We start from the raw sequence: 97,089 nt of genomic DNA on the forward strand, positions 1-97,089 counted from the left end.
GCCGCCAGCGTTCATCCTGAGCCAGGATCAAACTCTCTATAAAAAAATTCGCGTTATGCTCATCGCAACCGCTCATGTCGCCAACGAAATTTCTTTGAGTAAGACTCTCGAAATTTCCGTTGCTCAAAATCAGCGTTACGCTAAGCGTATATATGCTGGCTTAATTCTTACACTGTGTAGTTTTCAAAGACCAAATATGGTAACGTTTTCATCGCCAACCTCTCGTGTTGACTCTTACTATATTACACTAATCTTTACTTCATGTCAAGCTGCTTTTTATTGGTAATTTTTCCTGCCTTCGTTACAAGGCAGATATTAAATATACCATCTATCGCATCACTTGTCAACATGTATTTCGGAAAAAAATGAAGGGCTGATTCCCAACCCCTGCTGTCTCAAGGACAAAATATACTATACCATAGTTTTTCTATGGAATCAATAGCTTATTCACTTGTAAATTATTCCATCATGAATTTGCTTTTGATTCCAATAATGGCTCATACATCATGACAGCATGATTTTCAGCAACAAACTCATCATTCAATAAAACACCACTATGACCATATCTTCTCCTATAAATCTGATTGTGACGGGTATATCCGCCCCAGTATTCCTGTTGGATATAATGCTCTTTCTCATAAACCTCATAACGATCCTCTATGGCTTCCGTACTCCGCCATTCCCCTACCAGATCCGTTTCTGTTAAATAGAGATACAGCTGCATAGGCTGAGATGTTTCGTTTTTGATTTGTAGATCGATATAGTTGTAGGAGCAAGTGGCTCCACTACCAAAGGGTTGGGTCCGATCCGCATCGGGGAATACATCATAACTATGCCTCCACCGCTCTACAATTGTCAATGGTGTATGGAGTGTCATCCAATAAATTAGATTAGACAACTGACAAAGCCCTCCTCCGATTCCCGGTTTAAATCCCCCGTAAAACAAGACCATCCCTTCGACGAACCCATCCTTCTTTCTTGGTTTTCCAATCTGCTTCCAATAGGAGAAAGTCTCTCCTGGATAGAGTACGAGACCATTTATCCTTTCAATCCCAATACGCAGATTTGTAATCTTATTCTGTTGTAGCCACATATCTACTTTTCTTAACTTCCTGATCAAGGGAGTTTGATGTTGAGAAATAACTTCCTTATAATGTATGATATCTTCTTTTTTATGGGCAAATTTCACCCCAGATCCATACCAGTATAGATACCGTTTCAGAGTATACACCATTCTTCCCGCAAACACTCTTATATTTGATCGCTCTTTAGGTCTCATATCTGGCCTTTTCAAAATCCCATTATTTGTTCTTTTCAGGTTCATAAGCATCTTCCTCATAATCAAACTCAAATTTTTTCATGGTTGCCTTATTGGTAAATGCTTTATTTTTCTTCTGACTGCGATATAGATTCTTCAGCCGATCATAGTCATCTTCTTCAACATCGAAATCTTTTCTAAATATATGTCTGTAATCATCTCCACCCATTTTTCATCCCCTCCTCCTCTTTCATCTCATTTGATCATCTTATATAATAAGAATAACAAATTATAGGGGATGTAGAAAATGAAAAGTTCAACCAAATATATTATTTTTATTATGCGATTCATCCTTTTGGTATGTTGCTTCATATTTGCCATCGGCCTTGAGTCACCCAGTACCAGTCGCTATATGGTGCTCATACTCACTTTCTTATTTTTGCTTTTCACCTTACATCTCAAGGAGTTTCCCAAAATTCAGTCCTCCAAATACTACACCTATGCCTATATATTAGATGTTCTCATACTTTTAGTCCTGGAATACAACTCCAAGTTCCTTTTGAACTACTATTTTCACTTTATCTATTTCATTCTGATGCTATCTGCCGGGTTGTTCTTATCTCGTTTCCACGGTTCCATGATAAACATCGTTATCTTCCTGGCATCTATGTTCAAATTCATTCAAATACTTCAAATCAATTGGAATTTGTCCAACGTCTCCCTTACGATTTTCACTTTTTTCACCTCCTTACTGATGATTCTCATATTAAACTATGGAAAATACTATTCTGAAGAGCAACAAAAATCCAAGGAGCTCTATCGTGAATTAAAAGCCTATGCTGACCAAGTGAGGGAGTTAACCCGAACAGAAGAACGGAACCATCTCGCCATGGAAATTCATGACTCCATCGGTCACACCATGACAGGCTTAATCATGGAATTAGAAATGTGCAAGCGAGTCATTCCGCAAAATCAAGAACAAGGTATTCAACTGATTCAGCATGCCCTAGACACTGCTCGCAAAGGCTTCATAGAAATACGAAGCTCTGTAGATGTTCTCAAAGCTGAGACCTCCCAATCTGAGAAGGAAAATTGGGTAGAAATGATTCATCGTTTCCGTAATCAGACAGGATTGAACATCCACGTAAGCCTTGATCCCGAGAAAATACAACTTCCAGCATCCATTGCATCTGTGGTTTATCGTATTCTGCAAGAAACTCTGACCAATGCAGCTAGACATAGTCATTGCACAACGGTGAACATAACCATTCAAAAAAAGAAAGACTCTCTTTACATGAAAATTTTAGATAACGGAGAAGCATGTAACCCTTATGTAGAGGGAAATGGCTTAAAAGGTATGAGAAAAAGAGTCGAAGGGTTAAATGGTTCCATAGCATTTTCTCAAACCCCTGGTTTTTGTGTAGAAGTATGTATTCCTGTAAATTTGAAATCCAATAAAACAAAAGCATTTCATACTCTAATATAAAAGGAAATACTTTTGTTTTTCACAGGGAACTAATAGGTGCTTTGCACCCGGCCGCCTCACCGCCTCGGCGGCGCTCGTAGCACAGCATCACTTATTCGTGATGCCACTCGCCCTATGACGCTTCGCTGTAACCCTCCAATTATTAGACATAAAGGGGGGAACCCCTTTAAAAATCCCCCTTATCTAGGAAATCAAAGACCATAATTTCCTAGATAGGATAACGAGGTGAGATGATGGAAAAGATTAAAGTCATGATTGTAGATGATCAAATTATTTTGTCCCAAGGCTTAAAGATGATATTAGGAATGGAAACAGATTTGGAAGTCATTGCGGTGGCCGCCAATGGTCAAGAAGCTATTTCTCACTGCCATTGGCAGTGTCCAGACATCATATTAATGGATATAAAGATGCCTATCATGAATGGTGTAGATGCTACAGAAGCAATCAAATCCCAGTTTACGCATCCCAAAATTATTGTCCTCACAACGTTTCATGATACAGAGTACATTTTTAATGCCCTTAAAAAAGGGGCCTCTGGCTATATTTTAAAGGAATCTCCTCCAGAAGATATCATCCATGCCATACGTACCGTCCATCAAGGTGGTTCCATTCTGCAACCAAACATCGCAACCAAGGTGATTGAAGAATTTACCCGGATGGCCTCCCAAACAAAAACCAGTCCCAAAGATGATCGAATCCATCTTCTCAGTGATCGAGAGAAAGATATTATTCAATGTATCGGTGCAGGGATGAATAACAAAGAAATCGCTGATCATCTATTTCTAAGTGAGGGGACTGTTCGAAATCATATCAGCCACATGTTAGAGAAACTTAACCTTCGGGATCGTACCCAGCTGGCGATCTTCGCCATCAAAAATCAACTTACATAATTTCATCATTGCCCCATGACAAATGTCATGGGGCAATGATGATTTAAATGATTTTTTACACAGGTAAGGATTTTTGTATTTTTCTATAATAGTATTAGAAAATATCCGAAGGAGGTTTCCATCATGAAAAAAATCCTCTGTGTTTCCCTGTTGATAGCAACAATTCTTACCCCTACCATCACTGGCTGCACCAACGGAAACATCATGGATCAGTACAAGCAAGCCCTTGAACAAACAGAAAAAATACAAAGATCCAGTGAGCTCGTGGAATTTACTATGGATCTAGATCTTAGCAGTTTGGATCTCACCCTGGAAGAGAAGAAGCAATTGGATATGTTCAGCAACATCAAAGGATCCTTTGTTGCAAAGCATGATAAAGAGAAAGGCATCTCTTTTCTAGATGGGCACATTGAAATGAAAAATCTTGGTTTTGATGTAAAGATTTATGAAGACCAAGAAACCATCGTGACCCTGATGCCTATCTTCTCCAAATATATGGTGATCCATAAGGACCAGGATCAATCTTCCTTCGAAAAGAATCTTCCTGTCATCCAAATAGATCAAAAGGAAATCAAAAGTCTATGGAATAACATGACTACGAAATCTAGCATCCAGAATCTAGGCAACAAGATGGTAAGCACCACTGAAGGGGAGATACGAGCCACCGCCTTCGAGGTCACTCTTCAAGATGCTGAAATCAAAGAATTTGCTAAAGCCATTATACAAATAGCTCTAAAAGATCCTGAAACAAAAAAATCCTTTATGAAATTTATCAATGAAATGCCTCAGGGAGAAAAATTCGAGTATGCTTTACGCACGGATGAAGACTTTGAAGAGTTCCTAGGTTATATGGAAAAAGGTATTGACCAGATGAAAATCAATGAATTCCGCCATACCGGTTCCTTTGATAAAGATCATTATATCATTGAAGAGAATGTCCGTCTGAACTATGCGGTAGAAGTTGGCCCATCAGAAGATATTCAGGTTTCTTATAACATTCAAGTAACTCGCTGGAATATCAATAAAAGCTTTGATTTTGAAATGCCTGTCTTAACAAAAGAAAACAGCTTTACAGTGGATCAATTGAATGAAAATACCCCAAAACTCATCGAAGATCTGCTGAAATCTCCGAAAAAATAGAAGAATCTATCATGAAAGGAGTACCTCACCATGTACATGGTTGAAATAAAGAATTTAACAAAAAAATATGGCCCTTTAACAGCCGTAGATAATATCAGTTTAAATATAGAGACGGGAGATCTTTATGGCCTCTTGGGTCCCAATGGCGCTGGCAAATCAACCACTATTTCTGTTATTAGCACCTTCATTCAGCCTACTTCAGGAGATGTTCTAGTCGGCAGTCATAGTGTGCTAACAAAGCCATCAGCTGTTCGAAAACTCATCGGACTAGTGCCCCAGGATATCGCATTGTATCCTACACTGACCGCCCGAGAAAATCTCTCTTTTTTCGGTAAGCTATATGGCCTAAGGGGAAAAGATCTATTGAAGAAAGTAGATAAAATTTTAGAAACCGTTGGTCTCTATGATCGAAGCAATGAAAAAATAAATACCTACTCTGGAGGCATGAAGCGGAGAATCAACATTGGCGTTGGATTAATGAATGATCCGAAGCTATTGATTCTTGATGAACCTACTGTAGGCATTGACCCCCAATCTCGCAATCATATATTGGAAACGGTGAAATATTTAAACGAAACAGGTATGACCGTCATCTACACCAGTCATTATATGGAGGAGGTAGAGTTTCTCTGCAAGCGTATCGGTATTATGGATCACGGCAAGTTGATTGCCCAAGGCTCCAAAGAAGAAGTTTTTGCCTTGGCTGGCAATGAGGAGACCCTTGCCATTCATATCTCTCAACTATCCCCTTACCATCTTCAACAGCTGCAAACCATTCTGCCCGAATATACATTGCATTATGAGGAGGGTATTCTGACGATTCTGGGCAAGAAAACACACTCAGTATTAGGTGATATCTTAGCCATCCTCAATGCAGAGAAATTCAAAATCACATCCTTGAATATTCAAGAACCCAATTTAGAATCGGTTTTTCTCCACCTCACCGGTAGAGCCTTAAGGGATTAGGAGGGAAAATCATGCACGGAGTATATATAGCCCTCAATGATTTGAAAATCACTTTGAAAGATCGTAAAGTTACGATGATTTTACTGATTATGCCCATGCTGCTTATCACAGTTCTTGGAACTGCCCTTTCCTCCGCCTTTACGCCCGATGCCATGACGGATCTTTATCGAATTTCTATCGCTATCGTTGAAGGTGAACCTGCTAACCTATTGGAATTAGAAGAATTTATTCCAATAGACCAAATAGAGAAACTTCAAACCACCCTTTCCGATTTGGATATCAACCGTATCACGATAGAGGAAGTGCTTCAGTCTGAGGATATTAAGAATCTTATATCCTATGAGATTCTAGATCAAAATGCTGCTCTGACCAAGCTAAAGGCGAAGGAAATCTCAGGGATTGTGTATCTCCCTGACCAATTTGCCAACCGCTATATTATGGGAAAAAAATCAGAGATTAAGATTATGACCAACACCGATAGCCAAATGGATAAAATGATTCTGCTTGCTATTTTTAAAGGCTTTAGCGCTCAGCTTTCTCTGCCAAGAATTGCTGCTAACGTGGTACAAGAGGAAAATATCAAGGAAGGTCTTGGCTCCTTTTCTTTCTCTGCTACAGGAGAAGATATCAAATCCTTGGCAATAGATAAAAACATCTCTCTTCAATTTTACCAACGGACAGAAGTTGGAAAGCGACTTATTACATCAAAGGAGTATTATACAGCAGCTGTGGCTGTCATGTTTATGCTATTTTCTGCTGGCTATGGACTTATGAATATGCTCCACGATCGAGATCATTTCACCCTCATGAGACAATTGATTGCAAGTGTATCCAAATTTCAGATGCTCTTGGGAAAATTCTTATATACCCTTTTTCTATGTGTGATACAGCTAACAATTTTATTTGCCTATGGATATGTTGTGATGGGGATACGTCTTCCATCGGACCTACTGGCCTTTGTAATCCTAATCTTTGCTGCCAGCTTTTCCATGGCTGGATTGTCGGTGCTTCTCTGCGGTATTGTAAAGAATCAAAGGGGAGCTGTCATCTTTCAGAGCTTAATCATCAATATACTTTCCCTATTGGGTGGCAGCTTTATTCCTATAGAAGTTATGCCAAAGATATTCAGGCCACTAATCGATTTCACGCCTAATGGCCGTGCGTCCAGGGCTTTTCTACATCTGATTGAAGATGGACAATTGAGCGAAATATCCTCTAGTATTCTGATGCTATTGGGATTCGGAACCCTATGCCTACTCATCGGCATCCATATTTTCCGTCCCACAGAAAGGTGATAAATATGAGAAAGATAATGTTGATTACCTATTTAAGATTTCTTAGATTCTTTAGAGAGCCCGGCCTTTTCCTTATTATGCTGTTTCTTCCCATCTTGTTCACCTACTTCATGGGAAATATGGGCTCTGGCAATTACCGCATTTCCATCGCCTTTGTAGACCTAGACCAAAGTACTTACTCCAGCAAGCTTATTGAGAGATTTTCAGATAATAACACCTATCGTGTTTTTCAGTATAATCAGAAAGAAGCCACGGAGCAGGTTAGGAGGTACAATGTGGCAGCTGCCTTGATCATTCCTCAGAACTTTGAAGAATCTATCATAGAAAAGGGTGCTCCTGAAATTGAAATCATTCGTCTCAAAGAGTCCTTTGAGTTAATCACCTTGCAGAATGAGCTGCGATCCAATCTAAACTTTATCCACGGCAATATTAAAATTGCTGATTATACAATAGCGCAACTCAAAGAGAAAAAGAATATCGATGATAGGATAGCCTCTATCTGGCAGCAAGCCTATCATAATGCCTTAAGCAAGTGGTTTCCCTATCCTCCCGTATATGCCACACTATCTAGTCTGAGCCAAGAAGATTTTAGCGGCTATAATCCATTAGCCCATTATTCCGTTGGCTTCAGCATGTTCTTTGTAATGTATACCATCATATTTGGAATAGGCGAGATCTTAGACGAGAAAAAGAACGGTACATGGCAGCGACTCCTTACCCTTCCTATTTCTAAAGTTGAAATCCTAACGGGAAATCTGCTTGGTACTTTCTCTGTCGGTTTTCTTCAAATATTCATATTGATTCTTCTAGGCATTTATGCGTTTGGTGTGAACTGGGGTGCCGACCTACCCCTTACACTCCTTGTGATCGGCATCTTCGTATTGACCATTACCTGCTTTGGTTTGTTTCTGTCAAGTGTGGTTAAAACTTCGGCCCAGCTCCAGGCCATCACCCCAGTGGTTACTGTCTGTACTGCCATGCTAGGTGGTACGTTCTGGCCTTTGGATATTGTCCAATCGAAGCTCTTATTGTCATTAGCGAAGCTGACCCCTCAATATTGGGCAATTTCCACCATCGAAGGAATCATCCATCAAGGTTATTCTTTTCAAAACATTATATTCCCGACCCTGATCTTACTTGCAATGGCCTCACTATACTTTCTTTTAGGGCTAAAACTATTAAACTGGGAGAATTAACGAAAATGATGATAGTCGTAAAATTATACTAACAGAAAAAGACAATATGCTGGAGCCATTAAAATTAATATTTTCTAAGGTAAGTAAAATAGGACAAAATTCATCTTGGTGATATTACAGTAAAAAAATTTCTTTCAATATATCATTAAAAACTCATGGTATGATACTTTATCAGCCATGAGTTTTTTTAAAAATACAGCATTTCATTTACAAATAAGTACTTTAAAACCTTTATAAAATGCATTTGCTGTGTAAAGAAATCCATTCCTTGTTTTCTACAAATTTCGACTTTTCTGTTCGCGATAGTGCTTTTATTGATGCTACCTGGTCTATCTGATACGCCAAGTGCCCTATTTATATAGGATCTACACGGTTTCACTTTTTTACTTGTTTTTCGACATGTTTCTTCATAATTATCTAATTTTTTACATTAAAATGACATAAGGTGCAGCAGGTTACGCAGGGGACTATACTCAAAAATCATTGTTAGAAATGAGGAATGTAGAATGGATGATCTAAATATAGCACAAGAGACCTTGAAGCTAGTCATTGAAGTTGCTCGAGAACATCTAGAGAAATTGATTGAAAAGAAGGATGGCGATCTTTTACATCCTGATATTATCAGCTTAAGTCAATTTCTTGATCGCCTTTTGTCGGAGTACCAAAAACTAAGAAATAACTAAGAGCCACTCAGTACCTAAATTCGTATAGTCCTGCTGCTGCACCTTTTTTTCCGCCATCAAAAGGAGCTCTATCGAGCTCCCTCGTCATATAATATACTTTGAATACATTTTTCTCAAATTGATCGATGATTTTTTCTGCTTCTGCTTACCCTTTTTTCTCCAGTTTTCTTAATCAAATTTACTTTTTGTTGCTATTTCCCTTTGCCTTCTCGAACAACTATCTATACCCGTGATTACTGTGCTCTCTTGTCTAAGATTTTTATTTTTGTCCTCCATAGAATCACCTCGTCATTATTATAGGGCATCTAAAAAAATATATACATATGGGGATACTTTTAAAATCATGGTACAATATAATGACTAGAATCTAAAGGAGGGCTTCCATTGGAAAAAGGATATATCCATGTTTATACAGGAGATGGCAAAGGCAAAACCACGGCAGCTTTTGGCCTTGCCGTCAGAGCAGCAGGCGCTGGTAAAAAGATATTCATAGGGCAATTCGTGAAGTCCATGGAATATAGCGAGCTAAAGGCCATGACATTGCTAAAGGATTATGTAGATATTGAACTATTGGGTTATGGATGCTTTATCACAAAGGATCCTGATCCACAGGATATAGCCGCAGCCAAAGCCGGTCTCGATAAAATCAGGAGGATTTTTCAAAGTAACCAGTACCAAGTAGTAATTCTAGACGAAATCACGATTGCACTCTTTTATCATCTTCTTTCCTTAGAAGAAGTCTTGTCCCTCATGGATGCAAAGCCCTATGAAATAGAGCTTATTCTGACTGGTCGTTATGCCCCAGCAGAAATGCTGGAGCGCGCAGATCTTGTCACAGAAATGAAAGAAATAAAGCACTATTATACCCAAGGTGTATTGAGTAGAGAGGGAATAGATCGCTAATCCCCTCTCTTTTATTTTGTTTCGTTACGTAATAATACCATACTTAGGAAGCAACTCATTCTTAACAAAGAACTTATGCATCGTTAAAGCATCGTGGAAGTATTTCCAGTCTGAATGGCTAAAGCCTTCTTTCTTATCATACTTCATATTTGATTTATCTAAGACCGTTACAGCCTTTTGAAACCATTCCCGTTCATCATATTTAACCGCTGCCTGAAATCCAAAATATCCTTCTGCCAATTTTCTCTCCCATGTTTTTATTCGTTCTTGTTGAGTACCTCTCATGGCAAAGACATATCTCAGCCTGTCTTCTATCCTTTTCCAAGGTTTTAAGTCATCCTTGAAAATATGAGGGATTTGCTCTCTTACTTCTTTCGATAGAAACTCATAAATATGGCGTCCTGCATCCATGAATCTAGACAAATTATCAATTCTGATAGATCCTTCTCTCTTATAGGGTTTGTAGCTCCATATCAAATAGGGTTCATCTGGACAAGTAAACGCCTGGGCATGCCCTATGGGAGGGAGCAGTTCAGAAAAAATGTTTGCTCCAAACTCTTCCAATAGGCTATACTTACGGTTTTCAGGTTTTAAACCTTCCACTTCGTTATTATATTTTCTTAATCCACTAAAATTCTGGTGGGCCCAAGTATCTGCATACATGTGCAATGCAATTCCCAAACGATGTAAACCATAGGGCTTTTCTAATGTATTGAGGGTATCTCGCAACACTTCTTTCGCCGTCTTACTATTCTGCCTGCAGCAGATCTGCTCAAAAAAATCATCCCCCTCCACCCCAGGCAGGAAATGAAAAGGCATCAAAATCTCATAAGCCACTTCTTTTTTAAATACCCCTAGATCCAAAATTTTATGGGCAGACATTTGTTGTTGAAAACGCCCACCACTCTCAAAAATCAATTCATGGCTATAGATCGCATCATCGGTATGCTGAGAAGCATAGGCAATGATACTACTTTCCTCAGGCTTTATTCCAGCCGCACGGCATAGCACATACACGCCATAATAGTGAAAGTCGATCTGCATGATATCTCCACCTCCTTAATGCCTTCAATGCTCTAAATAATAAACATCCTCTTATGAATATTCTATGGTGGTGTTTAGGAATCGGTACTATCTTTTATGCTGACGCTCTACGTTCTATCTTCTGTTCACGTTTCAAATCTTTCTCTTCTATATCTGGCATAAAAAAAGGAAGAAATCTTAGATTCCTTCCTCATGGTTTGTTTCATTTAACTGTCTTTCTATAAATTCCTGACGACACTGCCAGCTGCAAAAAAAATGTGCCATCCCCTCTTCAGTGGCAATTTGATATGCCTTTCTCCGGGGAATTTCTTTGTTACAGCAGAAGCTTGTAACCATCTCAATAGGTTCTTCCAAGTCCTCTTTTGCTGCTTCTATTTCTTCATTGACAGCAGCCTGAGACTTTCTTCTTTGCGTTGCAGAAGCTGCCTTTTTCATGACTCCCATTCCGATCCATACAATTCTTTGAATAAAAATATATATCAAAATGATCCATAGAATTTCTAATACATTATTCATATATCATCATCCTTTTTTTCCAAGACTATAATCTAGAGACAACTTTTTGATCAGCTCACTTTTGAATCTTAAACTTTTCGAAATATCCTTTTATTTTCTTTCCAATTTCCTCTAGCACCTCTGGGTCATATGGATGAAATTGATTTGTTCCAGCCAATACTGTATTCCCATCCTTAAAATTTTGTATAGAATAACGCTTACTAGGGTTTATATAAGCTGCAATCTCTAATATATCCTCTTCTGTGTGGAGTTCTTTGCAGACAGTAGTTCTAAATTCATAATCTATATTTGAGCGCCTTATCATATCGATACTAGTTTTAATATGCTCTATATCCACTTTTGTTCCCGTCACCAGTTCATATTTGTGAAAGGGTCCTTTGATATCCATTGCGATGTAATCCAATAATTTTTCATTAAATAGAGTTGTTAAAACATCTGGATTTGTACCATTGGTATCTAGCTTCACCAAAAACCCTTGGTCCTTGATTTTCTTAATAAACTCCTGTAAATCCTTATGTATAGTAGGCTCTCCACCAGAGATGCATACAGCATCTATAAAGGGTTTTCTTTTTTTCAAGAAAGAAAACACCTCATCTTCATCAATATTCTTTCCATTCCATGTCACGATATGTCCATTGTGACAATAGCCACATCTAAAATTACAGGATGCAACGAAATACATGGTACAGATTTTATCTGGATAATCAATAAAAGATGTTTTTTCATGCCCTGCAATATACATTTTCGGCTCCCCTTTTTACTCCTTTTTCATAATCCTTCGCTATTTCCATCTAAAAATCCTTACTATGCAAATTTAAAATCTCTCTTCCTATACTATCATACCCATATCATACAATACAAAGAAAGAAATATCGGATAGGAGGATAATGCTGATTATTGACATTTCCCATCCATTTTATGCGGGTTGCCCAATGCGCAACCTCTACGTTATTTGACGCACCATTCAATAAAAGCAACTTGGTTCGTAAATATCATGCAGAACCGTTATTGGATCTTATCATTTAATAAAACCATATGCATAGTTCCAAATAAATAACCATCTTTTCTTGATCTGCTGTAGGGTTGGACGACCCTGTCCAACCGTTATCACTACATCGTATTTTACTACATCTGCGGTACAACTTATTCAAAATAAATTTTACCTTTTTCATGGTATTTGCTATCATGATGGATGAAAAAATGCTTGCAGATCCACCGCAGTTTATTCACCTTAGCTTTAGCCTCTAACACTTCTTGTATCTCCCTATCTTACTTGAATATTTCATATGTTCTTTCATATGCGACCTTTAAAAATTCCTCTGGAGAAAGTCCTGTAAATTGCTTTGAAAACTCATTGGTAATTTCCAGGGATATTGCTCCTGAATATTCAAGGGCGAATAGCTTTTCTGAAACCATCTCCCAATTTACAGTTCCTTCACCAGGGATTCTATGCTGGTCCGCTGACCCATCATTATCATGTAAATGTAAAGCCATAAGTCTATCTCCGTAATTGCTTAGGAAATCTTTATCTTGTGAATAGCAGTTTTCATGCCCACTATCATAACAAAAACCTAGGCACTTCGATTGAATATTTGAGAAGATAAAATCAAGATGTTTAGGCCTTTTCAAATTTTCGAGGGCAATATTTACGTTTTTTCTTTCAGCAAATTCAATGATGTCTTTGAACCGATCTATCCCTATTTGACTTGGAGCTGGTGGTGTCTCTCCATCCATGACATGAAGTACCGCTGTCGGTATATGATGTGCTGCACAATCTGTAATACAACTTTTATAGAATTTCACCATGTCCAATCCATTGATTCCATCTATCCAGATATCGTTTACTTTTTCATAGGGTAGATGTACATTCTCAACAGCTAACCCTAATCGCCTTGCCATATCAGGCAGCACTGCCTTCTCTCCATCAATCTCTATAAATTCATCGCCCCACCAGAGCATCACATGATCGAATCCTGCTTCTTTGATCAACTTAAATCTTTCAAAGTTCTGTATAGGATAGCCAAACCAGTAATAAATGCCCATCCTTTTCATCAGATCACCCCATCTAAATACCAGTACTATGCTCGCATCCATTAAAAGCGACTGCATTTTATGCATATCATTTTCAAGTCTTTTTCATGTATTATAACTAGAATAATATCCCACTACTTTAAAATAACAAAAACAAGCAATACTGTCTCGGACTCATTATATCATAGTCTAGAAATTTATTACATTTATACTCCAAATGCTCATAGACTGCCATTGGAAGACTTTGTCACCTCTTGATTTATCTGTCTTTTATGCTAGGATAAGATTAAAGGAGTTAATGGAAATATTTTGTAACAGAATCTACAGTCTAAGTATCATACTGGATTCTTAAAGGGGAGATGTTGCAATGAGAAAATATCTATTAAAGAAATTTAGAATTTATCACGTTGATGCTTTCACTACGGAGGCTCTTACTGGCAATCCTGCTGCTGTTTGTATTCTAGAGGAGTCTATTCCCGATGAGTCAATGCAGGCAATCGCCTTTGAAATGAACGTATCTGAAACAGCTTTTGTGATACCGAAGACACACCTGCCTATCGATCAGCGTAATGTTTTTTCATTGCGATGGTTTACACCGATGAAGGAAGTTCCTTTATGCGGACATGCGACCCTTGCATCCTCTGTGGTATTGTTTGATGACCTCTCCATCCCCTATGATGAAATCACTTATGAAACGAAAAGTGGTCCCTTGGTCGCTAAAAAAGATCCTCTTGGCATCGCTCTAGATTTCCCTTTGGATAAGCCCATAGAAGCAAAATTTCCACACAAAAATGAAATCCTGCAATCTATGGGCATTATAGACTATCAGAATATTTTTATAGGTCAAAAGACAAAAAAACTGGTGATTCATTTACATAGTGCCCATGAAGTTCGCTCTTTGAATCCAAATTTTGAAAAAATGAAGAACATCCCTGTAGAAGATATAAAAGGAGTAGGTGTTACCGCTGGCGCAGATGCCTCCAACTATGACTGTATAACAAGATACTTCAATCCTTGGGCAGGTGTTAACGAAGATCCAGTAACAGGATCAGTCCATACCTTATTAGGATACTACTGGGCAGAGCTTCTCGATAAGAAGGTAATCTATGCTTATCAAGCTTCCCAACGAGGAGGAGAAATAATACTAAGATTGAAAGAAAATATGAGAATAGAACTCATAGGCAAAGCTGTTATTGTAGATCGTTACTAAACATTGCTCTCAAATTGACTTCCAGAACGCTGCTTTAAACTTCGAAAAACCTAATTTCTCAAAAAACTTGTGGGCACCCTGATTGAACATCCATGAACCTAGCTCAATTCGGTCTGCCTCTAAATCTTTTGCATATTCTTCTACCTTTTCCATCAGCATACGCCCCACCCCTATATTTCTATAGGCAGATGATACAACCATCTGATCAATGTACATAACACGTTGTTCAAATTTAAATGGATTTTCCGGAACACAGTGTATCACTGCACAGATGTAACCAGCTGGATCTCCTGTATCTGAAAAAGTAATAAATATAAGACCGTTTAGTTGATCAATCATTTTCTCGAAAAAAGCTTCTAACGCTGATAGATCCACTGGGTATTTAAATAGATGGGGATGTGCCTCGGCGTGGATTTTCTGGACAGTATCGTTTAACGACACAACAGTAGGTAAATCTGATTTTGTAGCTTTTCGTATTTCCATTACAAGTTTCCTCCCTTTATTCTGCCTTTGCTTTTCAAGGATGTCTTGAATCTACCCTTCCTTTAAATCCTTAAGGCTTTCATTTTAGACACTATTTTCTTATAGACCTTCTGCATATGGGGTTCATTGGTATATGTATCGATTTCAGCTATGGGAATCCATTTCACGCCGCTGTTTTCATCGATTTTAACAATTAGTGATTCCTCTTCATCAGCCTCCACCAAATAGGCCACTGACAAATGGAGATGGGACGACACGTATGCTCCTCTCTTTACATGACCTAACACTGGCAAGATATCCAGAGAGATGATCTCCGTAGCCACAGGATGAATATTTTTTACACCTGTTTCTTCCTGAGCTTCCCGAATGGCAACTGCTAACAGATCCATCTCCCCATCAGCATGTCCACCGGTCCACGCCCATGCATTGTATATATTATGATGTATCATCAGTACGCTGTCTCTCATCTTATTCACGATAAATCCTGAACTTGTGATATGGGCTATTTTATTCTCTCTGGTTAGAATATTATCAAATTGTTTTATACAGTCTAGTATAATTGCTTTGTCCTTCTCTTCCTGTTCATTACAAGGAGTATATCTCTTTATTTCTGTAATCCAGTCCATATTTACCTCCGTGTTTATAATATGAATTTGTGCAATATACCACTTGAACATCATAAATGAAGGATGCGACACAATCGGGTGGGAAAATTCCATCCTTCTAATGTGTATAGACTCGTAGGGGCGATCATTGATCGCCCGATGATTGCCATCATTCACGGGCGAACACTGTTCGCCCCTACAGGTGTGATCGAAATTCTAAGATCAACACTATTTCATACTATTCTACAAATATACCCTAACATTAAAAACAAATCTAAACCCACACTAGATTTCAATATTGATCACTTTTTTATAAGCTTTAAAACCTAATTTTTCATACAGTTTCATTGCTCCCGTATTCTCACTATCTACAAACAACATTAGCTTATGATCTCCAAAATCCCGAAGAACAGAGTTTAATAAGCCTGTTCCAATGCCCTGCTGACGTAGGCCAGGTATTACATAAAAGCTGGATATCATGGCTAAGTTCGGGTCCACCTTTTCGATACAAATGGTTGCGATAACTTCCCCTTCTTTATACACACATAGCCATTCCATATTATCTGGTTCGAATTCTATAAATTCTTTGTCGTATCTTTCTTTAAATCTTCTCGCCATCTCATACCATTCCATCTTATCTATCCGCCTATATTCGATAAATCCCTCATTGATAGGCTGATTTTCAGATGTGTACACCATAATCAAATTGTATGTAACCGATCCTTTAGGAATCTTGCTATCAAATTCTATAAGTTTTTCTTCTGCAAAGGCCACTTCCAACTCATAAAGATTATACTCTCCATACAGTCTATCAAACCATTTGCTACAGAATACGCTATTACCTCTTAAAGTGGCTCCTTTTTCTGTTTCCCAGATAGCAACAATACCATCGATATGGTGATTCTCATCATACGAAATTTCATATCGAAAATCCCTAATGCTATGGACCATACCTCGAATCATATATACATTTTCGTATTCATTCTTTTTCAGATAATCCAACATCCCTTGCATTAGAACAATCCCCCTGTTCCATATTCTTCCTGATATTGTCCTAATTATAACACACCATGATTTTTTCAAAAAGAATGCGTTCTGTCATTCACTCATAAAAGGCCAGGGCTTACGCATCTGCATAATCCCTGGCCTTTATATATTCGTTATCTATATTTCTTGTCTTCTTATATAAGCTGTAATGCTTTAAGACCCTCATAGGTTATGAAGCCCATCAGCACATAATCATACGCTTCATCACTCTTTTCCGTGATATAAATATACTTTTTCTCTTCTAACTCCTTGGCACGGGCAACCTTTGCGTACCAGTTTTTATCCTTTGCATCCCTTGAATACATGAATCGATAGTCTGATTTATCCGCAATCCTATACAATTCGCAAAAGAGTGGATCTTCCTTTTTCACTACAGATAATTTCTTTAATCCCTTTACCGTTATCATACCGATAAGCACCACATCTAAAATAAGAGCACTTCTTTCAATTAAATGAATATATCCATCATCATGGAGTTTCTTAGCATTTTTTAAGGCATCAGCCCATTCCTTTCCATGCTGTTCCTTGGTATATACAAAATGAAAAGTTTGTTTATCTGCCCACTTATAGATTTCATCCAAAAAAGGAGTTTCTTCTTCCACTATTTTAAGCCTTTGTAATCCCTTTACAGTTATGCTCCCCAATAGTGCTACCTTTAAGCTCTCATTATTTTTATCTGAAATATATATATATCCTTCTTCCTCTAATACAAAAGCTTTTGACATCACTCTAGCCCATTCCCGGTCATCTACATTTTTGGGATATATAAAATTAAAGGTTTGTTTGTCTGCACTTTGACTTAACTCGTTTAATAATTTGTCCATAACGCTGCCGTTCCCCTTTTGGTTAATATCATTTTTCTTTGTTCGTTTAATATAATTATACCATTCCCTTTTTTTGAACAACAATAGAAAAAAGAAGGAGCTGTCTCCTTCTATAGATTGTCCAAATATCATATTTTTAATAATTTTATTCAGCTTTAAGGTTGCTTCCCAATGGAGGTCTTTTCACAATAAAGTTGAATGCTAAATCAAATAGCACCTATCCAATCAACTATATCTCATCCTCCTGCCAATAGATGAATTACCTGAACATCATCTCCATCTTTGATCACCTTTTCATCATATTCTTCTTTATGAACAAGTTTTCCATTCACCTTCACAATGATCTTGGGATACGTATAATTCTTTTTCTGCAGTAGTCTGCTTACGGTTAATTTTTCTTCCCACTGAAAATCCTTACTATTTACCTTTATCATCGTTCGCCCTCCTACCGTCGACCGATCGCTATTCAACAATACTGACAGGTGATCAGCCTAAATCTCCATGAGCTCTTTTGAACAATAACTTTAGACGACTTTGTATCACTGCTATCAATTTGTTTCTTCTACTCATCCGAGATAAGGTTTTACAACCGCAATAACCTCTGGCAGATTCATACCTATTTTCTGAAGGTATTCTATCGTAGGTATGCCGTTTAATGTCCATCCCCTTCTTTTGTAAACAGCATCTATCAGTTGCTCATATTGATTCTCCCTGTATTGCCTTAAGGCTTTTATCTTTTCTTCTGTGGATTTCCCTTCTGGGTCGTATCCAACAGATTCTCTCAGCTGCTTGTCATATCGTTCCTGTCTTGATTCGTATTCTTCCACCGTTACAGGTCCCATGGCACGATAGGGTATGGCATCATCGGCCCTTTTGCCATGACCCATTCTTATATTAAAAATTCTTTGGAAATTATATACTCTTTCTGATTCTCTTATCAACTCTTCTTTATCTATATTTTTTCCTGTTACACCATTGCATATATCTACATAATTTTGTACATGCTCCGGTATTTTTGCAGGTTCATTAGCCTCCCCATTGCCTTCTGGCGTAATATCGTTCCATGGCAACTTGCATAAGCCGTATAAGCCAAACCAGGTTCTAAACATAGGGAAGTAGTGGAGTGCTTCTGCCTTATCCTCAAAGGTTGGTATTTGGTTGTTTACCATATCCATGAAAATGAGCCATGCTTCATCATGCTGTGGTCCTTTATTGGTAAGCCCATACCCTCCTTGCTGTGCAAGGGATTCCTTTGGCAGATATTCAGAAAACTCTAGCCCCTTTTGCTCCATTCCTATATCATTTAAAAATTCTGGGTGTGCACCATATTCTTCTACGAATAACCTTTTCATTCTACGTACACCTTGACCAGCAATCAGCCCAAATCCTTCTCCCCTTGACATCTGATGTAGCAGCTCTAGGGCAGCTTCTGCATTTCCAAAGTTCAGTGCAAGCCCTCCTGTTATTTCTTTGTTTAATATTCCTGCTTCATAACATTCCATGATAAAGGCAGTAAGAGTTCCAAAGGATATGGTATCTATCGCATACGTATCACAGTAAAAGTTGAGTTCCAAGATGACCTGGGGATCAAATATTCCACAGTTTGATCCGAGACCTGCTGCATTTTCATATTCTGGGCCATCTACCGTTACTTTCTGCCCCTTGTATGGACCAGTTTTTAATTCAAAACTATCTGCAGCTTTTGCACAAGACATAGAACACCCATACCAGCAGCCATCGGGCATTCCTTGTGTTATATATTTTTCAATAAATACATTTGATGCTATTTTATAGGTATCAGGATGGCTTCCAAATTTATAGTTATGGGTAGGAAGCAAATCATAATCATCCATCACTTCTATGATATTTGCAGTCCCTATTTTTCTCATTCTGTTTTGCGCATTATCTAATTTACATATCTCTTTATGAAGCTTAATTCCCGCTTTATTAATTAGAGACTTATTCGCAGGGTTATTTAAATCCCCCTTCGTCCCCTTATACTTGATTATTAAAGCTTTTATCTTCTTATCTCTAAATACAGTTCCGATCCCGCCTCTTCCAGCTTGCTTCAACCTAGCTACCTGTCTCCTTATATCATAGAAGCTAAAGTTAAGAAGTCCTAAACGTGTATGTTCCGCCGCTGTTCCTGATGTGACTACAGATATGTTTTTCCTATCTTCCTCAGAATCTGCATACATTTCTGTTAGCACTTCACTTAGTATATGTCCATCGACAGGCTCAAGGGGTGCTTCTTCAATTTTAATAATCCCCTCATTGCCATCTATGAATATAATTACATCTTTTTCAGCTTTTCCTTGTAACTCCAGGGCATCCCACCCTGAAAACTTAAGATATGGTCCAAAGTATCCTCCCACATTGCTGTCCATAGGCATACCTGTCAATGGAGATATGGTACATACCAGTGACTTTCCTGATCCCGGATATTGTGTGATGCCACATATAGGTCCCCCGGCAATAATGATTTCGTTTTCAGGATCATTCCATTTCGTTTTTTCATTGACTGCATTCCAAAGATACCATAATCCAAAACCCTTGCCTCCTATAAACTTTTCCTTCATCATTTCTGTCACAGGTTTTGATTCTATTCTATTATCAGATAGGTTTATGTAAAGACTCCTATTGGTGTACCCTTTTTCTACTTTCCCCAATGCATACTTGTGCTCTTTTAATAGTTTATGGGCTTGTTTCATTTCTAAAAAATTCATAGATGATTTCCTCCTTATACCTTCTTGTATACAATACATAGTTCGCTATCCTATCTTCAATAACCCTATTATAGATTTCCACCACTTGCTGCAATTTGCTCTAGCATTTCTGCTTCTTGTCCTTCAACCTCTCCTATGAATATTGCCCCCGTCGGACACGCATGAACACATAGTCCACAGGCTATACACTTAAAAGGCTCCACGTAGTCATCATGTTGCCTCATTGCCTCCTCTGGACAGAAGCCTACACACATAAAACACCCTACACAGTCCTTCTTTTTAATGGTTACAACACCAAGTGTATTTCTGCTAATTGCTCTAACAGGGCAAATGTCAATGCAGACGCCGCATTGATTACATACATTTATCTTCTCTTCTTTACTGGACTCAATCTTAATACATGACTTTTCGCTGGCTTTTTCTTTAAAATATGTTTTTGAACATACTTCTTCACAAGCCCCACATGCTATGCATAATTCTTGTTTCTTTGATAATATCTTCATGTTTGTCACCCCATTTAATCAATTTTCTTCACTAAGAAGCAGCTATTCTTTCAATTGAAAGAACTGGAAAATTACTTTTAATAATTTCCCAGTTCATATTCAACACAATTGCTTACACATTTAAAAGCGCATATGTTCGCTTCTTTCAATGATTTCATCCTGTAATCCCTTGTTGAGATTGTTGAAGTAATCACTGTAGCCCGCAACCCGAACAATCAAATTCTTATATTTTTCAGGATTTTTCTGGGCATCTCTAAGGGTATTTGCATTGATAATGTTGAATTGAATATGGTGTCCATCCACTTTAAAGTACGCGCGAATTAAATCTTTCAGTTTTTCTAACCCCTCCTGCCCTTGAACGATCTGAGGGGTAAATTTCTGATTCAATAGGGTTCCACCCGTTCTTAAATGATCCATTTTTGATGCAGATTTGATTACTGCTGTTGGTCCTTTTTTGTCAGCCCCTTGTACAGGTGAGATCCCTTCTGATAATGGTTTGCCTGATTTTCTGCCGTCAGGTGTTGCCCCTACAACAGATCCAAAATAAACATGACAAGTGGTAGGAAGCATTTCAATTCTATAGGTAGACCCTGTTGGTGTTTTTCTGCCGTTCACTACATCGTAGAATATATTAAATACCTTTTGCATGATACGATCTGCATAATCATCATCATTGCCATACTTTGGCGTCTTATTTAGCAGTCGCTGGCGCTCTTTTTCGTAACCTTCAAAATCGGCATGCAGAATATTTAAAAGTTCTCCCATTGTAAAGTTTTGCTTGTCATACACGTGGTATTGAATAGCCGATAGGCTATCTGTTATACTGCCGATACCTACTCCTTGAATATATCTTGAGTTATATCGAGCGCCCCCAGCATTGTAGTCCTTCGCATTTTCAATACAATCGTCAATAATCATAGATAAAAACGGCGCTGGCATACTCTCTGCATACAGCTTTTCAATAATATGATTACCTCGTATCTTAATATCCGCAAAATATTGAACCTGCTTTTTAAATGCTTCTAGCAGTTCTTCTAAAGAATCGAATGCTGCTGCATCACCCGTTTCAAGGCCTAGTCTCTTTCCTGTTCTTGGATTTATCCCATTATGAAGGGTAACTTCTAGAATTTTAACGAGATTAAAATATCCTGTTAAAATAAATGCTTCTTTGCCAAAACATCCTACCTCTACACAACCACTGGTCCCCCCACAGCGGGCATCTTCCAAAGCTTTTCCCTGTCTTAGAAGTTCTTCAATCACTGCATCTGTATTAAACACCGATGGAAAGCCCATGCCTTCTCTTATGACCTCTCCAGCTTTTATGATAAAGTGATCAGGGTTCTTTCTACTGACCTGTATATTGGTACTAGGTTGCAAAATTCTCATTTCATCAATGATTTCTAACAGCAAGTAAGAGATTTCATTGACACCATCGCTGCCATCCGATTGGATACCACCAATATTGATGTTGCAGAAATCTGTATAGGTTCCACTTTCCTGCAGTGTAATACCTACCTTTGGTGGTGCTGGCTGGTTGTTAAATTTCACCCAGAAGCACTCCAATAATTCCTTTGCCTGTTCACGGGTTAATTTTCCGCTTTCACTTTCTCTTTTATAAAAGGGATATAGATGTTGATCAAGCTTTCCTGGGCAGAAAGCATCCCATGTATTTAATTCTGTAATGACACCTAGATGCACAAACCAATATGCCTGCAACGCTTCATGGAAAGTTCTTGGGGCATAGGCAGGAACATGACTACAAACCTGGGCAATCTCTTCCAACTCTTTTTTTCTTATGGGATTCTGCTCTATACTTGCCAGCTTCCTAGCCTCATCAGCATGTCTTTCAGCAAACCTGACGATCCCATCACAACATATGCTCATCGCTCTTAACTCTTCCTGTTTTTCATAGGCTTCCGGATCATTAAAATAATCTAGTTCTTGTAACTTTCTTTCAATATCCTTTTTAAAGTCAATGAAGCCTTTTTGATAGATTTTTCCGTCAGCCACCGTGTGCCCTGGTGCTCTTTGCTCCATAAACTCCGTGAATATGCCTGCCTCATAGCTATCTTTCCACGCTTCCGTCATTTGATTGAAAAGATGATCTCGAATGGATTTTCCTTTCCAATAAGGGATGATCGTTTCCCGATGTACCCGTTTGGTCTCTTCATCCACACGAAAGAATATTTTCTCTCGCCTGTCAATGATATCGAAGTCTTCTTCTGTATGACAGCATAATTCGGGATAGGTTGGTGCCTGCTGCGGCCCCGGTCCCCGTTCCCCAACAATTAATTCTCCATCATGAATACAAATAGACTTGTGCTCCATCAAATATTTGAATGTTAAAGCTCGTAAAACCGGTATAGAAACTTTACCTGCATAGTCCTTATAGACTTCTGTAACCAATACGGCCCTTTCTATGGAAAGGCGGGGAACCGTGGTAACGCTTTGTTCTCTAAGTTTTGCAATCCTGTCGTTCATCCCAACTTCTCTTCTCAACATCATCAATCACCCTCCAATTTTTACATGTAGTCCAAAAGTCCTTAACTTTTCACGAATCTCATTTAAAGCTCTATCTGATGGAGGCTGTACCCAAGAAAGTTCATACTTTTTCCCAAGCCTCTCATATTTATCAACAGCAGTCTTATGATAGGGCAGTAGAAAAACGTCTTTTAGGTTTAATGAGGACAAAAATTCCCCGGTCTGTTGTATATTCTCTTCATCATCATTTATATTAGGTATAATGGGTATACGAACCCATATGTTGCTGCGATGCTTTACAAGCTGACGTAAATTATCTAGAATAATACGATTCGATACACCCGTATATTTTTTATGCTTATCGTCGTTCATGCACTTCAAATCATACAAAAACAGATCTACTTTATCAGCTACTTGCATCATGGAATCCCACTGAGCATAGCCTGATGTATCTAAAACCGTATGCAATCCTTTCTCTTTGCACGCCTTAAGAAGCTTTGTTAAAAACTGAATTTGTGATAAAGGTTCCCCACCAGAAAAAGTAACACCTCCGCCAGATTGTTCATAAAAAATCTGGTCTTTCTCAATCTCTGTCATAACATCCGATACGCTCATTTTCTTCCCTACTAATTCTAGTGCCTCCGTGGGACATCTATCTGTGCATCTTTCACAGAGACTACACTTTGCCTGATCTCGGATTCTGTCTCCTTCTAAATAGCTTATTGCCTGATTTATACATGCTTCGAAACAATCTCCGCATCCTATACATTTGTTTTTTCTAAACAATATTTCTTGTGTATATCCTTGGCTTTCTGGATTATGACACCACCAACAGTCCAAAGGACACCCTTTTAAAAACACGGTAGTACGTATACCTGGTCCATCATGAATAGTATAATTTTGGATATTAAATACAATGCCTTCCCTCAATATATCACCTCGTTAATCTCCAGGAGAGTCCCCTGGGAAATTTCATGTATGTGTATTCTATATGTAGTTCCCAGGGGTTTTCTCCCTTTATAAAGTCTGCATGATAATTAATCAGTGGTCTTTGACTTCTCCTTCGATGCTGCAAGACTGGCAAAATATACAAACGGCCCAACGATTGCACCAAGCATAATAATCATCCAAACAATAGTGCTTCCTTCCATATTACTCTTCCTCCCTTACTTCAGCTAGAAACTGCCCTTCCATCATATATCTTTTTCCCTGAATCCATTCTGCCAGCCGTCCATTGGCTAAATAGAAAATAATTCCCGTCAGTAAGACTTGAGCCACGACGGTGCCTAAACTATCTACGATGAAAGGATTCCACCAGTTATCTGGGTGCCATGTAATTGCCTGATAGAACCACCATCCTACAACAATCGATAATAGTACAGGAAAAGACTTCACTGCTACATTGAACCATTTACCCACTTGGATATCGCTGCATGAATTAATAACTTCTGTACGGAATTTATCCACACCAAACTTATATACCGACATAGCAAAAAATAGACCACATATGAGAAGACCAATACCCCAAACCCAGTCCTGATTGTTCAAAAAATCTATACTATATGCAGATGGAAGTCCAAAAATAAAGCAACCTAAACATACTAGGATCGTTGCTTTCTTTCTGTCATACCCTGCATTTACAAAATTTCTTATTATTACTTCCGTTTGTGGTATGATGGAGGTTAACGCGGCAAGGGATAGGGCAAAGAAAAACAAAGCGGCAAGGATATTGCCTCCTGGAATCTTAGGAAATAATGCAGCTAAATAAATAAACGTAAGACCATAATTGCCTGTTCCTAATGCCTCAATAGCAGCCCCTTCACTGGCGGAAAGAGCAAAAACTGCTGGTAGAACCGCCAGCGCACCTAGCATAGCTCCTATCATATCCCCAAAGCTGATCATGAAGGCGTTTACCGCTATGTCTTCGTTCTTCTTAAAATAGTTAGCATAGGTCAACATCATTGCCCAGCCAGCGCCCGCAGACCAAGCAGCCTGTGTCAAAGCGTTCAACCATACTTTTGAAGTCCCTAAGGCTGCCCAATCAGGAACAAAAATGAATTTTAGTCCTGTAGCTGCACCTGGTTGCATTAACGCCCAAATAGAAGCTACTAAAAGGCTAACAAATAATGTTGGAATTGCAATTTTTCCGATACTTTCTAATCCTTTTTGAACACCTCTGTAGATGACAATACCCATCGCCAACAATGCAATAATCTGGAAGAAAATCGTTTGTCTTGGGTCTGCAATAAAGGAGTTCCATAATGCTTGAGAATCAAATCCCGGTTTCATAATCCCTTGCAAAGCGAATACGAAATATCTTAGTGCGTATGCAAATACAACAGCATAATAGAAGGTTATGGCTGCACATACCCATGTAGCCCATCCTCCTAGCCAAGCTTTCTTTTGACCGTAGAAATCTCTGAATGCACCAATAGCTCCCAATCGAGTTGATTTTCCTATACCCATCTCCATCATAAGAAGAGGAACGACCCATAACATATTACAAATAATATAAGCAATAATAAATGCTCCACCATGATTACTTCCTACAATACGAGGAAAACGCCAGATGTTACCTGTTCCCACTGCCATCCCCAATGCAGCCAAAATAAAACCTAACCGACTACCCCAATTTTCATTTTGATGACTACTCATACACATCCTCCTAATTCCATAAAATAAGAACAAACTAACCAGATAGATTCATACTACCCTCCTTATTTTTTGAATATTCAATAAACCAGATGTTTGTTTTGAGTGCAATTCTCGTGCCAAGGTTTTATAATCGTTTGGCATGGCTATTTATTGAGTTTTCAAGACTTTGCAGTTCACTTTTTTGCATTAAAATAAGGCGTCCCAAATTCAAGACGCCTTTTACATCAAATTTTCTACAATGTCCCATAATTGAGACATTTACTCTGCTATGACTTGCCAGCTTATATTATACTTCTTGATCTTGTTATGCAGTGTTTGCCTTGGTATATTTAGAATCCTTGCCGCCTTTGCGCAGTTGCCATTTGCTTTTTGAATCGCTTTTCCTATCAATGTGATTTCATATTGTTCCATTGCTTCGTACAAAGGAATGCCTCCTTCTTCAAAATACGCTTCAGGTTTTATATCTTGCGATATTTTATAAGAACAAGTTATATTGACAGGCACATCATCTTGTTCTATTATTTCTCCATCAATGAAATTCATGATGCTCTCAATACTATATTTCAACTCCCGTATATTTCCTGGCCAATCATAACGTTGAAACATTTGCAAGACTTCTGGAGCGGCGCTTTGAATATTTTTAAACAATTTATCATTGTATTGTTTTATAAAGTAATCTACCAATATAGGAATATCTTCTTTTCGCTCTCGTAAAGGAGGAATATTCAATGAAATCACATTTAGTCGGTAATACAGATCCTTCCTCAGTACTTTTTTCTCAACGATGGTCAATGGCTCCTCATTGGTAGATGCAATAATCCGAACATCTACCGTCGTTGTTTTTGTTCCTCCAATCCTTCTTACAACTCCATCCTGCAATACTCTCAACAGTTTTCCCTGTAATTCTATATCCATTGAATTCACTTCGTCTAAAAACAATGTTCCACCATCAGCCAATTCAAAAAGGCCAGGTTTATCTTTCGCTCCTGTAAAACTTCCTGACGAAGTGCCAAATAGTATGCTCTCCAATAAAGACTTGGGAAGGGCGGCGCAGTTTTGAGCAATAAAAGGTTTGTTCTTTCTCATTTTGCTAGCATTATGCAGTGCCTGTACAAATAATTCCTTACCTGTTCCCGTCTCCCCATAGATTAATATGGGAGAGCTGCTGTCTGCAATTTTTATAATCTTCTCCTTTAACCCCCTGATGGAATGGCTATTTCCTATGATATCTTTCATACTATAGACCGTCCCATTCCCTTTAAAGGATTTATCATTAGCCTCCCGCTTAAATAATTCCTTTTGCAGCGACATAATCTTTTCAGACAGTTCTTTGACTTGTGTTAGATCACGGTAGATCTCTAATGCGCCAACGATTTGATCATCTCTCATAAGTGGTATCGTTGATGTTAGGGTAGAAACCTTTTTCCCCTGAAAGTTCATATAGGTTTGCACAAAATCAATCACAGGTTCTCTTGTTCGTAATACTTGATAAAACGTGCTAGTTTCAAGGGTAAGATCAGGAAAAATATCCAGTATGTTTTTACCTATGGCTTCGTTCTCTGTGATACCAGCAATATCCGTTGCTGGTTCATTATAAAAGGTCACATTGGCTTGTGTGTCTACAACCAATATCCCCTCGTCTAAATTCTGTAAAATAGATTCTAAAAGATACTTATAGTCCATCAAATCACCCCTTATTAGTGTTTCGAGTATATATTTCTCATTAATCAGAAAAATCCTTCTTTATTCGATACAAATTTAGTGAGCATTGTGCCATTTATAATCTTATTTCATAGCTGCCCATGAAGACTCTTGCATTTCAGTTTTGTTCTTCTCTTCTTTAAAATAAGAAAAGGTATAGTCACAGTTCGACTATACCCTATACTTAAAAAACATATATCTTAATATATACACAATTAGAATTTAACAAAATAATCTAATAAGCTTTATATCCCATTTGCAACTTTATTATGAAACGCTTTCCATTTGGTATTCAATCTTATGACTTGCATCTAGCTTTAATGATTCTTCACAGGAGAACTCTTCCCGATCTTTAAACTCTTCTTGTTTCCCTCTATTCCATGATTGTACTGGTCTGTGGAAGCCCACTACCCTGGTCCATACCTCGGCTTCTCGGTCGCAGTGTGGACAGTTGAAATGTTCCCCGGCAATATAGCCATGTTCTGCACAAATAGAGAAGGTTGGCGTAATGGTCAAGTAGGGTAAGCTGCTGTTTTCAAAAACTCTCTTAATCAGCATCTTACAGGTTTCAATGCTCTCAATCTCCTCTCCGATAAAACCATGGAGAACAGTTCCGCCCGTATACAAAGACTGAAGCTTTTCTTGCTTCTCCAGCGCTTCAAAGATATCCCGTGTGTAATCCACTGGCAGTTGGGTAGAGTTTGTATAATAGGGCTCATCCTTACCCTGGGTAAAGATATTGGAGTACATCTTTTTATCCAATCTGGCAAATCGATAGGAAGCACCCTCCGCCGGAGACGCCTCTAGATTCCAAAGGCTGCCTGTTTCTTCCTGGAAGATTTGAATCACGCGATTCATGAATTCCATGATTTCTACGGCAAACTCATTCCCTTCCTCTGTCGTAATATCCACATCTAAAAGATTCACGCAGGCCTCATTCATACCATTTAGTCCGATAGTGGAGAAGTGATTCTTAAAGTATTCGCCCGTTGCATCCTTCACGCCTTGAAGATAATGTCTAGAATATGGATATAATCCTGCATCCATATATTGTTCCAATACACCACGCTTATTTTCACAGATTTCCTTGGCAATCTCCATCAATTCTCTAACCCTGCGTTTAAATTCCTCTACGGTTTTAGACACATAACCGATTCTCGCCATATTCAATGTAACCACATTGATAGATCCTGTCAGTGGATTGGCACCGAAAAGTCCGCCCCCACGTTTACGCAGCTCACGATTATCCAGTCTTAGTCGACAGCACATGGAGCGAATATCCTCTGGAGATAAATCTGAATTCATGAAGTTGGCAAAGTATGGTGTCCCGAATTTCCTCGTCATCTCCATTACATAATTTACCACTTCAGTATCCCATGGGAAATCATTGGTGATATTCACTGTAGGAATCGGGAAGCTGAAAGCTCTTCCTGCGCCATCCCCTTCCATCATAACTTCACAGAAGGCCTTATTGAACATATCCATTTCCTTCTGGAACTCCTTATAGGTCTTATCCATGGTCTTACCACCTATAATAACCCCTTGATTCCTTAACAACTGATGGGGTGCAATATCCAGGGTTATGTTCGTAAATGGCGTCTGGAAGCCTACCCTCGTAGGTACATTTAAGTTAAATACAAATCTCTGAATCGCCTTTTTCACTTGGGCATAATCTAGTTCATCGTAGTAGATAAACGGTGCTAAATATGTATCAATGCTGGATACCGCTTGGGCACCTGCTGATTCTCCTTGCAGGGTATATAGAAGGTTTACCAATTGTCCTAAAGCCGATTCAAAATGCTTTGGCGGCTTTGATTCGATTTTTCCTTTCGCCCCTTTGAATCCGTATCTCAGGAAGGACTCTAAGTCCCATCCACAGCAATAGGGGGCCAACAAACCAAGATCATGTATATGTAAATCGCCTCGAATATGGGCGTCTCTTAACTCTTTTCTATAAATCTTATGTAACCAATATTTCGTGGTGATACTCTCTACAATGTGATTGTTGAGCCCCTGTAGTGAAAAACCCATGTTGGCATTCTCATTGACTCTCCAATCCTCTAGATTTACATACTCCTCTACCATTTGCTCTGCATCCATAAAAAGATTTCTGACTTCGCGGATTTCTTCATGCTTCTTTCGGTATAAGATAAATGCCTTTGCTGTTCTGGCATGGCCTTCTTCAATCAATACCTTCTCCACAATATCTTGTATATCTTCTACCGATGGGATACTGGCAGCATGGGTTTCATTGACAATATCCATCACGGCCTTGGTTAATTTCTGAGCAACAATTTCATCTTTCCCACCTACAGATTTGGCAGCTGCAAAGATAGCATTCTTGATTTTACCACTGTCAAAATCGACAATTTCGCCGTTTCTCTTTTGAATCTTAGTAACGGACATGATACCCCTCCTCTTGTGACGCTTATTTCCTAACATACTACATATTGTATATTATGCACTATTCTGGACGAGTATGACAATAATCCTCTAGTACTAAATGTTTCGAATTTTGATATAATTCTACAAGAAGCTTTCACATCCTCTCCTATTCTTAAAATTCAAATTTTCGATTTTCCGAACAATAAATAAGGATGCACCTGAAGGTGCATCCTCTCTACTTACTAAATATATATGGATCTTTGCTCCATTTTTCCAGCAATTCCAACTCATGTTCCTGGATCATTCCCTTTTCCACTGCAATGGGCAAAAGGATTTGATAGCTGGTTAATGTATGATAGTTGATCTTTTCCATGGCAAAGGCTTCTTCCACCTGGGGAAAACCATAGGTAAAAATTGCCACAACCCCTAATACTTCCACTCCGGATTCTCTAAGGGCCTGGACAGTTTTCACAGAACTTCCACCTGTGGAAAGCAGATCCTCGATAACAATGGCTTTTTGGCCTTTTTCAATCTTACCCTCGATTTGATTTCCCTTTCCATGTCCCTTGGCACTGCTTCGCACATAGGCCATAGGTAAATTCATTTTTTGTGCAACCCAAGCAGCGTGGGGTATTCCTGCCGTAGCCGTACCTACTAGGATCTCCACTCCCGGATAATAGGTATGGATGAAATCTACAAATTCTTGGGCGATCATTTCTCTCACCGCGGGATACCCCATGGTCAGACGATTGTCACAATAGATCGGTGATTGTATTCCCGATGCCCATGTAAAAAGATTCTCAGGGTTTCTCACCGTTACGGCACCGATCTCCAAAAGCTTTTCTGCAATTTCCTTACACATATTCATTTTTTATTCCTCCTTGTTAGCCTCACTGGACTTCCTTTAAAGGCATTTTCATCCTATCTATCGTAACACAGCACTTAACCCTTGTCAATTCGTCAAAGCTAGCCTCTTATCGCTCTTCTCGATGGTAGGCGACGCCGAGACTGGCAGGCGCAGCTGTATGCTGGCTACCCTTTCTCGCCGAGATAAAAATCAACACACCGATGGTAAACAGATAAGGGATCATCTTCATCAAAAATGGTGAAGCTGTCATTCCCAAGGTCTGTACCCGATATCCAAGAATGTCTAGACCTCCGAAAATGTATGCACCCGCCATCGCCCGCAGGGGATGCCATAGGGCGAAAATAACCAGCGCCACAGCAATCCAGCCTCTTCCTGCTGTCATATTTTCTAACCAGGATGGGGCATAGGCTAAGGATAAATAGGCGCCTCCTATCCCCGCCAAAACACCTCCTAGAAATACATGGGTATATTGTATCTTTGTCACTTGAATACCCACTGCATCGGCAGCAGCAGGATTCTCCCCCACAGCCTTAAGCTTTAATCCCATATTGGTGTGATATAAATAAATCCAAATGATGATGGCAACGCCATAGCTTAAATAGATCAATAGATCCTGCTGGAAAAAAACCTCTCCAATAAAGGGAATCTTCTCCAATCCAGGAAACCCTGTTTTGCTAAATTTCACAGGTGCAGGAATACCGATAAGCTTCTTCCCGATAAAACTGCTTAATCCCGTTCCAAAGATGGTCAAAGCCAATCCACTTACCACTTGACTAGCCTTCAGCGTAATCGTAAGAAAGGCATGAACGAGGGCCAATGCGCCTCCGGCCAGCATGGCAGCCAAAATCCCTATCCAAGGATTTCCTGTCAGAACAGCTGCTTGAAAGCCGCAGACAGCTCCTACCAGCATCATTCCTTCTACTCCTAAATTTAAATTCCCTGATTTCTCACAAAGTATTTCTCCCAGAGAAGCATAAAGAATCGGTGTTCCTGCCGTAACCGCTGCAGTCAAAGTACTAATTACTACTTGATAATCCATGGACTCTGATCTCCTTTCCCTGGGTTTCTTTCTTGCGAATCGTCACCTTATACTGGGTAAAAAATTCCCCACCCAATATAAAGAAAAGAATCAAGCCTTGCAGCATGAGGGCTGTAGAGGCTGGCAAACCACTGGTCTGTACTGCATATCCTCCAACCAAAAGCCCTCCGAACAGAAAGGACACAACAATAGCGGCAATTGGATTCAATCTCGCCAACCATGCAATGATAATAGCGCTATATCCGTAACCTGGTGAAAAGTTGGACTGAAGACGATGGGTAATACCCGCAACTTCAGTCATCCCTGCGATCCCCGCGATTCCCCCACTGATACACAATGCCAAGATGATATTTCTGGTTACGCCTATCCCTGCATAACGAGCCGCCTCACTATTTTCCCCTGCTACGCGGATTTCATAACCCCATACGGTCTTATTGATCAATATATAAATGATACCCGCCAATAACAATCCTATAAGAATCCCCATATGGACCCTGGACTTCCCAAAGGTCGGCAGCACAGCTGCGTCACTAAAGGCTGGTGTAATGGGAAAGTTAAAGCTTTTAGGATCCTTCCATGGCCCAAATACAAGATAATCTACCCATAAAATGCCCACATAGTTCATCATAAGGGTGGTGATGGTCTCATTGGTTTTCCATAATGCTCTAGAAATGGCTGGTACCAATGCCCATAGAGCTCCTCCTATAAACCCTGCCATCAACATAAGGGGCAACAGCAAGTAAGATGGCAAATCTCCAAATTTCAATGCTACGCCGCTGGCGGCAATAGCGCCCACATATATCTGCCCTTCCCCACCTATATTCCAGAGTTTCATTCGGAATGCGATGGAGATGCCTAGGGCTGCCAGGAGCAACGGAATCATTTTTACAATGGTTTCGTTCACACCATAAGCAGAACCAAACGCACCCTCCATCATCGTCTGATAAATGGCTAGGGGTGGATGCCCTGTAAACGTAAGAAAGATCCCCCCTGTTACCAGTGCCAGGAGGATGCCCATTATCCGAATCCCAGTCAAAATATAGGGATTATCGATTACCTTTTTTTCTATTTGTATCATCGGAATCATCTCTTTTCCTCCTAACTTACCTTTCCATTGAGCATCATCTTGCCGATTTCCTCGATCGTTGTCTCCTCAGGCTTTGCCGATCCAGCCACTCTTCCGCCTTCCATCACGATGATACGATCTGATAAATCCATGATTTCATCCAAATCCTCGGAGATGAACAATATCGCACAACCCCTGTTCCTTTGCTCTAGCAGCAAATGGTATACCGCCTCGGTGGTAGCTACATCCAAACCTCTTACAGGATAGGCTGCGATCAACACTTTAGGTTCCTCTAAAATTTCTCTTCCTAAAAGAACTTTTTGGAGATTTCCTCCCGATAGTACACGAATCGCCCCATTGGGTTTAGAAGCCTTTATGTCAAATCGTTGAATCACCGCTGTAGCGTGTTCTTCCATTCTCTTTCTATCGATAAAAATTCCTTTGCGGAATTTCGACTTTCTATAATCCTTTAAAATTAAATTTTCAGCGATATTCATGTTTCCGATCAGTCCCATTCCCAGGCGATCTTCTGGTACATAGCTCAAGCCTAGATCAATGATATCGACTGCTGCTTTTCCCTGAATCTCTATTTCTTGAATCCGTATGGTTCCTTCATCGATGGCTCTCAGCCCTGCAATGGCCTCAGCCAGTTCTTTTTGACCGTTCCCTGATATCCCTGCGATCCCAAGAATTTCTCCCTTTTTCACCTGGAAGCTGGCTCCCTTTACCGCTATCATTCCCTTATCATTTTTCACTGTAATACCTTCAATTTCCAATACTGTTTCGTTATCCCTTCGGGGTTCCTTCTTTCTGGTTTTTCCTATGTGCTCACCCACCATCATTTCTGTCAACTGCTGCTCATTCACATCACTTTTTTGTACAGTCCCAATTTTTTTCCCCTTTCGGAGCACCGTAATTCTATCAGCAATTTCCATTACTTCCTGCATCTTATGGGTAATGATCACAACCCCGCACCCCTGCGCTGTCATCCTTTTTATGATCTGAAAGAGTTCCTTTGTTTCTTGAGGTGTTAATACAGCCGTAGGCTCATCCAGAATCAAAATATCCGCTCCCCGGTACAACGCTTTCAAAATTTCCACCCGCTGTTTTTCTCCCACAGACATATGGGCCACCGTATCTTTAGGATCGATGGTTAACCCGTAGCCTTGGGAAAATTGAAGGATCTTCTCATTTACTTTCTTTCGACTTAAAAACATCCCTTGGTTTATACCTAGTATAATATTCTCCGCTGCCGTTAGGTTTTCTACCAGCTTGAAGTGTTGATGGATCATGCCCACCTTATGGTTGATGGCATCCTTGGGAGATGAAAGCTCTGCTCTTTTCCCATGTAGGATGATTTCTCCTTCATCTTGGCGATATAGGCCTGCCAAGATGTTCATCAACGTGGATTTCCCTGCCCCATTTTCCCCCAATAACGCATGGACTTCCCCTGGCACCAGCTCAAAATCTATATGTTCATTTACAGCAATTCCTCCAAATCTCTTAACGATATTTTTCATCGAAACCAATAGCTCAGCCATCTTCTTCACCTCCAGTTGAAATTGGCACACAAGTTGTGCCTGTGTGCCATTTATGGATATACATCAATCTTTACTTAGGAATCGTTCCCTCTACACCTTCTACGAACCAATCGAAAGAAAGCATCTCTTCATCTGTCATTCTTTGTCCAGCATTTACCCGTACTGCCCCTGTCTGGTCTTTGATTTCACCCGTAAATACATCCCATGTTCCATCCAGGATTTCTTTTTGCTTTGCTTCTACCAAGGCTTTTGCCTCTGCATCCACCAAGTCTGTCATTGGTGCCAGTTGTGTAACCCCGTCCTTCATGCTGCCCCAATATTTCTCTGATTTCCATGTTCCCTCTTGCACTGCCTTCACTGTTTCCACATAATAAGGACCCCAATTCCATACAGGAGATGTCAGATATGCTTTTGGTGCAAACTGGCTCATGTCTGTGTTATATCCGATAGAGAAAGCGCCTTTTTCCTCTGCCGCTTGCTGTGGCCCTGGTGTATCTTGATGTTGTGCGATTACGTCAGCGCCTGCATCTAGTAAGCTTTTTGCTGCTTCTTTTTCTTTCGCTGGGTCATACCAAGTGTTGGTCCAAACTACCTTTACCACTGCGTCAGGATTCGCTTCTTTTACACCTAGGGCAAAGGCATTGATCCCTCTGATTACCTCAGGAATTGGAAAAGCTGCTACATAGCCAATCACGTTAGATTGTGTCTTTTTACCAGCTACAAGACCTGATAAGTATCTTGGCTGATACATTCTTCCGAAATAAGTACCCACATTCTCTGCTGTTTTGTAACCTGAACAATGGAGAAAAGTCACATCAGGATATTTCTTTGCAACGTTCTCTACATAATCCATATAGCCAAAACTAGTGGCGAAGATAACTTTGTTTCCCTTTTCAGCCAGCTCTGTCAACACTCTTTCTGCATCGGCACCTTCAGGCACAGACTCAACAAATGTTGTTTCCACATCTGGCATTTGAGATACAAGATACTCTCTTCCTTTGTCATGTGAAAATGACCAACCTGCATCTCCTACAGGACCTACATAGATAAACGCAACCTTCATCTTTTCATCTTTCTTTGCCTCTTCAGCTGGAGCCGCTGGTGCTGGCTTTGGCGTACATCCCGTAATCATCAGTACTCCAATCAGTGCAATGCAGACAATCCATAACAACCTCTTTTTCATTTTGCGCCCTCTCCTTTTCCTTGTTATAGTATTTATTTAAAAATAATCTCTTTTTCCTCCATCCTTTCCACGATGGCTAAGGATTCTACACGGATTCCCTGTCCCCGCAGGAGTTCTCCACCACTTTGGAAACCCTTTTCGATGACCGCCCCCACACCTACCAACTGAGCTCCGCTTTTTTTCACAATCTTTGCTAGCCCCAAGGCTGCATGTCCATAGGCAAGAAAATCATCAATGATGAGTACCCGATCTTCTTTATGGAGAAATTTCTTAGAGACTTTGATATCATAGGTAGTCCCTCGGGTAAAGGACTCCACTTGTTCCACGTATACTTCTGTATCCATGGTGGTTGCCTTTGTCTTCTTTGCAAATACCACCGGGACACCCAATACAGCCGCCGCGGTCAATGCTGGAGCAATACCAGAAGCCTCAATGGTCACCACCTTTGTAATTTTCTCATCTTGAAATCTATGGGCAAATTCTCTCCCAATCTCCATCATGAAACCCGCATCAATCTGGTGATTTAAAAAGGAATCTACCTTCAAAATGGAAGATGAGACAACTTCACCCTCTTGTCTAATTTTTTCTCTCAATGCCTCCATAGTCATCCTCCAACTATTGATATCTTTTCACTGCTCCTTAACTGAAAAAACAAAAAACCTAAGGTATTCCGTTTCCTCCCATGGTGAAAACGGTAAACCTTAGGTTTACATAGAAATAGCAAAACAGAACAAATATACTCTGCTATATCCGAACATTTTTCACTCATAGTCCTATAATTTACGGTTCTAGGGTAGAAACTTTTGGGCCATATTCCCAATATTATATGAGTTTTTATTTAGTTTAATAAACATATTGTATAGTCAGACTAGTTCCTTGTCAACCATATAATCTATTTTTTGTCGAAAATTTTCAAACATACTTTCTTAGACAATAAAAAAGGTGATGCTTTACATCACCCTTTTCATTATTTCTTGACGGCTTCCTCGGGATATTTATTTCCTGCATTCCAAAGCAAGTATTCATCTACACCATTTTCCTCTAATGCTCTGATTTGATCTACTACCTCTTTTGCATTATATTTGATATGGCCTTTTACCCATGGTGCAGTGAAGGCCTGAATCCATGGTCTGATGGTAGCAGGGGTCTGAATATTTTTATTCCGATTTATAGAATCCTTTGTACTGTGGTAGATGGTTTCATATGGATATGCATCAGGAACAGAAAGTCCATAGGTTCCATTGGCATAATGGCTTGGATACATCATCGGAGATACATAATCCACCACATTGCTTACAGCTTCCCAGTATTGTCCCAATGCCATATCATCAGCAACAGATCCCACCAAGCCGTAAATATCCGCAGAGATATATACTTGCAGCGGTGCTAACTGTTCCCTAGCAAATTTCAAATAGTTTTGAATCGTCTCAGGCTTTGATTCACCCTTTGTATTTCTATAATCCAATTCCTTGTCCAGCTTTCCACCATTGGAAGCCGGAAAACGTACATAGTCAAATTGGATCTCATTGAACCCTGCTTCGGCCGCTTCCTTAGAAACTTCAATATTATAATTCCATAAATCTTGGTCATGAGCTGATGCCCAGATTAGACCATCACTATTTGTAAATGGCTTACCAGTTGCACGGTAAACAATGGCACGATCCGTATGCTGCTTCGTATAGGTTGGGTCTTTGAAGGATACAATTCTTGCAATGGTATAGATATTATTATCCTTCAGCTTTTTCATCAATGCCTGAATATCCTTCACAGGGGCATTGGCATTAGCCTGTGGGCTATATTTCTCCGCTGCCTTTGTCTTAAACAGCATATGTCCATTATCATCCTTCACATCAATAACAAAAGTGTTGATTTGTGTTCTCTTTGACAATTCAATCAATTCATCCAATCTGTTGTTAGACGCTGAATAAAGAGTTAAATAAATTCCCTTTACCTTTACCCTTGGATTGTTTGGATATTCAAAGGTTTTCACTTGTGGCGCGTAATCCAGCTTCTTTAATTCTTCACTTAGAAGCTCCGTCCGATCCTTTACAGTAAAAGAAGCTGCAATCCACCCTGTAGCCTCACCTTTTACACCATCAAACCCAATCTTGTACCAATTTTCATTGCTCTCATCCGTCTTTTCTTCAATAATCTTAACAGCAGAACCTTTCATTAAGCTGTCCACGACTCCTGCATCCTTTTTTGCTTCCTCACGAACATTTAACTTGCTGGCACTGATATACACCACATTCTCATCCTGTGCGGGTGTTTCAGGCTGTACTGCTTCTTGCCCCTCCTTTGTTCCATCTGCGCTTTGTTCCTGGGTAGTTTGCCCTTTTCCAGCTTCATCTGCCTTAGACGTCGGTGCCACTTGCCTGCTGAAAGCAACAATACCTACAATGGCTAGTGCGACCATTACCACTAATAGAACTTTTTTCTTGTCCATTAAGCCACCTCATCCTTTTCCTTTTTAAATTCATTATATCATGGGATCTACAAAGACTCACTTCATTTCTCATATGAAAATTTTACTATATTTCTCTTCCTTTCCCTCTCCCCTCTGCACATCCCATGTCATAGAAATTGAAAACCTAATTTCCTCGATATCAAGAAAATATACACTTCCTAAGACGCATGTCATCGACAATTTGTTTCATCCATTTTCAAATTATGCAAAAAAATTAGCAGCTATTTTCGCTGCTATCCATGGTTTTCTTCTTTTAGATCATTTCTACCGTGCTCTTCTAGAAACCGCTTCTTATTCTTCACAAGCTTCTGGTACTCAGTCTCATCGATGATCCCCTGTTTTTTTAGATTGTCTATCATCTCAATGAACTGTACGCATAAGTCAATTAAATCCTTTTTCACTTTGTTCCCCGTATACATTCCCCATAACACCCTTTTTCTTATTGTATTGCATCTGAAATAACATAACAAAGCCCATAAATCTCTTCCCTTTATTCTTTTAATATATCGTGAAAACAGTTTTTTGTCAATATATTTCCAATTATCTGATTACACTCCACCTATTATTATTCAATATATTCAATTCTATAAAATAAAAAATTTACATATTTCACGCTCATTCTGGTCGATAATCCATTTATTTATACCCTTATAAGATTTTGCTAAACATAATATCTTGCCACTAGGTCTAAATAAAGAAAAAAGCTGCCGTTTTACCCGGCAGCAGATATTATTTTCGTTATATTTATTTCTATTCCTCTAAGCCAGTCGCATCACTGCTCCATGCCTTAGATGTTGTGTTTGGCTGAATGCCCCAAGATCTAGGATTCTCAGCATTCGATACCACACTGAACCCCATGTTCACCAAAAGCATCAACACAACTGCCACCAAAACCTTTTTCATACAGTCCACCCCTTTGTTTTATTTTAGATTTGCTAGGACTAAGTCCAGCAATTCTTTCGCCTTGTTTGTGTCTCTGTCCATATAATAGCTTGCTGCCTTCAAATAGATTCTTCTCAATTCATCATCATTCAAGACCCCAGGGTTTGCTTCACAAGCAATGCTGATTTCCCGTAACAATTGTTCGATGTATATTCCTTTGTCCTGGTTAATGTAGATAGTCAGCAGCCGCTCATAATTTTTCGCTTCCCAGCCCCTTTCCTGGGTATCCTTTGCCTTATACAAGGCTTTTAAATAGGCATTCTCTGCCAGGTCATAGTTACAGATACTGGCATAAATATCACCCAGGTCCATATACACATCACAGCAGTAGACGCTGTTGGTTTTCAATGCAACAGCGATGCCCTCATTCATGTAGTCGATAGCCTTCTCTGTCTGTCCATATTTGTGGTAAACGCGTCCAAGGTTTTCCAAGGCCAGCACCCTGCCTCCCTGGTCAGCATTTCTAATATCAATAATATCAAGTGCCTTTTCGTATTCTTTTTGTGCAGCTTCATACGCCCCCTGCTTAAAGTAACAATTTCCTTTTAGAATTAGAACGTCTGCTTTCTGTTCCACGCTTAAATCAGGAAATCTTCTTTCAAGTTCTTCTAAGCATTGCAGACTCTGTTCAACAGAACCGAGTTCTATGTGGGCCAGAGCATTGTTAAACAAAACTTTTTTCATGATGGCTCCATCTTCAATATTGCAAGTCTTCATAATTAATAAGGCATGATTATGTAGATTAATCACTTCTTTATAATTTCGTGAATCATATGCGCTCTTCCCCAACTTTGAGTAAAGTTTTACAACATTTAAATTATCATGAATCCGTATATAATTTTCTAAAGAAATCAGATAATGGATATAACTCTCATTATAGTGATACCCTCTGGCATAATAATCCCCTGAGATCTCATAAATTTGAGCTTTCTTCTCCGTAATATCCCATATTTGCAGTATTTCCTTTGCCTTATTCAGTTCCACTTCGAACTTCTCAATATCTGCGTGGAACATCTCCTGTAAATGTTCTACATATTTACCAAGAAGATGCTCGGCCTGTTCTAATTCGCTTCGCATGAGATATTCAGCAGTAAAATCTACAGATATCTTTCGTTCCCTTGCCAATCTCGTCAGGTTTTCTACAATGACCTCTGCCGTATCCTTCGTCAGCTTCGTCTTTCCCTGCTCGATATAGCTGATTAAATTTCTGCTGATCTTACCGTCCGCTGCATCCTGCTGGGTCGCATCTAGGTAGACTCGAAGTCTTTTCAATTTTTCACCTGGTGGTAAAATAGTATCTTCTAAAAAATACATGGGCTTTCCTCCTGATGCTTGACAAATCTGAACTTGAGCTTCTGCATCTTTCCGCAACTTTTTACAATATTCTGTATTCTTTTCTATATTCTATCAATTTTCGATTCGACTTGTCAATCATTATTTTTATTTTTTTTACTAATATTTTATTATCTCAATTCTTTGTATATGATAAATTAATTTTCATTTCCTGTAAAATTCTGTACTATCTATAGAAATATGCAATAAACCTTGCCCCAGGGAGCAGGAATAACTGTCCCAGCAAAGTGCCCAAAAACTTCGTTCCGATGAGCATAATCACCAATGCCTTTACATCTCCAAATTCGCGGCTCCCTCGATAGGCTTCATCGGTAATGATGGCTGCCTTTGGATCAATAAATAAGGTAAGTAAAATACTTGCTACCCCATTGATCATACCCGAGGATGCCGATGCTGCCAATCGGTTTTCAGGCACATAGATGGCGGAATAGTATGCCGCCAATACACCTATGCTATAAATTCCTGTAATCAAGGCATTAAGCAGCAGCAGCCTCTTGGGTATATTCTTGAAACGTAAGCCCTCCACCATGCCTCGCGTAGGTTTTGTAGCACTTCTGGCAATTCGCCCCATATTTCCTCTGCTTAAGGCATGGATCACCAGCCCTGGAATAGACCCAGTCTCCTCTAGTTTTGCAACGGCTTTCCCGAACAGCTTCAAGAATGTTGGAATAAAGAGAATACCCAACAACGTTCCCAGTGTTGTAGCCAGGATTACCTTTCTCACTTCTTGGATAGGATCATAATTCATTTGAATGCTCTGATCAATCATCAGTCCAATCAAAGGCCCTTGAAGCATATTGGCAGTTCTTGATAATAGTACGATAAGATTAAACAGCGAAGTAGAAAGGGCAAAATTTCCGCTCCGCACGGAATTAAGTCGTACCGAATAGGAGAGGGTATCAATAAAATGAATAATTACCGTCAATACAACCAATTTCCATGATAAAGACGCCATGAACGCCATAAGAATCTCCTTATTCCCCCACCCCGTTAAGGGCTTTTTTTACTCTCAAAGCAATAGTAACATGTATTGATTCTGAAATAAATCCTAAGAAATACCCTTTTACCATAAATTTTATCCCAATGGAGTCCCATTTTAAACATGAACAAATAAGATACCTCAGCATAGTATGGAATTGAAGATAAGATATCTATGGGGGTTTTGTTATGTATTCCAATATTTGTCCATTTTGCGAAGTCAATCAAAAGCCTATGTGCTATTACTATATGATGAACCGAAATCAAATGCTTTACCGTTCCGAAGCATATTATGATTCTTCTTATGCACGGACAGACTCAGGAATTCCTACTCACACAAGTAAAAAGGGCTTTACAATAGAAGAAGCCCGTCAGATTGCAGCAGTTTTGGGCATAGATTTTACAAAATTTGATGTGGAACAATTTAGGATGGGGCTGGATGTGGAATTAGAACATGGTAGAATCGATCCCCGTACAAACGTCACTGGTGATGATCCTATCCTTACTGGAAAGATCGCCTTGGCCCACCTCAACGAATTTCCAGACTACTATACACGCCTTGCCAAAATGGAAGCTGAAGGAAAAGTCTACTGGGGCATTACCGATTGATCGCTGACAATGCAAAAGGATCTTAACCAGATCCTTTTGCATTTATTTATTCTATGACAATAACAGCACTGCTGCCAATCTTCACCCAATTGTACAAAAACTCTGCATGACTTGTATAATTTCTTACACATTTATGGGATCTGGGCACTGTACCCAGAGTAAAAAGATATTCTTTATGCCCTGGATCCACAAGCTTGCCATCTTTTTTCCCATAATCCACAGGAATTCCGTGGATGTAGGCTCCACCCGTAAACCTGACTGCATAAGGGGCATAGCCTGCAATTTCCCGCGTAACATCATCCAAATATAGAAACTTTGTTTTCTTTTCAATAGCCATATAATAGCCTAGGGGTGTTTCAAACTTATATTTTTCCTTTGCACCTGTGGTTGCAAGGGTATAAGACACCAGTGTCCATTGCCCATCCTTAAATTCAAATACGCCTTGGTTCTGATTTTTTCTATCCACCACGATGACCTGTTTTAGCTGCTCTAAAGAATTCTTAAATGAAACATATTTTTTAGGAACATAATACGCTCCTTCGAAGTTTAGGGTTGTGATCTTATAAAACCTTTGATCCTCTTCGAGGACAGTGACGATGGCCCCATCAGAAATATACCGAAACTCCCCACTGGTGCTAGGCGTCACATAGGCTGGCGCACTTTGATATCGCAAGGTTCCATAGGCATCCTCCTCTTTTCCTTGATAGGCAGGGGCAGTACCATTTCGATTCTTATAATTGGAAATGAAGGCTGTCGTATGATTTTCTACTTCCTGCTTAAGCAAATTCACCTCTTGCTCCATCTTTTCAAATTGAAATTCCCTAGGCTCGCCGAGAGCCCCAAATACATAACCTTGCTTAATTTCTTCTCCATCTTTCCAATAGACCTTATACCATAGATCCGATTGATATTTTTTTAGATATTCGCCCTTTACCGCCTCAGTAAGATTTAATTTCTCGTAAGTAACAGCTTTTCTTAACACTTTTCCGCTGGTATTGGGATGTTCACGGATGTTGATGCTAGCACCCCATACCAGAAAATAATTATAAGCCATGGGATAACGATCATAAGCAAGGTCCATACGAATACTCGCAGGCAACTGGGTTTCAAATGTTCTTACGGTAGCATATAGAGATGCTGCATTTGCTTGCTGCTCTATCGTCCCTTGGGGCAGCAATTGGGATTCCTCTATCTTATTCTGGGTTTCTGCCTGATCGGTAATGTTCTCATCCTGTTGAAGATCGATATCATTAATATCTTCTTCCACATCATTGGGATCTGATATATCGTTCTCCCCTTGATTTTCTGGATTTGTCAAAGGTTCTACTTGTACAACAGGAGGTGGCTCCACGGGATCCGCATTACTGATCACCATTTCTATTTGACAACCTGTTAGTACAAGCATTAGAATCACTATCCATATACTTTTCTTCATTCACTACACCTCCTAAATAACTTGTCTACTAGAAGTTTATTCTATTGATACCCAAAATATGATCTCCCTACCCCTTTCCTCCTATTCATTTTCGTCCATAATATCCTTAATATTCATAAATACTTATTTCTTTCCATAAAAAAAGCGCCTAAGGGCGCTTTTTTATCATATTACTATTTTACTTGATTCGTTAACGTTCCTAGCTTTTCAATGCTGCACGTTACAACATCCCCAGGGTTCAAGAATTTGAAAGGCTTGAAACCCATCCCTACACCAGCAGGCGTACCGGTAGCAATAATATCCCCTGGTTTTAGGGTCATCCCCTTGGATAGGTCATGGATAATCTGGGGAATATCAAAGATGAGATTCCGTGTGTTGGAATGCTGCCGCAGCTCTCCATTCACATGGCAGGCGATCTCCAGCTCCACAGGAAAAGGAATCTGGCTTTTATGTACCAAATAAGGCCCCATAGGGCAGAATGTATCCAGGCTTTTTCCCTTATGCCATTGCCCGTGTAGTTTCTGCAGTCCTCTCTCACTGACATCATTGAGGATCGTATAACCAAAAATATATTCTTCTGCTGCCTCAACAGGAATATTTTTCCCCTCTTTGCCTATAACAACTGCCAGCTCCACCTCATAATCCAATTTTTGAGCAATGCCTGGATGACTGTCGATAAAGTCTCCATCTGCAATGGCAGGGGCAGCCACCTTGCTGAAGTAGATCGGTGCTTTGGGAATCTCCTCTTGATCCCCGAGAACTGTTCCAACTTCCTTGGCATGATCCAAATAATTTTTCCCTAGACAAAAAATGTTTCTTCGAGGGTACGGAATCGGCGCCTTAATTTTTACTTCACTACACGCTATTCCCTCATTTAGAAAAGCTTCTTGACCAGCCCATCCTTCCATCTTTTTCCCTAATTCCACTGTAAAAATATCTATCAGTTCAAGCATTGTTTTTGGATAGCTAGTGATTTCTTCTTTTTCAAAAAATCGATCTATCGAGATGATTTTGCCCTGTTGGGGATCACACAAACCCACCTTTTCCTCTTTTCCTACTTCATAGGTTACAAAATACATATTCATTGCTCCTTTCTATATTCTACTTTATAGTTTTTTCGATGAAACTTACCCTAATTCCTTTTTCTATGGAGGAATTGTTCATAATATTATGGAATATTATGAATAATTGATTATATCCTCCCTTTTCTGGGGTATAGATTTGATAAACATAAGACAAAGGAGCGGATTCTATGAAGATAAGTTTTTTAGGTGCTGCACAGATGGTTACGGGTTCTAATTATCTCATTACCACAGATACTTATAAAATTTTATTAGACTGCGGACAATTTCAAGGTGGTAAAGAAACAGAGAAGCTTAATGCCTTGCCCTTTCCTTTTAGTCCTTCTGAAATTGATTTTTTGATACTAAGTCATGCCCATATTGACCATAGCGGTAGAATTCCGAAGCTTGCTAAAGAAGGCTTTCGGGGTAAAATCATTTGTACACGGGCCACAGCAGACCTGGCAAGCATACTTTTAAAGGATAGTGGTCACATCCATGAGATGGAGGCCGTATGGGAAAACAGGAAGCGGCTGCGGGCCGGATTGGATCCTGTGGAGCCGTTATACCGGGTAGAGGATGCAGAAAACAGTCTCCAGTTTTTGAATCCGATCCTTTATGATCAAAAAATAGATTTAACAGATTCTATCAGCCTTCGCTTTCAAGATGCAGGACACATTCTTGGCTCCTCCATTGTAGAGCTGTGGATTCGAGAGGAAAATCAAGAAACAAAACTTGTCTTTTCAGGAGACTTGGGTTCTAAGGATAGACCTTTGCTTCGAAACCCATCCCTTATTGAAGATGCTGATTATTTGATCTTAGAATCCACCTATGGCAATCGACTTCATGAGGAGCCAGAAAAGAGAGTTTTCAAGCTTATGGATATCATCTCCAAAACCATCGCCAGAGGCGGCACGGTAATCATCCCCTCCTTCGCTGTAGGCAGAACCCAGGAATTGATTTACGAATTAAACAAATACTATGATCACAAAGAGATGATCCAAGATCTTTTAAAAGTTCCCGTTTATGTAGACAGTCCTATGGCGACCTCTGCAACGGAGATTTTTAGAAAGCATGCAGACTGCTTTGATGAAGAAACCCGGGGATACATTCTAAGCGGAGATAACCCCCTGGATTTCCACAATCTTCGATTTACCAAAACTGCTGAAGAATCTCGGTTGTTAAATGCTTCTGAAGAGCCGAAAATCATCATATCCGCCAGTGGCATGTGCGAAGCTGGCAGAATCAAACATCACCTTAAGCATCATCTATGGAAGAAAAACTCCAGTGTTATCTTTGTCGGTTACCAAGCCGAAGGCACTTTGGGCCGTTCTATCAAGGACGGTGCAGAAAATGTAAAAATCTTTGGCGAGAAAATTCAGATTCGGGCTGAAATCCATAGCATTGAGGGCTTCTCAGGCCATGCAGATCAAAGCGAGCTGCTGGATTGGCTTCGAAGCTTTAAAAAGCCTCCGAAGAAGATTTTCATTGTCCATGGCGAGCCAGATGCATCCACCCATTTTGCCCATATGATTCGCGATACATTTGACATAGAAACTGTGGTACCAAAACTTTATGAAAGCTTTGAATTGAATGAATACGGTGTGGATCTTTCCAAGTCTATTCCCAAGATCATTCCTGGTCAAGCTGGTGAACTTGACGCTAGTGCACAGAATATGCTGCGTGATTTGAATGTTGCCATTGATCGCATTCACATGCTATTAAGTACCGATTTATCCGCAAAAGATTATCAAATACTAAAAAATAAGCTGATTCAGTTGGAAAAGGATGTTATCGACCTCAATATGCTCTTAGGTGATAAGTAAGAAAGGAAGAAATAATGAAAAAAAGGTGGTTTCTTTCTCTTTTAATCTCATTTGTACTCCTGTTCTATTTGGGAAAGCTTCCATTTTTCTACACCCTTAGAAGCTATATTTTGATGCCTATTTACGACCTTGGTATAGTAAAAAGCAGTACACTCCATCAAAAAGGTATTCGTTTTTACATCCCTGATGGAAGTCAAACTCCGGAAAGGGATTGGTATCCCTACATGCTCCATCACAATGGGAGTGAGGCCTTTTCCCAATATATCGGGAAAAAGGTCTCACTTGATATCTTATATGATTTTGGGCACTTTGACTTTTGGAAAGGTAGTTCTTCCTTCTATGATTTGGATTCACCCTACTGTGGCGCTTTTTATGGGGGATATGCCGTCTTTACCCACGATTCCCACTGGATGTATGGTTTTGACCAAGAAGGTACCCCCATGATGGATGAACTTTCACAGGTTCCAAGCTTTGACCAAACCCATTTGGTATTGCCTTCTGTAGGCTTATCCTCTGATCAGGTGACCTTTCGCTATCAAGTCAAGGATGTGCAGTACAATCAATCCTATATGGGCTATAATGGGTGGGTTAAAATTGATGCAGATATTGAAACCAACGCTCCCATCCATCAAAGGGACCATGTCAACTACCCGGGTTATTATCAGTATGGTCTGCCTCATCCCCCTTGGTTTCCCGGGGTAAACTATCCTGTCATCATTTTAAAGGGACGTACTTACGTACGCTATTTTGCAGAATATGGCGGAACTTTTTTTCTATATGTGATGGCACAGGATGAGAATACTTTAAACAAATGTGACCAGCAGCTCCTTTCTGCAGCCTCTATTACCAGTAAATAAGCCCCCAAGCATCAAGCCTAGGAGCTTATTTTTTTATTCATCTACAATTTAAAGATTTTAATCTTGTCTGATAAATCGCCTACCATGGTGTTCATTTCCTGAATCGCAGAGGCGATTTCCTCCATAGATGCTGTCTGGTCCTCGGCTGAAGCGCTGATTTCTTGGGTTGCCGCAGCTGTCTGTTGGGATACAGACGAAATATTTTCGATGGCACTTAATACACTGTTCTTTGCTCCATCGATGGACTGTATATCCTGGTCCAATAGATGGATTTGACTAACGACCTCATCGGTTGAGCTTTTGATGCTGTCAAATACTATTTTGGTTTGCCCTAATGAAACATTGGCATTTTCAATAATTACCCTCGTTCCATCAATGGTTTCATTGGTATTTGTAATCACTTCCACAATTGCTCCGATGATATTTTGAATCTCTCCTGTTGCCTTTGCTGACTGTTCAGCCAACTTCCTGATTTCATCGGCTACAACAGCAAATCCCCTCCCTTGTTCCCCGGCACGTGCTGCTTCGATGGCCGCATTGAGGGCTAATAAATTCGTCTGATCTGCAATGGAACGAATGGTCTCTATAATGATTCCAATGGACTTGGACTTTTCTGCCAACTCACCTACACTGGCTGCCACATCCATCGAAGCATTGGTATTTTCATGGAATCTGCTTTCCAATTCTTGAATAGTCCTCAATCCCATTTCATTCTTTTCTCTCATTTCTATTGTGTTTTCTACAGTTTTATTGAGTTTGTCTGTAGCAGCTGCAATCATGTGGGCCAGATCGTTTGTAATTTCCAAGCAATCTCCCGTTTCGGCAGCTTGGCTGCTTGCTCCTGAAGCTATTTCTTCAACCGTCTTCGAAACCTCCACCGTAGAAGCGCTTACTTCTTCTGTCGAGGCAGCAATCAACTCCGAAGCTTCCTCTAGCTTGATGGTGATTTCCTTTGCATTGCTAACCAGTTGCTTAATGCTTTCAATCATCTTGTTAAAGCTTTGAGATAATTGTCCGATTTCATCTTTTGATTGTATGTCCACCCTTACGCCAAGATGCCCTTCTCCTGCTTGTCCCATAACATTTACCAATTGATTTAATGGCTTAATCGCCAAACGATGAATCACCAAGGTAATTACCACAGCTGAAAGCAATATTGCGCCTGCTAAAATCAACAACATTTGTAGCCTTAGCGCATTCAGTGGCCGAACAAATTCATCTATAGGAACAGCAATCACAGCAATATGTCCATTTACTTCTTGAAAAACTGTATATCTCTCCGCCTCTTTAAAAACATAGTTGAGGCTGCCATTTTTTTTAGTTAAAATTTCTTTACCCCATTCGTAATCATTGAGGTTAAGCCCTACAGTGCTTTTGTCAGGGTGAACGATGATAATTCCCTTTTCATCTACAATATAAGGATATCCTAGCTTCCCTACCTTCATTGTATCTACGATGTCCTCTATGTCTACCTTATGTTTTTCCTGCATCATCACTACAGTCTTCAATTCGTTGGCTGTCTGTGTATAGAGTTGATTCATAATAAGGTTTTTCGCATTGAGATAATTGCTGATCCCTAAAGTCCCAATACCTATCATCATGATCAAAAGTATTGGTAGTAAAATCTTATTCCGTAACTTCATATACTTGTCCCCCTTTTTTGTCCTAAAAATAATGAATGCTTTGCGAGTCTCTTCTTTATCAGAAAAATACACTCATTCTATTTTACCTTTGATTCTTACTCATTTGTCAATCTTCCTGCATTATATATTCCCTCTAAATTTACCTTAAAACATTCCTCATATACTTTTTCCCCATGCATTAATTGGAAAAAATGTTCTTTAGCTTCATTTTGATATAATCATCAATAGCTTTCTCAATCTCTTGATTAAGGTTTTGTTTCTTTTCACCGATGACGTCTTCCATAGTTTTTCTCACCTCTCCAAGGATTTCCGCCTTTCGAGCATTTATCATTTGATCGAGTTCCTTCTCTACCTCTTCCCTTAACTCCACGATGATTACATCTTTCTGCTCAATGATAATTTCTTTTACCAAAGCTCCAGAATCATGCTTTAGTTTATATTGAAGGACTCCCAGGGTTGTCAATGAACCAGCAATCCCTCCCAGCAAAGCCCCAATGATCAGATATATAAACATTCGATTCCTCATAAAATCGCCTCCCTTTATGTCAATATATCCTAACTCCCTACTCAATATTACAGTAGACCTATTTTCTCCAAAAAAACTTCAAAAGACGCAAAAACATTGCGTCTTTTGAACAGTTATCTTCCTAAATATTCACAAATTGCTTTCTCCGCCGTACCGACCATGAAATCAATATCTTTTTCATCGACGACATAGGGAGGCATAAAGTAGATTACATTTCCCAACGGTCTTAATAAGACGCCATGTTTCAATGCAATCTGATAAATCTGATAGCCCACCCGCTGCTTCCAATCAAAACCTTCTTTCGTTTTCTTGTCTTTGACTAGTTCAAGAGCGCCTACCATACCCAGCTGCCGAAATTCCCCCACATTGGGATGATCCAACAAGGGCCGTATTCTTTCCTGAATGCGCTGGCTCGTAATCCTATTTTTATCAATCACATTCTCATCTTCAAAGATGTTGAGAGATTCGCAGGCAATGGCACATCCTATGGGATTTCCCGTATAGCTGTGGCTATGCATAAAAGCTCGTAAGCTTACGTAATCATCATAGAAAGCATCATAAATTGTATCCGTCATCAGTACCAAAGACAATGGCATGTAGCCCGCCGTCAATCCCTTGGACAGGCACATGATATCCGGTGAAATTTGGGCATGCTCACAGGCGAACATCTTACCCGTCCTTCCAAAGCCTACAGCGATTTCGTCTGCAATCAAATGAATATCGTAGGTATTGCAAAGCTGTCTTAGCTTTTTCAAATAGATGGCAGGATAGATTTTCATACCTGCAGCCCCCTGAATCATAGGTTCAATGATCACTGCGGTGATCTCTTCATGATGCTCCGATACAATCCGCTCCATATCCTCGATACAGCTTCCTTCACAGTTCTCCCTATCCTCTCCATAGGGACAACGATAACAATTGGGGCCTGCTGCCTTAAAAGTATTGAGCAATAAGGGCTTATAGATCTCATTGTATAAGTCGATATCCCCTACCGATAGGGCAGCCAGGGTTTCACCATGATAAGCCTCAGAGATAGCCACATATCGTATCTTTTTTGGTTTTCCCATCTGTTGATGATATTGGAAGCTCAGCTTTAGAGCAACTTCTACTGCTGATGATCCATTATCAGCAAAAAATACCTTATTCAAGCCTTCCGGTGTAAGTTTCACAATTCGCTCTGCCAGCTCTATGGCAGGCTTATGGGAAAAGTTTGCGAAGATGGCATGCTCCAGCTTGTCTACCTGATTGGCGATAGCTTTGTTAATCCGTTTGTTGCTATGTCCAAAAAGATTAACCCACCAAGAAGATACAGCATCTAAATAGCGCCTTCCCTCTATGTCATAGAGATAAGGCCCTTCCCCCCGTTCCAGCACGATGGGTGGAAAGCTTTCATAATCCTTCATTTGAGAGCAAGGATGCCAAATATACTGTAGATCCTTCCGCTGCAGCTCATTCATCCTTTATCACGTCCTTTGTATCCGCCATGCTTTCCAAGAGAACTTGAATATCCATTTTTCTTTCAAATTCTTCTTTGAGGTTTCCGTAACTTCCTTTTTCTACATCGATATATTCCAATTGGTCAATGACGCCAAGCACAGGTACTCCTGTGAGTCTTTCCACCATTTTTATATTGTCTTCCTCTGCAATGCTGCCTCTATAACCATTCATGACAATAGCCTTTACTTCCAGTCCCATTTGCCGGGCATGTTTTACCGTCAGCACCGTATGATTAATGGTTCCTACCCCTGTTCTAGCCACCACCAATAAGGGCAAGTCTAACTCCTTTATAAAATCATAGACCATATACGCTTCATCAATAAGAGGCACTACCAATCCTCCACTGCCTTCAGCAATAACATAATCATATTTTTTACAAAGCGCTTGATATTTCTTTAAAATTACCGCTTTCTCCAATTTGACACCTTCTAGCTTCGCTGCCAAATGCGGAGATACAGGGGTTCTCAGGCAATATCCATTGATATTTTCTTGATCTTCCTCTAGGCCAGCCACCAGATTCACAAATCGTGCATCTGCTGAAATCAGCCTACCATCTTCTTCAATGCCACCACTTTGAACAGCCTTGTAGCTAACTCCCCTATAACCATTTTTTCTCAGCAAATATACTAGTCCCGCCGTAATCACCGATTTCCCCACATCTGTATCCGTACCTACAATGAAAATTCCCTTGGCCAAGTTTATCCACTCCCTTATTTTAAAACACCCCATGGCGTTCAAATGCCATGGGGTGTTCAGTCTATATATCAAAACCTTCGCAACGAATTAGTTGAATATCGTCTTCAATCTTACTACCAATTGTCGTTAAATAATTACCTACCAAGGCTGCGTTTACTCCTGCCCTAAAGCCGATTTTCTGTAGCTCTCCCAAGATCATTCTGCCACCTGCATAACGAATATAACAGTCTGGAATGACGAAACGGTACAGGGCCATGGTCTTTAGCGCCTCCACAGGAGATAGTAGTTCCAAATCTCCTAGCGGTGTACCTTTGATAGGATTTAAAATATTTACCGGAATGGATTTTACCCCTAGCTCTCCGATTTCAAAAGCCATTTTTACACGATCTTCTACAGACTCACCCATCCCAATGATACCGCCACAGCAGAGTTCCATTCCAGCTTCTTGAATGTTACGAATGGTATCCAAACGATCTTGGTACGTATGGGTTGTACAGATTTCTTCATAGTAATCACTGCTGGTTTCCACATTGTGGTGATACATACTAACGCCAGCCCCTTTTAACCTTAAGGCTTGTTCATGGGATATGATGCCATGGGAAGCACAAATCTTTAAGCTTGTCTCCTTACTTAAACGGCCGTACATCTCCACAAGCTTTTCAAACTCTTCCCCATCTACCCCTCTGCCACTGGTCACCAAAGAGAAACGATGGGCCCCTTCTCTTTCCATTTCCTTTGCTCGCTCTATCACTTGATCATAATCTACCAAATCGTATTCACCGATCCCTGTATGGTAATGGGCTGATTGTGCACAGTACTTACAGTCCTCAGAACACTTTCCTGATTTCGCATTCATAATCGTACATAAATCCACCTTGTTTCCTGCAAACTTTTTACGAATCTCATTGGCACCTTCGTAGAGGGCTTCCAGTGATTCCACATCACTTTCCGTAATAGACATGATTTTCATCGCCTCATCAAAGGCAATCTTCCCACCATTTAATATCTTTTCTGTCATTTCATGAATAAATTGCTTCACCTTGTCCACCCCTCTACTTTATCTCAGTCCTACATATCCTGCACGTCTTAATGCTGGTACTACCATGGTTGCCGTAAAGGCTACCACTCCACTTAAAATTAAATCCGATAGAATATATGGTGTGAATCCTGCTGCGATGGCTCCTGAGATAGGCATAGGCTTACCCATATATAGGTTGATGATTAAATATAAATGAGTTACTCCAAACAAATATACGACCGCGAGTCCTGCAAGCACCCGTGGAAATAGATTTCCAAATTTAACTGTCTTTAAATTCTCTGTAAGTTTACCGATAAGCCATGCACAAAGAGTAAATCCTATCAAATATCCGAAGGTTGGTTCCAATACATAAGTAAGGCCACCACCCTTTGTAAACACGGGAACACCTGCTAAACCAATACCTATATAAAGCAGTTGAGAATACAATCCTAATCTTGAACCCAAAAATATCCCTGCAAAAGCACAAAATAAAAACTGCAGCGTAAATGGTACAACAGGTGTTGGGATTTTCAGAAAAGCACCAATGGCTGTCAATGCTGCAAAAAGTGCGACAAGAATCATGTCTCTTGTTTGTAACTTCATCTCTTGCTCCTCCTTTGATATGTATGTTTGATATTATCATATTATAGGTTAACTTATTTGTCAACTTTATATTCACAATAAGTTAACATTGCTGATAAAAAGGTACACTACGTGTGCTTCGCTAGGGGAACCTAGTTCCCCTTCGACGGCTGCCAAGCAGCCTGATCACCCCTCTGACTTCGGCATGGGAATACTTCCCCTGCACCCCTGCTTTTTTATGGTATAAGAAAATACATTTTCTTATACCATAAAAAATAATACTCTGTTTCTCAGAGTATTATATAAGTTCGCCAATCCTTGTGAATGGAATCCCACAGTCCTCTTCTATAGGACCGTCGCTAAACAGCAGAACTGCTGTACAAGGCCCCGCCGACTTCTCTAGATTGATGGGTATTTTTCCTTCAAATTTCATATGCAAGCCTGTATGGGCTGACAATTTATCCAACTCCCCTTTAATGCCAGAAGAGCCTACAGGTAGGATTTCCTTAATATTTTCCCATTGCAAAAGGGGGATCAATGTAGAGATCGTAGCAATTTCCCCTCGATCGTCCACTACCTCCTGTCCCATCTTTGGAATCCCCATCACATATACCTTGTTCCCTTTGCCTACCCTATAATGTCTTAGCCCATCTTCTTTGCAGGTCCCCAGCACAGTTACGCCTAAAGCAGTCATGGTTGTTTCCATGTTTTTCTCCGTACTGATGGTAATGGGTATGAGAAGATTACATTCCTCCAGCTCATCCTGGATGCCTCGGAGGATTTCTCGGCCTGTAGGCTCCAACTCATTGCAGATATTCGCTGTCATAGCTATCGGCAATGCACCCACTGCAAAGGTCTCCATGAGGCATACCCTGGCCGTATATTTTCCTGCAATAAACGGAGGCGCCTTCACCACATCCCGGTCCTTTAGTCCAATAGCACCGCAAGAATCACAGGCAATCACCAGAATATCTCCATTGGGAAGCGTTACTAGATCTATATCTCGATATTTATTTGCCATCTTGACCAAATCCTTTACTTATTTGTACACCTGATTTGTTCAATGCTGTAAATATGACGATTCCCAATATGGCGTTTACAGCACTTGCTACCAGTAGGAATGGTACTATCCCCATGAAGAAGGGCCAGCCAAAGTTCGGTATGAATACCAATACCAAGGGTGCTCCTACCGCGTTGAGTAGAATTCCCACAATCCCCGCGCCAATGAGATTGGTCTTTCTATAGGCAAAATGAAACCCAACCATAGTGATGGCCATCATCACTGCTACAATAATATGCACTGGAATCGTCATATAAAATCCCGCAGTTGCTGCCGTGAGCATATGCCCTAAAAACCCTATGATTGCCCCCGATAATCCGCCAAGCATCAATGTTCCTAAAAATGCCGGCATGGCATCCAGTGCTATACTTTGGAATGGACTAGGAATTTTTATATTTGCCCCAACAAAGCTTAAAGCGATCAACAATCCCATCCATACTAGTTTTTTTGTACTTACTTTCATCTTTTCTTCCTCCTCATCAATAGAAGACTTCTAATTTTTGTAGGGACGAACGACCCTGTCCGTCCGTTAACGTAATCAAAATCATTGCCAGGTGGACAGGGTCCTCCACCCCTACGTTTTCCGGCTTCTTTATTGCTGTAATATTCCCTACAACATAAAAAAGTCCATAGCCTATTTGAATAACAAATAGACCATGAACTTTACCATCATTCATGACGCTTCGCAGAAAGGCAGGTCTCCTGGCTCGATTCAACGCCTTTTGTCCCTTCCCCGAATCAACAGGTGGTTATAACAAAGGCTCCTCATCACAGTGGCGGGTCCGCTGAAGATTTACACTTCATTCCCTATTCTCCCCTATGGGGCACCCAACTACGCATATATTTTCATCTATAGTATATTCTTTTCTCTTCCTTCTGTCAATCACTTAAAAAGCTGCCCGAAGGCAGCTTTTTTGCTGATTTAAGGAATCAATAGCTTTTGTCCTGGTAAGATCAAATGTGGATTCTTTAATTGATTGAACTCGGCAAGCTTTTCATAAGCTACACCAAATTCCTTCGCAATCTTCCACAATACATCCCCTACTTTTACGATGTACTCTTTCGCAGGAGTAGGAGCAGGTGTAGAAGCTGGCACAGGCGTTGGCGCTGGAGCCTTTTCTGGAACTACGGCTGGTTCTATGGCAACAATTCTGCCCTCTACCTTTGCATCAGCAGTACCTTTTGCGGCAATATAGTCGATAAGAATTTCATCCAAGGAAGGGTATTGCCCTAAAGTAGGCGTTCCTTTAAACATATCATACTTGTCGCCGCCTGCTGCCATGAAATCATTAGTGGCAACCTTATATGTCTTGTTTACATCTAGTTTCTCCCCACCGACCATGGCTTCTGTAACTCTCTGACCTGCGGGCTTATTGGGATTAAATTTGTAGGTTACGCCTGCTACCTGGGCAAAGTGACCTGCTTGTTCTGGGTATGCATCTACACCATGCTCTAATGCCGCCAAAAGGGCCGATCCTTTTAATTCTGTCAATACAACATAGTTCCCAAACGGCAATACAGTAATTACTTCACCCTTTGTAATCTCTCCTTCATTAATAGAAGCTCTGATGCCACCACCGTTGGTGATAGCCACGTCTGCTTTTGTGGCATCTAACATGGCATCTGCAATCAGATTGCCAAGGTTGGTTTCACTGGTTCTTGCATGGGCTCTTTCTCCATCCAATACAACAGTTGATTTACCGACCACCACAGAAGTTATTTCATCATTCGCCGCCTTGATGTCTGCCACTAGATCTGTGATTTCTTTGTCTGCTGTGACCGCATCACTGGCAGCCTTGTTGATGAGGCTTGCCTTCTTCTCTATAACCTTTCCATCCTCCACACTAAATTCAATTATCCCTACATTTTTTCCATATTCACCAGTTTGAGCAATCAAAACATCATGAACGACCAACCCATTTTCCAATACGGTGTGGCTGTGGCCGTCGATGATAATATCTATGCCTGCGACTTGTTCAGCAACCTTTTTGCTTGTATCTACACTGCTTTGGTCCAAACCTAGATGGGCAATCGCTATAATGACATCTGTCTTATCCTGAAGCTCTTTAACCATATCAGCAGCAGCCTGCGTTGGTTCTTCAAAAGTCAATCCTACTACATTGTTTGGATGTGTCTTATATAACGTCTCAGGTGTCGCTAAACCAAAGAATCCGATTTTTACTCCATCCACCTCTTTGATTTCATAAGGTGTTAAGAAGTCAGAACCATCGGCCTTTTTCACGTTGGCAGCTAAGATTGGGAAGTTTGTTATGGCATTTAACTCCAATAATCTTTCCTGTCCATAGTTGAAATCATGATTACCAGGTGCCATGAAGTCATAACCTATTTTATTCATGACTTTGGCTACACTTTCACCCTTCACCAAATGAGCAATGGTTTGACCATGGAAAGCATCCCCTGCGTCAATCACCAAAGTATTCGGATTCTTCTCCTTTGCTTCCTTTACGATGGTTGAGATCTTATCAAAACCAATCAATGCTGTTTGATCCCCTTCAATTCTGGCATGGGTGTCATTGGTATGTATGATGGTGATTTTCTTTGCTGTTTCTCCCGCAGCAAAAACTGTGTTATTCGGCAACACCAAGGCAAATAGCAACGCAAAGACCAAGAAAAATACAGATAACTTTTTCATCGTTCCTTTCATCCTTTCTCCTCTTTGTAATATAATGCTTATACACTACCATTCTATCATAACTTTTTCAGTTCGAAAGACAATATATAGAATTTTTTGAATCATTCGACTTGTTCGTCATAGGAATAGCCTTGATTTTTCAAGCTACTTCCTCATACAAGTTTCCTTCTCCTATGGCTGAGGAATGCTCAGTACCTGTCCTGGGAAGATCATATTCGCATTCTTTAATTGGTTGAATTCAGCTAATTTCTTGAGATCGATCCCAAACTGCTTAGCAATCTTCCACAACATATCTCCTGCCTTTACTGTGTATGTCACATTGGCAGCAGGGACTATCGGCGCCTTTGTTATGGAAACAGGCACTGGCTTGCTTCCACTGTCAGCGGCTAACTTTCCTTCCTTTATTAGATCATTTACATTCAATGCTTTTACATTTGGAGTTCTTCCATCTTCAGAAGTAGGGATCTTTAACTCTCCTTTTTTCACCATCTCATATACCTTGTCTTTTAATGGATGATTTAAGTCTGCGCCAATAATTTTCCAATTGTTATCTGTTGTTGGCATGATCGTTTCTTTTTCTTGTACATACTTAACGATCAAGTCTCTAACCCTTCCGTCATCCCCAAATTTTTCATAGGAATCATAAACCTTGTTGGATTCCTTAATAATGCCGTCCTTGGATAATCCCCCAAAACGATAGTTATTCAAAGCAAGGGTAAACTCTATCTCGTCGGTTACTGGCTTTCCTTTAAATGTCAGGTTGACAATTCTTTCTCCCACTGGCTTTGATATATCGATCTGATAGTCTACACCAGCGAACATATCAAAATTGTATCCTCTAATATTCGGATCAAAGCTGATAGTCACATCTCCTGGCTTATATGTATTAAAATATTTTCCCGCATAAGCTTCCATGTATTCTTTTAATTCCTTACCATTTACCTTTACAGCCATTAAAGTATTTTCATATTTGTAGATATTTGCAACATCCTTTTTCTTAAAATCCCCTGCCAAAACATTGGATTTTGAATCAAATAATGCCGCTGCAGAAATATCTGCTCCAGTATAATGCATCTGTACTTCATTGATAAAATCGACCAAGGCTGTATCCTGCACCTGGGCTGTAGGAATGCCTGGCAATACATCTACTTGATCCAAGAAGTTCGCTGTTACCTTACCAATGACCACATTTACTTCTTCCCTCGCCTTGTCATGGTATGCTTTGAATGCAGCTTCCATCTCTACATCTGAAGGATAGGTTTTTGTATCGATATTCTTACTAGCTTTATCCACTACGATCCATTTCCCGTCTTTTTGCTCTAGGGTCAAATCAATTCTTGACACTTTATTTCCGTTATTCTTAGGTTCCACCAATAATACGCCGTTTACGTCCTTCCCAGGGATATCAGAGTGGGCATGGCCTGCAATCATTGCAGTAAATTGTGGATGGGCTTTTGCAATTTCTGCAAGGCCTACTGCCCCATATTCCCCTTCTTCCCCTAAATGATAGGATCCAATAATCACATCGGCTTTACCGTCCAGCTCCGCCAATACCTTCTTTGTTTCTTCAGCGGGATCAACAAAGGTTAATCCTTCGAAATTCTTGGGTGTACTGGCTTCCCATCTTGGAATATGGTGGGTAATCATCCCTACAATGGCAACCTTCACCCCTTGAATTTCTTTAATCATATATGGATTCACAAATCTTGTTCCATCGGCTTTATAGATGTTTGCTGCCAATATAGGTGCCTCTGACCCTTTGATTGCTCTGCCAAGCACATCCAAACCAAAGTTAAACTCATGATTCCCCAATGTCCAAGCATCATAATCCATCATATTCATGGCCTGTATCATCGGGTGTATTTCTTCATTGTTAAACAATGACGCCATGTTATCTTGAATGGTATCCCCGTTGTCAATCAAGATCGTATTTGGATTTTCTGCTCTTACTTCCTTTACCACGGAATAGGCTTTTGCAAAACCCGTATTGTCCGTAGCGGAGTCAATCGCATAGTCCCATGGGTAAATACGACCATGCATGTCACTGGTGGCAAGCACTGTGATTTTCACTTGTTCGCCAGCTGCATAGGACGTGCTGCTTGGAATGGCCATGGCAAGTACCATCACAAGAGCAAGCATCAACGCTGAAACTTTTCTCATTGTTCCCTTCACTTTAAATACCCCCTAGTTTTGATTGCACCTATCGTGCAAATTTATTTTAGCATATAAGAAATGTAAAACAGTGCTGAAATGTGACAATTCTAAAAATTAAGTTTTTAACATATTTTTTATGTGTTTAAACACTTCCATTCTCGGTATATATACAATAAGAAGGACAATCCTTCTTTCGAGTAGAATCCGGTAACTCCCTGGCAACCAATAATATGAATCGCTTGTTTCATGAATGAACCCCATCCTCTCGTTTTACGAAGGTAACAAAGATTTAAACTTTTTCTTTGAAGTATGCAGGAAAGAAGGTAGAAAAGTAAGTGAATGATCAACCCCCAAGTTGTTTAACCGGTTGTTATAGTTACTTCCGATTCTATTCATCATAAAAATGAGCCACTGAAATGGAATTCAATGGCTCATTTTTTATTTAGCATGCAAGCGTGTATATTCGTTTATTACCCTTACCCTGTTGATCCTACTCTCCTCTTTTCAACCAACGAATGCGACGATCTTCTTTAAACCCCATTTTTAATGCCAATCCCATTGACTGTACGTTGTTTTCCTCAATATGCACAAAAGGTATTTTCTCCTGCTTGCGCAAGCGATCAACCATTTCCACCGTGAGATCGAGGGCATAACCTCTTCCCCTATATTCATCTAGCACATGTAGAAAGCCCATTGCGCCGTCATCGTGGGTTATCAGCCACGCGACTAACTTTTCATCACGAAGTATCCCCAACCCAATTCCTTTTTCAATACGTTCCGTAATGTATTCTACAGAGGTAAAATCTTTATACTTTGAATGATCGAATATGTACTGTACATAATCATGGGTTAAATCAACAATTTCGCTCTTTGGCGGCCCAACCGGTTTGTCTTCTGGAAAATAAAGCTTCATGCACACAAGCTCCCAGATCACTTTCTTATCCTTTAGCAAATAGGGCAGCATCCAATCCTCGATAATCGCAAAATATTCATCTTCCTCATCCACCTTTTCTACCAGTGCTTCAAATTCCGTTGGAGAGTTGCTGCTAAAATATACCCAATCTTGGTCACTTCTTCCCCTAACTAAAAATGAATTATCTGCTTTTTCTATGCTGTGGATCGGATAATCTTCTATAAAATTAATTAGATTTATATTTTGAATCCTGTTTTCCACTAATTTTGACAAAATCTCCTCTTTTTTCACTGTAACCACCCCTAACCCCAGCTTATTCCATATTTATGCTACTGTCAATCAGGTAAGCACGAATCATCCTCACATGGCTTTATTTTTTAAATAGTTCTTTCAGAAAATAATTCTGCAAAGTCTTTCCATATTTCATTTTCATGTTTTATGTTTTCTTGTATATCCTGATATTTGATTTCAAATTCTGCATGGTCACCTGCTGAATGTGAGATTTGCACACTGATACCCAGTGAATCTTCTGTTAAATACCAATACATTTCTGAATCGTTTGAGTCTATATTGTTAATTCTGCTTATCCACTCTTGATTTGAATATTCATCAAGTATATATTTTTGTTCAGTAATGGACGATTTCAGCTTTCCACCCTTGAATTGGGTCACAAAGTGCTCATTAATATTTACGAGGTCAGTTAGTCTAAGTGTTTTTTCCTTATTTATGCCAATATTCGTCGTATAGAACTCGTAGTTAGGATGAGCCGCTCCTTTATCATAACTATACCCAGAATATTGGATACTAAGTAAATTGCTGCTTTTCCATGTAATATGATAGTCTAAATCCAAATCAAAATCATTATTTCCTTCCTCAGAATAATTTTTCAAATATCCATAAGCATCATCTTTTATGATCTCGTTTATCTTTTTTTGCTTACTTTCATCACCTAAATGAACTATTTGAGGGTAGTTTATTTTAATATTCTTATCAATATAACTTGCTTTAATGATTTCGTAACCTATCCTATTTGAAGTATCAAAATCATTCTTATTGCTACTGTCTCCATTTCTAACACTTTCTTCAAGCGAAGACTCCTGTATAATCTTTTGATTTTCTTTTATTAAGATGCTTGTTTTATCATTAACCTCGAAGTTCTTATTATTGCATGATACCATTACAATACCAAAGAGTATCAATAATGATATCAATATGCTTTTCTTCAACTTAGACTCCCTCCTCTATGGGCATGCAACAGGGGACGACTCTCAATTGTCGCACTCTATTTTTTATTGATTCTGATTAAGCCTTAAAAATTATATCCTTGCTGATTCCTAATATGTATAATAATTTTTGTACCGAGTTTTTCGTTGATTCTTTAATTTCTCTTTTCCTTTATTATGCCATATCGCTTCTATCGTTTCTATAAAAAGAAAATGCGACAGAGAAGAACCGTCCCCATGTAGCAAATGATGACATGCGTTATGTTATATAAAAGAATATCGTCTATAAGCCTACATTGACATGGTAGGTTATAGACGATATTCCGAAGAAGTGGGGTCATTTCTTTTGGATAATACTAATTCGAATTCTCTATGGCATTTATATAGTTATTGGTTGCAGCTTCCCATTGCTCAATCAGCTTTGCGGCTGAATCCATTTTTTCATTAGCTTTTTCTATTAATTTCTCATCGTTATTCTCAAGGGCTTGAATCATTAGATTAAAGGATTCTAAATTAGTTTTAGCGGCTTCAATATATATTTTATTTAGTTGATCTATTTCTTTTGTTTTTGGAGATAGTTTCTCTAATCCAGCAAGGAATTCTTTATACGTTGGAATAACCTCTGCTGTTAATATATCATAAAAATCTTGATCAGTTGCGGTACTATCACTCGTTACACCAGAATAAGCATCTGTAGCTTGATTTTCAAGATCTCCTAATCCTAATTCCTCCATTTGAAAGATATACTCAGCAAAATCTATTAAAATGGATTCTGTAGGGTCTATTTCACCAGTAGTAACAGTGTTACTATTCTCATCAGCCTTGTTACTTGCTATCACTACCATTTTCTTGCCTGCATCCCAAGATACAGATGCACCTAAACTCTCCGCAATGAATCTTGCAGGAACCATTGTTCTGTTATCGATAATTTTCCCTGCAACCTCTAGTTCTTTCTTTTCACCGTTTACCATGGCATAGTTATCGCCAATTTGAAGAATGATTTTATTGTTCCCTTTGATGCCCGTTACAGTTTTTGTAGCATTATCCCATTGTATTTCTGCACCTAGAGATTCAAAAATTGCCCTTAGGGGAACCAGTGTCCTATTTTCAACCACAGTAGGATTCACATCGAAAGTCAATATGGTCCCGTCTACAGAAACCTTAATTGGTTCTTCTGCATAGATGGGAGTTAGTCCTATTATCAAGACTAAACTAAGGATAGTTAATAAGATAGCTATTTTTTTCAAATGTCATACCTCCTAAAAGTCGTAGTATGCTTTATTTTACAATATAGAAACAATTGTTAATATAGTGCTATAGTCACATTCCAATAAATTCTTTCCATAAAAGACACAAAAGACTGTCTTTCCATAAAGCGCGACAGAGGGACGGTTGAAGTGCACCATGATGCGACATCTCGCCCCCCTCCCGCCCAAAAATGGCGGGGGGTAAAGAAAGAATCAGACTAAAGAAAAAAGCCTTATATATAGAGAGTATATTACCCTGTACATAAGGCTCTGTGCTAAATTCTCATAATAACAATGTCATTCTAGAGCTACAGAGTATCAAAATATCTTAGTGTTTTTCTCCTACATACCGTTGATATTGGAGGGTAGTGCGATTATTTTTAAAATAGCCACTAAAAGAAAAACCTTAATGAAGAGAATATATATATTACCCTCCATTAAGGTCTAATAGATGTATCATACTACTTAGATATTCAGTTTAGCTTATATTCCTTAGACTGATTCTCCCTTGGTGTATCATACCATAGGTGTGGTGCGAATCTTCATTAGCTTTCAGCGCATGATATCTTTGTAGAATTAAAGCTTCTTTAATTACTTCATCGAAGTAATCTTCCGCCACACTCATTCATTACAAAAAATCAATGCATGTTAAATGCTGTATCAATCCTTTAAAAAGAGAAAATATTTGACCGTATGTATCTTATAAACATAATTTAGAAAAGCATTATCGCTAACATCAAACCAAAAACATGCAAATAATGGAACCATCTCATATATCTATAGTCTCTTTTTACTATTTCTAAAAGTGGATCATCACAAATGTCTTCCGAACTAAAAGTAGATTTCCAACTACTAAAGTGAACTATCGATTTTTTCTTAGTGTCCCAAATATTTGGATAAAACTTACGGATAAATCTATCTACCCTGTAAAGTTGAATACAAAATATAACTATATACCATAATATATATCCTATAACAACTCTTGCTTTAGCTCCAGTATCTAGTATTGGCATAGCTAGTATTGATAAGACTATTAATAACACAATGATATACACTAAAAAATATGATCTATATTGGGTATTCATATCTCTCCCCCCTCATAAAAACTACTCACAATTTTGTCTGAAATTCTCTAGTCTCTAGCAGTTCCAACGTAACTTCTTTCATAGTTGTTAGGATCACGCAGACTAGTAACTCCAAAGCCTATAAAAACATCACCAACTGTTACTACTGTAGGTCCACCACCAATTTGTGTATGCGACATGGGGACGGTTCTCAAACGTCGCAAATTATTCCTGAATATCGAGTTTCCTTGCTCAAATTAGATATCCTAGTGATAATAGATTTTCCCTTATTATACCATTCCTATAGAAAGAAAAATGCGACAGAGAAGAACCGTCCCCATGTCGGTAATGATTCTATTTTCATGCTTTCCTCAACGGTCACTGCCGCGAAACTTCTAATGCATTAGATACTTTTATCCATTGCCTACGGCCTCACGTCCCCTTGTTTCATTTGCAGAAGTGATACGTGAAAAAAATTTGCTTTTCTCTTAACAAAATCAGCTCTTGGGCCATCCAAGAGCTGATTCGTTATCTTATTTCTATTTTCCAAGATCTAAGTTCCAAGGTACGGTTCTCCAAAGACTTTTCTCATTGCGTAGAATCGTTTGATTCAATCGATCTATTAGATACGCTTCACTTTTCTCGTCCTCCCTATCTTGTCCAGACCAAAATTCAAATCCAAGTAATTCATGCTCTGCTAGCTCTTCCCAGGAAGAATATGTTTTTTGCAGTACCTTGGCCGCGTCCATACAAATATCATAATTCTCTTCAAGGGTCAGATATCCCGCTATATAGCTCCAACGTGTAATAATGATAATGCGCCAATAATCCCATGCAATCAAGCCTTTATCCTTTAACGCCTCTCTATTTTTTTCATAGAATGTTAATACCCGCAATACCTCTGGATCTTTCTTCTCAAAAACCTTTTTTAGTTGTTGTACGTCCTTTCCCCTTAATTCTTTTTCTAGCGCTCGATATGCTTGATCATCTCCTTGATTCTTAAAGCTATCTAAAGCTTCAAAATAGTCATCTCGACTATAAATACCGAATCCTTCCAACGCATGTCTCAGAGTAATTACATGAGGTCTAAAACGAACATGCTCCCCTGTAGCATCATAAATACTATAATTAACATAGTATTGATTGGCACTTGGTGCTACTACCCATTTTCTCTGGGCTTCAGTATATTTGTATTTACTTTTTGGCTCACTTATTTGTATTGCTGGCCAGATTTCATCCTTATAAGCTTCCACTTCTCTCCATGTTACCTGTTGCCCTAGGGTCTCTGCTATAAATTCAATGGGTATAAGAATGGCATCAGCTTTTAGAACAGGGTCATTGTAATATTTTTCAATCAATATGGGTGCAGCTTTCAAACGTACCTCTTCTCCATCTACTTTAGCTGTTTTGCTATCTACTCTCAATTCAATTTTTTTCCCTAGTTTTGTCATGGTAATAGTTTGCGTGAATTCATCAAATTTTACAAAGGCGCCTAACGATTCTCCTACTTCCATATAGGAAGCTAGAGCAGTTCCATCCTTCAGTGTAACCTTCGTCATTGATTGGTTATCATCAATTACCAATCTAACCCCTGTGAGGTTGTAGTAATCATCTGTATTTTTGATGGCTGTGAAAACAGGATCTGTTCTGAACTTATTTACATAAGACCTTCCACCTTGAGATTTAAATGCCAGTCGTATATTTTCTAAGGCATCTGATTTCTTTCCTTCTATCATCAATAACCTACCATAGTAATAATATAGCCCAGCTAATTTTTCATCATACAGTTTGCTTTCTGAGTCTACTTGAGCTTGCCGTATCTCGAGGGCACTTTTCATAGATTGCATAGCTTCCGCATTCATCCCTAGCTCACTAAGGGCTCTACCTTTATAATATTGTATTTGCCATAGGAAGGTATCTTTTATATTTGTTTTAAGTACTTCATCACTGATTTGAATAATTTCCTTATATTTTTCCTGTTCAGCTTGCCCTTTTAACTTTTCCGCTTCTTCAAACAGTTTTTCTATCGTAGCAATCTTCTCTTTTTCAAGAGATATAGCATTAGCATCTTGTCTTGGAGGCAATTCTCTAATAATAATGGTTTTTGCTTTTTCGTTCCACCCCACAGAACATCGCAGGTTTTCTGCCACAAACCTAAAAGGTACCATTGTATAGCCATCAATAATACGCGGTTCAATCTCCAATTCTTTTTTGTACTTATTTATCTGGGCTTCTTTCTTTCCTATCCAAAGGATCACCGTATTCTCTTTATGGGTGATTGTAATTCTCTGCTCTTTCCCATCCCAAGATACAGTTCCACCTAAACCCTCTATTACTGGTTTAATTGGAATTAGTGTTCTTCCATAATAAACAACGGGTTTTACTTGCTTACCAGGCACGATCTCTTTTTGAACACCATTCACAGTGATATAGGGACTATCAAGCTGTAATGTTATTGAATTTAGACTATCTGCCTTCACATAATGTACATTGCCGATAAATCCTATAAATACCATCATCCATATACAAAATAAACGCCTTCCTAACCTGGATCTACTCTCATGCTTCATCTTTCGTTCGGTAAGTGTCCCTAAGACCTTACCAGCCTCCTCTCCAGTATAAAAGTTCAATAACTCCTAATCAAGATACATGGAAGATATTGTATCTGCTTAACTATTGTACCAGAGAATCACTATATTCATTTGTAGGACTTTAGGATTAAGTTTCTGAATTGTCTTCTGAGTTATTCTTTTCCTATTTTTCGTTAATTATCATATAACCCTGCAACACATGTCATAATGCGGCAGGGGGACGGTTCTCGATTGTCGCATTTTATTCTTATTGATTCTGATTAATCTCTAAAAAATATATCCTTACTGATTCCTGATATGTATAATATTGCTTTTAGTGAGCTTTTCGTTGATCTTTTATTTCTCTTTTTCCCTTATTATACCATGATTCCTCTATAAAAAGAAAAATGCGACAAGGTAGAACCGTTCCTTTGTCGCATTCTTATCTATTGCCTACGGCATCCTGTCGCATTTATTATCTGTAATAGGGCCATATGAAATCATCTGCACTTCCTGTTCTGGACCATACTGTGTCCCACCTTTCTAGCACCCACTGCCCATCTTTTCGAATAAATCTAAGCAAACTACCAGTAACTCGATTATTTCCCACATAATAAACGCGAGCAGATGTATCCGAATAGTCCATGACTTTGAAGTAGTCTATTCCGTCAATCATATTAGTCAATCTGTAAAGGGTTGCGAATTCTGATCCATGTTGCCAAGTCAGAATTTCAACTCTTATATAGGGAACGATCAGGAAAATTAAAGTACAAATAGCTATCACAATAAGCGTTTCTCTAAATTTTTTCATATTTATATTACCTCTTCCATTTTTCTAGTAAAACGTCTAATACTAATAGACCTTTAATGGAAATACATAATTAGTCTAGTCCAAGCAAATCTCCCATAGTATCATAGTTATTTTTCACGTGTTCTCCAAATGAATTAGGTTTAGGATTTGAGTTAGGTTTCGTTATTTCATGACCTATGTTATATAGTGTTCCTAAAATATCTGGCCGATTTGCGATTGATGGCAATTCATCCTGCCATGTATCTTGGAAATATTTAATATATGCGGCTACATACATACATAAAAGCAACTTCATTTCTCTTTTGATCAGTTTCGTGATTTCGTTTTGTTAGCATACTTATCACCTCAATATATATTTCGGCATAAAAAAAGGAACTCCTTTTTGATTTAAGGAATTCCTTTGACTTTTTCTACAGCCTGACGGTTATCATTTAGATAACCACTCTTGTGTGTGCTAAATCAAAATCACTTAAATTTGATAAAATCATATATTGTTAGATAAGACTTTGGGGCATATATATCTCTAAATGAGTCTCGTCTGATTGGTGATACTATTCTCCACTCATCTACTTTAAAATCTATCATCAAATCTCCAGCTTCATTTAGTACATTTCCTTCTTCCCCAATAAAAACATACTTATTTCGTGTGTAATATGGTACAAAACTTTTATTTAGGCTTTTTAGAGGATCTTTTCCACTAAGCGGCTCTGCCAAATAAATAGAGCCACCTGTTATTAAATCTCTTACTCCATTTTCGTCACCAATGGCCAACCAAATAGAGCCAGTTACCTGAGTATATCTACAAATATATAGCTGCTTTGTTTCTCTACCTTTCAACATTTTTTTCAATTCATCTTTTTTTGTATTAATCGCCATCTTAACAGGTATAAAGTCAAGTAAAATAATAAAGGTAATAATGCTTAAAATAATTATAACTACTTTTCTCCCCCTCATTTATCTCCACTTCCCGTATTTATCTTTCTTAAAAATTTTTCCAGTAAATATGATTGCCTACTTCTTCATAACTGGTATAAAGAGTATATTAATTGTGAAATGCATTAACAAAATTAAAATAACTATCATTGTTTTTATCAATATTTCAAAGCTTGCTGTTAGTACAAAATAGTAAGTAATGGCATACAATATGTCTATTAAAGATGTATAACTGGGAGGACCATATTTTTCTCCACAATTACTGCATTTTGATTTGTACCTAACATCGAGCATAGCTTTTTTAATAATACTTATAGAATCTTTACCGCAATGTGGACATTTGTACATTTTCATAAGTAACTACTCCTCCACATTTTCATATTTGCAACAAGGGCGCAACAAGGGGACGGTTTTCGATTGTCGCATTTTATTCTTATTGATTTCAACTAAACCCTAAAAATTATATCCTTACTGATTCCTGATATATGATATGTACAATATTTCTTGCACCAAGCTTTTCGTTAATTCTTTGATTTCTTTTTTCCCTTATTATACCATACCATTCCTATAGAAAGAAAAATGCGACAGAGAAGAACCGTCCCCCTGTCGCATTAAAAGTATATTAGCTCTTTTATCAAATTTAATATAGTATAGTATCATTGTAGGTAATGTGTTTTTTAGTATCATACTTAACAAAAACAATCCGCCGACTAATCCTATATTCTTAATAATATTCGTACTTCCATTATCACTAATAAGTAAAATGCATAGTAACAATGAAGAATATACGATATGTATAATCGTGAAATTACTCCTCTTCAAACTAATCCCCCCCTCATCCAATCTATAAGCAATTTACTTTAGAGCTTTATAAGCATTATATACTGCATCAAAAATATTAATTTTAAATACTTTTGTTGTAGTAACTCCTGTATTTATTTCTGCAGGGACAAAAGACACGTTTCCACCAACACTTATAGTGCTAGCCGTTACTGTCCTATTATCATCAGTGTGTCCAACAGAATGTGAGTAATCAGCCGATATCGCAAGCCCTTCCCCAAAGTCTGCCCCCCCTCCAAAAAGGCAGATGTTCCATTCATATCATCTACACTTTCCATATTATATGAAACAGTAGCATTTACTGATAGTCCTCCTTCAATATCGCTTTTTCCTTTGAAACCTCCAGTAACTGCTATCCCTACGTTACCTTGTGTATCAAAAACCAACTGGGCAGAACCTGTAGATCCGATAAAATCTACGCCACCGCCCGCTGCAGATACCGAAGGTATTTCAAGGAAAATACTACCATCTGCACTAGCAAATTTGTTATATTTATCTACAGCATTTGTACATATCGTTTAATCGGATTTTCTACTTTACCTTCACTCGTCCCCTAGGTTGTAAAGATGACCGTTCTATCTCAAATCTACATTACAAAAACTCCTGCAGGCTCCGCCTTTACTTCAAGTTTTTTTATATCAATATCTGTTTCAACACGCCTACCATCAAATCCTTCTTCTATCCTTTTGCCTATGGCTTTTATGGCGGGGGGTGGGGGCTGGTAGGGAATCAAACTAAAGAAAAAAGCCTTATATATAGAGTATATTCCCCTATACATAAGGCTCTGTATTAGATTCTCATAGTAACAATTCTGTCTAGAGATACAGCATATCAAAATATCTTAGTGTCGTTTCTCCTGCATACCTCTAATATGGAGGGTGGTACGGTTTGATATTAGAGTTGATTGCAAGAGTCTTATTTTATTACGCTCTTACTCTCCTACCACGGTAACTTTATGAAGTCATAGATAGTTAGGTAGGACTTAGGTGCATACATATCTCTTAAAGAATCTCGTCTAATTGGATAAACTATCCTCCATTCATCTACTTTAAAATCTAGCATTAATTCTTGAACCCCATCTACAATCAGATCTCCAGTCTTTTCTGTTTGCTCCGTATTTCCAATAAATACATATTCGTTTCCTGTGTAATAGGGTATGAAACTTCTATTTAAACTTTTAAGAGGATCTTTACCACGAAGTGGCTCTGATAGATAAATGGCTGTTTTAGGAATTAAATCCCTTACTCCATTTTCATCTCCAATAGCCAACCAAATCGATCCTGTTACCTGTGTATATCTACAAATATATAGTTCCTTTGATCCTTTAATGTCCAATAATTTCTTCAAATCACCTTTTTCTATGTTAACCGCTGTCTTTACAGGTATAAAGTCAAGCAGGATCATAAAAGCTATAATAACTAGAATGATCATAACAACCTTCCTCCTCCTCACGTTTCTCCACCTCTCATATTTATTTAGCTATAAAATACTTCCAATATGCTTCTTTACCTTCAACAGGAAAACGGAGTGAACCCTCTTGTCTATATCCAGTTGCTTTTCTGTCTTCCTTTATTTTAGCTATGTCTGGGTCAGGCTCTCCAAATACTTTATACCGACCTCTCTGTATAAATGACCTATTTTTTATAATCTCATGTTGCTCTTTAGTATATGCAATGAAATCATAATCTGTTTTAAGCACCATTGCTTTGACATTTCCTCCAGTCAAATTTGCCCAAGCTTGTGCAAAGCTACTATCGCCTCCAGTTCCAGCATTACAAGAATAGAAGGTTGAATTTGTTTTATTAAACGCACTATTATTTATTGAGGATAAATCTGATATTTTTATATCATAGTTTGAGCCAAAATTCAGTTCACCAGGATGCCCATGCCCAAATAACGTAAAGTTTGAAATAGTCATTGACCTACTAGCATTACCTTTGACACTACCAGTATTAATATAGTTCACAAATTCCTGCTTACTGTTTACGAAAACAATTGATACATTAAGGCTATTAGCAGTATTTTCAAAGTTCTTTATGTCTGTTGCTGAATAACTTCCCTTATCAATCATCCATGTTATAAGCTGTTTTGGATTCAATCTCTTATAGTCATTTATCTGCTTTATGGCTGTCTCAATGAAGTTATATTTAAATCTACCCACATCACCTTCTTGTCCAGATGCTACGATTATCTCTTCACAACCATTCCATTTTTTTGGAGCCAATCCCAATGGATCCACATACTTCAGAGGATTATTTAACACATATGGATAAGGATTCATTGTATTCGGTTGAACTTGTGTACCACTCCATGGGTCTTCTGATATAAACCGTCCTATTTTTGGTTCATAGTATCTTGCTTGAGCATACCACATTTCTGCTGCTGCATCATACTGGTAGCCTGTATAGCCGAAGGTATTGTCTGGGCCTGACCAATTTTGGTCGAACTTTCTAAAGGATAGAGGTCTACCAAATTCATCGTAGTTGTAATGAGCGGATGTTTTTCCATCTTCTCCGATGAGTTTTGTGGTACTTCCCAGTTCATCCTGTAGGTAATATACTCTTTCTGGTGTTCCCGAAAGATTTGTTTCCAATCCCCTTGGTATCCAGCCATTGTCATGATCCTCTATCATCCACATATCCATACTGAGTCTATCTAATCCATAGGTATAGCGCTGGATCTGATAGTGGTCTCCGTAGATCATCAGTACGTTGTTGTATGGGGATGTGATGTCTACCACAAAGTTTTGTTCCATGTAGTCTCGTTTGTTTTGGTGTCCCCAACCTGGCTTTGGGTTTCCATGGTTATTGTCATTTCCATAATGGTTTCCTGGATTGTCTCCATCGTTTCCATAATGGTTTCCAGGGTTGTCCCCACCTTGACCCGGCGGCAGTGGTCGATTGTCTCCACCAGAATGGTCTAACTGGGTAATGGTTTTTATTCTGTTGCCAAATCCATCGTAGGTATATTTGGTGATATCGTTATGCTTGTTGGTCACTTTGACCAGTTTGTTTGTTGCATCATAGTCATACTTATTAAATATTCTACCTTCTGTTCTTAGTTTAATCAAGTTGCCACGGTTGTCGTATTCGTAGATTTTTTCTCCATCTTCTTCTTGGTCTGTGATGATATCGTCATAGGTAGCGATGAGTCTATTCAGTTCATCGTATTGGTAGCTGATAGCCTCCTTGACTTCATTTCCTATCCATTCTTCCATTCTTACTCTGTTACCTAACGTATCATAGAAGTATTTTCTGTTTTCCTGGTTATTTTCCATGACTTCTGTCAGTTGGTTGAGCGGGTCATATTTATAGGTTGTCTCTTCCCACTCTTCACCAGCCACTACTTCGATATCTAGATCATTTCTTTCTTTAGATATCTTGATTTTGTTTCCTGCGGGATCATAGTAGTATTTATATCGATCAGTAATCTTTCCTGTTGGACTCAGTTCTTGTAATTCTGTAATCTGTGATACGGCATCATACTCATATTGGGTTTTTGAGCCATTAGGAAGTATTTTTTCTACCACATTCCCCAACGGATCGTATTGATACCTGGTTAATTTGCCGAAATGATCTTTTACGGAGGTTAATCTTTCCGCCAGGTCATATCCGTAAGATACTTGGCTGCCATCGGCATAGGTGATGGACTTTTTCTCTCCCGTAGGACTCCAGCTGTATTCTGTGATGCGATTGTCAAAATCCGTTACTTTTAGGATTCTTCCCAATGGGTCTAGGTCCAGCTTGGTTGTCCCTAGCCAATCCTTCATCTCTGTCATTTGTCCCAGTGGGTTGTACTTAAATTCCACTTGTTTTTCATTGTTGTAGTTAATTTTCTTTAGTAAATTATTTGGATCATAGTCATAGGTTGTGGTATAGCCATCCCTGTCTTTTTGAGAAATCAGGTTTCCATTGGCATCATATTCATATATGGTCACCTTCCCTGCAGCATCTCTAGCCTTTGTCATAAGTCCTCTTTTATCATAGCTAAAGAAGGTAGATTGTAGATCTGTAAAAGGTGATAGCATTTGAGTATATACTGCTCCTGCCACCGTAGCTTCACCGTTTTCAAGCTGGGTAAGCAGCGGTATATCATCTGATCCATATACACTTTCCACTACTGTCTGTTCTTGCTCACTTCCAGTATCTGTATAAACACCATCTGCTACTGTTTGGTTTTCAGGCACAGAAAGGAACGTCATCTGTGTAAAATCTGCTATGTCTTGTCTATCTAGGCTTCTACGTTGATGTATTTCTGTGAGGTTTCCTAATTTATCGTATACATACTTTGTACTGTGGCCCTTAGCATCAATGACTTCTATAAGATTTCCTTGGGCATCATATTTGTATTCCGTTCTATTTCCGTTTTCATCGATTGTAGCTGATACTTGGCCCATTTTTGTATATTCAAAGGATTTCCTATGACCGAGGGCGTCGATAATGGTTTTTACACGATTTAAGCGGTCATAGGCATAGTGTGTTTCATTTCCTAATGCATCAATAGTTGTCTTTACATTACCATTTCTATCATACTTCCACTCTGTTACTGCCCCTTCTGGATCTATCATTTTTGTCATCTTTCCTAGAGAATTGTATTCATATTTCATGATAGCTCCCTTGGCGTCAGTTACAGTTTCTACTAGCCCTAGCTTGTTATATGTAAAAGAGGTGATGTTATTCATCTCGTCCTTTACGGTCTTTACCTTACCATCATCGTAATAGTCATATTCAATGGTATTGTTTAAAGCATTGGTAAGTTTTTTGATTCTTCCTACAGAATCATATTCATACTTGGTTTCTGCTTGGTTTGCATCCTTCGCTTTTTCCAAGCGATTTAAAGCGTCATATTCAAAGTTTATTTCATTCTTCTTCGGATCAATGGTTTTGATCATGTTTCCATTTGGGTCGTATTGATACTCATAAACATAATTCTCAGGATCCTTAGCAGAAATCAATCTGTCTTGATCATCATAACCATAGATGGTTATACCACCATTGGCATCTATGATCTTCTCTACATTTCCTCGCTTATCATATTGATATTCTGTAATGCTATTTAGTGGATCCGTTACCTTGATAAGCTGGTCAGCTTGATCATATTCGTATTTTGTGATATTTCCATTTTGATCCTTTACTTCTTTCAATTTTCCATTGGCTGTATAGAGATAAGATGCGCTGTTGTTCTCAGCATCCGTTACTTTTTTGATTTCTCCTGTCTTTGTATATTCAAGACTTGTTCGATTTCCTTCAGGTTCAATAATTGCTTTTACACGGTTTAATTCATCATATTCAAATTTCGTCACATGTCCAAGGGGATCTACCATTTCATAAATATTTCCCTTACTGTCATAACGCATTTCCACTTGACTGCCGTCAGGCTGCACCATTTTCCTTGGAAGTCCCTTTTGATAGTCTCTATACTCTATCGTTCTATTCATTGGGTCCGTACTTGTTAATAGATTTCCATTATTGTCATAGGTGAAGCTATGTACCTTACCATCTGGCTGTGTGATAGAAGTTACTTTGTTGTTATGATCGTAGGTATATCTTGTAATATAGCCTAATGGATCTTTTACTAGAGTGACATTGCCCTGATCATCGTATTCGTAAGTATAAGTATTACCCTTTTTATCAGTATAGGAGGTCATCTCATCCTTGTCATTAAAGGTTTTTTTCTCCATACCATCAGAAAAAATCTTTTCAGTTATTCGATATCTTTCATCAAACTTATAGACGACTTTACTGCCATCCCGTTCCGTCACCGTAGTCGTTCTATTCACGTCGTCATAGTCAAAATACATTTTGTTATTATCAGGGAAGGTCTGTTCGATTACTCTTCCTTTATCATCGTAAATATTACGTACGCTGCCATCTTTTAAAGGACTTATCACTTGCGTTAGTTGATGCTTATTACCATATCTATATTCGATAACATTTCCTTCAGGGTCTCTATAGGAAGCTAGTTCGTCTCCATCATAAGTATATGACACATACCGTCCCGTTTGATCGGATATCATCTCGATACGTCCATCTCTATAATACTGAAGGACTAAATAGCCGCTATCATTTCTAATCTCTCGGATACGCATATTCTTATAGGTCAGCGAGGTTTTATTGCCATTGTTATCAACAATAGAAGTTAGCTGCCCTCTTTCATTGAAGTGATACTTCCATTTGTTTTCCATGGTCAATGTATATGTTCGATCACTGTTTTTAGCAAGTTCATTATGGATTCCAACGGGTGGTTCATAGGTTCTACTATTTAATAGTTTATATATTTCTCTTTTCCCATCATAAGCTATGATTTCAATGGATTCGTCCTTCATCACCTGGAGTCTATATTCAAAGTTATGGTGCCAATTCATTCCCAAATCACCATTATATAGATCTCTTGAATTATAGAATCGGCTAAAGGAAACAGGGAAGCCTCCATCTATTCTAATATCCTCATGACTGTAGATGAAATTACCTGTTGCAATATTGACTGGATCGGGTGTTGTCTCTCCAGTGATAAGATTTACGGTCCCACACAGAAATTCTACGTCTTTATACTCATCAGATTTTGACTTTGGTGGTTCCCCATCAATTACAGGATCAAAGACAAGAAGTTCATTGTCAAGGTATACAATATATGGCGCAATAAGCTCATTATCTTTCATAATATCTATATGTTTGTCACTATTTCCATAATAGTATCCTGCCATAAGCGCAAGGCTATCTTGGGGTCTTACAATGTGCTTTAGCACACTGATTGGCCCTAAGTCGATCTCTTCTGATTCCCATTCGATATGGCTGCCATTTTCATCTGTTATTGTTTCTGGAACCTTATTGGTCTTTACTGCTGTTATTTTGACCTTTTTATATGCTGGCAATGTGATATCCATAGACCACATTCCTCCAACGACATTTGCATTTCCAATGCTGGCTCCATCCATGAATACTTCTACGCTGTCCGTATACTCTTCCTCGCCGGTCTCATTCTCTTCAGCTGAACCATAAAGCAGGAAGGGTTCTCCTTCTACGCTAGGTGCTAAGGCGATATCTTTTGAAGGTTTATCTAAAATCATCACCTTTGTTTCAGAAGGATACATATTCCATTCTCCTTGAGGGAGAATATACACCAAATATGTACCGTTTGGAACGACATTTCCTGCATCATCCGTTCCATCCCAGGTCTCCATATTCGTTACAAATTCACCTGGATAAACTTTTGCCTCATGTATCGTCTTAATAGGATCCTTCTTATCTGTATCATCGCTTCTATAAATCTTCACAGATGCCGTTTGCTGGTACTGAAAATTCCACAGTATTTTTGTTGCCTCTCCCTTATAAGGATTGATAACAGCAGGCTGTGCTTTGGTGAACTTCGTCTGCGTTTGATTTTCATCAGCAAAAGTCTCTATCGGTAAAACTATGGTAAACATGATGGCAAATACCAATAGAAAAGAAACATACTTCTGCCAGTTCTTATTCATTCACTTCGCCTCACTTTCTCTTAAGTCTTACAAAATATCTATAATTGATTTAGTTTTTCTAAAAATTGATACAGCATAGCTGCCGCTTCAGCTCTCGTAGCATTTTTCTCTGGTGTCAGCTCATTGTTATAGCCTTTGATGATGCCATATTTTACAGCCTTTTCCATAGAACCTATCGCCCACTGGCTAATCTTCTGATGGTCTTTAAAACTGCTTAGTTCTATGTCGTTTACAATGTTTAATTCCCTGTTTGTATCTGCTAGAACCTTCATCAAGATGGTAACCATCTGTTCCCGGGTGATTGGTTGATTTGGATTGAATTTACCATCATAACCGGATACCCAGCCCTTCTGATGGGCAGCATAGACAAACTCCTTCGCCCAGAAGTTTTCTTCTACATCTGTAAATATTTTTTCTTCTGAAAGGTTTTGGTTTATTTCCCTATCTCCCATGCTCTTCATGATGACGGTTACGAACTCTGCCCTGGTCATTGGTTTATCAGGTCTAAAGGTTTCATCCTCATATCCGCTGATGATATATCTGGCCGCGATTACATCTACGATCTCACGGGCCCAATGGCTGTTCATGTCCTTAAACTGTTTGTTGTACATCATAAGGGCAGCATTCCCATTATCCACTACTTGTGTAACCAATTGTTTCGTGGTATTATCTCGTGCTGCATTCGTAGGTCTTAATGTACCATCTGCATCTACATTGTAGATACATACTTTCTTATCCATCCCCTGTAGATTGATCTTGTCATAGCTTAAGGTCAGCTCCATAGGATAAATCGGCTTTAGGTTTCCTTCGATCTCCCAAGTATAGACTGGGGTAAGGGCGATATATGAATCTTTTGCGGAAGGAGTTTGCTGATTAAGGATCATATAGACATCCTTTTCAAAACTTCCTTTCGTCACTTTTAATGTCATCCTTCCATCCTTGGAGGATACAACCGTGTCTTCATTTGCTTTTACAAGTATTTTGTTTTCTTGCACCTTCACCGTATATTCTCTAGAGTCTGAAGAACGCGGTTTAGGCAGTGGCGTATTGGTTGTTTTTTGTGCTCGATCCAACGCTGTCTGTATCGATTCTTCAATGATGTTTTTACCATCGTACCAAACCACCCTATCTCCTATTAAGAAAGCTTGCTTCGGTAGGGTACTAAAAGGGGATTTGATCGCCTGATCCGTAATGCTGTTTACATCATTGAGGATTAATTTATCATTTTCAATAATTAATAGTGCATCTCCAGAAAAAGCAATGGGTCGGTGATTTTCTGGTCCTACAGTTAGTTTTCTCTCACGAGCCCTTTGGGTATCATACATATGCCCGTGGCTGTACCCATCATAGGCTTCCATCCAAATGATTTTCCCACTATTCACCAATGGATCCAACTCATCCCCTAGACCATAGGTGATTCGTTCTTCCTTTCCTACTGCCAGAGAATACATGTAGATATCAAAGTCTCCTCTCCGAGAATCCATCCATGCAATGATATCTCCATCAAATGCAACCCCAAAAGCCTGCGCCCCATCAGAGGATACCCTCTTTAAAATATCATTCTTTAAATCATAAAGCATGACATCCTTTCTTCCACCTTGGTGGTCTACCCATACTACCTTATTTTTTGCAATGACAGGGGTCTGATGGTTTCCTTCCACATTGGATATCTTTTTTTCTATGCCTGTAGTCATATCATAGAGATAAATATCAAAATATCCTGTTCCATCAATCAGATGATCTCGATTATCCTGCCATACGATGTAGTTCTCCCAGACATCAGAATACCCCTGGGTATTGAAATCTGTGGTAATTTGTTCAACACTGCCTCCTGTCAGATTTAAATGGTAAACGTCCCAGTTACCACTATCATAGGACATCCATACCACATGATTTCCATCTACTTGTATGGTCCCTTGCGGTTGGATTCCTTCACTGGCACCCCAAGCAATATTTATGCTGGTGAGCATAAGAATCCAAGCCAAGATTAGAACCAATGCGCTTCTTTTTCTTAACATTGTATTACTCCTTTCTGATTCATTTTTCATGTACACATGAATAGATTTTTGGGGGAAATGAGTCCATTTCCTGTTGAAAAGATAGGATGGATTTGCACGATGGGCATTTATAAAGAAAAACAATTGCAGCAAAATAAAAAAACTCCATGCCGAAAAAGGGCATAGAGATATCCTAGGCTCATTCACCGGCAGCTCGGCGATCATGGCAAATGCTTTAGACCCGTAGCTTTGCGTCCTTGCCTTTCGACAAGTTTGCCTTTATCGATTTTATTTTACATTGTTTTCCACGGTTTTATTTTTTTTGACATAAACTAAGAAAATCCTTTATATTTTCGTCGATATATTTTGTCACAATTCGACATTTCCCTTTTTTGTTTCTCTGTTTCCATTGATATCTCCATGTTTTCATTCATCTGGGACTATCTTCCTAAATAATTTATGGATATCCACATCAAATTCATTTTCACCTTGTTCTTTGCAGCTTTTATCAAGGCATTGCATCCATGTCCTGGTCATTTTCTTGACAATCATCACATAATCCTGTGACACATGTCACAGATTGCTCCCGTAGAATTCGTTATTATAATACTATACTTATGAATTGCTAGGGAGCTTCCCTACTCATATGAAAATATATTTAATAAGGAGGATTACAAATGTTTTTCAAAAAAGCTGAGAAAGTTGAAAAAAGTGAACCAAATCCAATGTTCTGTTACCAATGTGAGCAGACACCAGAAACAGGGTGTACAAAATTTGGGGTATGTGGAAAGAATCCTGATATCTCCAGCTTACAAGATACAATGATCTTAGGTCTTAAGGGTGTAGCTGCCTATGCAACCCATGCCAGAGAATTAGGTGCTGTAGATCCAGAAGTAGATGCAATCATGCATGAAGCATTATATACAACTTTAACAAACTCTAACTTTAACTTAAATGAACACATCGGTATGGCCATGAAGGTTGGTCAAGCGACTGTAAAGGTAATGGATCTATTAGACCGTGCTCATACATCTAAATTAGGTATTCCACAACCAGTAAAGGTTTCTCAAGATAAAATTGAAGGACATTGTATCCTCGTAACAGGACACAATTTATATGCTTTAGAAGAATTATTAAAGCAAACTGAAGGTAAAAACATCAACATCTATACTCACTCCGAAATGCTTCCAGCCCATGGCTATCCAGAGTTAAAGAAATACGCTCACTTAAAGGGTAACGTAGGTAAAGCATGGTTTGATCAAAGAAAATTATTTGAAGAGTTCCCTGGGGCTATCCTTGGTACAACAAACTGCTTAATGCCTATCAAAGGAAACTACTCTGATAAAATGTGGACTTATGGTACGGCTGGATTAGAAGGTGTACAAAAAATCGTTAATGATGATTTCTCAGCACTAATCAACAAAGCTCTTTCCCTAAAACCAGCAAACGTTCAATCAGACAAGACGTTGACAACAGGTTTCCATCACAATACAGTATTAAGTATTGCACCTGAAATCATTGATGCAGTAAAAGCAGGAAAGATTAAGCGTTTCTTCGTGGTTGCAGGCTGTGATGCCCCAACAAAAGGAAGAGACTATTATAGAGAATTCGTGCAAGCATTGCCACCAGAAGCAGTATTGTTAACAACTTCTTGCGGTAAGTTCAGATTTAATGATTTAGAAATGGGAACTGTTCCAGGAACAGAGATCCCAAGATACATTGACTTAGGTCAGTGCAACAACTCCGGTTCTGCTGTAAAAATCGCCTTGGCATTGGCTGATGCATTTGGATGCGGCGTAAACGATCTGCCATTATCCATCGTATTATCATGGTTCGAGCAAAAAGCCGTTGCTATCCTACTTGGTCTATTCAGCTTAGGTGTAAAGAACATATATGTTGGACCAAGCGCACCAAAATTTATTACACCTGGTGTATTAAAGGTATTACAAGATAACTTCAATCTTCAATTAATCAGCGGTGATGCAAAGGCAGACCTAGCTGTAATGTTAGGCGGAGAAGCTTCAGCAAACGCATAAAACCATAAAAAAAGATTTGGAACTCAGTGAGTTCCAAATCTTTTTTATTTATTTTCTTCAGGATCGATCTGTAGACCCATGGCAATGGAATCATAATACCTTCCGTCGATGCAGAAATCTCGAGTAAGTCTTCCCTCTTCTCGAAAGCCCATTTTTCGATAGAGCTGAATCGCCCCTTCATTATCTTCCTTAACCCGCAGATTAATCTTATAGATAAAACCTACTTCCCTCGCCCAATCAATCAGATATTCCAGCAGATATTTTCCGATTCCTAATCCCCAGTATTTTTTCAATACAGAAATCCCAAATTCACCTACATGGGCTACCCTTGGTCTATGTCCACCCCTAAAGGTAAGATTGCCCACGATCTCTCCATCGATTTCCCCTATCAAAAACAGTTGATTCAATCCCTGTTGAAACTCTGCTAAAATACTTTTCTCTTGATCCAAGGTAACAGCAAATTCTCCTGGGCCAAAGGTAAGGTTGTCACTTTCTCCTGCTACTTGATTCACAAAGGTGATCATCGCCTCGGCATCCTCTGGCACAGCTTCTCGCAGAATCATGCTCTGCCCATTTTTTAGCTTCAATACCTTTCGCTTCATCGTCTTTACAACCCCCTTATTCACCATAATGTACTTCATATAAAAATAATCCTTGGGCAGGTGCTGTTATCCCAGCCTGGGCTCTGATTTTTCCTTCCAGAATCTCTGGAATCTCCTCTGCTTTCATTTTTCCTAATCCAACCTCAATCAATGTTCCCGCTATGATCCGCACCATGTTATGTAAAAATCCATTTCCGTGAAATAGAATATTCAGTTCACTATCCTCTTTGTGGATATCTATGGCATAGATCTTCCTTACTGTGGATTTCTTTTTCGATTTCACGGAGGAAAAAGCCTGAAAATCGTGTTCTCCAATAAGATAGCTGGCTGCCTTCCTCATAGCCTCAACATTTAACCGTTGGGGAATATAGTAGGTATATTTCCTGTGGAAAACTGTGGGGATTCTTCCCGTCCATATGCGATACAGGTATTTCTTACTTGTGGCATTGTATCTGGCATGAAACCGTTCTTCTACTTCCACCGCTTCCTTTACTACAATATCTTGGGGAAGGTATTGGTTACAGTAATCCCTCATTTCATAGACAGACATCATGCTGTGGGTTTTAAAATTGGCAATCTGATGATAGGCATGGACACCTGCATCGGTTCGCCCTGAGCCTATGATCTCGATATTTTCCCCTGTCATCTTACTCAATACCCCTTCAAGCTTCGCCTGTATGGTATTGTCTGTATTCCCTAGCCTTTGCCATCCATTGTATTTTGTTCCATCATATTCTATGATCAATTTCACATTTCTCATGGGTTCTTGTACTGCTCCTTCCTCTTACGGCTTTTTAGTAAGTATTCCCTATTTTATATCGTTTTTTGATTTTACTTCTTCAGAAGAAGGATTTATTCGCCTTTCCAGTTCCTTTCCTATGGCAAAGGCCAATCCTGAGAATAGAAAAAAGTAAACCATCGCATTGGTTAACAAAGCAAAAAAGAAGCCGATGAACGCACCTATAAGCATTGTATTCATCGGTATATTTTCCATAAATCTCTTCATTCTCTCCAACCCCCTACATTTTAATATGGTCATTCATTTCTTTTCTTTATCCTCAGGTTAGCGTTTCCTTCCATCTATCGCTATCCGTAGGGGTGTATCTGATTTAAAACAATTTCTTAAACTCTTCCTTCGTTAAGCAAGTAGCAAAACCATTGGATAGAATGGCCGCTTCTACTCTCTGCACTTCTTCCCTGGGAATCCATTCTCCATCCTTTCCTATCATATCAAAGGTAGCTGTACCATCCATAATAAAATAATTTCTATACCCTAGGGCGTGGGCCTCTCGGGTGGTGGTATCACAGCAGTGATCGGTTTGCATCCCGGTAATCACCAGATTTTCTATACCGCTTTCCCGAAGATATCCATCGAGGTCGCTATTGAAAAAGGCCCCTGGTGTATGCTTGATCACAATGTGATCCTCTGGCATAGGCTTGATTTCTTCCATAATTTCTGCGCCTTCCGTTCCCTCTTGGAAGAAATCACTATTTTTATTATGGGTGATATGCTTCACATAAACGACCTTCGCGTTTTTTGTTCTACAGAACTGGATCAAATCTTTAATATTGGATAACAAGGTTGGGGGAGGTACTTGTGGAAGCTTATATTTCCAAAAATCCCACTGCACATCGATGACCAATAAAGCTGTTTTCTCTGGTATCAGCTTAAACATCCTATCTCCTCCTAACAATCATGAAATATTAAAAATATTTTTATTATTCATACCCATATTTTAGACCAAATACAACTGTAATTCAATCCTTCCCAAGTTCTTTTTTCGATTCTTACATCCTTTCTTAACATAAGTAGTACTTTCTCACTATTTCAATATTTATCAAATCAAAATAAAATAATATTTAAGGTACTCAAACTTTTTTCTTTTCTCGTATGTACTTATATGTGATGCTACTATCGAATAGGAGGACTAGCCATGGTTTACAGGGAGCAAAATACAGATTTCTATGCTTCAAAAACCTGTAAAAGGTGCAAGGGTCTGATCCGTAATGCATCCATCTTCGGTTATTGTGAAAAATGTGAAGAAATTATGCAGGATGCATATATGAAGATCAAAGATTATCTTGAAGAATTTCCTGGCGCCACAACCATAGAAATTCAGACACAATTAGGTTTGTCTATCAAAATTATTCACCACCTTGTGGCGGAAGGCCGGGTATCTCTTCAATTAAAATAAAATTTCCCTCCTTTTATACAGCAATGGCTGCCGTAGATACGACAGCCATTGTTTATTTCAACCTTTCTCAAAAACTTCCTACATTCCACAGCCACAGCCCCCACCACAAGGAGTAGTGTTTGGTACACCACAAGGTCTGCTGGTAGAATTACGCCCTATACCAAAGGTTGAAAAGAGTTTCTTTACTTTTTCGCTCTGACAATGGGGACATTTTTGTCCTTGATCCCTGTCACTGGTTTTCACAAGCACATCAAATATTTTTTCACATTCTTCACACTTATACTCAAATACAGGCATTTCCCTTACCCCTTTCCCAACATTTCCTTTGGCGGCTTTGGTCCAAAGAATTGATAATAATCTACCTTGATTCTTCCATTATATAATTTTCTCTTCTTGCTGGCTTTTTTTCCATATAGCGCCTCAAACTGCTCATCAGAGGTTATCACATACACAGACCAAGTATCCAATTTGCTAAAAGCCTGCCCCATCCGCTTATAGAGCCGCTCCACTTCTTTCTTTTCTCCCAGTCTCTCTCCATAGGGTGGGTTGCAAATAATATAGCCATATTTCCCATCGGACTCCACTTTGGCCATATCCTGTACCTTAAAAGTGATACAATCATCCACCCCTGCGCGATAGGCATTGTCCTCGGCAATCTTCACAGCCTTTGAATCTATGTCAGAGGCTAGGATATGAATATCCACATCCTGCCGAATAGCTTTTAGGGCCTCCATACGGGCTTCCTTCCATAGCTGCTCAGGCACCCTAGGCCAAGCTTCAGCAGTAAATTTTCGTTCCAACCCCGGTGCCATATTCCGCCCAATCAAGGCTGCTTCGATGGCAATGGTTCCAGATCCACAGAACGGATCTATCAACACCCGATCTTCCCGCCATCGGCTAATCATCACCATGGCAGCTGCCAGGGTTTCCTTTAAGGGTGCTTCATTGGCCTTTTCTCTGTATCCCCTCTTATGTAATCCTGCTCCACTGGTATCGATGGTTAGAGTTACCACATCCTTTAAAAGAGCTACCTCGATCTCATACTCAGGGCCATCCTCTTGAAACCATTCCACATTATAAACACTTTTCAATCGCTCTACTACCGCTTTCTTTACGATGGCCTGGCAATCAGGCACACTGAAAAGCTGGGATTTTACAGACTTACCGATGACAGGAAATTTTCCATTCTCAGGAATCCATTCCTCCCAAGGGATTGCCTTAGTCTTCTGAAAAAGCTCTTCAAAGCTTCTAGCTTCGAATTCTCCCATCTTCAAAAGGACCCGATCTGCTGTCCGTAACCAAAGATTCGTCTTTGGAATCGCTGCTTCATCACCAGTGAAGCTAACCTTTCCATTTTCCACTTTTATATCTTCATATCCCAGCTGTTTTACCTCCAGCTTTACCATCTCTTCTAGGCCAAAGGTAGCTGTAGCAATTAATTCAATTTTCGCCATACAATCTCTCCTAATTCTCATCTGTTTTCTTACTTATTGGTATTATAGCATAATCTTTTATTAGAAATACATGAACCTTTTTTTCCTATATGGATATGTTATGAAGAATCCAAATTTATATTTCCAACGGTTTTCTTCCAGTTTCCTAGGAGCGGACACTATATATTTGTCCTCTTCCTATGGAGACAACAGCATAGGGCATCCCCTACCTAAGATATAGTAACTAAGCCATAAAAATTTACTTACTTGTTCAAATATTTTTTATATACAGTCAATTATCGTCGTGTTATAATATACTCTATGGAATTATTTGGATTTTATTTTAGGAGGAGGCTTTTTAAATGAAAAAATTCCTTGGGCCCTATAAAGATTTGCCCAATAATGTCTTTGTTATTTTTTTCGCCCGGATGGTGAATAGTGCTGGCCATTTCGTCATGCCTTTCATGGCAATGTTCCTCTCAAACAAGCTGGGTCTATCTACAGAAAAAACTGGATACTTCATGATGCTGGCTGCCTTTGCCTATGTACCTGGCTCCTTCATCGGTGGTAAGCTGGCGGATCACCTGGGACGCAAGAAGATCTTTATTTTATTCCAGTCCTTGGCGGCCCTTAGCTTCATCCCCTGTGCCTTCCTTGGAAATTCTACTGTTATTCCTTGGCTTTTGATACTATCCAGCCTCTTTGGCGGTGCTGCTGGTCCAGCCAATGGTGCCATGGTGGCCGATTTAACCAATAGCACCAATCGAAAAGAAGCATATTCTTTGTTGTACCTAGGCCATAACCTTGGCTTTGCCGTCGGTCCCATGGTAGCGGGGCTTTTATACAAAAACCATTTACCTTGGATTTTTATTGGGGATGCCCTTACCACTTTCCTATCCCTTATTCTGGTGGCTGTATTTATCCCAGAAACAAGGCCCGATGAGGAAAAAATTGCAGAAATTCATGATGATCTGGAAATCAATGAACGGGCAGAGGGCGGCAGTCTACTGTCTGCCATGATCAAAAGGCCTGTTTTGATGACGTTCTTGTTCTGTATCATGCTTTACTCGTTTGTCTACGTCCAACATTTGTTTACCCTACCTATGCAAATGCAACAGTTTTTTGGTGATGATCAGGGAGCAAAATACTATGGTTTCATCATGGCAACCAATGCCCTCACCGTTGTGATCTTTACTACTTTGGTCACCAAGCTAACTTTGAAATTAAAACCGATCTTCTGCGTAGCTTTGGGCGGAATTTTTTACGCCGCAGGGTTCGGTATGCTATCTAGTATCAGTCATCTATATTTGTTTATTTTCTCTACCTTTGTCTGGACCTTGGGAGAAATACTGGTCAGCACCAACGGCATGGCCTATGTAGCCAATAACACCCCCGTCACCCATAGGGGTAGGTTCAACGCCATTGTTCCTATTATCGCTGAGGCAGGTCACGCTTTAGGGCCATTGTGGACAGGCAAATACTTGATGACCCACCGTGTCCTTTCCGTATGGCAGTTAACTTTATATGGTGCATTCTTTATCGCTTTACTCCTTTTCGCCCTCCACTATGTGGAGAATGGCCGCACCCAAAAGTTAAAGCAAGAAGAAATGTAATCCCATAGAAAAACCAGGTGAAATATTTTCACCTGGTTTCTTTGTTAGCATCCACCTTGAAAAGTTCTACCCAAATGCTCACTGACAATCTTATAGGCACAAAACTTTCCGCACATGGTGCAGCAATCTTGAGTATCTGTGTTCTTCTCTTTTCTCAGTCGGTCAGCCTTTACAGGGTCTATAGCCAATTGAATCTGTCTTTCCCAATCCAGATTTTTTCTGGCCTTGGCCATTTCTAAATCCCATTCCTTGGCACCCTTTACCCCTTTTACGATATCGGCGGCATGGGCAGCGATTCTGGAAGCGATTACCCCTTCCTTTACGTCCTCCATAGTTGGTAATCCCAAATGCTCCGCTGGTGTTACATAGCATAGAAAATCTGCGCCAGAAGAGGCCGCGATGGCTCCACCAATGGCAGAAGTGATGTGATCATATCCCGGTGCTACATCAGTCACAATAGGTCCCAATACATAGAAAGGCGCATTGTGGCATAGGGTCTTTTCCATCTTCATATTGGCCGTAATCTGATCCAATGGCACGTGACCCGGCCCCTCTACCATGACTTGAACACCTGCATCTCTCCCTCGTTTTACCAATTCCCCGAGGATGATCAATTCTCTAATCTGGGGTGCATCACTGGCATCTTCGATACATCCTGGTCTCAACCCATCTCCAAGGCTCAGGGTTACATCGTATTTTTTTGCAATTTCCAACAGCCTGTCATACTGAGTATAGAGGGGATTTTCCTTTTGATTATGGAGCATCCAGGCAGTCATGAAAGACCCGCCTCGGGATACGATATCCATCACCCTTCCATTATTCCTTAAAGCCTCAATCACTTCCAACGTCACGCCACAGTGCACCGTGATAAAATCTGCCCCATCTTCACAATGCTTTTCGACAGCATGGAAAATGTCCTCATCGGTCATTTCCACCATCCCTCTCCCCTTTTCCTCTGCATCTACCAAGGCTTGGTACAGTGGCACGGTTCCTACCATCACAGGACTGGCTTGAAGAATGGCCTTTCTGGATTGATCAATGTCTCCTCCTGTGCTTAAGTCCATAACGGAATGGGCGCCTGCTTCAATGGCAGCCTTTAATTTTTCTAATTCCTTTTCAATTTCTGGATAGGCATCGGAGGTTCCGATATTGGCGTTTACCTTGGTGGATAACCCCTTACCTACTGCGATGGGCCGAATCCCTTTATGGTTAATATTGCATGGTAATACGATTTCCCCTTGGGCAATTCCTTCTCTTAACAACTCTGGAGAAATGCCCTCCAGTTCTGCCGCAGCTTCCATTTCCTTTGTAATGATTCCTTTTCTTGCACTTTCTAATTGTGTCATCTATATGCTCCTCTCCGGATAAAACTGATAAAAATGATGGGTTGGGCCAACACCCTTTCCAATGCTAAAGGAATGGGCAATGGCCATGGTAATATAAGACTTGGCTTTTTCAACTGCCTCCACCAGATTACAGCCCAATGCCAAATGGGCTGCAATGGCAGAAGCAAAGGTACATCCTGTTCCATGGGTGTTTTTTGTGTCCACCCGCTCTCCTTCAAAATATATAAATCCTTGCCCATCGTATAGGACATCGGTAGCTTTTCCTTCCAGATGACCACCTTTTACGATCACATGCTTAGGGCCCATGGCATAGATCACTTTGGCAGCTTCTTGCATTTCTTCAAGGGTTTTGACGGTTCTACCTGTAAGTACTTCTGCCTCGTGGAGGTTGGGTGTTACCACATAAGCTTGTGGAATCAGCTTCTGAATCAATGCTTCCTTAGATTCAGGCCTGAGAAGATGACAGCCGCTCTTGGATACCATCACCGTGTCCACCACGGCCTTTTCCATATGGTAGGACTTTAGCTTCTCACCGATCATTTCAATAATCTCTATATTGGATACCATTCCTACCTTCACGGCATCCACAGGGATATCTTGAAAGACTGCATCCATTTGCATCCCCACCATCTCTGGCGAAATCTCTTCCACCCCTATAACACCCTGGGTATTTTGAGCCGTAATGGCTGTAATGACACTCATGCCATAGACGCCTAAAGCCGAAAATGTTTTTAAATCCGCTTGTATTCCCGCGCCTCCGCAGGAATCGGAACCAGCGATGGTCAACGCCTTTTTCATGTACTCACCTCTATTTCATCATCCCTCTTAAAGCTTTAATTTTTTCTCCAATATTCTCTGCCCCTACGATCTCCGTTACAAGGCAGATACATTTTGCACCTCTGCCCTTCACTTCAGCGATATTGTGCTCCTTGATACCTCCAATGGCCACAAAAGGAATATCTAAATTCTTTACCACATAATCTAAATAAGTCAATCCCACTGGATCACATACATCCTTTTTCGTGTAGGTCTTGAAAATAGGTCCTACACCTATATAGTCTGCTCCCCTCTTTACAGCATCCTGGCCTTGTTCCGGTGAATGGGTAGACAAACCGATGATCATGTCCGGCCCCACCAATTCCCGAACCTTTTCAATGGGAAGATCCTCCTGGCCAATATGGATACCATCGGCCTTTACCAAAAGAGCAATGTCAATATCATCGTTGACGATAAAATGAACCCCTGCTTCCTCGGTCAGCTTACGAATAGCTAAGCATTCCTCATATTTATAGAGAGCCTTTTTATCCTTCTCCCGGTATTGAATCACCTTGATGCCAGCACGGATCATTTCCTTGACAACTTCGATATTACTCCGACCAAGGGAATGCTCCTCCGCCGTAATGCCATATAAATCCGTATCAATGATATTTTTACGCATTTGATCACCCCTTTACATATGGATTCTCTCCCAAAACATAGGCTAAAACCACATCTGCCTGTTTTGCCGCTGCAATATTCACCCTGGGAGACATGGGCGGCACGTCTTCGCCCACCTCTGTTTCCAGGTCTCCAACGAGATAAAACCTTTCTTTCATCCGATGTACCTGGATTGCATCGCTTTTTCCCCATCCAGCCAAGCCCGATGCGGAAACCAGCAATTTTTCAGAATTGAGATAGTGCTCCACAATCATCCGCTTATACTGGGCCTTGTCAAAGGCTTCCACCACCACATCACAATCCTTGAACACATCCCCCACATTATGGGATTCAATTTTTTCCCGATAGGTTTCAATCCAAAGATCACAGTTAATATGTAGTAAGTTCTCCTTCAATGCATCCACCTTTTTTCGCCCTACATGCTTGGCAAAATAAAATTGGCGATTCAAATTGGTAAACTCCACCACATCGAAATCTGCCATGACAAAATGCTTGAATCCGCTTCTCACCAGATTGAAGGCACAGTTGGAGCCTAACCCTCCTGCCCCTGCGATTCCTACTTTGCAGTTTTGCACCTTTTCTAAATTTTCCTTACCCATATGACTCAGCAAAGCCTCTTCAAACAAGTTCATACCTGCCTCCTATATTCGATCCCAGTCCTTGAATACAGGCTGATATCCCTTTTCTTTTAGCATCCTCTTCATCTCATATACGCTGCGCTGATCCGAAATGTCAAATTGACTGGAACCTTTGTCATCATCCGTATGCCCTCCTACAGAGGTGGACACCCCTGCAGACATTTTCGTCACCCCTAAAGGCAGCAAATGATCCCGCAGATAGCTCTGTTCCCGGGTAGATATGGCAATCGCCGCCCTTGGTAAGAACAATCTTAAGGCCATCATGATTTGCACCAAATCACGATCTGCCACGGGACTTTTCGGCTGGTAACTACCCAAATGGGGTCTAATCCGAGGCAAAGACAAACCTACCTCTACGTCCAGATACTTATCCTGTAGATACGCCCCATGAATCCCTGTAAGGAAAGCTTCCCTTCTCCAGTCATCCAACCCCAGCAGGGCACCTATATTGACGGAGCGCATACCCGCTTCACAGCCCCGTTCTGGCGCATCCAACCGATACTGATAGTTCTTTTTAGGACCTGAAATATGAACCTCGTCATAGATCTCCTCGTTATATACCTCTTGATAAATCGTCAGCCCATCCACGCCTTCTTCCATAAGCTCCCTGTATTCCTCTGTCTCCAAAGGATAAACCTCGATGGAAATAGATGAAAAGTGTTTTTTCAATATCCTGACGCAGTCCCGGATATATGCCACCGGAGTATGGTGCCGTGATTCGCCAGTGAGGATCAAAACATGCTTTAGCTCTGTTTCAGCGATGGCTCGGGCCTCCTTCTCCAATTCCTCTGGGGATAACTTCTTTCTGGAGAACTTATTATCCACATTAAAGCTGCAATATACACAACGATTAACACAGTAATCCCCAAGATAGATGGGTGTATATAAAAAGATTACTTTCCCAAAATGCTGCACCGTCAAGCGATGAGCTCTTTGAGCCATGGCTTCCAGGTGTTTGCCTGCTTGGGGAGATAATAGGGTTAAAAAGTCCCGTTCATCTAGCTTTTCCTTGGACAATACACGGTGTATGTCTTGATCCGTAATACTGCTAAAAAATCCATATAGATCAAAATCTTTATATTCTAGGTAACGTTGATAAAAACTCATCCAAATCCCTTCTTTACACTTATTCTAAGAATCCTGTCAAAGGCGAGGATGCCTCTGCATAAAGTTTTGTAGCGCCAGGTCTGGATAGATAGGCCAGCCTTCCAGCTTGAACAGCCAGATCAAATGCCCTGGCTATCACCACAGGATCTCCAGCCGTGGCAATGGCTGTATTCACCAGCACAGCAGCAGCTCCCATTTCCATAGCTTCTGCTGCTTCAGAAGGCTTTCCAATCCCCGCGTCTACGATAATAGGCAGATCGATCTCATCAATAAGAATACGTACCATTTCCTTGGTTTTCAAGCCTCGGTTGGTGCCTATAGGTGCTCCCAACGGCATCACCGCCGCCGCCCCTACCTCTTTTAGCTTTTTGGCTACCATCAAGTCAGGATTCATATAGGGCAACACGATAAAACCTTCTTTGGCCAGAATTTCTGTAGCCTTAATAGTTTCATAATTATCAGGCAGCAGGTACTTGTTATCGGATATGACCTCGATTTTAATCCAATTGCCACAACCAGCAGCTCTGGCAATGCGGGCGATTCGTACTGCTTCCTCTGCTGTGCGGGCTCCTGACGTATTGGGCAGCAATACACAATCCTTTGGAACAAAGTTCAATACATTTTCTTCTTGAGACGCCAAGTCAATCCGTCTTAAAGCTACGGTAACCACTTGGGAACCTGAAGCTGCAATGGCCTCTTTCATGATCTCATAGCTGGAAAACTTCCCTGTGCCTACAAAAAGCCTGCTCTTTAACTCCACACCACCAATTTTTAATAAATCCTCCATGTCTTCAACCCCCTCCAACAAATCTTAATACTTCTAGCTGATCATTTTCTTTAAGAATGATATTTCCCCATTCTTCTTTTTTCACAACCGTATAGTTGTGTTCTACCACTGCCCGGTTCGGGTCAAGGCCCTTCAATGACAGATACTGGAGAATACTCATAGATTGGTCTATAGATTCTCGCTTGCCATTCACAACAATCTCCATCCATTCCTCTCCCTTCAATATAAAAAGCCCCTATGGATAATTTCCATAGGGGCTTTGATAGACATATAAGGTACATCATATATATGACCACTTTCGCTTCCCTACGCTGGTATTATCCATGTCAGGTTCAAAGGGTCGGACTCTTTTTCGTGTCCTCTCAGCCTTAATAGCTCCCCTAGCTCTGTTCGTAACGATATGAAATTTTCTAACAATAGCTTATATCTTTTTCAGTTCTTTGTAAAGAAGAAATTCATATCCTAATTTTTACATATGAAATCTATTGAGAAAATAGAACTCTTATTGAAGTTTTTCAATCTTGATCAATCTCAACTGTCCACTCTCAGCTTCTTTATACTCAATGCGAACCTTTTCTTTACCCTTTAGCCCATTGATCGCCTTGCTGATATCCTCCATCCAGAAAACCATAGGTTCTCTACCCACTTGTACCTCAATGGAATTTCCATCAATCTGACCAGTATAGATACCTTCCACTTTTTTCACATCTTGATCTTCTTGCTGCTGTGTTTCACTTGGATCAGGCGTCTCTTGATCGTCTGCTGGCTGGGTTACAACGCTATCCTCCGGCTTTTTCTCTTCTGGCTGGGTCTTGGTGCACCCTACAAAAACGCTCAAACTCATAACTCCTATCAATGCAAATGCTGCTATTCTTTTCATATATTAATCATCCTTTCAACTTTTGTTTTTTACTCTTCACCTATTAGACGTTAATTTCATCCATTCGTTACATGTTTTTTTAAAAAAGCTCTGCTATCATTCTATATTGATATTGTATCATACTATTCGTGCATATTTGTAGGTAAATGCGATTTAAGGCTTGTAGGGGCGAACAGTGTTCGCCAGAAGACCACAGACATCACCGCACCTGTCATCCTGCACAACAGCGAAGGATCTGTCTCATCCTTTAGATGCTTCGCTACACTCAGCATGATATACCCTAGGTGTTAACACAAATTATACAAATACAGGGGAACACTGTTCGCCCCTACAGTTTTTTCTAGCCTTAACCTATATGATCTATCCTTTATTTATTACGCAGAGAGGTTCTACATGTGAAAAAAGACTCAGCCGAAGCCAAGTCTCATCCTTTACACCTTAAAGATTCTATCCTTATACTTTTCTAATCCCATCATCAATGGATAACCTAATCCATAGCACGCTACAAACTGACCAAGGGCAACCCACCCCATGGTGGCCACCAATGGCATCTGGTAAAGATAATTCAGTATAAATCCTACCACGATCCCATTTACGACAATCGGCGGTATGGGTACCAGCCATTTTTTTGAAGCCTTATAGGATAAGAATGCTGCCAGCAGTGTTGCCAAGCTGCCAAATACGATATCAATCATACCGTTGCCTCCAAAAATGTTGGCGAGAATACAGCCTACAAATAACCCTGGTATGGCTGCTGGTGTGAAGGCTGGCAATATAGTTAAAGCTTCTGCTATTCTTACCTGCACTGGTCCATAACTCCATGGTGCAAAGGCTACGGTCAATACGGCATAGATCGCCGCAATCAGCGCTCCTTGCACTAAAAATCTTACATTTTTCATTTTTTATCCCTCCATAGTTTTGTTTAAAGTCAGGATGGTTTCGAACTGACCAAGATATAAATATAACATATTTGTGGAAGAAATAAAAGCTATTTTCCAATATTTCTACGTTTTATATAGACGACAAGACAAAACCAAATTACTTTATATACTCGGTAACGAAATCTGTAAAAAGAATACCTTCTAAATGATCAATTTCATGGCAGAAACATTTTGCTAGATCTCCTGTGCCAGTCAATATAATTTCCTCACCATTTTCATTTAATGCTTGTACAGTTACCTTTGCAGGTCTTTTTAGCACGCCCAACTTATTAGGGATACTTAAGCAGCCCTCTATCACTTCTTGGGTGCCTTCTTGCGCAATGATTTTGGGATTCACCAATTTTATCAGTCCTTGTCCCATGTCAATCACAACCAATCGCTTCAATATACCTACTTGTGGAGCTGCCAAGCCTCCACCATTTTCCGTATTATACATGGTATCCGCCATATCATTTAATATCTCTCTTATTTTATCATCTACTACTTCAACCACTTTACTCTTTTTTCTTAGTATTTCATCATCAAAAAGTCTTATTTGTCGTAATGCCATTTAAATTACACCTCTACTTTGCTGTGCCCTTGATTTTCTCTCACTTTCTTCAAAAAGAAAAACCTCTTCTATGGAACAATGGAATACTTTACAAATGTCATAAGCCAACCATATGGACGGCTCATACTTCTCCGTCTCAATTGCATTGATTGCCTGTCTTGATACACCTACAAGTTCTCCTAATTGTTGTTGTGTCAATCCAAGAGACTCACGAAACTCTTTCATTTTATTTTTCATCATTCATCACTCCTGTAATGTTAACCTTACATTATAAATATATTACGATTTTTCTTTCATGTCAAGTTAACCTTACAAAACTAGCGATGAATAGTCTTTCGCTATACAAATAATTTTCTTCATGGTCATTCTGAGCGTAGCGAAGAATCTCAAACCCAGAGTACAGATCCTTCGCTGACGCTCAGGATGACAAGTGGCCGGATATCTGCAGTCTGCGGACCACGATATTTACTCCTACAGCCTTACCCTCAACCTTATGCCGTACTATTTTATGGATATATTTTTAATCATCCATTTGTAAGATAATTCCTACTCAGCCTTCAAATATGATAAACTATTACAAGAAAATGCTACTCGCTTTTGAAATAGGAGGAATGTAACCATGAGAGCAGGAATTGTTGATTTGAGCTATACCCTAATATTCCAGATTATCAATACATTACTGATAATAGGAATTATATGGGGTATTTTTTACTTGATTTTTAAATTGCCAAAAAAATTAAAAGCATTGGAAAATGATCTTTGTCTTGCTAAATCTAAAATTGATGAATTAGAGAATAGGCTGAATCAGCTTAAGCAATAATGCTTATCGTAACTTTCATAAACAATATGACAAACTATCTTAATATTTATAATTCCTCAATGATCACCTTGAAGTGAAAATACTTTTATATCATTTGAAAAAATAATAAACACACCCATAATGAGTGTGTTTATCTATTTAGAACCTTTGATTACCTGTAGCTTAATTTCTTGATGTTCTACACGGTCCGCAAGCTTATCTACCTTATCTCTTAATTCGTTGATACCTTCCATACTTTGCTTGTATCCATCATATAAAGCCTTATGATTTTCATCCATTTTGTTTTCTAATCTTATTAATACATTTTCACTGCTAGCCGTTCTGCTCTGAAGATCATCGATTCTATCTTCAAGACCATCCATTCTGTTTTCAAGGCCACTCATTCTACCTTCGATGCCACCCATTCTAGTGTCCAGCCTGTTAAAACCTTCCTGCATTTCTCCATACATCCTTGATAGCATTTCAAAAGTTTTATCTTCCATAGGCTCCACTCCTTTACAATGATTTTATCACAAATATCCATCAAGCACATTAGTATTGTCCATCTTTTATTCTATTTTCTATTTAAATACTTCATACTACATAAATCCGATACTCCTATTTCCATAGGTTCCAGGATATACGCCAGGTATGATGGCAGACAAAATATTTTTCTTCTTAAAATTTCGAATGGCATTTTTGCTATGACAATATGCTTGGATAGTATCCCCATCTATTTTCCGAACCTGAATCTGCCGTTGGGATATCTCCATTCCTTTTTGATACATAATGTTGATGGGCATATGGGTTTCTAAGGAATACTTCAATACATGATTAATCATAGACACTCCCTCCTAGATTTTAAATAGCATCCACTTGCAGGTCTCTAAGCCATACTTTAACTCATAGACTTTCTCTACTCCGTTGATGGCACTTTGACACCTAAAGATAAACATCTTATTCCCAGCCAGTTTTTCCAACTCTCTAGTCAGCACTCGATCGACCTTTATGGCCACCTCTGCTTCGGCTTCACCAACGATTTTAAACTTTATAGGTGTGGGAACACCTTCTTTATTAAATTTTGCGAGGACATCTATGGGCTTTGCAACTATTTTCACATTTCTCGCCTCCTATAGTAAACTGGCCATCATAGGGTAGTCATCAGCACCAACGCCGCCAATCATCGATTTGATTCCCGAGTTTAACAATACAGCCTTCATGATAGATGTTGAACCGTAGCGCAGCCTTACCTGATCTATCACAGCATCCAATGCCTTATTTCTTTCTCGGTCGATGTCATCAAATAATGATTTCTGTTGGAATTCATTACTGGACAATTCAGATACTCTGACCCCAAAATTTCGAATCGGCTCCCTTCTCCATGCTTCATCGAATAATTCCGCGACGGTCTTAAAGATTTCCTTTGTACAATCTGTGGGAGAAAATAGCTTCCGTTGGTGAGAATAAGTCCTAAGCTCTGTATCTCTTAGACTTATGGCGACCAATCCACATACATTTTCTGTATGCCTAAGGCGCATGGACACCGTTTCTGTAATGGCAAGAAGAATTCTATAAGCCGTAGCTTTGTCTTCCACATCAAAGGCGATGGTACTGGAATTGCCAATGCCCTTCATATCCATATGTTTTCCCCCACGGACAGGGGAATCTTCCCGCCCGTTTGCATAATTCCAAATCATAATGCCATGGCTTTTTAACCTGTATTTTATGTGCTCATAATCACAAGTGGCAAGATCTCCTATGGTATAGATGCCTATCTTATTCAGCTTAGGCAGCGTCGCCCTGCCCACGTAAAAAAGCGATTCTACAGGCAATGGCCATATTTTCTGGGAAATTTCCTCGGGAAAAACTGTTGCCACAGCATCTGGCTTCTTCAAGTCTGATGCCATTTTGGCCAATAGCTTATTGCTAGATATGCCTATGGAAACGGTAAAACCCAATTCCTCCTTGATCCTATCTTTTATCCTGTGGGCCATCGTGATGGGATCACCCCAGCGATGTTCCATATCTGTATAGTCTAAAAATACCTCATCCACAGAAAACCGTTGAATCACTGGCGAATATTCTTCCAATATCGCCATCATAGCATTAGAGCATTGCATATACAGGCCGTAGGATGGAGAAACAATATGGAGACTTGGGCACTTTTTCAGTGCATTATGAAGGGTTTCTCCCGTCTGAATTTTATATTGTTTTGCAGGAGTGCTTTTGGCCAGGATAATCCCATGGCGACTTTTCGGGTCTCCCCCCACTGCCGAAGGTATCGTACGTAGATCAAGGGGCGCTCCATTTTGCAAGCGATATACTGCTTCCCATGAAAGGTAGGCAGAGTCCACATCAATATGAAAGATAATACGATTCTGTTTCATAAGCTCACCGCTCAATCCATTATTTTCTATAGTATATGCTTATTATATACCGAACATGCGTTCTGAGTAAAGAAATAAAAATAAATAAAGGTAAAGTGAAAGACTAAATTCCAGTTTGTAAGACTAAATTCAATCCTATGGATGTTACTCTTACACGTCTCTTTCAGTATAATAAAAGTGCAGA

At 39.5% G+C, this 97,089-nt stretch carries 95 protein-coding genes and 4 riboswitches; of the genes, 16 read left to right on the plus strand and 79 right to left on the minus strand.

Annotated elements, in window-relative coordinates:
- Positions 1 to 466 precede the first annotated feature (466 nt).
- Both HNQ80_RS16025 and HNQ80_RS16030 read right to left on the minus strand, forming a co-directional pair.
- On the minus strand, positions 467 to 1,324 hold the full coding sequence (locus tag HNQ80_RS16025) for a VanW family protein (protein ID WP_243183325.1): 858 nt from the start codon (positions 1,322 to 1,324) through the stop codon (positions 467 to 469).
- Positions 1,302 to 1,487: a hypothetical protein gene (locus HNQ80_RS16030; RefSeq protein WP_184311681.1), complete on the minus strand. Its 186-nt coding sequence runs from the start codon at positions 1,485 to 1,487 to the stop codon at positions 1,302 to 1,304. The genes HNQ80_RS16025 and HNQ80_RS16030 overlap by 23 nt, the downstream gene beginning before the upstream one ends.
- 408 nt (positions 1,488 to 1,895) lie before the next feature.
- Here HNQ80_RS16030 and HNQ80_RS16035 point away from each other — a divergent pair, with 408 nt between their 5' ends.
- The 8 genes from HNQ80_RS16035 to cobO all read left to right on the plus strand — a co-directional run bounded on the left by HNQ80_RS16035 (position 1,896) and on the right by cobO (position 9,817).
- Complete coding sequence (locus tag HNQ80_RS16035) at positions 1,896 to 2,744, plus strand: sensor histidine kinase (RefSeq protein WP_207727045.1); 849 nt, start codon at positions 1,896 to 1,898, stop codon at positions 2,742 to 2,744.
- A 233-nt stretch (positions 2,745 to 2,977) separates the two neighbouring features.
- On the plus strand, positions 2,978 to 3,634 hold the full coding sequence (locus tag HNQ80_RS16040) for a response regulator (protein ID WP_184311683.1): 657 nt from the start codon (positions 2,978 to 2,980) through the stop codon (positions 3,632 to 3,634).
- A gap of 123 nt (positions 3,635 to 3,757) precedes the next feature.
- Positions 3,758 to 4,774 (plus strand): hypothetical protein, encoded by a 1,017-nt coding sequence (locus HNQ80_RS16045; RefSeq protein ID WP_184311684.1) that lies wholly within the window; start codon positions 3,758 to 3,760, stop codon positions 4,772 to 4,774.
- A gap of 30 nt (positions 4,775 to 4,804) precedes the next feature.
- Positions 4,805 to 5,740, plus strand: coding sequence for an ABC transporter ATP-binding protein (locus tag HNQ80_RS16050; protein ID WP_243183327.1), 936 nt, complete (start codon positions 4,805 to 4,807; stop codon positions 5,738 to 5,740).
- A gap of 11 nt (positions 5,741 to 5,751) precedes the next feature.
- Positions 5,752 to 7,035 (plus strand): ABC transporter permease, encoded by a 1,284-nt coding sequence (locus tag HNQ80_RS16055; protein ID WP_184311685.1) that lies wholly within the window; start codon positions 5,752 to 5,754, stop codon positions 7,033 to 7,035.
- Between the two features lie 5 nt (positions 7,036 to 7,040).
- Positions 7,041 to 8,231, plus strand: coding sequence for an ABC transporter permease (locus HNQ80_RS16060; RefSeq protein WP_184311686.1), 1,191 nt, complete (start codon positions 7,041 to 7,043; stop codon positions 8,229 to 8,231).
- Positions 8,232 to 8,737: 506 nt separating this feature from the next.
- Positions 8,738 to 8,914: an aspartyl-phosphate phosphatase Spo0E family protein gene (locus HNQ80_RS16065; protein WP_184311687.1), complete on the plus strand. Its 177-nt coding sequence runs from the start codon at positions 8,738 to 8,740 to the stop codon at positions 8,912 to 8,914.
- A gap of 384 nt (positions 8,915 to 9,298) precedes the next feature.
- Positions 9,299 to 9,817 carry a cob(I)yrinic acid a,c-diamide adenosyltransferase gene (gene cobO / locus HNQ80_RS16070; RefSeq protein WP_184311688.1) on the plus strand — a complete coding sequence of 173 codons (519 nt, stop codon included), beginning with the start codon at positions 9,299 to 9,301 and terminating at the stop codon, positions 9,815 to 9,817.
- Positions 9,818 to 9,841: 24 nt separating this feature from the next.
- Here cobO and HNQ80_RS16075 read toward each other — a convergent pair whose 3' ends face one another.
- From HNQ80_RS16075 to HNQ80_RS16090, 4 genes are all read right to left on the minus strand, one after another.
- The gene (locus tag HNQ80_RS16075) at positions 9,842 to 10,861 is read right to left on the minus strand and encodes a DUF6765 family protein (RefSeq protein ID WP_184311689.1); all 1,020 of its coding nucleotides are present in this window, start codon (positions 10,859 to 10,861) and stop codon (positions 9,842 to 9,844) included.
- A gap of 177 nt (positions 10,862 to 11,038) precedes the next feature.
- Positions 11,039 to 11,377, minus strand: a complete 339-nt coding sequence (locus HNQ80_RS16080) for a hypothetical protein (protein ID WP_184311690.1) — start codon at positions 11,375 to 11,377, stop codon at positions 11,039 to 11,041.
- A gap of 55 nt (positions 11,378 to 11,432) precedes the next feature.
- Entirely contained in the window at positions 11,433 to 12,119 is a 687-nt protein-coding gene (locus HNQ80_RS16085) for an anaerobic ribonucleoside-triphosphate reductase activating protein (protein ID WP_184311691.1), read from the minus strand.
- A gap of 527 nt (positions 12,120 to 12,646) precedes the next feature.
- Positions 12,647 to 13,429, minus strand: a complete 783-nt coding sequence (locus HNQ80_RS16090; RefSeq protein WP_184311692.1) for a sugar phosphate isomerase/epimerase family protein — start codon at positions 13,427 to 13,429, stop codon at positions 12,647 to 12,649.
- Positions 13,430 to 13,775: 346 nt separating this feature from the next.
- Here HNQ80_RS16090 and HNQ80_RS16095 point away from each other — a divergent pair, with 346 nt between their 5' ends.
- Entirely contained in the window at positions 13,776 to 14,618 is an 843-nt protein-coding gene (locus HNQ80_RS16095; protein WP_184311693.1) for a PhzF family phenazine biosynthesis protein, read from the plus strand.
- A gap of 9 nt (positions 14,619 to 14,627) precedes the next feature.
- On the opposite strand, the gene HNQ80_RS16100 is transcribed toward HNQ80_RS16095, so the two are convergent.
- The 23 genes from HNQ80_RS16100 to HNQ80_RS16210 all read right to left on the minus strand — a co-directional run bounded on the left by HNQ80_RS16100 (position 14,628) and on the right by HNQ80_RS16210 (position 41,451).
- Positions 14,628 to 15,101: a GNAT family N-acetyltransferase gene (locus HNQ80_RS16100; protein ID WP_184311694.1), complete on the minus strand. Its 474-nt coding sequence runs from the start codon at positions 15,099 to 15,101 to the stop codon at positions 14,628 to 14,630.
- Positions 15,102 to 15,163: 62 nt separating this feature from the next.
- Complete coding sequence (locus HNQ80_RS16105; RefSeq protein WP_184311695.1) at positions 15,164 to 15,727, minus strand: NUDIX hydrolase; 564 nt, start codon at positions 15,725 to 15,727, stop codon at positions 15,164 to 15,166.
- A gap of 264 nt (positions 15,728 to 15,991) precedes the next feature.
- Positions 15,992 to 16,720 (minus strand): GNAT family N-acetyltransferase, encoded by a 729-nt coding sequence (locus tag HNQ80_RS16110; protein ID WP_184311696.1) that lies wholly within the window; start codon positions 16,718 to 16,720, stop codon positions 15,992 to 15,994.
- 167 nt (positions 16,721 to 16,887) lie between these two features.
- Positions 16,888 to 17,577, minus strand: a complete 690-nt coding sequence (locus tag HNQ80_RS16115; protein ID WP_184311697.1) for a hypothetical protein — start codon at positions 17,575 to 17,577, stop codon at positions 16,888 to 16,890.
- A gap of 236 nt (positions 17,578 to 17,813) precedes the next feature.
- Positions 17,814 to 18,011, minus strand: a complete 198-nt coding sequence (gene thiS, locus HNQ80_RS16120; RefSeq protein ID WP_184311698.1) for a sulfur carrier protein ThiS — start codon at positions 18,009 to 18,011, stop codon at positions 17,814 to 17,816.
- Positions 18,012 to 18,143: 132 nt separating this feature from the next.
- Positions 18,144 to 20,303 (minus strand): aldehyde ferredoxin oxidoreductase family protein, encoded by a 2,160-nt coding sequence (locus HNQ80_RS16125; protein ID WP_184311699.1) that lies wholly within the window; start codon positions 20,301 to 20,303, stop codon positions 18,144 to 18,146.
- A 68-nt stretch (positions 20,304 to 20,371) separates the two neighbouring features.
- Positions 20,372 to 20,806 carry a 4Fe-4S binding protein gene (locus tag HNQ80_RS16130; RefSeq protein ID WP_184311700.1) on the minus strand — a complete coding sequence of 145 codons (435 nt, stop codon included), beginning with the start codon at positions 20,804 to 20,806 and terminating at the stop codon, positions 20,372 to 20,374.
- Positions 20,807 to 20,926: 120 nt separating this feature from the next.
- Complete coding sequence (gene hypD, locus HNQ80_RS16135; RefSeq protein WP_330602906.1) at positions 20,927 to 23,311, minus strand: trans-4-hydroxy-L-proline dehydratase; 2,385 nt, start codon at positions 23,309 to 23,311, stop codon at positions 20,927 to 20,929.
- Between the two features lie 3 nt (positions 23,312 to 23,314).
- Positions 23,315 to 24,217 carry a trans-4-hydroxy-L-proline dehydratase activase gene (locus HNQ80_RS16140; RefSeq protein ID WP_184311701.1) on the minus strand — a complete coding sequence of 301 codons (903 nt, stop codon included), beginning with the start codon at positions 24,215 to 24,217 and terminating at the stop codon, positions 23,315 to 23,317.
- Positions 24,218 to 24,439: 222 nt separating this feature from the next.
- Complete coding sequence (locus HNQ80_RS16145) at positions 24,440 to 25,942, minus strand: sodium-dependent transporter (protein WP_184311702.1); 1,503 nt, start codon at positions 25,940 to 25,942, stop codon at positions 24,440 to 24,442.
- A 258-nt stretch (positions 25,943 to 26,200) separates the two neighbouring features.
- Positions 26,201 to 27,625 carry a sigma-54 interaction domain-containing protein gene (locus tag HNQ80_RS16150; protein ID WP_184311703.1) on the minus strand — a complete coding sequence of 475 codons (1,425 nt, stop codon included), beginning with the start codon at positions 27,623 to 27,625 and terminating at the stop codon, positions 26,201 to 26,203.
- A gap of 285 nt (positions 27,626 to 27,910) precedes the next feature.
- Entirely contained in the window at positions 27,911 to 30,049 is a 2,139-nt protein-coding gene (locus HNQ80_RS16155) for a ribonucleoside triphosphate reductase (RefSeq protein WP_184311704.1), read from the minus strand.
- A 214-nt stretch (positions 30,050 to 30,263) separates the two neighbouring features.
- Positions 30,264 to 30,896, minus strand: coding sequence for an orotate phosphoribosyltransferase (pyrE, locus tag HNQ80_RS16160; RefSeq protein WP_279289004.1), 633 nt, complete (start codon positions 30,894 to 30,896; stop codon positions 30,264 to 30,266).
- Positions 30,897 to 31,002: 106 nt separating this feature from the next.
- Complete coding sequence (locus HNQ80_RS16165) at positions 31,003 to 31,935, minus strand: ABC transporter permease (protein WP_184311705.1); 933 nt, start codon at positions 31,933 to 31,935, stop codon at positions 31,003 to 31,005.
- Positions 31,913 to 33,022: an ABC transporter permease gene (locus tag HNQ80_RS16170; protein ID WP_330602907.1), complete on the minus strand. Its 1,110-nt coding sequence runs from the start codon at positions 33,020 to 33,022 to the stop codon at positions 31,913 to 31,915. The genes HNQ80_RS16165 and HNQ80_RS16170 overlap by 23 nt, the downstream gene beginning before the upstream one ends.
- Positions 33,023 to 33,033: 11 nt before the next feature.
- Positions 33,034 to 34,542, minus strand: a complete 1,509-nt coding sequence (locus HNQ80_RS16175; RefSeq protein WP_184311706.1) for an ABC transporter ATP-binding protein — start codon at positions 34,540 to 34,542, stop codon at positions 33,034 to 33,036.
- 70 nt (positions 34,543 to 34,612) lie between these two features.
- Positions 34,613 to 35,725 (minus strand): BMP family ABC transporter substrate-binding protein, encoded by a 1,113-nt coding sequence (locus HNQ80_RS16180; protein ID WP_184311707.1) that lies wholly within the window; start codon positions 35,723 to 35,725, stop codon positions 34,613 to 34,615.
- A gap of 32 nt (positions 35,726 to 35,757) precedes the next feature.
- Complete coding sequence (locus HNQ80_RS16185; RefSeq protein ID WP_184311708.1) at positions 35,758 to 36,327, minus strand: xanthine phosphoribosyltransferase; 570 nt, start codon at positions 36,325 to 36,327, stop codon at positions 35,758 to 35,760.
- Positions 36,328 to 36,473: 146 nt separating this feature from the next.
- Positions 36,474 to 36,575: riboswitch (purine riboswitch) on the minus strand.
- Positions 36,576 to 36,692: 117 nt separating this feature from the next.
- Entirely contained in the window at positions 36,693 to 38,171 is a 1,479-nt protein-coding gene (locus HNQ80_RS16190) for a putative glycoside hydrolase (protein WP_207727046.1), read from the minus strand.
- Positions 38,172 to 38,425: 254 nt separating this feature from the next.
- Positions 38,426 to 38,611 carry a hypothetical protein gene (locus HNQ80_RS16195; RefSeq protein ID WP_207727047.1) on the minus strand — a complete coding sequence of 62 codons (186 nt, stop codon included), beginning with the start codon at positions 38,609 to 38,611 and terminating at the stop codon, positions 38,426 to 38,428.
- 331 nt (positions 38,612 to 38,942) lie between these two features.
- On the minus strand, positions 38,943 to 39,095 hold the full coding sequence (locus tag HNQ80_RS16200) for a hypothetical protein (RefSeq protein ID WP_184311710.1): 153 nt from the start codon (positions 39,093 to 39,095) through the stop codon (positions 38,943 to 38,945).
- 18 nt (positions 39,096 to 39,113) lie between these two features.
- Positions 39,114 to 40,448: a helix-turn-helix domain-containing protein gene (locus tag HNQ80_RS16205; protein ID WP_184311711.1), complete on the minus strand. Its 1,335-nt coding sequence runs from the start codon at positions 40,446 to 40,448 to the stop codon at positions 39,114 to 39,116.
- Between the two features lie 205 nt (positions 40,449 to 40,653).
- Positions 40,654 to 41,451, minus strand: a complete 798-nt coding sequence (locus tag HNQ80_RS16210; RefSeq protein ID WP_330602908.1) for a lipid II flippase Amj family protein — start codon at positions 41,449 to 41,451, stop codon at positions 40,654 to 40,656.
- A gap of 203 nt (positions 41,452 to 41,654) precedes the next feature.
- Between HNQ80_RS16210 and HNQ80_RS26000 the strand changes: the two genes are divergently transcribed.
- Complete coding sequence (locus HNQ80_RS26000; protein WP_243183329.1) at positions 41,655 to 42,074, plus strand: DUF5661 family protein; 420 nt, start codon at positions 41,655 to 41,657, stop codon at positions 42,072 to 42,074.
- A gap of 46 nt (positions 42,075 to 42,120) precedes the next feature.
- Here the strand turns inward: HNQ80_RS26000 and HNQ80_RS16220 are convergent, their stop codons facing one another.
- Positions 42,121 to 43,509 (minus strand): L,D-transpeptidase family protein, encoded by a 1,389-nt coding sequence (locus tag HNQ80_RS16220; protein ID WP_184311712.1) that lies wholly within the window; start codon positions 43,507 to 43,509, stop codon positions 42,121 to 42,123.
- A 173-nt stretch (positions 43,510 to 43,682) separates the two neighbouring features.
- Complete coding sequence (locus tag HNQ80_RS16225; RefSeq protein WP_184311713.1) at positions 43,683 to 44,588, minus strand: fumarylacetoacetate hydrolase family protein; 906 nt, start codon at positions 44,586 to 44,588, stop codon at positions 43,683 to 43,685.
- Positions 44,589 to 44,761: 173 nt separating this feature from the next.
- On the opposite strand from HNQ80_RS16225, the gene HNQ80_RS16230 reads away from it, so the two are divergent.
- Positions 44,762 to 46,396, plus strand: coding sequence for an MBL fold metallo-hydrolase RNA specificity domain-containing protein (locus HNQ80_RS16230; protein WP_184311714.1), 1,635 nt, complete (start codon positions 44,762 to 44,764; stop codon positions 46,394 to 46,396).
- Between the two features lie 14 nt (positions 46,397 to 46,410).
- Positions 46,411 to 47,253, plus strand: coding sequence for a hypothetical protein (locus HNQ80_RS16235; protein ID WP_184311715.1), 843 nt, complete (start codon positions 46,411 to 46,413; stop codon positions 47,251 to 47,253).
- Between the two features lie 41 nt (positions 47,254 to 47,294).
- On the opposite strand, the gene HNQ80_RS16240 is transcribed toward HNQ80_RS16235, so the two are convergent.
- From HNQ80_RS16240 to HNQ80_RS16350, 27 genes are all read right to left on the minus strand, one after another.
- A complete protein-coding gene (locus tag HNQ80_RS16240; protein WP_184311716.1) occupies positions 47,295 to 48,896 on the minus strand; it encodes a methyl-accepting chemotaxis protein in 1,602 nt (533 codons plus the stop codon).
- Between the two features lie 178 nt (positions 48,897 to 49,074).
- Positions 49,075 to 49,422 carry a hypothetical protein gene (locus HNQ80_RS16245; protein ID WP_184311717.1) on the minus strand — a complete coding sequence of 116 codons (348 nt, stop codon included), beginning with the start codon at positions 49,420 to 49,422 and terminating at the stop codon, positions 49,075 to 49,077.
- A gap of 113 nt (positions 49,423 to 49,535) precedes the next feature.
- Positions 49,536 to 50,879 (minus strand): adenosylmethionine--8-amino-7-oxononanoate transaminase, encoded by a 1,344-nt coding sequence (bioA, locus tag HNQ80_RS16250; RefSeq protein ID WP_184311718.1) that lies wholly within the window; start codon positions 50,877 to 50,879, stop codon positions 49,536 to 49,538.
- Entirely contained in the window at positions 50,872 to 51,615 is a 744-nt protein-coding gene (bioD, locus tag HNQ80_RS16255; RefSeq protein WP_184311719.1) for a dethiobiotin synthase, read from the minus strand. The genes bioA and bioD overlap by 8 nt, the downstream gene beginning before the upstream one ends.
- A 61-nt stretch (positions 51,616 to 51,676) precedes the next feature.
- On the minus strand, positions 51,677 to 52,654 hold the full coding sequence (gene bioB, locus HNQ80_RS16260) for a biotin synthase BioB (RefSeq protein WP_184311720.1): 978 nt from the start codon (positions 52,652 to 52,654) through the stop codon (positions 51,677 to 51,679).
- 18 nt (positions 52,655 to 52,672) lie between these two features.
- On the minus strand, positions 52,673 to 53,236 hold the full coding sequence (locus HNQ80_RS16265; protein ID WP_184311721.1) for a biotin transporter BioY: 564 nt from the start codon (positions 53,234 to 53,236) through the stop codon (positions 52,673 to 52,675).
- A 277-nt stretch (positions 53,237 to 53,513) separates the two neighbouring features.
- Entirely contained in the window at positions 53,514 to 54,236 is a 723-nt protein-coding gene (locus HNQ80_RS16270) for an AIR synthase related protein (RefSeq protein WP_184311722.1), read from the minus strand.
- Positions 54,226 to 54,738, minus strand: a complete 513-nt coding sequence (locus tag HNQ80_RS16275; RefSeq protein WP_184311723.1) for an ECF transporter S component — start codon at positions 54,736 to 54,738, stop codon at positions 54,226 to 54,228. Before HNQ80_RS16275 ends, HNQ80_RS16270 begins: the two co-directional genes overlap by 11 nt.
- Before the next feature lie 16 nt (positions 54,739 to 54,754).
- On the minus strand, positions 54,755 to 54,952 hold the full coding sequence (locus tag HNQ80_RS16280; protein ID WP_207727048.1) for a hypothetical protein: 198 nt from the start codon (positions 54,950 to 54,952) through the stop codon (positions 54,755 to 54,757).
- Positions 54,951 to 55,122: riboswitch (cobalamin riboswitch) on the minus strand. Its footprint overlaps the gene before it by 2 nt.
- Before the next feature lie 75 nt (positions 55,123 to 55,197).
- A complete protein-coding gene (locus HNQ80_RS16285; protein WP_243183331.1) occupies positions 55,198 to 56,940 on the minus strand; it encodes a 5'-nucleotidase C-terminal domain-containing protein in 1,743 nt (580 codons plus the stop codon).
- A 159-nt stretch (positions 56,941 to 57,099) separates the two neighbouring features.
- Complete coding sequence (locus HNQ80_RS16290) at positions 57,100 to 59,100, minus strand: 5'-nucleotidase C-terminal domain-containing protein (RefSeq protein ID WP_184311725.1); 2,001 nt, start codon at positions 59,098 to 59,100, stop codon at positions 57,100 to 57,102.
- A 472-nt stretch (positions 59,101 to 59,572) separates the two neighbouring features.
- Positions 59,573 to 60,286, minus strand: coding sequence for a GNAT family N-acetyltransferase (locus tag HNQ80_RS26505; protein ID WP_184311726.1), 714 nt, complete (start codon positions 60,284 to 60,286; stop codon positions 59,573 to 59,575).
- A gap of 86 nt (positions 60,287 to 60,372) precedes the next feature.
- Positions 60,373 to 61,221 (minus strand): DUF4163 domain-containing protein, encoded by an 849-nt coding sequence (locus HNQ80_RS16300; RefSeq protein WP_184311727.1) that lies wholly within the window; start codon positions 61,219 to 61,221, stop codon positions 60,373 to 60,375.
- Positions 61,222 to 61,574: 353 nt separating this feature from the next.
- Positions 61,575 to 62,465, minus strand: a complete 891-nt coding sequence (locus tag HNQ80_RS16305) for a copper amine oxidase N-terminal domain-containing protein (RefSeq protein WP_243183332.1) — start codon at positions 62,463 to 62,465, stop codon at positions 61,575 to 61,577.
- 478 nt (positions 62,466 to 62,943) lie between these two features.
- On the minus strand, positions 62,944 to 63,090 hold the full coding sequence (locus HNQ80_RS25650; RefSeq protein WP_207727049.1) for a hypothetical protein: 147 nt from the start codon (positions 63,088 to 63,090) through the stop codon (positions 62,944 to 62,946).
- A gap of 88 nt (positions 63,091 to 63,178) precedes the next feature.
- Positions 63,179 to 63,550, minus strand: coding sequence for a hypothetical protein (locus HNQ80_RS16310; protein ID WP_184311728.1), 372 nt, complete (start codon positions 63,548 to 63,550; stop codon positions 63,179 to 63,181).
- A gap of 47 nt (positions 63,551 to 63,597) precedes the next feature.
- Entirely contained in the window at positions 63,598 to 63,729 is a 132-nt protein-coding gene (locus HNQ80_RS26300) for a hypothetical protein (protein WP_279289005.1), read from the minus strand.
- A 339-nt stretch (positions 63,730 to 64,068) separates the two neighbouring features.
- Positions 64,069 to 66,048, minus strand: a complete 1,980-nt coding sequence (locus HNQ80_RS16315; RefSeq protein WP_207727050.1) for a stalk domain-containing protein — start codon at positions 66,046 to 66,048, stop codon at positions 64,069 to 64,071.
- Between the two features lie 526 nt (positions 66,049 to 66,574).
- Positions 66,575 to 66,910, minus strand: coding sequence for a hypothetical protein (locus HNQ80_RS16320; protein ID WP_184311730.1), 336 nt, complete (start codon positions 66,908 to 66,910; stop codon positions 66,575 to 66,577).
- A 70-nt stretch (positions 66,911 to 66,980) separates the two neighbouring features.
- The gene (locus HNQ80_RS25655; RefSeq protein WP_207727051.1) at positions 66,981 to 67,187 is read right to left on the minus strand and encodes a hypothetical protein; all 207 of its coding nucleotides are present in this window, start codon (positions 67,185 to 67,187) and stop codon (positions 66,981 to 66,983) included.
- Between the two features lie 188 nt (positions 67,188 to 67,375).
- A complete protein-coding gene (locus HNQ80_RS16325; protein WP_184311731.1) occupies positions 67,376 to 67,864 on the minus strand; it encodes a hypothetical protein in 489 nt (162 codons plus the stop codon).
- A 57-nt stretch (positions 67,865 to 67,921) separates the two neighbouring features.
- Positions 67,922 to 68,197, minus strand: a complete 276-nt coding sequence (locus HNQ80_RS16330; protein ID WP_184311732.1) for a hypothetical protein — start codon at positions 68,195 to 68,197, stop codon at positions 67,922 to 67,924.
- A 635-nt stretch (positions 68,198 to 68,832) separates the two neighbouring features.
- Positions 68,833 to 69,069 carry a hypothetical protein gene (locus HNQ80_RS16335; RefSeq protein WP_184311733.1) on the minus strand — a complete coding sequence of 79 codons (237 nt, stop codon included), beginning with the start codon at positions 69,067 to 69,069 and terminating at the stop codon, positions 68,833 to 68,835.
- A 200-nt stretch (positions 69,070 to 69,269) separates the two neighbouring features.
- Positions 69,270 to 69,461, minus strand: coding sequence for a hypothetical protein (locus HNQ80_RS25660; RefSeq protein ID WP_207727052.1), 192 nt, complete (start codon positions 69,459 to 69,461; stop codon positions 69,270 to 69,272).
- Between the two features lie 161 nt (positions 69,462 to 69,622).
- Complete coding sequence (locus HNQ80_RS16340; protein WP_184311734.1) at positions 69,623 to 70,114, minus strand: hypothetical protein; 492 nt, start codon at positions 70,112 to 70,114, stop codon at positions 69,623 to 69,625.
- A gap of 40 nt (positions 70,115 to 70,154) precedes the next feature.
- Positions 70,155 to 76,157, minus strand: coding sequence for a DUF6531 domain-containing protein (locus tag HNQ80_RS16345; protein ID WP_184311735.1), 6,003 nt, complete (start codon positions 76,155 to 76,157; stop codon positions 70,155 to 70,157).
- A gap of 38 nt (positions 76,158 to 76,195) precedes the next feature.
- Positions 76,196 to 78,175: an S-layer homology domain-containing protein gene (locus tag HNQ80_RS16350; RefSeq protein WP_184311736.1), complete on the minus strand. Its 1,980-nt coding sequence runs from the start codon at positions 78,173 to 78,175 to the stop codon at positions 76,196 to 76,198.
- A gap of 184 nt (positions 78,176 to 78,359) precedes the next feature.
- Positions 78,360 to 78,442: riboswitch (cyclic di-GMP riboswitch) on the minus strand.
- 389 nt (positions 78,443 to 78,831) lie between these two features.
- Here HNQ80_RS16350 and hcp point away from each other — a divergent pair.
- Positions 78,832 to 80,190: a hydroxylamine reductase gene (hcp, locus tag HNQ80_RS16355; RefSeq protein WP_330602910.1), complete on the plus strand. Its 1,359-nt coding sequence runs from the start codon at positions 78,832 to 78,834 to the stop codon at positions 80,188 to 80,190.
- A gap of 44 nt (positions 80,191 to 80,234) precedes the next feature.
- Here the strand turns inward: hcp and HNQ80_RS16360 are convergent, their stop codons facing one another.
- From HNQ80_RS16360 to HNQ80_RS16375, 4 genes are all read right to left on the minus strand, one after another.
- On the minus strand, positions 80,235 to 80,792 hold the full coding sequence (locus HNQ80_RS16360) for a GNAT family N-acetyltransferase (RefSeq protein WP_184311737.1): 558 nt from the start codon (positions 80,790 to 80,792) through the stop codon (positions 80,235 to 80,237).
- Positions 80,793 to 80,808: 16 nt separating this feature from the next.
- On the minus strand, positions 80,809 to 81,552 hold the full coding sequence (gene truA / locus HNQ80_RS16365; RefSeq protein WP_184311738.1) for a tRNA pseudouridine(38-40) synthase TruA: 744 nt from the start codon (positions 81,550 to 81,552) through the stop codon (positions 80,809 to 80,811).
- A gap of 48 nt (positions 81,553 to 81,600) precedes the next feature.
- Positions 81,601 to 81,798, minus strand: a complete 198-nt coding sequence (locus HNQ80_RS16370; RefSeq protein ID WP_184311739.1) for a hypothetical protein — start codon at positions 81,796 to 81,798, stop codon at positions 81,601 to 81,603.
- A gap of 103 nt (positions 81,799 to 81,901) precedes the next feature.
- Positions 81,902 to 82,468, minus strand: coding sequence for a cysteine hydrolase family protein (locus tag HNQ80_RS16375; RefSeq protein WP_184311740.1), 567 nt, complete (start codon positions 82,466 to 82,468; stop codon positions 81,902 to 81,904).
- A gap of 258 nt (positions 82,469 to 82,726) precedes the next feature.
- Here HNQ80_RS16375 and HNQ80_RS16380 point away from each other — a divergent pair, with 258 nt between their 5' ends.
- Entirely contained in the window at positions 82,727 to 82,987 is a 261-nt protein-coding gene (locus HNQ80_RS16380) for a hypothetical protein (RefSeq protein ID WP_184311741.1), read from the plus strand.
- A 78-nt stretch (positions 82,988 to 83,065) separates the two neighbouring features.
- Here HNQ80_RS16380 and HNQ80_RS16385 read toward each other — a convergent pair whose 3' ends face one another.
- Both HNQ80_RS16385 and HNQ80_RS16390 read right to left on the minus strand, forming a co-directional pair.
- Complete coding sequence (locus HNQ80_RS16385; RefSeq protein ID WP_184311742.1) at positions 83,066 to 83,284, minus strand: FmdB family zinc ribbon protein; 219 nt, start codon at positions 83,282 to 83,284, stop codon at positions 83,066 to 83,068.
- A gap of 5 nt (positions 83,285 to 83,289) precedes the next feature.
- Entirely contained in the window at positions 83,290 to 84,441 is a 1,152-nt protein-coding gene (locus HNQ80_RS16390) for a THUMP domain-containing class I SAM-dependent RNA methyltransferase (RefSeq protein ID WP_184311743.1), read from the minus strand.
- A gap of 341 nt (positions 84,442 to 84,782) precedes the next feature.
- Between HNQ80_RS16390 and HNQ80_RS16395 the strand changes: the two genes are divergently transcribed.
- Positions 84,783 to 86,033 (plus strand): MDR family MFS transporter, encoded by a 1,251-nt coding sequence (locus tag HNQ80_RS16395; protein WP_184311744.1) that lies wholly within the window; start codon positions 84,783 to 84,785, stop codon positions 86,031 to 86,033.
- 44 nt (positions 86,034 to 86,077) lie between these two features.
- On the opposite strand, the gene thiC is transcribed toward HNQ80_RS16395, so the two are convergent.
- The 11 genes from thiC to HNQ80_RS16450 form a co-directional block, all read right to left on the minus strand.
- The gene (gene thiC, locus HNQ80_RS16400; protein ID WP_184311745.1) at positions 86,078 to 87,379 is read right to left on the minus strand and encodes a phosphomethylpyrimidine synthase ThiC; all 1,302 of its coding nucleotides are present in this window, start codon (positions 87,377 to 87,379) and stop codon (positions 86,078 to 86,080) included.
- Positions 87,380 to 88,177, minus strand: coding sequence for a bifunctional hydroxymethylpyrimidine kinase/phosphomethylpyrimidine kinase (thiD, locus tag HNQ80_RS16405; RefSeq protein ID WP_184311746.1), 798 nt, complete (start codon positions 88,175 to 88,177; stop codon positions 87,380 to 87,382).
- A gap of 10 nt (positions 88,178 to 88,187) precedes the next feature.
- The gene (gene thiE, locus HNQ80_RS16410) at positions 88,188 to 88,817 is read right to left on the minus strand and encodes a thiamine phosphate synthase (RefSeq protein WP_184311747.1); all 630 of its coding nucleotides are present in this window, start codon (positions 88,815 to 88,817) and stop codon (positions 88,188 to 88,190) included.
- A 4-nt stretch (positions 88,818 to 88,821) separates the two neighbouring features.
- Complete coding sequence (thiF, locus tag HNQ80_RS16415) at positions 88,822 to 89,448, minus strand: sulfur carrier protein ThiS adenylyltransferase ThiF (RefSeq protein WP_184311748.1); 627 nt, start codon at positions 89,446 to 89,448, stop codon at positions 88,822 to 88,824.
- 9 nt (positions 89,449 to 89,457) lie between these two features.
- Complete coding sequence (gene thiH / locus HNQ80_RS16420) at positions 89,458 to 90,561, minus strand: 2-iminoacetate synthase ThiH (protein ID WP_184311749.1); 1,104 nt, start codon at positions 90,559 to 90,561, stop codon at positions 89,458 to 89,460.
- A 19-nt stretch (positions 90,562 to 90,580) separates the two neighbouring features.
- A complete protein-coding gene (locus tag HNQ80_RS16425) occupies positions 90,581 to 91,348 on the minus strand; it encodes a thiazole synthase (RefSeq protein ID WP_184311750.1) in 768 nt (255 codons plus the stop codon).
- A 4-nt stretch (positions 91,349 to 91,352) separates the two neighbouring features.
- Positions 91,353 to 91,553 (minus strand): sulfur carrier protein ThiS, encoded by a 201-nt coding sequence (gene thiS, locus HNQ80_RS16430; RefSeq protein WP_184311751.1) that lies wholly within the window; start codon positions 91,551 to 91,553, stop codon positions 91,353 to 91,355.
- 81 nt (positions 91,554 to 91,634) lie between these two features.
- Positions 91,635 to 91,740: riboswitch (TPP riboswitch) on the minus strand.
- Between the two features lie 110 nt (positions 91,741 to 91,850).
- Positions 91,851 to 92,228 carry a hypothetical protein gene (locus HNQ80_RS16435; protein ID WP_184311752.1) on the minus strand — a complete coding sequence of 126 codons (378 nt, stop codon included), beginning with the start codon at positions 92,226 to 92,228 and terminating at the stop codon, positions 91,851 to 91,853.
- A gap of 431 nt (positions 92,229 to 92,659) precedes the next feature.
- Entirely contained in the window at positions 92,660 to 93,127 is a 468-nt protein-coding gene (locus HNQ80_RS16440) for a QueT transporter family protein (protein ID WP_184311753.1), read from the minus strand.
- Between the two features lie 139 nt (positions 93,128 to 93,266).
- Positions 93,267 to 93,719, minus strand: a complete 453-nt coding sequence (gene def / locus HNQ80_RS16445) for a peptide deformylase (RefSeq protein WP_184311754.1) — start codon at positions 93,717 to 93,719, stop codon at positions 93,267 to 93,269.
- Entirely contained in the window at positions 93,720 to 93,956 is a 237-nt protein-coding gene (locus HNQ80_RS16450) for a helix-turn-helix transcriptional regulator (RefSeq protein ID WP_184311755.1), read from the minus strand.
- A gap of 382 nt (positions 93,957 to 94,338) precedes the next feature.
- Between HNQ80_RS16450 and HNQ80_RS16455 the strand changes: the two genes are divergently transcribed.
- Entirely contained in the window at positions 94,339 to 94,539 is a 201-nt protein-coding gene (locus HNQ80_RS16455) for a hypothetical protein (RefSeq protein ID WP_184311756.1), read from the plus strand.
- Between the two features lie 134 nt (positions 94,540 to 94,673).
- Here the strand turns inward: HNQ80_RS16455 and HNQ80_RS16460 are convergent, their stop codons facing one another.
- The 4 genes from HNQ80_RS16460 to HNQ80_RS16475 form a co-directional block, all read right to left on the minus strand.
- Positions 94,674 to 95,021 carry a hypothetical protein gene (locus HNQ80_RS16460; RefSeq protein ID WP_184311757.1) on the minus strand — a complete coding sequence of 116 codons (348 nt, stop codon included), beginning with the start codon at positions 95,019 to 95,021 and terminating at the stop codon, positions 94,674 to 94,676.
- Positions 95,022 to 95,117: 96 nt separating this feature from the next.
- On the minus strand, positions 95,118 to 95,360 hold the full coding sequence (locus HNQ80_RS16465; RefSeq protein ID WP_184311758.1) for a hypothetical protein: 243 nt from the start codon (positions 95,358 to 95,360) through the stop codon (positions 95,118 to 95,120).
- Positions 95,361 to 95,372: 12 nt separating this feature from the next.
- On the minus strand, positions 95,373 to 95,636 hold the full coding sequence (locus tag HNQ80_RS16470; protein WP_184311759.1) for a hypothetical protein: 264 nt from the start codon (positions 95,634 to 95,636) through the stop codon (positions 95,373 to 95,375).
- Between the two features lie 12 nt (positions 95,637 to 95,648).
- Positions 95,649 to 96,905 (minus strand): DNA polymerase Y family protein, encoded by a 1,257-nt coding sequence (locus tag HNQ80_RS16475; protein ID WP_184311760.1) that lies wholly within the window; start codon positions 96,903 to 96,905, stop codon positions 95,649 to 95,651.
- Positions 96,906 to 97,089 lie beyond the last annotated feature (184 nt).

This window comes from Anaerosolibacter carboniphilus (assembly GCF_014205875.1).
GTDB lineage: Bacteria > Bacillota > Clostridia > Peptostreptococcales > Thermotaleaceae > Anaerosolibacter > Anaerosolibacter carboniphilus.

Bases quoted from the DNA above. Each gene is read 5' to 3' on its own strand.
- HNQ80_RS16375 (WP_184311740.1), bottom strand. From the start codon at position 82,468: ATGTTTAAGCTGATACCAGAGAAAACAGCTTTATTGGTCATCGATGTG.
- HNQ80_RS16325 (WP_184311731.1), bottom strand. From the start codon at position 67,864: ATGAGGGGGAGAAAAGTAGTTATAATTATTTTAAGCATTATTACCTTT.
- HNQ80_RS25660 (WP_207727052.1), bottom strand. From the start codon at position 69,461: ATGTATAGGGGAATATACTCTATATATAAGGCTTTTTTCTTTAGTTTG.
- HNQ80_RS16075 (WP_184311689.1), bottom strand. From the start codon at position 10,861: ATGCAGATCGACTTTCACTATTATGGCGTGTATGTGCTATGCCGTGCG.
- HNQ80_RS16055 (WP_184311685.1), top strand. From the start codon at position 5,752: ATGCACGGAGTATATATAGCCCTCAATGATTTGAAAATCACTTTGAAA.
- thiD (WP_184311746.1), bottom strand. From the start codon at position 88,177: ATGAAAAAGGCGTTGACCATCGCTGGTTCCGATTCCTGCGGAGGCGCG.
- def (WP_184311754.1), bottom strand. From the start codon at position 93,719: ATGGCATTACGACAAATAAGACTTTTTGATGATGAAATACTAAGAAAA.
- hypD (WP_330602906.1), bottom strand. From the start codon at position 23,311: ATGATGTTGAGAAGAGAAGTTGGGATGAACGACAGGATTGCAAAACTT.
- HNQ80_RS16205 (WP_184311711.1), bottom strand. From the start codon at position 40,448: ATGTATTTTTTAGAAGATACTATTTTACCACCAGGTGAAAAATTGAAA.
- truA (WP_184311738.1), bottom strand. From the start codon at position 81,552: ATGAGAAATGTGAAATTGATCATAGAATATGATGGAACAAAATACAAT.
- HNQ80_RS16115 (WP_184311697.1), bottom strand. From the start codon at position 17,577: ATGGACAAATTATTAAACGAGTTAAGTCAAAGTGCAGACAAACAAACC.
- HNQ80_RS26300 (WP_279289005.1), bottom strand. From the start codon at position 63,729: ATGTCGCATACACAAATTGGTGGTGGACCTACAGTAGTAACAGTTGGT.
- HNQ80_RS16095 (WP_184311693.1), top strand. From the start codon at position 13,776: ATGAGAAAATATCTATTAAAGAAATTTAGAATTTATCACGTTGATGCT.
- thiS (WP_184311698.1), bottom strand. From the start codon at position 18,011: ATGATAAAGGTAAATAGTAAGGATTTTCAGTGGGAAGAAAAATTAACC.
- HNQ80_RS16090 (WP_184311692.1), bottom strand. From the start codon at position 13,429: ATGAAAAGGATGGGCATTTATTACTGGTTTGGCTATCCTATACAGAAC.
- HNQ80_RS16380 (WP_184311741.1), top strand. From the start codon at position 82,727: ATGGTTTACAGGGAGCAAAATACAGATTTCTATGCTTCAAAAACCTGT.
- HNQ80_RS16105 (WP_184311695.1), bottom strand. From the start codon at position 15,727: ATGGACTGGATTACAGAAATAAAGAGATATACTCCTTGTAATGAACAG.
- bioA (WP_184311718.1), bottom strand. From the start codon at position 50,879: ATGAATGAGCTGCAGCGGAAGGATCTACAGTATATTTGGCATCCTTGC.
- HNQ80_RS16440 (WP_184311753.1), bottom strand. From the start codon at position 93,127: ATGAAAAATGTAAGATTTTTAGTGCAAGGAGCGCTGATTGCGGCGATC.
- HNQ80_RS25655 (WP_207727051.1), bottom strand. From the start codon at position 67,187: ATGTATGTAGCCGCATATATTAAATATTTCCAAGATACATGGCAGGAT.
- pyrE (WP_279289004.1), bottom strand. From the start codon at position 30,896: ATGAATATGTGTAAGGAAATTGCAGAAAAGCTTTTGGAGATCGGTGCC.
- HNQ80_RS16080 (WP_184311690.1), bottom strand. From the start codon at position 11,377: ATGAATAATGTATTAGAAATTCTATGGATCATTTTGATATATATTTTT.
- HNQ80_RS16425 (WP_184311750.1), bottom strand. From the start codon at position 91,348: ATGGAGGATTTATTAAAAATTGGTGGTGTGGAGTTAAAGAGCAGGCTT.
- HNQ80_RS16125 (WP_184311699.1), bottom strand. From the start codon at position 20,303: ATGAATTTTTTAGAAATGAAACAAGCCCATAAACTATTAAAAGAGCAC.
- hcp (WP_330602910.1), top strand. From the start codon at position 78,832: ATGTTTTTCAAAAAAGCTGAGAAAGTTGAAAAAAGTGAACCAAATCCA.
- HNQ80_RS16360 (WP_184311737.1), bottom strand. From the start codon at position 80,792: ATGAAGCGAAAGGTATTGAAGCTAAAAAATGGGCAGAGCATGATTCTG.
- HNQ80_RS16195 (WP_207727047.1), bottom strand. From the start codon at position 38,611: ATGTATACGGGGAACAAAGTGAAAAAGGATTTAATTGACTTATGCGTA.
- HNQ80_RS16310 (WP_184311728.1), bottom strand. From the start codon at position 63,550: ATGAATACCCAATATAGATCATATTTTTTAGTGTATATCATTGTGTTA.
- HNQ80_RS16190 (WP_207727046.1), bottom strand. From the start codon at position 38,171: ATGGACAAGAAAAAAGTTCTATTAGTGGTAATGGTCGCACTAGCCATT.
- HNQ80_RS16390 (WP_184311743.1), bottom strand. From the start codon at position 84,441: ATGGCGAAAATTGAATTAATTGCTACAGCTACCTTTGGCCTAGAAGAG.
- thiF (WP_184311748.1), bottom strand. From the start codon at position 89,448: ATGAACTTGTTTGAAGAGGCTTTGCTGAGTCATATGGGTAAGGAAAAT.
- HNQ80_RS16185 (WP_184311708.1), bottom strand. From the start codon at position 36,327: ATGGAGGCATTGAGAGAAAAAATTAGACAAGAGGGTGAAGTTGTCTCA.
- HNQ80_RS16235 (WP_184311715.1), top strand. From the start codon at position 46,411: ATGAAAAAAAGGTGGTTTCTTTCTCTTTTAATCTCATTTGTACTCCTG.
- thiH (WP_184311749.1), bottom strand. From the start codon at position 90,561: ATGAGTTTTTATCAACGTTACCTAGAATATAAAGATTTTGATCTATAT.
- HNQ80_RS16280 (WP_207727048.1), bottom strand. From the start codon at position 54,952: ATGAATGATGGTAAAGTTCATGGTCTATTTGTTATTCAAATAGGCTAT.
- HNQ80_RS16245 (WP_184311717.1), bottom strand. From the start codon at position 49,422: ATGAGGAATCGAATGTTTATATATCTGATCATTGGGGCTTTGCTGGGA.
- thiC (WP_184311745.1), bottom strand. From the start codon at position 87,379: ATGACACAATTAGAAAGTGCAAGAAAAGGAATCATTACAAAGGAAATG.
- HNQ80_RS16220 (WP_184311712.1), bottom strand. From the start codon at position 43,509: ATGAAGAAAAGTATATGGATAGTGATTCTAATGCTTGTACTAACAGGT.
- HNQ80_RS25650 (WP_207727049.1), bottom strand. From the start codon at position 63,090: ATGAGTGTGGCGGAAGATTACTTCGATGAAGTAATTAAAGAAGCTTTA.
- HNQ80_RS16100 (WP_184311694.1), bottom strand. From the start codon at position 15,101: ATGGAAATACGAAAAGCTACAAAATCAGATTTACCTACTGTTGTGTCG.
- HNQ80_RS26000 (WP_243183329.1), top strand. From the start codon at position 41,655: ATGTATTCCAATATTTGTCCATTTTGCGAAGTCAATCAAAAGCCTATG.
- HNQ80_RS16225 (WP_184311713.1), bottom strand. From the start codon at position 44,588: ATGTATTTTGTAACCTATGAAGTAGGAAAAGAGGAAAAGGTGGGTTTG.
- HNQ80_RS16035 (WP_207727045.1), top strand. From the start codon at position 1,896: ATGATAAACATCGTTATCTTCCTGGCATCTATGTTCAAATTCATTCAA.
- HNQ80_RS16180 (WP_184311707.1), bottom strand. From the start codon at position 35,725: ATGAAAAAGAGGTTGTTATGGATTGTCTGCATTGCACTGATTGGAGTA.
- HNQ80_RS16350 (WP_184311736.1), bottom strand. From the start codon at position 78,175: ATGTTAAGAAAAAGAAGCGCATTGGTTCTAATCTTGGCTTGGATTCTT.
- HNQ80_RS16155 (WP_184311704.1), bottom strand. From the start codon at position 30,049: ATGTCCGTTACTAAGATTCAAAAGAGAAACGGCGAAATTGTCGATTTT.
- HNQ80_RS16460 (WP_184311757.1), bottom strand. From the start codon at position 95,021: ATGGAAGATAAAACTTTTGAAATGCTATCAAGGATGTATGGAGAAATG.
- HNQ80_RS16045 (WP_184311684.1), top strand. From the start codon at position 3,758: ATGAAAAAAATCCTCTGTGTTTCCCTGTTGATAGCAACAATTCTTACC.
- HNQ80_RS16025 (WP_243183325.1), bottom strand. From the start codon at position 1,324: ATGAACCTGAAAAGAACAAATAATGGGATTTTGAAAAGGCCAGATATG.
- HNQ80_RS16085 (WP_184311691.1), bottom strand. From the start codon at position 12,119: ATGTATATTGCAGGGCATGAAAAAACATCTTTTATTGATTATCCAGAT.
- HNQ80_RS16370 (WP_184311739.1), bottom strand. From the start codon at position 81,798: ATGAAGAGATTTATGGAAAATATACCGATGAATACAATGCTTATAGGT.
- HNQ80_RS16175 (WP_184311706.1), bottom strand. From the start codon at position 34,542: ATGGCTGAGCTATTGGTTTCGATGAAAAATATCGTTAAGAGATTTGGA.
- HNQ80_RS16465 (WP_184311758.1), bottom strand. From the start codon at position 95,360: ATGATTAATCATGTATTGAAGTATTCCTTAGAAACCCATATGCCCATC.
- HNQ80_RS16330 (WP_184311732.1), bottom strand. From the start codon at position 68,197: ATGAAAATGTACAAATGTCCACATTGCGGTAAAGATTCTATAAGTATT.
- HNQ80_RS16265 (WP_184311721.1), bottom strand. From the start codon at position 53,236: ATGAAGTTACAAACAAGAGACATGATTCTTGTCGCACTTTTTGCAGCA.
- HNQ80_RS16030 (WP_184311681.1), bottom strand. From the start codon at position 1,487: ATGGGTGGAGATGATTACAGACATATATTTAGAAAAGATTTCGATGTT.
- HNQ80_RS16230 (WP_184311714.1), top strand. From the start codon at position 44,762: ATGAAGATAAGTTTTTTAGGTGCTGCACAGATGGTTACGGGTTCTAAT.
- HNQ80_RS16150 (WP_184311703.1), bottom strand. From the start codon at position 27,625: ATGGACTATAAGTATCTTTTAGAATCTATTTTACAGAATTTAGACGAG.
- HNQ80_RS16145 (WP_184311702.1), bottom strand. From the start codon at position 25,942: ATGAGTAGTCATCAAAATGAAAATTGGGGTAGTCGGTTAGGTTTTATT.
- HNQ80_RS16285 (WP_243183331.1), bottom strand. From the start codon at position 56,940: ATGAAAGGAACGATGAAAAAGTTATCTGTATTTTTCTTGGTCTTTGCG.
- HNQ80_RS16060 (WP_184311686.1), top strand. From the start codon at position 7,041: ATGAGAAAGATAATGTTGATTACCTATTTAAGATTTCTTAGATTCTTT.
- HNQ80_RS16240 (WP_184311716.1), bottom strand. From the start codon at position 48,896: ATGAAGTTACGGAATAAGATTTTACTACCAATACTTTTGATCATGATG.
- HNQ80_RS16475 (WP_184311760.1), bottom strand. From the start codon at position 96,905: ATGAAACAGAATCGTATTATCTTTCATATTGATGTGGACTCTGCCTAC.
- HNQ80_RS16320 (WP_184311730.1), bottom strand. From the start codon at position 66,910: ATGAAAAAATTTAGAGAAACGCTTATTGTGATAGCTATTTGTACTTTA.
- thiS (WP_184311751.1), bottom strand. From the start codon at position 91,553: ATGGAGATTGTTGTGAATGGCAAGCGAGAATCTATAGACCAATCTATG.
- HNQ80_RS16040 (WP_184311683.1), top strand. From the start codon at position 2,978: ATGGAAAAGATTAAAGTCATGATTGTAGATGATCAAATTATTTTGTCC.
- HNQ80_RS16455 (WP_184311756.1), top strand. From the start codon at position 94,339: ATGAGAGCAGGAATTGTTGATTTGAGCTATACCCTAATATTCCAGATT.
- HNQ80_RS16385 (WP_184311742.1), bottom strand. From the start codon at position 83,284: ATGCCTGTATTTGAGTATAAGTGTGAAGAATGTGAAAAAATATTTGAT.
- HNQ80_RS16050 (WP_243183327.1), top strand. From the start codon at position 4,805: ATGTACATGGTTGAAATAAAGAATTTAACAAAAAAATATGGCCCTTTA.
- HNQ80_RS16435 (WP_184311752.1), bottom strand. From the start codon at position 92,228: ATGAAAAGAATAGCAGCATTTGCATTGATAGGAGTTATGAGTTTGAGC.
- HNQ80_RS16110 (WP_184311696.1), bottom strand. From the start codon at position 16,720: ATGCAAGGGATGTTGGATTATCTGAAAAAGAATGAATACGAAAATGTA.
- HNQ80_RS16210 (WP_330602908.1), bottom strand. From the start codon at position 41,451: ATGGCGTTCATGGCGTCTTTATCATGGAAATTGGTTGTATTGACGGTA.
- HNQ80_RS16270 (WP_184311722.1), bottom strand. From the start codon at position 54,236: ATGGCAAATAAATATCGAGATATAGATCTAGTAACGCTTCCCAATGGA.
- HNQ80_RS16065 (WP_184311687.1), top strand. From the start codon at position 8,738: ATGGATGATCTAAATATAGCACAAGAGACCTTGAAGCTAGTCATTGAA.
- thiE (WP_184311747.1), bottom strand. From the start codon at position 88,817: ATGCGTAAAAATATCATTGATACGGATTTATATGGCATTACGGCGGAG.
- HNQ80_RS16340 (WP_184311734.1), bottom strand. From the start codon at position 70,114: ATGATCATTCTAGTTATTATAGCTTTTATGATCCTGCTTGACTTTATA.
- HNQ80_RS16275 (WP_184311723.1), bottom strand. From the start codon at position 54,738: ATGAAAGTAAGTACAAAAAAACTAGTATGGATGGGATTGTTGATCGCT.
- HNQ80_RS16450 (WP_184311755.1), bottom strand. From the start codon at position 93,956: ATGAAAAATAAAATGAAAGAGTTTCGTGAGTCTCTTGGATTGACACAA.
- HNQ80_RS16395 (WP_184311744.1), top strand. From the start codon at position 84,783: ATGAAAAAATTCCTTGGGCCCTATAAAGATTTGCCCAATAATGTCTTT.
- HNQ80_RS16170 (WP_330602907.1), bottom strand. From the start codon at position 33,022: ATGATTCCGATGATACAAATAGAAAAAAAGGTAATCGATAATCCCTAT.
- HNQ80_RS16165 (WP_184311705.1), bottom strand. From the start codon at position 31,935: ATGGATTATCAAGTAGTAATTAGTACTTTGACTGCAGCGGTTACGGCA.
- HNQ80_RS16200 (WP_184311710.1), bottom strand. From the start codon at position 39,095: ATGAAAAAGGTTTTGGTGGCAGTTGTGTTGATGCTTTTGGTGAACATG.
- HNQ80_RS16345 (WP_184311735.1), bottom strand. From the start codon at position 76,157: ATGAATAAGAACTGGCAGAAGTATGTTTCTTTTCTATTGGTATTTGCC.
- HNQ80_RS16315 (WP_207727050.1), bottom strand. From the start codon at position 66,048: ATGATGGTATTTATAGGATTTATCGGCAATGTACATTATGTGAAGGCA.
- HNQ80_RS16130 (WP_184311700.1), bottom strand. From the start codon at position 20,806: ATGAAGATATTATCAAAGAAACAAGAATTATGCATAGCATGTGGGGCT.